The organism is Nocardiopsis sp. iso_25, assembly GCF_056173305.1.
The window spans coordinates 737,292-852,634 of sequence record NZ_CM149667.1; the positions used below are offsets into that span (position 1 = coordinate 737,292).

Genomic DNA, 115,343 nt, shown 5'->3' on the forward strand with positions numbered 1-115,343 from the left:
GAGCGGGCGGGAAGCCGGAAAAGGGCGGGAAAGTCTGGGTAAGGGGTTGGCTGGGCCGGTGTCGGGTACGGCGTGGCGGTTTCGCCGAGTTCGACCAGCGGGTCAGGATGGGCCCAGGCCGTCGGGGAACGCGGGGAGGCGCACCCTTGTCCCGTCCGGCGCCGCAGACCTTCCGTCCGCCCCTCCGCCCGCGACCGCCGTCCCCCGGGACGGGACCGGACCCCCGATCAGCCCCTCCCCAGACACACCGCGTGGCCGCCCACTGGCCCAAGTCCTCAGGCCGCGCGGTGTTTGCCTCAGAGGCGGCGCCGGTCCGCGGACCGGCGTCAGTAGCCCCGCCAGGCCCCCTGGTGGTAGCCGATGATCCTCGGGTGCATGAGGGTCGACTCCTCCACGTCCTCCTCGCGGCGGTCCTTGGGGAAGACCTGCGCGGCCTCCAGCAGGGCCGGGTCGAGGAAGCTCAGCGGCGGCGCGTCCCCGGGGACGCGCAGCTCGGGTGCGGACCCGGGTGAGGTGAGGTAGAAGCCCCAGTTGCCGAAGCTCGGCACGTCCACGTTGTAGGGCGTGACCGCCAGGTCCGCCGCCTCCAGGGAGTCGCCCACGCCCCAGTAGGCCTCCGGAGCGAAGAAGGGCGAACCCGCCTGCACGACCATGCGGCCCTCCTCGGACAGGGCGTGGCGCAGGAGGGCGTAGAACTCCACCGAGTAGAGCTTGGCGGTGCCCACGGAGTCCCCGTCCGGGAGGTCGGCGATGATGACGTCGAACTCCTCGCGGTTCTCGCGCAGCCACTGGAAGGCGTCGGTGTTGATCACGTCCACACGCGGGTCCTCGAAGGAGTCCCCGTTGAGGCCGCTGATCACCGGGTCGGTCGAGGCCAGCTCGATCACGGCCGGGTCCAGGTCCACCAGGGTGGCCGAGGCCACGTCGTCGTAGGCCAGGATCTCGCGCAGGGCCAGGCCGTCGCCGCCGCCCAGCACCAGCACGTCCCCGTGCGGTCCCGCCATCGCCGGGTGCACCAGCGACTCGTGGTAGCGGTACTCGTCCAGGCTGGAGAACTGGAGGCTCCCGTTGAGGAACAGGCGCACGTCCCGGCCGTCCAGGGACCGGGTGAGCACGATCTCCTGGTACTCGGAGCGCTCCGCGTGCACGATCGGGTCGCGGTACAGCGCCTGGCGCGCGTCCACCTCGAACTGGTCGGCGTAGGCGTAGGCCAGGCCGAGCACCGCGATGATGAGCGCCAGGCCCAGGCTCAGACCCGCGTAGGCCCGCCGGGTCAGCTCCGCGCGGAACAGCCACAGCACCACCGCCACGCCGACGACGGCGTTGAGCGCGCCCACCATCAGCGCGCCCTTGGGCAGGCCCAGCAGAGGGAGCAGCAGGAACGGGAAGGCCAGGCCGCCGATCAGGCCGCCCACGTAGTCCGCGGCGAACAGGTCGGCGACCGCGTCGGAGGCGTCCTGCCTGCGGATGCGCTGGATCAGCGTCATCAACAGCGGGATCTCCATGCCGATGAGGAGCCCGATGGCGAACGACAGCGCCACCAAGGCGGGCTGGTAGGCGGAGAACCAGGCGAACGCCCCGTACAGCAGCAGCACGGACAGTCCGCCGACCAGCGAGAGCAGGCCCTCGATCACCGCGAAGGCCGCGGCGGGGTGCGCCTGGAAGCGCTTGGACAACAGGGAGCCCACGCCCATCGCGAACACCATCACCGACAGGACCACGGAGGCCTGGGTGATGCTGTCGCCCAGCAGGTAGCTGCCGATGGCGACCAGCGCGAGCTCGTACACCAGACCGCAGGCGGCGCAGACGAACACCGCCAGCAACACGAGGAACCGGGCCGCCCTGGCGGGTACCGGCAGTCGGGGCCGTGTGCGGACGGTGGTCTCAGTCAACGGAACTGCCTTCGTGTGGTGGTGCGGTGGTGCGGTCGCCCGGGGCAGGGGGCCGGTGGGGGGAGGGGCGTCAGGTCAGGGCCGCGGCGATGACGACCGCGATCGCCACGTGTGCGGAGGCGCTCACCCAGGTGGCCGGGTGCGGCTCGTCGTTGCTGATCATCTGGGCGATCTTGGCGGGGACGAGGAGGTCGATCAGCACGAATGACAGCGCCATCACGCCCAGGCCGATCAGGCCGTAGACGGCGGCCGAGAGCAGGCCCGCGCCCAGCCCGATCTCGGACTCGCTGGAGAGGATCGCCGAGGTGACGACGATGGCCGAGCCCAGCGTGTTCGCGGACACGAGCAGGACCGCGTTGCGGTTGCGGTTCTCCCAGATCAGCACGTGCAGCTTGCCGGGCGTGAGGAGGTCGGTGAGGAGGTAGCCCAGCACGAGGATGGCGATGCCCACTCCGCCGTAGGCGAGGGCTCCGAGCGCGTTGAGGAGGATCTCGTTCATGGTCCTGTTCGCAGGTAGGGGATTTCGGTTGACGTGTTCGTGACGTGTGGGGAAGGAGACTACTTGCCGAAGCCGCTGCCGCCGCCTCGGTAGTTGCTGCCGCTGCCGTTGCTGCTGCTGCCGCCGCTGTAGCTGCTGCTGTTGTTGTCCCTGTAGCTGCTGCCGCCGGTGCCCCCGCCGAAGAAGAAGAATCCTCCGCCGCCGGAGGATCCCGAGGACCCGTCGCAGTCGTCATCGTCATAGCCCTCGATCTGGACCACGTCGTCGTCGGGGCAGTAGTTGTTGCTGTTGTTGGAGCAGGCGCTGAGCAGGATCAGGACCAGCAGGATGACGCCGATCACGACGAACACCGTGATGATGACGTTCCTGTTGCCGTTGTTCGCGGGCTCCTCGTATGCCTTCATGGTGCGGTTCTCCCTGAAGTGGGGGGAAGGGTCACGGTCGAGGTGGTCGTCACCAGCTCGCCGCTCTGGGGGTAGGCGTGCCAGGTGCGCCAGCCGAGTGGTCCGCCGGGGACCAGGTGCAGCGCGGTGACCGCCAGCGGATCGCCGGGGAAGGCGACGAGCAGGCCGCCGGGGGAGTCCTCCACCTCCCGGTGGATCCCCTCCACCCGGCGGGCCAGTTCGGTGCGGGTCAGGGACTCCACGCGCGAGCCGAAACGGTAGCCGCCCAGGTCGGGACGGTCGGCGCTGCCGGGCAGACCGCCGGGGAGGCCGGGCAGGCAGGCCACCGTCTCCACCAGCGGCTCCCCGGCCACCAGGGCCCCGGGCGACGGCTCCGGCGTGACGACCACCTGGTGGGAGGCGCCGAGCACCCGCAGCTCGACCCGGGCCCCCGGCACCCGGACGGTGCGGGCGGCCAGGGGGTCGACCAGCGGGTGGCGCAGGGCCCAGACCAGGTCGTCGGCGCTGGTGTCGACGAAGGGGGCGCTGATGCTCGCGCGCACGTTCCGGTCAGCTCCCCGGGTAGATGGTGAAGGTGCCCGGGGCGACCTTGTTCCCCGTGCTGGCCTCCCAGCGCCCGTGGTCGAAGCGCTCGAAGGACAGCAGCCGTCCGTCGTCGGACTCGTAGTCGGCGTAGTCCAGGCCCCCGGAGGCCTTGAGCCCGGTGGTGCCCTCGGAGCGGTAGGAGCCGGTGCCCTTCTCCTGGAGCCGGTAGACGGTGCCCTCCAGCTCGATGCTCTTGCCCTGGGGGATGATGTCCAGGTCGGGGCGGCCGGTCCACAAGGCCAGCTCCACGTCGGGGTCCTCCTCCACCGAGAGCCAGCGCTTGCCGCCCTCGACCTCCAGGAAGTGCTCCGACCAGGTGAAGCCGCCCTCGGACAGGCGCAGGGTGCCGCGGATCCAGGTCCGCTCGGTGCCCCAGTCGATCATGTCGCCCGCCTTGATGGCGCGCGGGTCGCCGGCGGTGCTGTCGCCCGTGTCGGCGAAGGGGTCCCGCGGCGGGGCGGGGGGTTCGGGGGCCGTCTTCGGTTTCTTGGCGCGCTGTGCGTAGATCAGGACGCCGATCACGACGGCGACGCCGACCAGGATGAGCAGCAGCAGGAGTTCGATGGCCAATGTTCCTCGTTTCGCGGTGGGGCATGGGGGAGCGAGGCCGTGTACGTCCCCTGCCTGCGTGTTCCCCGGGGCCGGGCAATCCTACTGACGCTCTGACGCCGCGTGCGAGGGGTCGGTTCCACATGTGACCAGATCAGGACACGAAAGACGCCCGGTCCGGGAACCTCTCACGGACGGTGATCGTTGATAACGGTCCCGTGTCCGGGAGTACGCCGCGGCGCGCTCCCGGACACGGGACCGGGACGCCGGCGCCCCGGTCCCGGCGGCTCGGGCCGACGCGTCCGTGTCCCGGTGCGCAGGGGTTTCAGACCCGGGGGTCTCCGGTCTCCACCGGGAGGGTGTCGTCGCCTCCCCAGCGGCTCCACGACCCCGGGTACAGACGGGCGCCGGCGTACCCGGCGTGCTCCAGGGCGAGCAGGTCGTGGCAGGCGGTGACTCCGGATCCGCAGTAGGCGGTGACGGTGTCGGCGGAGTCGGCGCCGAGGGCGGCGAAGCGTTCACGCAGGATTCCCGGGGCGGCCAGGAGCCCGTCGTCGTCCAGGTTCCCCGTCCACTCGGCGCTGCGGGCTCCCGGCACGTGCCCCGGCCGGGCGTCGACGGGTGCGGGCCGCTCACCGGTGTAGCGTTCGCGGGCGCGGGCGTCCACCAGCAGGTGCGCCGGATCGCCCGCCTCGGCGCGGACGGTGTCGGTGTGCACGATCCGGTCCGCGGGCCAGGGCAGCGGGGTGCGGTGCACCGGCCGGGGGGCGACGTCGCCCTCCTCCAGTTCGCCGGTCCACGCCTGGACGCCCCCGTCGAGGAAGGCCGCCGGGGTGCCCAGCACGCGCAGCATCCACACCAGGCGGGCGGCCACGGAACCGCCCGCGTCGTCGTAGACCACCACGGAGGAGTCGTCGCCGATGCCGAGGCGGCCGAGGGCGTCGGCGAAGTCGGCAGCGGAGGGCAGCGGGTGGCGTCCGCCCTCGGCACCGGCCGGGGCGGCCAGGTCGGTGTCCAGGTCGGTGAAGACGGCGCCGGGCAGGTGTCCGGCGCGGTGGGCGTCGCGGCCGGAGCGCCCGTCGAGGTACCACCGGGAGTCGACGAGGACCACCCGGTCGCGGTTTTCGCGGAGCCAGTCGGCCGACACGGCCACCGGCAGGGTCAGGAGTTCGGACATGGGCACCACACTAGGCGTTCCGTCCCGGCAGGTGGGGAGGGGTGTGCCCGGTGCCCGCCGCCGTACCGGCCCGGGGGAGGGCTTACCCGGCCGCGGAACGGCGAGCGGGCTCGGGGGACGCCGTTCAGGCGCCGCGGCCCCCGTCGCCCCGGACCATGCGGTGGACGCGCAGGATCCACCACAGCCCCAGCACCGGCAGCACCAGCGGGATGAACAGGTACCCGGCGCCGAAGTTCGACCACACCGTGTCGTCGGGGAAGACTCCCGGCAGGAACAGGCTGACCGCGCCCACCGCCAGCACACCGACCAGTTCGACACTGCACGAGACCAGCGCGACCCTGCGCGAGGTCCGCCCGGCCCGGGCCAGGCCCACCGCCGCCACCAGGTAGATCACCCCGGCGAGCAGCGAGAGCCCGTAGGCCAGCGGCGCCTCGTCGAACCTCGTGGCCAGTTGGTAGCCCCCGCGCGCGGTCGCGGCGAGCGCGAACACCCCGTACACGGCGACGAGCAGCCGCCCGGGGCCGGTGCGCAGGGTTCTGTCCCGGGTCGCGGCGGACTCAGACAACGGGGCTCCAGAGCTGTTCGAGGCGGACGAACAGGACGGGCAGGATCAGGCACGCGAAGGCGATCACCGCCGGGCCCCACCTGCTCCGCTCCATGAAGCCCCACACGGCGCACGCGGGCGGCAGCAGCGCGACCGTGGCCAGGTAGGACACGAACATGGCCGTCTCGGCGGGCCGCTCGCCGCCGACCATGGTGACGACGGTGGCGGCCACCTGTCCGAGCACGAGCAGCCACAGGACAGCCATGCCGACCAGGTGCGGGACCACCATGGGCTGGTCGCGGAAGGTCGAGACGAGGCACCACCCGGCCAACGCCAGTGACACCATCTGAATCGTCATGGTCAGCCAGTCGACCACGCCGCCTCCGCTCGTCGTCCTCACGCCATGCCAGCGGGCTTCTACGACACAGCGTAGTACGTCAGGGCCACCGGAACGCACCGTCCCCCGTCGGCTCCCGGGCCGGGGCCCGCCCGACAGCGGAAACGCCCTATTCCGGACAGCGTGGACACGGGGCTTGCGAGGCGACGGTACACCCGCGTCGGATATGGTCCTCGAAGCCGCATGTGTTCCAGCCGGTACACGGCTCAGGCCCGCGGCACATTCCCTCAGGCATCGTGTACGAGACCGGAGCACCCCGTTGTCCTATCCCCAGTACCCTTCCGGCCCCCAGCAGCCTCCCCACGGTGACGGCACCGGCGGCTACCAGCCCTACGGCGGCCAGCCCGGCTACGGCCCTCCCGGCGGAGGCCAGCCCGGCTACGGAGACCCGTCCGGCGGCCAGCCGCCCTACGGGGGCCCGGGCGGACCGCCTCCCGGCCAGCCCCCCTACGGCGGCATGCCCCCCGGTGGTCCCGGAGACCCCTACGGCGGCATGCCCCCCGGCGGCCCCGGAGACCCCTACGGCCCGCCGCCCGGCGGCCAGCCCCCGAAGAAGGGCATGTCCACCGGCGCCAAGGTCGGCCTCGGCATCGGCGGCGGCTGCCTCGGCCTGGTGGTCATCGTGGTCATCGTCATCGTGATCCTCGCCTCGATGGCGGGCGGCGACGACAGCGCCTCGACCTCCACGCCCTCGGCGCCCACCCAGCAGGAGGGCACGCAGGAGTCCGAGGGCGGCGCGGCCGAGCAGCCCGCCAACGAGCAGGGCGTAACCCTGACCGCCACCGCCGCGGGCACGGCCGGTGACACCATCGACGACACCGTCTACACGGTGCTCGACGTCGAGCTCACCAACAACGGCGACGAGCCGCTCGACATCAACCCGCTCTACTTCACGACGGTGCTCTCCGACGGGACCGAGCGCACCGACTGGGCCGACGCGCTCTTCGCCGACATCCAGCACATCGAGGTCGGCACCCTCGCGCCCGGCTCCTCGGTCACGGGGCAGATCGCCGTGGTCGGCGAGGTCGTGGTGACCGAGGTCCGCTACGACCCCAGTTTCGGTATGGAGGACCCCATCGCCACGACGGTCCAGTAGTCCACGCACGCACCGCGAAGCCCCGGCCGCACGCCCCGCGGCCGGGGCTTCGTGCTGTGTTCCCGACGTTCGCCGGTGTCCGGCGGTATCCGGCCGGGTCTACTGAGGTGTCCGTCCATGCGTGCGGAGGTCTCCGAGGGGGCGTCCGGGTACGGCAACGGAGCGGCCGGGTGCGATGGCAGAACGGCCGGGTGTCGCGAAAGCCGCTTTCTACCGTGAAAGGGACCTTTTTCGCGGCTGGCTCGTATATCGTCGGCGCACGCGCGCGTCCCCGCCCGCACGCGCCCGTCCAGCGCGGTACCCGCTCCACCGCTCCCTGCGCATCCCCCGGAGCCCCGCCATGTCCCTGCCCCCGCGTTCCCCCGCCGCCGTGTCCACCGGCGGCAAGATCGGCCTCGGATGCCTGGGGTGCTTCGGCGCCCTGGTCCTGACCGTGATGATCGGCTCCTGCGCCAGCGCGCTCGCCGGAGGCGGCTCCGACCAGGCGGGTCCGCCGCCCCCGGCCGCCACGGTGACCGCGACCGTGTCCGAGACGGTGGAGCCGACCGCCACCGCGACCGAGGAGGTCGAGGTGGAGGTGACCGTCACCGCCACGGAGACCGTCACGGAGACGGTGACCGAACGCCCGGACGACGGCGGCAGCGGCGGGGGCGGTGACACCGGCGGCGGCGCCCCGGCCTACTACGAGAACTGCGACGCGGCGCGCGCCGCGGGCGCGGCGCCCGTACGCCGCGGCGACCCGGGCTACGGCTCCCACCTGGACCGCGACGACGACGGCGTCGCCTGCGAGTGACGGGAGTCCGGCCCGGGACCGGTTCCGGGCCGCCGGTGCTCCCCCTACGCCGGTGAGGCCTCCTCCGCGGAGGCCTCCGCCTTCGTGGCGGCCCCCGTCAGCGCGCGCTTGACGAGGGCGGCCTCCACTTGGTCGACGGCGTGGGCGGTCATCTTGTCGCCGTACCCGGGCAGGGCGCGGCTGCCGACGTACTCGCGGGTCAGTCGTACGGCCTCGGCGGTGGCCTCCCCGTAGTCGCCGTCGACCCCGCCCGCGCCCAGGGCGTCGCCGAAGCCCGCCCGGGTGACCTTGAGCTGGAGGAGCTTGACCGCGTCCCCCGTACTGCCGATCGCGAGTCCGAGCATGTCGTTTACCTCCGTGATCTCCCCGGGGGGCTTTTCGAACGTGCCGTCGCGGACGAGGGCGTAGGCCTTGTCGCCCGGGCACGAGGTGGAGACGAAGTCGCGGTGCCCGAGCACCGTTCCGGCGATCGACGTGTCCGGTTCCATCAGCCACTGGCGGAGCGCGCGCACGGCGTTGATCTGCTCCGGGGTGATGGCGTCCGTGGGGCCGGTGGCCAGGGTCACCGAGTAGTGGGAGGTGTTGCCCCCCGGCTGCGCGGCCTGGGTCTTGTACAGCCCCCGGCCTTCAAGGACATATCCGTGCGAACAGGACATAAAGGAATATCCGACGTCGGCCCAGCCGCGGGAGGGGCCGGTGTGGAAGGAGCGGGTGTCGCGCCAGTACTTCAGGCAGGCCGAGTGGTCCTTCGCGGCCAGCCCCTGATCGGCGCTGTCGTAGTGGATGACCAGTCCGGATCGGGGATTGGCCCGGGTCGCGGGCGAGGAACCCCATCCCAGATCGGACCGAGAGACGTATTTGCTCGGTCGAGGCATACCCCCCATTGTGTCAAGTCGACACTCCGAAGGGTAGGGGGGTGTTCACTTTGCGTGGAAAATTCCTTGTTGTCGGCCACCCGGTGTGGCGGAGCCCCCGTACCCGGAGCCCTCTGCGGCACGATGGTGGCCGACCCGAACCTGGGAGGTAACCCGTGCGCTCCGCACACACCGCCGACACCGTCCGCGAGGCCGAGCGCGCGCTCATGGCGCGCCTCCCCGAGGGGGCCCTCATGCGCAGGGCGGCCACCGGACTCGCCGCCGAGTGCGCGCGGCTGCTGCCCCGCGTGTACGGGGCGCGGGTCGTCCTCATGGTCGGCGGCGGGGACAACGGGGGCGACGCGCTGTACGCGGGCGCCGCGCTGGCCGCCCGGGGCGCGGCCGTGCGCGCCCTGATCGCCGGGCGGCGCGTCCACGAGGGCGGGATCGCCGCCCTGCGGTCGGCGGGCGGGCGGGTCCGCTGGTTCACCGACGCCCTCGCCGACGAGAGCGACCTGTTCGACGCCGACCTCGTCGTGGACGGGCTCGTGGGCATCGGCGGTAGCGGCGGCCTGCGCAGGCCGCACTCCACCCTGGCCCTGCTCGCCGCGAACGCGCCCGTCCCCGTGGTCGCCGTGGACCTGCCCAGCGGGGTGGACGCCGACACCGGCGAGGTGGCCGGACACGCCGTCCGCGCCGACGTCACGGTCACCTTCGGCACCCACAAGCCCGGCCTGTTCGTCGATCCGGGCGCCGAACACGCGGGCAGGGTCCGTCTCGTGGACATCGGGCTGACCCCGGAGCTGCCCGGGCCCGACCTGGTCAGTCCGCGGGCTGCGGACGTCGCCTCGCTCCTGCCGGTCGCCGGGGCGGAGTCGGACAAGTACCGGCGGGGCGTCCTCGCCGTCCGCGCGGGCTCCGACCGCTACCGGGGCGCCGCGGTCCTGTGCGTGGGCGGAGCGCTGCGCACCGGGGTCGGCATGGTGCGCTACGGGGGCGGCCCGGCCGTGGTGGACCAGGTGCTCGCCCGCTGGCCGGAGACCGTCGCCGGCCTCCTCGACTCGCAGATCAGCACCGACCTGTCGCCCGGGCGGGTGTCCGCCGTCGTCGTCGGCTCCGGCCGGGGCACGCACCCGGCCAACGCCGACGAGCTCCGCGCGGTCCTGGACAGCGACGTCCCGGTGCTGGTGGACGCGGACGGGCTCACCCTGCTCACCGGTGACTGGGGTGAACCGCTGTGCGAGCTGCTGCGGGAGCGGAAGGCGCACACGCTGCTGACGCCGCACGCCGGGGAGCTGGCCCGGATGCTGGGCGCGGACCGGAAGGACGTCGAGGCGCGCCGCCTGGAGCACGCGGCCCGCGCCCGCGACCGTTTCGGGTGCACGATCCTGCTCAAGGGGTCGACCACGGTGATCGCGCACCCGGGGGCCCCGGTGGTCGTCAACCCGACCGGAACGCCGCTGCTGGCCACCGCCGGGACCGGAGACGTGCTGTCGGGGGTGGTCGGCGCGCTCTTGGCCGCCGGGCTGCCCGCCAGGGAGGCGGCGATGTGCGGCGCCTACCTGCACGGACGCGCCGCCTCGCTGGCCCGGGACGGAGCCCCGATCAGCGCGTCCGACCTGCTGGAGGCGCTGCCGCTCGCGGTGGCCGAGGTCCGCCGGGCGGCCTGAGACGGAGCTGGGGCGGCATCGGGTCGCCCGCCGGGCCGCGTGGACGCCGTCCCCGGAACGCGTATAGCCGAGCCCCCATGGGTTCGCCCCGGTGCGGTTCGCGCGCGGGGCCGGGGGAGGGGTGTCGGACCGCCGTGGGATGCTGGGGTCCCCTCCCCCGGACACGACGGGCATCCCCCATGTTCCTCGCCTCCGCACCCCTGGCCGGTGCCGTCTGATCACCGCAGCGGTCCTCCTCCCACTGTTCCTCGTCGGAACCCTGATCGCGCTGTACGCGGAGACGCGTCGCATCGGCGCCCACCGCGGTGGCGACCGGACGAGCGGTCGTGCGGGGCTGTGGCGCGATGCGCTGCGGGCCGCACGGCTTCCCCGTTCGTGCGCGCGGATCTGGTGGGGATTCTTCACCGTGGCCTGTGTCCTCTGGACCGCGCGTGAGGGCGCGCCCCTCGTCGGAGCAGGGGGGTTCGTCCTCTGGGGCGTGGTCGGTCTTCCGGGAAGCCCGTCCCACGATCTCCTGCTCCGACTCCGGGCCGGGCGGGAGGCTGAAGACCGGTCCGACCCTTCGGCCGCGCGGCCGGTCACCCTGTACCGCGGCCGGTTCCGTGTCCTGGGTGTCGCCGCGGTACTGGTGATGGCGACGCTCTCCGCGGTGCTCGTGTTCGGCGCGGGGGAGGGTGACTGGTACGTGCTGGTAGCGGCCCCTCTTCTGCCGGTCCTCGGGCTGGTGGTCTGGCAGCGGACCGTCTACCCGGAGGTCCGCCTGTCCGGGACGCGCCTGCTCCTGAAGCGGTACGCCGTCTGGGTCTCCGTACCCGTGGAGTGGGTCGCGCGGGCCGACGCCGGGAACGGGGTCGCCGTCCACTTCCTCGACGGAAGGGCGTTCTGTTCGAGGGCCTGGGGGAGCACCCCGGCCCGGGACGAGGAAGCCGCCCAACGGATCACCCGGTTCGTCCGGAAGGCGGGTGAGGGGATGCTGCCCTCCGCTGACCGGCCCCTGGAGTGGGGCCGGGACCTGGTGGCGGGCCCGTTCGCCGTGTGGCTCGGGCTCGTGCTCGCCTGGATGCCCACCGGCATCTGACCTGACCACCACCCGGCACGCGGACGGCACCGACGCCGTGCCGCACGGGTCCGGTGCACGGACAGGTGCTAGACGGGGACCACGTGGACGCTCTCGGTGCCGATCGCCCGGAGGTGGGCCCCGACGTCGTCGGGGTCGCTGGTGAACACCACGGCCTCCCCGTGCCGTGCCGCGGTCCAGGCGACCATGGCGTCCACCGCGTCCGGTCGTTTCTTCGGGGGCAGGTCCGCGCTGCCCAGGAGCACGCCGATACGCCGCCAGTCTGTGGTGTCGGGCGCCGTGGAGCACATGATGCAGGTGACCTGACCGGCGCGGGACGGGCGCAGCGCGGGTGCGGAGGACCTGGCCTGGGGAACGGTGCACTCCTTGAGTACGCGCCCCAGGGCGTGCACGGTGGCCGGGTCCGACCTCCAGGCCTGTGCCAGGACCGGGCCGGGGACGATGGGGCGGTGCGGGGTCCTACCGAGCCCCTGGTGCAGGTGCGACGCCTTGGCCTTGCCCGAGGCCAGGGCGATGAGCATGCCGGTGTCGTACACCGGCACCATGGCGGTCACGCGACCTGCCCCCGGTCCGCGTCCGCCTCGTCCCCGTAGACCAGGCGCAGGGCGTCGGCGACCTCCCCGCGCTCCCCCTCGGAGAGTTCCGCTGCCTCGTCGACCGGGGTGTAGCCGGCGGCCCTGGCCTCCGCTTCGGCGATGACGGCGTCGATGCCGGAGAAGACCTCCTCGGCGGCTTCGACCTCGACCATCTGCCTGGTGGCGGCGTTCACCATGTACGAGGAGAGGTCCATCCCCGCCCGTTCCGCGTGGCTTCTGATGCGGTCCGCGTGCTCGGGGTCGAGGCTGATGCTGATGCGTACCTTGGCCATGCCCCCAATGGTATTACGCGTATTACGCCGCGTCCACCTTCGTCGGCGCCGTCGAGGGGCCGGGGCGCGGTGCTCCGGCGCCGGGTGTGCGGCCGCCCGTCAGCGTGCGCGGGCGGCGTCGAGGCCGAGCCGCACGATGTCGGCGATGAAGTAGTCGCCCGGGTCGCGGTGGTCGTGCAGCCGGTGCACCAGGGAGTCGTCCACCCACAGGAACTCGGTGTGCTTGCCCGGCTCCAGGCGGGGCGCGTCCAGGTCGCCCTCAACCCGCACCAGGTAGTCCACCTCGTGCCGGGTCAGGCCGTCCCCGGGGTCCCAGTCCAGCCGGAACAGCTCCGCCAGCACACCGGTCAGCCGCCAGCCGGTCTCCTCCCCGACCTCGCGCGCCAGCCCCTCCAGCATGGTCTCGCCCTGCTCGACGTGTCCGCCCACGATGTCCCAGCAGTGCGGGAACACCTTGCGCGTGGGGGACCGGCGCTGGGCGAAGACCCTTCCGCGGTCGTCGGCGATCACCGCGGCCGCCACGTGGGTCCGGCCGTCGGCGGTGTCGGGGAACTCGATCCCGGGGGCCACCGTGATGCCTGTGCTCATGCGTCCTCCTCGTCCTCGTCCGCGGGCGAGCCTACCCCCCGGTCGCGGCGGGGCAGGCGCAGCGTCAGGAGCCTGGCCCGGGGGGCCAGTCCGCGGGCCAGGTCGAACACCGCCTCGGTGCGCGAGTGGTCCTCGTCGAGCACCGAGAACAGGTTCACCCCCAGGTAGAACGTGATCGCCCCGTAGGCCACCTCGCGGGCGGGCAGCAGCTTCCCGAGGGCGGACCCGCCCAGGACCCGGTTCCATTCCTGCTCGATGAAGGCGATCCACGGCTCCGAGCGGTCCCGGATCTGCGTGCGCAGCTCCGGTTTGGTGACGGCGGCGGCCACCAGCTCGGAGAACTCGGTGATGTAGCCGCGCTCCAGGTCGGTCCGGTAGATGCGCATCGCCGCCTCCACCAGCTCCTCCAGGGTGCCGGCCCGTGCCGCGATCTCCCGGTACATCGCCATGCGCTCGGCGCTGGAGCGGTCCAGCGCCGCCAGCAGAAGCTGGTCCACGCCGCCGAAGTGGTAGAAGACCAGCGCCGAGTTGGCCTCCGCGCGCGCGGCGATACTGCGCGCCGACGCCCCGGCGTAGCCCTCCTCGCGCAGGACCTCGCTGGCGGCCGCCAGGAGCCGCTCCCTCGTCTCCTCGCTCGTGCGCCGTCCTCCGCCGCCCCTGGCCATGGCCCTCCTTGCTCTCGGGGAGGTTTTCAGCATACGGTTTAATCGAGTGATTAAACCAAGCGATTTAATCGCATGCTGAAGGAGTTCCCCCGTGCCCCGAAGCGACTCCCCCGCGCCCTCCGGGGCCCGCCTGCTGCTCGCGGCCCTGGTCCTGACCGCCTTCGCCGCCCTGCTGGCGCTCCGGATCCACCACTGGGGCGGCCTGGACCAGACCGCGCTGTTCTACGTCGGCCTGCCCGCGACCATCGCCCTGCTCGTGGTGTTCACCGTGCGGGCCCGCAGCGCCATGGGCGTCACCATGGCCGTCACCACTCTCTGCCTGGCCCTGGCCGGTCCCCTGCTCGGCGAGGGCATGGTCTGCCTGCTCATCGCCGCGCCGCTGATCTACGGGGTCGTCGCCGTGGTCACCTGGACGGCCGGGGCGCTCGTCTCCTGGCGGGACCGCTCCCGGCACGCCCTGTTCGCGGTGCCGCTGCTGTTCGTGCTCGCTCTGGAGGGCGTCGCCGGAACCTCCCTCCTGCCCCGGGAGGACCGCGGCGAGGGCCACGTCCTGGTCGCCGCCGCCCCGCACGAGGTCGCCGCCGCCCTGGCCGTCCCGCCCGCCTACGCCGCCCCCGACGCGCTCTTCCTGCGGGCCGTGCCCTTCCCCGAGCCCGTCTCGGCCTCCGGCGAGGGCCTGGAGGTCGGTGACACCCGGCACGTGCGCTTCACCCCGCGCCGCACGCTGGAGCCGGGCGCCGAGCCCACACCGCGCCACATGGAGCTCCGGATCACTGCGAGCGAGGTCCGCGGGGACGGCGGGCGCGTGGTGTTCGAGGTGGTGGAGGACACCGCCTTCGCGAACTGGATGGACATGCGCGGCGCCGAGGCCGTGTGGCGCGCCGAGGGAGACGGGACCCGCCTGACCTGGTCCATCGACTACGAGCGCACCTACGAGCCCTCCTGGTACTTCGGGCCGGTCCAGTCCTACGCCACCGACCTGGCCGCCGAGTACCTCGCCGCCACCTTCGCCGCCGCCCCGGAGGGCTCCCGATGATCCCGGAACTGCCCGCGGCGCTGATCCGCGGCGTCGGCCTGTTCGCCCCGCTGTTCCTGCTGGCCGGACTGTGCCTGTGGCGCGCGCCCCGCCCTCGCGAGGTCGCGGCGATGCTGGTGGCCGGGGCGTGGGCCCTGCTCACGCTGGTTCCGCTCAACCTGTACGCGCTGCGCGTCGGCTGGTGGTCCTTCCACGCCGAGGGCGCGGTGTGGCTCGGCATGCCCGTGGACCTGCTGCTGGCCTGGGCGGTGCTGTGGGGCGCGCTGCCCGCGCTGCTGCTGCGCCTGCTGCCGGTGCCGCTGCTCAGCGGTCTGCTCGTGTGGGTGGACGTCATCGTCATGCCGCTCGCCGAACCCGTCGTGGTGCTGGGCCCGCTCTGGCTGCTCGGCGAGTTCGTCGGCTCCGCGCTGTGCCTGATCCCCGCGCTGATGCTGGCCTACTGGACGCGCACCGGCCAGCTGGTGCACGCCCGGATGTGGGCGCAGGCGCTCCTGGCGTTCGGGGCCATGGTGGTCCTGCCGCTGGCCGCGCTGGACGCCCTGCCCGGTCCGGGCACGGCCTTCGTGGCCGCCCAGGTCCTGGCCCCGGTGTGCCTGCCGGGACTGGCGGCGGCCCGCGAGTTCGCGCGGGTGGGCGGCGGCACCCCGCTGCCCTTCGACCCGCCGTCGCGGCTGGTCACCAGCGGCCCCTACGCCTACCTGCGCAACCCGATGCAGGCCACCGTCGCCGGGGTGTACCTGGTCCTGGCCCCTGTGACCGGCGACCCGCGGCTGCTGCTCGGCGCGCTCGCGGCCCTCGCCTACGGCGCGGGGTTCGCCGCCTGGCACGAGGGCGGCCAGCTGCGGGCGGCGTTCGGCGGGGACTGGGAGGCCTACCGGGCGGGCGTGCGCGCCTGGCTGCCCCGGTGGCGGCCGTGGCCCGGCCGCGCGCCGGGCACGCTGTACGTGGCCGCGGACTGCGCGATGTGCCGGGGCCTGGGCGGCTGGCTGGCCGCCCGCGCGCCGGTGGCGCTGGAGCCGCGACCGGCGGCGGAGCACCCCGAGGTGCTGTACCGCCTCACCTACGAGAACCCCGAGGGGCTGCGCTGGAGCGGGGTGTCGGCGCTGGCCCGGGCGCTGGAGCACCTGCACCTGGGGTGGGCGCTCGCGGGCTGGGCTCTCGACCTGCCGGGGGTGCGGCACTTCGCGCAGTTGTGCGCGGACGCCTTCGGGGCCGGACCGCGGCCCTCGCGCGAACCCCTCGGCGAAGGAGGGGCAGGGGAGGAGCCGGGCGCTCCCCGCGGCGGTGGGGAGCCGTTGCCCGGCGCGCGGGTGTGAGTCCGCGCCGACCCGTTTCCGGCCGACACGTTTCCGGCCGACACGGAGAGTGCCGCCCGCGTCTAGTGCCGTGGCCGGGAAGGTTCGCCCGGGTGCCCTCACGCCGCTACGGGTAGCGGTCGGCCTCCCCAACGAACACCCTTCTCGCTGCGTACCCGGGCGCGTTCACGGCGCTGGGCCGCGAGCACGTCCGGGTCGCGGGCGTTGGCGTTGCGCCACCGTAGATAGGCGTGCAGCGCCCGCGTTTGCACCGTGTGGTTGGGGTGGTGGGAGTTGGCGATGGTGAACTGGCGCAGCGGCCCGAAGTGCGCCTCGATCGGGTTGGCCCAGGAGGCGTAGGTGGGGGTGAAGCACAACTCGACCTTGTTGCGCTGGGCCCAGGAGCGGATCGTGGGGCCCTTGTGTGCGGACAGGTTGTCCATGATCACGTAGATGGGGGCGCCGTCCGGGCGGGCGGCCCGGATCGTCTTGAGCGCGGTGAGTGTGTTGGCTGCGCCCTTGCGCCGGTGGTTGATGCCCCACAGGGTGTCGTCTCCCACCGAGTAGCAGCCGTGGAAGTAGGTGACGCCATGGGTGCGCCGGTAGGTGGCCGGAAGGCGGTGCGGGCGGCTCTTGCGGGCCCAGCCCGTCCCGGCGGTGGGCCGGATGCCCAGCGGTCCGAACTCGTCGAAGGCGAAGACCCGGTCGGCGAAGTGCTCCATGACGTGCTCGATGCGGTCGAGTTTGGCATCGGCCTCGGGGTCGGGCGAGTCCTTCCAGGTCGTGGTGCGTTGGAAGGTGATGCCATGCCGGTGCAGGAGCGTTCGCAGGGTCTCGCGGCCCATGCGCAGGCCCGGTCCGGGCCGGTGGGCCAGGTGGGCGGCGAGTTTGCGCAGCGACCAGCGGGTGAAGGGCTGGCCGAGCTTGGTCGGGCGGGTGGTGGCCGTCTTCAGGACGAGGTCTTCCTCGTCGGGGGTGAGTAGGCGGGGACGGCCTCCCGCCCATTTAGGGTCCAGGCAGCTCAGCCCTTGGGTGTTGAAGGCGTGGATGACCTCGCGCACGGTCTTCTCATCAGCGGCGACCAGGCGGGCGATGACGGGGGCGGTGTTGCCGCTGGCCGAGGCCAGGATGATCATCGCTCGCCGGTAGCGGACGGTGTTGGTGCTGCCCCGGCGGACGATGCGTTGGAGTTTTTGGCCCTCGGGGTTGGTGAGTCTGCGGGCTTTGAGGGGTGCGGACACCGCGGCTCCCAGGGTTGACTGCTGGTGTTGCGGTCAACCCTGGCATCGATCACTGACCCGGGCGAACCTTCCCGGCCACAGCACTAGCGCGGGCGGCACCTGGTGTTCCTCGTGGTCTGGGACCTTCCTCCCCGGCGTCGGAGCCGGAGCGGGCCGCCGCGGTTCCGGCCGGTCCGGGCTCCCCGTCCCGGTTCAGGTGTCGGGGTCGGGCTCGACCGCTGATTCCAGGCCGGTCAGCCAGGCCAGGTGGCTCTGCAGGGCCGTTCGTCCGACCGGGGTCAGGCGGAACCAGGTTTTCGGTCGGCGCCCGACCGCTCCCTTGCGGACTTCGAGCAGTCCGGCGTCCTCCAGGGTGCGGCTGTGCTTGGAGACCATCGGGTCGCTGACGCCGAGCAGATTGCGCACGGTGGCGAAGTCGACCCACTTGGCGCTCTGCAACAGCGCGCACATCGCCAGGCGCGGGCCGGTCTCCAGGATCGGTTGGCGTGCGGCGGCGGCACCTCCGGGGGAGGCGCCGCCGCCGGGGCTGTGCAGCGCGGTCACTACTTGACCCTGCCGTTCTCGATGCTGCGGCGCATGGCCGAGCGGACCAGCATCTGTCCGGCGAGCACGAGGGCGGCCACGGGCACCAGCGCGGCGAGCGCGAAGCCGATCATGCCCTGGTCGACCAGGAGGGTGATGCCGATGTAGCCCACGCCCGTGATGGCCAGGGCGGCGATCCACATCAGGCGGGCGCCGGGGTAGGAGGTGATGTAGCGCGGCATGTACACGCCGCTGCGGCGGCGCTGGATGACCGAGTAGGCGGTGGCGATGACGACCACGCCGAGGATGGCCCACTGGAAGTAGGGGCCGCTGCCGGGCAGGACGGCGGACCAGATCGGCAGTCCGGCGATGAGCACGCTCGCGGCGGCGAGGAAGACCCAGTAGGCGGCGGGCAGGTCGGTGCGGCTGGCGAGCTTGCGGCGGGCGTCGGCGACCTGGTCGAGCTCGGGATTGCTGTTCATGTCATCTCCTCTTTCGTATCTACTTTCTATATGGAAAGTAGATACCAAGGATCGGGTCCTGTCAAACACACCGGGACCCGAAAGAAGACCGCCGGGACGCAGCCACCGCGTCGACCAGCGACGACGCGAGGAACGCGAATGACCGACACGCCCCGCGGTCGGCGGGGCCGCCGCTAGCCGACGCCGCGGGGAGGGGCCTACGCCGCCCTCCCCCGGCCGGGCGGCCCACCGTTATGCTCGGTCGGGCCGATCCGTCCGGAAGGCGGCGGAAACGGGCCCGCGGCCCCCACCCCCGAGCGAGCGCCCGTCCGCCCCCGAGTGAGCCCCCAGGCACGAGGTGACCCATGGAAGAACAGGCCATGCTCGCGCGTGACCTCGTGCTGCGCGTCTGCGCCGGAGCGACCGAGTTCGACCCCCACTGGGTCCGGGCCGACGGCAAGGTCACCACCCCCTTCCTGGTCCCCCGCGACCGCAACCTCATCCGCGCGGTCGTCGCCGCCGGCCGCGCCATGGGCGTGGACCGGCTCCTGGTGTGCCGGACCAGGCCCGAGTTCTCCTACGACCCCGTCACCGAGGTTCCCCTCGACACCGACACCCTCATCGACCTCATCCGCGGCTGGGGGCCCGCGCCCACCGACTTCCTGGTCTGCGTCGAGGACTTCTCCGCCGCCGTTCTGGTCACCGCGGACGAGCTCACCGTCGCGGCCGGTCCCGCCGACTTCGTCCGCGAACTCGTCGGCGCCGACATCCCCCAGGCCCGCAGCCACTTCGCCTCGCGCGCCCGACGGGAGGGCGGCCCGGTCCTCACCCGCGCCGCCCAGCTCTACCACTGCGCCGAGACCGGCGCGCGCCACGCCCGCGGCCCGCGCGGACCCGGCCCCGACCCGGCCGAACTCCTGGCCCGCAGCGTCGAACGCGCGCGGCGGCGCTCACCGCGTGCGGTCCGCTCCCTGCGGGCCCTGCGCGGGGCCTGGGGTTGGCTCATGGCGGCCGCGCTGCTCGTGGCGCCCCTGGCCGTCCCCGGTCTGGGCGCCGCGTTCCCGGCACTGGCCGCCTCCTTCGTCCTGCTGTTCCAGCTGGCCCTGCTGGCCCGCTCGCGCACGGTCTCCTTCGCCTCCCTGCTGCGGGTGGCCGCGTTCGGCGCGCTGCTGCTGTGGCCGCTGGCGCTGGCCGAGTCCGCCGTCACCGGGCTGCTGGGCGGCGACCCCTACGGCGTCCTCGGCTACACCTACGTCGCCGTGACCGTGGAGGAGGTCGGCAAGCTCCTCCCGCTGCTGCTCCTGGCCCTGGTGGCCCGCCGAAGGCTGCGCCGCCTGGCCGCGGTGGACTTCCTGCTGCTGGCCGCGGCCTCCGGCGCCGGGTTCCAGCTGGCCGAGCGCCTGCTCACGCAGGTGGCCCTCGGAGGGGCGGGCGTGTCCGCCGGGACCGGCCTGTTCCTGCCCGGCGGCAGTACCGTCACCGACCCCGCGGGCACCGTGCTCGCGGTCTTCTCCGGTCACGCCGTCACCACCGGCCTGGTCGGCGCCGCGCTCGGCCTGGCGGTCGTCGGCCGCCGCTACGGGGCCTGGCTGTGGCTGCTGCCGCCGGTCGCGCTGACCCTGGCGTTCCTGGAGCACCTGAACCTGAACGCGCGGCTGGCCAACGCCCAGCTGCACCCGGCCTCCGACCTCGTGCACGGCCTCCTCGGCGGCGGGGTGCTCACCCCGTGGCTGCTGGTGCTGCTGTTGCTGTGCGCGGTGGCCATGGACTACCGGCTGATCGCCACCGCGGCCGAGTCCACGCCGCCGCTGCCCGGGCAGCCGCCGCTGGCCCGCCTGCGCCGCCGGGCGCGGGGGCGTTCGGTGGCCATGCGGGTCCGCGTGCCCGCCGACATCGCGCCGCTGTTCCGCCGGACGGCGCTGTCCTGGGTGGACCTGCCGATCACCCTGGTCACCACGGTGTCCACGATCGCCCACGAGCTGGCCGTCGCGGCCATCGCGGCGCGGCGCGGACCCTCGGTGCTCTGCGACACCTGGCGGTTCCTGCGCTGGCGGCGGGCGAACGCCATGGGCGAGGCCCGGTCGGCGGGGCGGCCCTGGCGCCACTACCCCTCACAGGAGGAACTGACCCGGCAGGCGCGCGAACTGGCGATGCGGCTGGGGCTGGCGGCCACCGGAGGGGTCACCGGGGCGATGGCGGCGATGGGCGCGGCGGCGATGGTGTTCACCGCCGCGCCCGACCCGGCCGCGACCGGTGCGCCCGCGTACGCGTTCATGGCCCTGGACCGGATCCAGGGCTGGCTGGGCGACCTGAACGGTGTCGACTCGGTCTGGGCGGCCGTGGTGCTGGTCGCGGTGCTCACGCTGCTGCTGTCCGGGAACGGGGTTCCGCACGCGCACCCGAGGATGCGCGAGTTCCTCCGCGCGCCGGCCGCGAACACCGGGGCGATCCTCGGCATGCTCGCGCCCGGCCAGGTGGGATACGCGCTCCTGGGCTGGGCGGGGCTGCTGCTGCCCAGGCGCGTGAACCGGCTCCTCGTACGGTGACGGGCCCGGCTCCGGGACGCCGCGCTCAGACCGCGGTGACGCCCCTCGGCGGCTCGAAGGCGCGCACGGGCGGTACCTGCCCGGTGAACGGTTCGACGCGCACGCGCACCAGCTGACCCGTGCACCCCTGGCTCAGCGAGGACGTCCCCACGTCCTCCGTCAGCGCGTTCGGGTTCCCGTGCGCGCACGTCACGTCCTCCGACGAGGGGTCGTACCAGGCCCCCGTGGACAGCTGCACGACCCCCGGCCGCAGCGCGTCGCTCACCACCACGCCCGCCAGGCACGAGCCCGTGGCGCTGGACACCCGCACCACGTCCCCGTCAGCCACACCGCACGCCCGCGCCTCCTCCGGACGCATCCGCAACGGCGCCCTCCCGCGCACCTTCTGCGACATGCTGTGCGCACCCATGTCCTGCTGGCTGTGCAGCCTGCCGCTCGGCTGGTTCGCGATCAGCACCAGGGGGAACTCCCCGGCCCGACCACCGGAGCCGTCCACCGCGGGTTCCCCGTCTCCGGCCCCGGAGCCCGCGGCCTCCGGTTCCCCTGCCCCGGCGTGGGCACCGGAACCCGCTACCACCGACCCTCCGGCCCCAGGACCAGAGGCCGTCGCCGCGGGTTCCCCGGCTCCGGCCGGGGACCCGGAACCGGTCACCACCGGCCCCGCCAGCCACACCGGGTGCCCCGGGCAGTCCTCGTACCCGAACGACGCGATCGTCTCCGAGAACAGCTCGATCCGCCCGCTCGGCGTACGCAGGGCGTGGCCCTCCGGGTCGGCGCGGAACTCGCCCAGCAGCGCCTCGTCCTCCACCCGGCCGGGCATCTCCACCCGCCCGCGCTCCCAGAACTCCTCGAACTCCGGCACCTCCAGGCCCCGCCGCGCCACCAGCGACCGCCAGCGCCCGTACACCACGCGCATCCACTCGCCGCTCGTGCGCCCCTCGGTGAACTCCTCGCGCGCCCCCAGCCTCTCGGCCAGGTCGGCGTAGGTGTCGTACTCGTCGCGCGCCTGCCCGTGCGGCGCCACCGCGCGCGGCATCGCCCGCACGCTCAGGTCGCCCTGGCTCGCGGCCATGTCGTCGCGCTCCAGCACCGTCGTGGCCGGGAGCACGATGTCGGCGTGCCGCGCCGTCGCGGTCCAGTGCGTCTCGTTCACCACCACCGTCTCCGGCCGCCCGAACGCCTCGGTCAACCGCCTCAGGTCCTGGTGGTGGTGGAAGGGGTTGCCCCCGGCCCAGTACACCAGCCGGATGTCCGGGTACCGCCGCTCCTCGCCGTCGTGGTCGTAGCGCCCGCCCGGCTCCAGCAGCATGTCGGCCACCCGCGCCACCGGGATGAACGAGTCCACTGTGTTGTTGCCCTGCGGCATCCTCGGCAGCCCCAGCGGCGTCGCGCCGCCCCCGTAGTTGCCCATGGACCCGTAGCCGGACGCGAAGCCGCCGCCCGGCAGCCCCACCTGGCCCAGGCAGCACGCCAGCGCCAGCCCGGCCCACAGCGGCTGCTCGCCGTACCGCGCCCGCTGCACCGACCACCCCACGTTGACCAGCGTGCGCCGCGCCGCCATCCGCCGCGCCAGCGACCGCAGCTCGTCGGCGGGGACCCCGCTGATCCGCTCGGCCCACTCCGGCGTCCGCGCGGTCCCGTCCGGTCCGCCCCGCTCGTCGCGCTCGCCCAGCACGTACGCGCGCAGCACGTCCGCGCCCACGGTGTAGCGGTCCAGGAAGGCGGTGTCGGCCAGGCCCTCCGTGAACAGCACGTGCATCAGCGCCAGCATCACCGCCGTGTCGGTCCCCGGATTGAGGGAGACCCACTCGGCCTTGACGTCCTCGGGGGTGTCGTCCAGCAGCGGTGACACCGACACGAACTCCACCCCGGCCCCGGACGCGTCGCGCATCGCCGGACCGGCGGTCTGGGCGGCGCGCCCGCCCGAGGAGGTCCACGTGTTGGACACCCGCAGCCCGCCGAAGCTCACCAGCAGCTCGGTGTGCTCGCGGATCCGGGTCCACGACGGGGCCCGGTGCAGCAGCCGGTTCGCCGCCGGGACACCGATGATCCGCGGGAACAGTACCTCCACCGCGCCGTGGCTGTAGGTGGTGCGCGAGCGCGTGTACCCGCCGATCGAGTTGAGGAACCGGTGCAGCTGGCTCTGCGCGTGGTGGATCCGCCCCGCGCTGCCCCAGCCGTACGAACCGCCGTAGACCGCCGCGTTCCCGTACGCGCCGCGCACCCGGTCCAGCTCACCGGCGAGCAGGTCCAGCGCCGTGGACCACTCCACCTCGACGTAGGCGTCGTCGGGGTCCCCCCGGAGCGGGTCCGGGCCGGGGCCGCTCTCCAGCCAGCGCCGCCGCACCGCCGGACGCGCCACCCGCGAGGCGTGGTGCTGGGCGGCGGGGGTGTTGGCTATCACCGGGGACGGCGCCGGGTCGTCCGGGTCCGGGAGGGTCCCGACCACCCGGCCGTCCTCCACGACCACCCGGTAACTGCCCCAGTGGGCGCTGGTCGGATACGACGACGTGCCGGACATGCTCGTTTCCCCCCTGGAATTCCCCTGCGCCCCACCAGGGGCCCGAACTCACTCTATGCACCGCACGGTGCGATGATGGGCGGCGCGGTCCCGCCCGGAGGAGGCGGCCGACCCGGCCGGACGGCCGGCGCCGCGACCGCGCTCCCGCGCGGCCGACCGGCGCGGACCGCGCGCAGGCGGACGAGCGGAGCAGGGGGACGGGGCGATGGGCGAACTCAGGTCGCGGCGGTCGGTACTCGCGGTGCCGGGGTCCAACCCCCGGTTCGTGGACAAGGCGCGGGGACTGGACGCGGACGCCTTCTTCCTCGACCTGGAGGACGCGGTCGCGCCCCTGGAGAAGGACGCGGCCCGCCACGCCGTCGTCCGGGCCCTCAACGACGGCGGCTGGGACGGCAAGGTGCGGTCCGTCCGCGTGAACGACGTCACCACCGGGTGGGCCTACCGCGACGTCGTCACCGTCGTCGAGGGCGCCGGTGCCGAACTCGACGCCCTGGTCCTGCCCAAGGTCACCTCGGCCCGCGACGTCCAGTGGCTCGACACCCTCCTCACCCAGATCGAACGCGCCGTCGGGCTGGAGGTCGGCCGGATCGGCATCGAGGCGCAGATCGAGGACGCCCGCGGCCTGGTCGCCGTGGACGGGATCGCCGCCGCCTCGTCCCGCCTGGAGAGCCTCGTCTACGGGCCCGCCGACTTCATGGCCTCCCTCAACATGAAGAGCCTGGTCGTCGGCGAGCAGCCGCCCGGCTACGACACCGGCGACGCCTACCACTACGTGCTCATGCGCATCCTCACCGCCGCCCGCGCCCACGGGCTCCAGGCCATCGACGGCCCCTACCTCCAGATCCGGGACGTGGACGCGTTCCGCCGCTCCGCCGGGCGCACGGCCGCCCTCGGCTTCGACGGCAAGTGGGTCCTGCACCCGCTCCAGGTGGAGGCCGCCAACGAGGTGTTCGCGCCCTCCCAGGAGGACTACGACCACGCCGAGCTGATCCTGGACGCCTACGCCCACGCCACCACCGTGGACCGGCGCGGCGCCGTCATGCTCGGCGAGGAGATGCTCGACGAGGCATCCCGCAAGATGGCGCTCGTGGTCGCGGGCAAGGGGCGCGCGGCCGGGATGGGCCGGACCCGCGCGTTCGACCCCGGGGCCTGAACCCGGACCCCTGCGGAGGGCGGACGGGACCCCGTGCGGACCCGCCCGGTTCTGTCCGGGGCCGCACGGGCTCTGACCGGCGCGGAGTCTGACACGCGCCCCACCCCGCTCTTACCGCGCTCTCACCCTCATGCGGAACCATGGGCGCCATGGAAGCCACCGCCACGGTTCTGGTCGCCGACGACGACCGCGCGATCAGGGACTCACTGGAACGCGCGCTCCAACTGGAGGGCTACAGGGTCAGGACGGTACCGGACGGGGTCCAGGCCCTCGCCGCCGTGCACGCCGACCCCGTCGACCTGCTCGTCCTCGACGTGATGATGCCGGGAGTGGACGGGCTCGGGGTGGCCCGCGTGCTGCGCGCCGAGCGCGACCGCACACCCATCCTCATGCTCACCGCGCGAGTGGAGACGCCGGACCGGGTGGCGGGGCTCGACGCGGGGGCCGACGACTACCTCGCCAAGCCCTTCGAGCTGGAGGAGCTCCTCGCCCGGCTGCGCGCCCTGCTGCGCCGGGCCGCGCCCTTCCCCGAGGAGGCCGCCGAGCAGGGCCCGCTGCGCGTCGGCGAGCTGTCCCTGGACCCGGCCTCCCGCCGGGTCTGGCGCGGCGACCGCGAGGTCGAGCTGTCCAAGACCGAGTTCGACCTGCTCGAACTCCTGGTGCGCAACGCCGGGATCGTCCTGGACCACTCCACCATCTACGACCGCATCTGGGGCTACGACTTCGGCCCCGAGTCCAAGAACCTCGCCGTCTACATCAGCTACCTGCGCCGCAAGCTGGAGGACGGCGGGCCGCCGCTGATCCAGACCGTGCGCGGGGTCGGCTACACGCTCCGGCCGCAGGGTTGAGATCCGTGCGACCCGAAGACGGCACCCCGCGGGACCCCGGACACGGAGCCCCGCACGGTCCCGGAGCCTCGCCCGCCTCCGGCTCCCCGCACGGCCCCGGCGCCGCGTCCGGTCTCAGGGCCCTGGTGTCCGCCGCGCGCACCGCCGTCCCGAGGTGGCGCCGGACGCTGCTCCAGCCGGGCGACTGGCGGCTGGGCACCCGCTTCGCGGTGATCTTCGCGCTGGTCGCCACCGTCGTCATCGCCCTGGTCGGCACCCTCGCCTACACCACCGCCGCCGCGCTCATCCGCTCCGACGCCCGCACCGAGTTCGAGAGCACCGTCACCGCCCTGTCCGACCAGCTCGTCGACTACCACCAGCAGGGGCAGGGGGGCTCCGCCGGTCCCGGCCCGTTCCTGCCCAGCGACAAGTTCCAGCTCCAGCTCCTCGAACCCGACGGCAGCAGGACGGTCAACATCGCCGACCCGTCCGAGATCATCCTGTTCGCACCGTCGCAGAGGGACCTGGAGGTCGCCGAGGAGCCGCGGCCCGGCATCGTCGACATGCGCGAGCAGGCCATCGGCGGCCAGGAGTACCGGCTGGCAACGGTCTCCCTCGGCGACGGCGCCGGGGCCCTCCAACTCCTCCAGCGCCTGTCCCCGACCGAGCTGATGATCGACCGGCTGGCCACCCAGATCCTGTGGGTGGGCCTGTTCGTCGCCCTGTGCGCGGCCGCCGCGGGCTGGCTGGTGGGCCACCGCACCACCGGGCGCCTGGTGCGCCTCACCGATGCGGCCGAGTACGTCAGCTCCACCGGGCGGCTCGACCCCGTGGACCCCGGCCGCAGCGGCGAGAGCCGCGAGGAGGACGCCGGCCGCGACGAGGTCGGCCGCCTCACCAGCGCGTTCAACGCCATGCTCGCCCGTCTGGCCCGTTCCAAGGACGAGCAGCGCCGCCTCGTCCAGGACGCCGCGCACGAACTCCGCACCCCGCTGACCAGCTTGTACACCAACGTGCAGGTGCTCGACAGGGTGGACCGGCTCAGCCCGGAGGCGCGCGCCGGCCTCATCGAGGACCTGCGCGGCGAGACCCGCGAACTCACCGCGTTGGTCAACGAACTGGTCGGCCTGGCCACCGGCGACCACGAGGACGAGCAGATGAGCGCCGTCCCCCTCGCCGGGATCGCCGAGAAGGTCGCCAAGCGCACCCGCCGCCGCACCGGCCGCGACATCGTCGTGGACGCCGACGACAGCGTCGTGTGGGGCCGCCCCGGCTCCCTGGAGCGCGCCGTCTCCAACCCGGTCGAGAACTCCGCCAAGTTCGACCCCAAGGGCACCGCGCCCATCGAGATCCGCGTGCGCGCGGGGGCGGTGGAGGTCCTGGACCGGGGGCCCGGCATCGACCCGGCCGAACTCGACCACGTCTTCGAACGCTTCTACCGGGCCGCCGTCGCCCGCGGCCTGCCCGGTTCGGGGCTCGGCCTGTCCATGGTCAGGGAGATCGCGCAGGCGCACGGGGGCGGGGTGTTCGCCCGCAACAGGGAGGGCGGCGGTGCCGTCATCGGCTTCCACCTGCCGCTGTTCACACCGCCGCGGGACGAGGAGCCGAAGGCGCGGGGGTGAGCGCCGCACCGGCGGACGCCGCGCCGGAACCGCCGGTCACTGCCCGCCGAACGCCGCGACCGCTGCCGCGCCGACCCCCGCACCGGCGGACGCCTCGCGGTAGATCCGCTCGAACCGCTCCAGCGAGTCCTCCAGCCGGTGCAGCCCGGCCATGTCGCGGCTGCGCGCGCCCATCCCGAGCCGTCGGCCCTCGTCGGTGACAACCGACTCCACCCGGGCGGCCAGCGCCTCCGGGCTGCCGGGCGGGTACAGGTACCCGTTGCCGCCCTCCTCCACCAGGTGCGGCAGCGCCATGGCGTCCGCCGCCACCACCGGCAGGCCGCTCGCCATCGCCTCCAGGGTGGCGATGCTCTGGAGTTCGGCGGTCCCGGCGATGGCCCACACGTCCGCGCACCGGTACACGTCGGGCAGGTCGGCGTGCGGCACGAAGCCCAGGAACACCACCCGGTCGGCCGCGCCGACCTCCGCCGCCAGCTCCTCCAACCGCGCCCGGTGCGCGCCGTGCCCGGCCAGCACGAGCTGCACACCGTCGGTCAGGGCCACCGCGCGCACGAGTTCGTCCACGCGCTTCTCCTCGTCCAGCCGCCCCACGAACAGCACCGTCCTGCGGTCCGGCACGCCCAGCCGGGCGCGCAGCCGCCGCCGGGTGGCCGCGCCGCCGTCCAACGGGCTGAACCGGTCCAGGTCGATCCCGCACGAGACCGGTTCGACCGGCCGGGTGAACCCCTGGTCGACCAGCAGCCGCGCCGCCGCCGGGGTGGGCGTGGTCACGTGCCCGGCCCTGGACAGCACCGCGCCCAGGTCCCACCAGGCCAGCCGGGCCGCGTGCGGGCGCAGCGGCGCGGGCACGTGCACGTAGTCGAAGAGGTTCTCCGGCATGAAGTGGTTGGTGGCCACCACGGGCACGCCGCGGGCGTGCGCGGCGGCGGCCAGCATCCGGCCGACGAGGAAGTGGTTCTGGATGTGGACGGCGTCCGGGCGCAGCCGGTCCAGGAGCAGGTCCAGGTGGCCGCGCACGCCCAGCGGGACCGCGAGCCGCACGCTGTCGTGGACCAGGGAGGACACCGAGCGCAGCCGGTGCTCGACCACTCCGCCGCGTTCGGCCGTGTACGGGGAGCCCTCGGGGGAGGGGCACACCACGTGCACGCGCGCGCCGCGCGCGGCCAGACCGCGGGCGAGGCGGGCGGTGAAGTACGCGGCGCCGTTCACGTCGGGGGGATAGGTGTCGGTACCGATCAGGACCCGGGTGCGGCGCGTCGCGCCGACGGCGGGCCGGGGCGGTGCCGCCACCGCGGGGGAGGCGAAGGACGTGGACATGACCTGATCTCCTTTGTCGGGCCGCCGCGTACGCCCGAGTGTGGGTCACCCGCGTTGACCCCCGCCGACCTCTCGGTGACCGCGGGGCGACCGCTCGGTGGCACGCGGCGCGGGGGAGGGAACCCCCGCGCCCCTCCGCCTACCCACAAGTCCGGCCGCGCCGACGGGCAGCGGCCCGCGGTCCGCGCGCCCGGGGCCCGCCGTGCCTTCGGGGCATGGCCGAGGCTTCCGCCGCCGCGCGTGCGTCGGACGATTCCGGTCCCGCCGTGCCCGCGGGCCGTGGCCGCGGCTTCCGCCGCACACACGACGGGCGGCCCCGGACCCGAGGGTCCGGGGCCGCCCGTGCGGGAAACGGGGCCGCTTCCGTCAGTTCCCGCCCTCCTCGTTCTGGGCCGCCTCCACGCTCTGCTCCCCGAGCGTCACCGTGACCTCCTCCTCGGAACCGCTGCCGCCGTCGGGGACGACCCCCAGGGTGACCTCCTCGCCGGGCTGGCGGATCCGGATCTGCGCGATCAGCTCGTCCGGCGTGGACACCTGCTCACCGTCCACGGACACCACCACGTCACCGGCCTGGAGCCCGGCCTCGGCGGCCGCGCCGCCCTCGGTGACCTCCACGATCTCCGCGCCGCCGACGCGGGAGTTGGTGATGGTCGCCTCGATCGCCGGGTAGCTCGCGCTGCCGTCCTCGACCAGCTGCTCCGCGATGGGGCGGACCTGGTTGATCGGGATGGCGAAGCCCAGCCCGACCGAGCCGCTGTCCTGCGAGACGCCCGCGATCGCGGTGTTGATTCCGATGACCTCGCCGTTCATGTTCACCAGCGGGCCGCCCGAGTTGCCGGGGTTGATCGCCGCGTCCGTCTGGATCGCGTTGATGACCGTGGAGGTCTGCCCGGACTGCCCGGTGTTCACCGGACGGTTCAGCGCGCTGACCACACCCGTGGTCACCGTGCCCGACAGCCCCAGCGGGGAACCGATCGCGACCACCTCGGCGCCCACGCCGATCTGCTCGGAGTCGCCGAGGGTGGCCGGGGTGAGGTCGTTGCGCCCCTCCGCCTGGATCACCGCGATGTCGGAGACCGGGTCCGAGCCCATGACCTCGGCGCGCGCGGAGCTGCCGTCGTTGAACAGCACCTCGATCGGACCGCCCTCGGCGGCGGCCACGACGTGCGCGTTGGTGAGGATCTGGCCGTCGGAGGAGATGACCACACCGCTGCCGCCGCCGTTGGCGGTGCGGATGGACACCACGCTCGGCAGGACCGTGTCGGCGACCTCGCCCACCTCGCCCTCGGTCTGGGTGCTCTCCTGCTCCTGGTTGAGCGAGCTGATCGGCCCGCTCAGGCCGTTGGGGAACAGGTAGGCGGTGCCCAGGGCCGTCATCGGTCCCACGATGAGGCTCGTGACCAGGGCGGTGATCGCGGCGACGGTCACGATCCTGCCGGAGCCGCGCTTTTTGCCGTTCCCCTGCGGGGGCACCGACCCGGGGAAGGCGCCGCCGAACGGGGGCTGCCCGCCGTGGCCGCCGTGGCCGCCGTGGTCCCCGGGACCGCCGGGGCCGCCCGCCCCGAACGCGCCGCCGTCACCGTACGGCGGCTGCCCGTGCCCGATCGGCCCGTGGGGGCCGTTCTGCCCGCCGTGCGGGGGAGCGGGGTGGTGGGCGGAGAACTGCTCGTGCTGGCCGCCGACGGCGCCGTAACCGCCCCCGGGAGGCGGGAAGGTGTAGGAGGCGTGCTCCGGGTCGTTGGGCCCGGTGGCCCACCTCGGCGGCTGCCCGGGCGGGGAGAAGGTCGGCCCCGCCCCCGCGGGGCCGGTCTCCGGCCGCCCGTACCGCTCTGCCCCCGGGTGCCCGCCCTGCTGGGACGGGAAGCCCTCACCCGTCTGCCCGGCCGCCGCGTACCCGCCGCTCCGCTCGGCGCCGGGGTACCCGCCGGACGGCACCTGACCGGGCTGTTCGCCGCTCTGCCACACGCCGGTGTACCCGCCGGGCTCGTGCGGCGCGGGCCGCTCCACGTGCTCGCCCGCCTCCCCGACCCCGGGCTCCCCACCGGTTCCGCGTGCCTCGGAGTCCCCGAAGGAACGCTGGGGCCCGGCGTGCTCGGCTCCGTGGGTCCGGCCGTCCTGTCCGGCGGGGACACCCCCGTGCTCCCCGCCGGACGCGCCACGGACGTCGGTGCCGTCAGCCGTGGAGGAGCCCCCCTCGTGCGGGCCGGAGGGCCCCGCCTGGTCGGCGGGCTCGGCGGGACGGTGCTCGGGAAGTCCGTTCCCGGCCGCCGTACCGGGCTCGGTACCTGCACTCGGTTCGTTGGGGTTCAACTCATCCTCCGGCTGACGGGACGATGTTCAGTGACGTGTTCCATCATGCGACGCATGGGTTAGAACAGGGTGAGAGCGCGATATGCCGGGGTTTCGAGTCCTTCCGCCCCCGCCGTGCCCCGGCCCGGTCCGCGTCGGCGGTCCCGTGGTCCAGCGCCGTCGGACCGGGCCGCCCGTGACTGGCCCCGACGTCCGTGAGAGCATCCCAACCCCCGACGCCGCGACCCGACACGTCGCCCGTTACCCCGGCGCGCTCCCCGTAGGCGCCGTATGCACCACAATGCCCGAAACGATATCGTGCCGAAGCCAAAGCGAGACACCGGAGAAGAGCCGACCTTGATCAAGATCGTGCTGGCCGATGACGAACACCTCGTGCGGGGGGCCATCGCCGCCCTCCTCGGCCTGGAGGACGACCTGGAGGTCGTCGCCGAGGTCGGCCGGGGCGACGAGGTGGTCGACGCCGTCCTGCGGCACGGCGCCGCGATCGCCGTCCTGGACATCGAGATGCCCGGCGCCACCGGGCTGGAGGTGGCCGCGCGGCTGCGGACGGACGCCCCCGACTGCGGTGTCGTCATCCTCACCAGCTTCGGCCGCCCCGGCTACCTGCGCCGCGCCCTGTCCTCCGGCGCGCGCGGCTTCCTGGCCAAGGACGCCCCCGTCGACCAGCTCGCGGGCGCCATCCGCCGCGTGCACGGGGGCGGGCGCTACATCGACACCGACCTGGCCGCCGCCGCGATGGTCGGCGGCGAGAGCCCGCTCACCGACCGCGAGACCGAGGTGCTGCGCGCCGCCTCCGACGGTGCCACCGTCGCCAGGATCGCCGCCTCCCTCCACCTGACCGAGGGCACCGTGCGCAACTACCTCTCCAACGCCATCGGCAAGACCGGCGCCGACAACCGCATGTCCGCCATCCGCACCGCCCAGGACATGGGCTGGCTGTAGGCACCGAAGGTCCAAAAAACACTGCTCAGAGGAAGCGCAGCACCAGCATCGCGGTGTCGTCGCTGCGCCCGCCCGGGGCGTACTCCTCCAGCTCCCGGTCGATGCGGCTGATCACCGCCTGGGCGGTCAGCCCAGCGCAGCCTGAGAAGATCTCCATCAGCCCCTCGTCGCCGAGCATGTCCGTGTTGCTGCGCCGCTCGGTCACGCCGTCGGTCACCGCCAGCACCACCTCGCCGGGGCGGATGTCCACGTTCTCGGTCGTGAACCCCACGTCCTCGAACGCGCCCAGCAGCGGCTGCGAGGCCCCGAACGGCAGCACCTCGCCCTTCTGGTTCAGCCGCAGCGGCAGCGGGTGCCCGGCCGAGACCATCCGCAGCCGCATCCCGCCCCCGCCGTCCGTGGCCGGGGTCATCTCCCCGTACAGCATCGTCAGGAACCGGGTCGAGGTGTTCTCGTCCAGGATCGCCATGTTCAGCCGCTGCATGATGTGCGAGGGCGTGAACCCCTCCTTGGCCAGCGCCCGCAGCGTGTGCCGCGCCAGGCCGGTCACGGCCGCCGCCTCCGGGCCGGTGCCGCACACGTCGCCGATGGCGAAGCACCACCGGCCGCTCGCCGCGAACACGTCGTAGAAGTCCCCGCCCACCACGTTGCGCTCGTCGGCCGGGCGGTAGAACACCGCGTGGTCCACGCTCGGGATCACCGGTTCCTTCTCCTTGGCCGGCAGCAGGCTGCGCTGGAGGGCGTCGCTCATCGCGGCCTGCTTCTCGTGCAGCCGCGCGTTCTCCATCGCCGACGCCACCCGGCTGCTCAGGTCGTCGGCGACGTCCACCTCCTCGCGGGTGAAGTCGTCCGACTCGTTCTTGCCGATCGTCATCCGCCCCAGCGCGCGCCCGTGCGCCACCAGCGGGACGCAGATCGCCGGGCCGCTCGCCAGCTCCCGGACGAGCTGCTCGTCCAGCCCCTCCTTGGCCAGCTCGGCCGGGGACCACAGCGGCTGCGGCTCCCGCTGCTCGTGCGGAGGCAGCCCGGTCAGCAGCGCGCGCAGGATGTCGTTGTAGTTCTCGTCGCTGTGCACCACGTGCGTCAGCTGCGAGACGCCCATCTCGTTGATCGTCTCGATGGCGCACCACCGGCCCAGCCGCGAGGTGATCAGCTGCGCCGCCAGCGCGCCCGTCATCCGCTCGTCCAGCGTGCCCGCGAGCAGGTCGCTGGCCTCGGCCAGGAAGCTCAGCGAGGCCCGCCTGCTCAGCTCCACCTCGGCCAGCCTGGCCCGCTCCACCGGCAGCGCGATCAGGTTCGCGCCCTCCTGGAGCCGCTTGGCCGCCGACGCCCCGAAGTGCCGGGCCCGCCGGGAGGCCACCCCCAGCAGGCCGACCACCCGGCCGTCCACGATGAGCGGCGCCGTGACCAGCGAACGCATCCCCGCGCGCGACAGGCGCCCCCGGCTGGCGCGGGCGATCATCAGGTCGTCGTTGATCACCGCGCCCGGCTCCGGCGCCGACGACGGGAAGATCTCCTCCGTGCGCACGCGCAGCGGCCGCCAGGGGGCGCCGCCCGAGGTCAGCCCGACCGCGGCGCGCACCTCCCACATGGTCTCGTCGGACGTGGCCAGCGTGATGTAGGCCGCGTCCGCGCCCAGCGCCGTGGCCGAGTGCTCCACGGTGCGCTCCAGCAACTGCGGTAGGGACAGCCGCGAGCCCAGGGCGGAGTCCAGCGCCGACCACGGGGCGGGGCGCCCGGGACGGGAGGGGCTCCTGCGCACCGGCGGGGACTCCAGGGAGGCGCGCTCCCCCGAGTCGTCCTCGATCCGGAACCACACGGCCTTGTCGTTGCGCCCGTAGCTCACGCCCCAGCTCGACGCGATCGCCGAGGCCAGGGCCAGCCCCAGACCGCCGGTGCGCCCGTTCTCCCGGGTCGGGGAGGTGTCCACGGACAGGGGCCCGGCCTGCGGGACGGCGCGCTCGGGCACGGAGTCGGTGACCATCACCTCGGTCGCCCCCTCCGACCGGCGCACGGTCACGTCCAAGGACGAGCGCGCGTGGATGACGGCGTTGGTGACCAGCTCGCTCACCAGCAGGATCACGTCGTCGGAGGGGTCGGTCACACCCCAGGACAGGAGGGTGTCGTGAACGAACTCGCGGGCCGCCGCCGCGGTCTCCGGGGCGGGCGGGAACTCTCGTCGAGCGACCTTCGACGCGTCGTGTGCTGGCAAGCCGTCGGTGTCCTTCGTCACTGGGTGCGTGCGCGGGGGGTGGTGGTCACTGCCACGATACGCGTGCCGGGGTGACCGGTGCCGCGCGAACCGTCACTTCCGCCCTCCGGGCCGCCCGCCCGGGCCGCCCGCCCGGGCCGCCCGCCCGGGCCGCCCGCCCGGGCCGCCCGCCCGGGTCCGCCCGCCGGTCCGCACGCCCGGGGTCCGCCCGGGGCCGAGCCGGACCTGCCCGCCTCCGGACGCGTCGGCCGGGGGGACAACATCACCAAGCCTCCTGTGCCGGGCGCCCCGGCCGGTTAGTGTAAGTCGACACATGCGCTTCTTTCGGGTGGTACCTCTCGCCGGTAGCGTGACGGGGTGTCACCAGGGGGCCGACGCGGCGGACACCGCGTGGCCCTCCCCGTCCCGTGCGCGCTCCGCGGGCCGATCCGCCCGCGGGCGCCCGGCCCAGGGGGCCGGGACGGGAGGCCGAGGTGGCGGAGCAGGCTGAGGAGGGGGTTCGATGCCCGAGGCGGTCAAGGAACTGGCGGCCGACGACCAGCTCGACGAGATTCTGCGTGCCCTGTACCGCATGCGCGACGGCGACTTCAGCGTCCGTCTGCGCAAGCGCGGCGGCGGCACCATGCGGGAGATCGCGTCCGTCTTCAACGAGGTGGTCGACCACAGCGAACAGCTCAGCGACGAACTCCAGCGCGTCGGCGACGTCGTGCGCAACGAGGGCAGGCTCAACGAGCGCGTCAACGTCAACCCCGCCCGGGGCGCCTGGGGTGAGAGCGCCTTGGCGCTCAACGTCCTGCTCGACGAGGTCGCCGAACCCGTGACCGACGTCGCCGGGGTCCTGGACTCGGTCGCGGAGGGCCAGCTCAGCCGCCGCGCCTCCACCGAGGGCCGCCGCGGCGAGCTCAAGGGCGACCTGCTGCGCCTGGCCACCACGGTCAACCGCATGGCCGACCAGATGAGCGGCTTCGCCGGCGAGGTCACCCGGGTGGCCCGCGAGGTGGGCACCGAGGGCAAGCTCGGCGGCGCCGCGCAGGTCGAGGGGGTCTCCGGGGCCTGGCGCGAGGTGACCGAGTCGGTCAACCAGATGTCCTCGCGCCTGACCGACCAGATGCGCGACATCTCCGAGGTGACCACCGCCGTCGCCCGCGGCGACCTCAGCCGCAAGATCACGGTGGACGTGCAGGGCGAGATGCTCGACCTCAAGGACACCGTCAACACGATGGTGGACCAGCTGTCCACCTTCGCCGACGAGGTGACCCGGGTGGCCCGCGAGGTGGGCACCGAGGGCAAGCTCGGCGGACGCGCCAACGTGCGCGGCGTGCGCGGCATCTGGAAGGACCTCACCGAGAACGTCAACTCGATGGCGGACAACCTCACCAACCAGGTGCGCGACATCTCCCAGGTCACGACCTCCGTGGCCCGGGGCGACCTCACCCAGAAGGTCCAGGTCGACGTGCAGGGCGAGATGCTCGCCCTGAAGAACACCGTGAACACCATGGTCGACCAGCTCGACTCCTTCGCCGACGAGGTCACGCGCGTGGCGCGCGAGGTCGGCACGGAGGGCAAGCTGGGCGGACGGGCCAACGTCAAGGGCGTGTCGGGCATCTGGAAGGACCTGACCGACAACGTCAACTCCATGGCCAACAGCCTCACCTACCAGGTCCGCAACATCTCCCAGGTGACGACGGCGGTCGCCACCGGTGACCTCACCAAGAAGATCACCGTGGACGCCCAGGGGGAGATGCTCGACCTCAAGGACACCATCAACAAGATGGTCGACCAGCTGGACTCCTTCGCCGGGGAGGTGACCAGGGTCGCCCGCGAGGTGGGCACCGAGGGCAAGCTGGCCGGGCAGGCCCACGTCCGCGACGTGTCCGGGGTCTGGAAGGACCTGACCGACAACGTCAACTCCATGGCCAACAACCTGACCTACCAGGTGCGCCAGATCTCCATGGTCACGCGCGCGGTGGCCGCGGGTGACCTGACCAAGAAGGTCACGGTCAACGCCAAGGGCGAGATCCTGGAGCTGAAGGACACCATCAACGTCATGGTGGACCAGCTCTCCGCGTTCGCCGACGAGGTCACGCGCGTGGCCCGCGAGGTCGGCACCGAGGGCAAGCTGGGCGGCCGCGCCGACGTCAAGGGCGTCTCAGGAATCTGGAACGACCTCACCGAGAACGTCAACTCGATGTCGCACAACCTCACCACGCAGGTGCGCAACATCTCCGAGGTGACCACGGCCGTCGCCGCGGGCGACCTCACCAAGAAGATCGACGTCAACGCCCAGGGGGAGATCCTTGAGGTCAAGACGACGGTCAACACCATGGTCGACCAGCTGTCGGCGTTCGCCACCGAGGTCACCCGAGTGGCCCACGAGGTGGGCAGCCAGGGCCAGCTGGGCGGACAGGCCAAGGTCGAGGGCGTGACCGGCACCTGGAAGCAGCTCACCGACAGCGTGAACGGCCTGGCGGGCAACCTGACCACGCAGGTGCGGGCGATCGCCGAGGTCGCCAACGCCGTCGCCAAGGGCGACCTGACCCGCAACATCCAGGTCGACGCCCGCGGTGAGATGGAGCAGCTCAAGCACAACATCAACCTGATGGTGTCCAACCTGCGCGAGACCACCGCCACCCAGCGCGACGCCGACTGGCTCAAGTCCAACGTGGCCCGCATCTCCGGGCACATCCAGGGCCACCGCGACCTCAAGGAGCTGGCCCGCCTCATCATGACCGAGGTGACGCCGCTCATCGGCGCCCAGCACGGCGCCTGCTACCTGCCCGAGGACCAGGACGACCAGGAGAACTTCCTGTTCTACGCGGGCTTCGGCTTCGACCCCGACGAGGACCGGCGCCGCGTCCGCGCGGGCATCGGCCTGGTGGGCGAGGCCCTCGCCCAGCAGGTGGAGCAGCAGGTCGGCAACATCCCGCCGGGCTACGTCAAGGTCGAGTCGGGGCTGGGGGAGGCCTCCCCGCGCAACCTGTACATCCTGCCGATCGTCTCCGAGGGGCGCTCGCTGGGCGCCATCGAGTTCGCCTCCTACGACGACTTCCGCGAGAGCCACAAGAACTTCCTGCGCCAGCTGGTGAGCCTGCTCGGCACCACCATCAACACCATCCTGGCCAACAACCGCACCGAGGACCTGCTCGAACAGTCCCAGCAGCTCACCAGTCAGCTCAGGGAGCGCTCCAACGAGCTCCAGCGCCAGCAGGAGGAGCTGCGCGGCAAGAACGCCGAGCTCCGCCAGAAGGCCACCCAGCTCGCCAACCAGAACCGGGCGATCGAGCTCCAGAACCAGCAGATCCAGCGCTCCCGCAACGCCCTGGAGGAGCGCGCCCACCAGCTCCAGGTCTCCTCCAAGTACAAGTCCGAGTTCCTGGCGAACATGTCGCACGAGCTGCGCACGCCGCTCAACAGCCTGCTGATCCTGGCCCGCCTGCTCGCCGACAACGCCGAGCAGAACCTGTCCGCCAAGCAGGTCGAGTTCGCCCAGACCATCCACAAGGCGGGCAGCGACCTGCTGCTGCTCATCGACGAGATCCTCGACCTGTCCAAGGTGGAGGCCGGGCGCGCCGAGGTGCAGCCCAGCGAGGTCTCCATCGCCCAGCTCGTCGACTACGTCGAGGCCACCTTCCGCCCGGTCACCGGGGACCAGGGGCTCGCCTTCGCGGTGGACGTGTCGCCGGACATCCCCGGCACGCTGTGGACCGACGAGCAGCGGCTCCAGCAGATACTGCGCAACCTGCTCTCCAACGCCGTCAAGTTCACCCCGCAGGGGGAGGTGCGGCTGCTCATCGAGCCCGCGTGGGCGCTGGAGGACGCCGACCTGGAGATGTTCGTCGAGAACGAGGAGGTCATCGCGTTCACCGTCGCCGACACCGGCATCGGGATCGCCGAGGACAAGCTCCAGGTCATCTTCGAGGCCTTCCACCAGGGCGACGGCGGCACCTCGCGGCGCTTCGGCGGGACCGGCCTCGGCCTGTCCATCAGCCGCAACTTCGCCCGGCTTCTGGGCGGCGAGATCCGCGTGCAGAGCGTGCCCAACCAGGGCTCCACCTTCACGCTGCTGCTCCCGGTGCGCCTGCCCGACGACGCGGGGGAGCGGGCCGAGGAGGCCGGGTCCCCGGGCCGCGCCCTGAGCGGCATGGACTCGGCGCCGATGCTCGACTCGGGCCGGGGCGCGGACACCGGCGGCTTCGAGTCCTCCCCGCTGGACGACGGCTTCTCCATGCCGGACGAGGACTTCGACGCGGCCCTGGCCGCCCTCACCGACATCAGCGACGAGCCGCTGCCCACCGTCCCGGTGCTCAAGGCGCCCGAGACCCAGGCGGCGGCCGAGGGCGAGGCGCCCGAGCAGCCGGCCGAGTCCGAGCCGCGCACCGACCCCGAGCGGCGGGCCGTCCTGAACGGCCAGCGGGTCCTCATCGTCGACGACGACGTCCGCAACGTCTTCGCGCTCACCAGCGCTCTGGAGGCGCAGGGCCTGGAGGTCCTCTACGCTGACAACGGACACGCCGGAATCGCCAGGCTGGAGGCCAACGAGGACATCGCGCTCGTCCTGATGGACGTGATGATGCCCGAGCTGGACGGCAACCAGACCACCCAGCGGATCCGGGAGATGCCGCAGTTCGCCGGTCTGCCGATCATCTCGCTCACCGCCAAGGCGATGCAGGGTGACCGCGAGCGCAGCCTCGCGGCGGGCGCCACGGACTACGTGACCAAGCCGGTCGACCTGGACCACCTGCTGGACGTCATGCGGCGCTGGCTCACCGCGGGGCGCGAGGAGACCATCGCCGGAGCGGCGGCCGACGGCGGGGACGGTGCGGCCTCGGACGGGCACAGCCGCGCGACGCCCGGGCCGGAGGAGGCCGGTGCCGGGCATGACAACGATCCGAACGGGGAGACTGGCACCAGCACCCCGAGCGAAGACCTGGAGTAACCCGACGTGACCCAGAAGGCCAACATCCTTCTCGTCGACGACCGCGACGAGAACCTGATCGCGCTGGAGGCCGCACTCACCTCACTCGACCAGAACCTGGTCAGGGCCAACTCCGGTGAGGAGGCGCTCAAGCACCTTCTGGGCACCGACTTCGCGGTCATCCTGCTCGACGTGGTCATGCCTGGGATGGACGGCTTCGAGACCGCCGCGCACATCAAGCAGCGCGAGAAGACCAAGGACGTGCCGATCATCTTCCTGACCGCCCAGGAGGTCGACCGGCACCAGGTCTTCCGCGGCTACGCCTCGCGCGCGGTGGACTTCCTGCTCAAGCCGTTCGACCCCTGGGTGCTGCGCTCCAAGGTCGAGGTGTTCGTGGAGCTGCACCAGCTCAAGGCGCAGATGCGCGAGCAGGCCCGCGCCCTCCAGCGCGACCTGGGCCAGGAGACCGGTGAGCCCGGCAAGGTCCTGGCCGAGCAGCTGGCGCAGCGCTCCCACCAGGTCCAGGCCGACCTCGCCCAGCTGCGCGAGCACATCGTGACCAACTACCAGGACGTGGACCAGAGCCTCGTGGACGGCGTGCGCCGGGTGGACAGCGCGGTCTCGCGCCTGTCCACGCTGGTGGACACCCTCCACGGCCCCGCATGACAAGGACCCTCAGGCGGAGGGCCGGGGCGGCAGCGCCAGGCCGATGTGCTCGCCGATCTCCTCGATCAGGCCCAGGTCGGCCAGGCGGAAGCTGCCCCGGTTGCTGCGGCGGATCAGGGTGAGCGCGCCGCGCACGCCCCGGCTGCCGCGCAGGGGGACCGACAGCAGCGAGCCCGCGCCCAGCATCGACAGCAGCGGCGCCCCCGACGGGGCGTGGCCCAGCACGGCCTCGTCCTCGATCAGCGGGAACAGCAGGGACTGGCCCCGCTCCAGCACCTCGCCCGGGATGTCGGAGCCGCCGGGCGCCGCCGAGGCCACCGCCTCCCTCTGCGCCGGGAGCGCGTCGGCCGGACCCGCGACCACGGCGCGGCGGGGCGCCACGGACGAGGTCGGCAGGTCGCACACGTCCACGACCACCCAGTCGGCGTAGGAGTCGGCCAGCAGGTCGGCGGCGTCAGCGAGCGCGAGCGGTTTCCCCGCACCGCCCGGACCGGCCGAGCGCAGCAGCAGCCGCGTCATCCGGGTCAGCACGTCCAGCCTGCGCGCGGCCAGCACCACCACCTGGTCCTCCACCTCCGTCTCCAGCGGGGCGGGGCCCTCCTCCTCGGCGCCGTTCATCGGCGGCGACATCGCCACCAGCACCAGCGGGTTGGGCTCGGTGGGCAGCTCCAGCCGCGTCAGGGTCAGGTGCACGTCCTCGGCCCAGCCGCGCTGGGCCAGCCGGGACTCCAGCGCGGCGTCGCCGTCGCCGCGCAGCACCGCGGCCAGCCAGGACTGCATGGCCGCGCGCTTGCGCAGGTCGACGAAGTGGGCGAAGGGCTTGCCGGTGAGGTAGCCCGGCGCGCTGCCCAGCCGCGAGGCGCCGGAGTTGTTGATGCGCCGGATGTAGCCCTCGTGGTCCAGCAGCACCGCGGGGACGCTCAGCTCCTGGAACATCGCGCGCAGCAGGGCCCGGTCGCCGTCGTCGCCCTGGCGTCGCGGCTCGGGCTGGGCGTGGGCCCCGGCCAGTTCGGCCCCCGCGTCGCCCAGCAGGCGTTCGGCGTACTCCAGTTCGGCCAGGGCCGCCTCGGCGGTGCCCTGGGCGTCGTCGGGATACATGGTGTGCGTGTTGCGCAGGGCCGCGATGCGTTCACCCAGTGCGGTGATCTCACGCTGCAACCCGGCGAGGTTCTCCGACACGCTCAGGTCTCCCGTCGTGGATGGGGTCTTCCCGAAGAGGGCGGATGTCCGCTCCCGCGGTCTTCCAAGGTTACGGTTAGTCCGAGCCCGGAAACGGCAAGGAGGCCCGACTGTGTGGATCGAACGCCTGGCCCGGGACATCGGAGCGCTGGGACAGGCGGACGGCACGACCCTGGAACGGGCCCTGGACCAGATGAGCAGGGCCGCGGCCCTGGGCGTCCCCGGCTGCTCGGCCGCCCTCGTCGTGGTCTGGCGCGAGGTCGGGGGGGCCGACGGCTCCGTTCGGCACGTGGTCACCGACTACGGGGCCTCCCACGCGGACCTGTCCGCGGCATTCGAGCACCAGTACACCACCGACCAGGGGCCCACCGTCGAGGCCGTCCGCGAGATGGGGCGGGTGCGGGTGGGCGACATCCTGCGCGAGCCCCACCGCTGGCCCCGCTACACCAGCATGGCGGTCCAGTGCGGGGACCGCTCCTCCATCACCCTGCCCAGCCTGCTGCCCGGCGAGGGCGACGACCGGGTGATCACCTTCGGCGTGCACTCCGGCCGGGCCGACGCCTTCGACGAGGAGGTCGTCGCCCCGCTGACCGCCCTGCTCGCCGAGCACGCCGCCGTGTCGCTGTACAGTGCCGGACGCCAGGCCGACGTGGCCAGGGAGACCGCCCACATGCGCCGGGCCATGTCGGCGCGTACGGTGATCGACCAGGCCAAGGGCATCATCATGCACGCCCGCGGCTGCGACGCCGACACCGCCTTCGCCGCGCTGCGCGAGGTCGCCCAGCGCAACCGCAAGCGGGTGGTGGACGTGGCCCGCGACCTCGTGGCCGAGAACACCGGTCCCCAGCCCCGGATGCGCCCCGACCGAAGGTGAACGGGCGGGCAACACCGGGCGATGAGTCCCGAGCGTGATCGAAAAGCGCCATGATGAGGGCTCGGGGCCGTCCCGGAACAAGAAGGAGAAGTGACCGTGACGTCAGACATCTCGATCCGTCGCGAGGATGACGTCGTCGTCGTCACCCCCGCGGGGGAGATGGACGCGGTGACCTCTCCCGCGCTGGCCGACGTCCTCGACGGCCTCCTGGCCGCCGAGCCGCCACGGGGGGTGGTGGTCGACCTCGCCAAGGTGTCCTTCTGTGACTCGCGCTGCATCGGCGTGCTCGTCTCCGCCTACCGGCAGGCCCGCGACCTGGGCGTGGGCCTGATGGTCGCCGAGCCCCAGCCGCAGGTCAACCGCCTGTTCGTGATAGCCGGGATCGACCAGGTCATCCCGATCGCGGCCAGCACCGGCGCCGCGGCGGAGTCCCTCAGGGGCTGAGCGGGGCCCGCGTCCCGGACTCCCGGACGGTCTCGGACTCCCCGGCCCCGTCCACGAAGTGCAGCCGTACCAGGGAGCCCTCGCCGCTGCCGCTGATCTCCAGGAAGTCACAGGTCTGCCGGGTGATCCACAGCCCGTACCCGCGCGGGCGCATGCTGTCGGCCGGGCGGTAGCCGGTGAGCGGGTCGAAGAGCCCGCCGCGCTCGTCGAACACGTCGCACACCCACCGCCCCGGGGCGCGCCAGACCTGCACGGTGCCCTTGCCCGCGCCGTGCTCCAGAACGTTGGCCGCCAGCTCGTTGACCGCCACCACCAGGCTGTCGATGCGCTCGGGCGGGAACCCCGTGGACTCGCCGAGCGCCGCCAGGTCGGCGCGCAGCCGCGGCAGGGACATCCCGATCTCCAGCCGGTGCACGGGCCCGCTGACCGGCAGCGGCTCCGGGGCGACCGGCCGGGTGCCGAAGGCGGCCGTGCCCAGGTAGGCGGGGTTGGGACGGGGCCCGTCGGACTCCACCAGCACCGGGTGGGTGGCCACGACCGCGGACCGCGTCCGCGGGGCCAGGTCGCGGTCGTCGTGGACGCACAGCAGGCTCAGCCGCTGCGGGGCCAGCGCCGTGGACAGCACCGACTCCAGCCGGTGCCACTCGCGCAGCTCCATCCCCGAGACCGGCAGGGGCGGCTCGGCCACCACGACCACCGGCACGGGGTCGTGGACCAGCGCCAGGCGGTGCAGGGCGGCCAGGGTGCGTCCCGGGGCGTCGTAGAACCGTTTCCGCTCCAGGACGTGCACGCGCTCGCGCTCGGAGTCCGACAGCGCCCCGATGAGCGCCGCGGCGCGCTCGCCGGAGACCGCGAGCACCGTGTGGGCGTTTTCGCGTACGGCTGAGCGCAACCGCTGCCGGGCCACCTCGTGGAACCGCTGCCCGCGGCGGAAGAGCAGTCCCTGGTGTTCGAAGGTCATCGGTACGTGGCGTCCGCGCCCGGGGCCGGCCGTCCGGCCGCCGGGCGCCACTGTCTGTGTACCCGCTGCGGCCCCTCGGGGGAAACCCCCGGGGGCCGGTGGGCCGGGCACGCCGTCGGGGCGGGCACGGCTCAGCGCGCGGTCCCGGACAGTAGCAGACCGTCCGTCTCGTCCTCGTCGGCGCGGTCCTGTTCCGTCTGCTGCGGGCGGGAGCGCTCGTAGGCCAGCTCCGTCTCGACGGCGATCCGCTGCCAGGTGAACCGGGAGCGGGCCCGGTCCACGGCGGCGATGCCGTACGCGGTGCTCATGGTCGGGGTGTTGAGGACCGCGCGCACGGAGCGCACGATCTCGTCGGGGCGGCCGAAGCGCATCAGCACGCCGCTGGTGCGGTGCAGGACCGCCCCCGGGGTGGCGCCGGTGGCGGTGGCCACCACGGGCAGGCCGCACGCCATGGCCTCCAGCACGGCCCCGCCGTAGGGCTCGTAGGAGGCGGCGGACACGTACACGTCCGCGGAGCGCAGCAGGCGGGGCAGCTCCTTGCGCTCCACGGGCCCGGCCAGGTGGACGCGGTCGTTCACCCCGGCCTCCTTGGCCAGGAGCTCGATCCGGCGGGCGTTCTCGTCCAGGGCCACGTCCAGGTCGTCGGCGGTGGAGACGAGCAGCAGCTCGGCCTCGGGGAGGCGGGTCATGGCCTCCACGAGCCGGTCGGCGCCGCCGGCCTCGGTCAGGGAGGTGACCGAGACCAGGCGGGCGCGCTCCTCGCGCCGGGAGTGCCAGTGCTCGGCGGAGGCGCTGCCCTCCACGCTGAAGTGGTCGGGGTCCACACCGAAGGGCACGACGTTGACGTGGTGGCGGGGGACGCCCAGGCGGGCCAGCTCGACCTGCTGGTCGGTGGAGTTGACCAGCACGCGGTCGGCGCGCGAGGCGAGGATGGTCTCCATGCGGGCGCGCTCGGGGTGGTGGCCGAGGCCGGAGCGCTGCTCGCTGGCGTTGAGGGAGTGGAAGGTCTGCACCAGGGGCGTGCCGCTCTGGTCGCTCTCGCTGTGCGCCTGCGCGTGCAGGGCGGCCAGGCCGCTGGTCCAGCCGATCGCGTGCAGGACGTCGGGGCGGTCCTCGTCCAGGACGGAGGCCAGGGCGCTGCCGAAGGCGCCGGTGTGCTCGGCGTGCTCCTCGGGGGACAGCGGCCGGGCCGGACCGGCGTCCAGGTAGGCGACGGAGACGCCGCGCGCCATGCGGGTGCGGCCGTCGGGCTGGTCGGGGTCGCTGCGGCGGGCGTAGACCGTCACCCGGTGGCCCCGCTTGGCGAGCTGACGGGACAGGGCGCACACGTGCAGGCTCGCGGGGCAGGCGGGCTCGCCCCTGTGCGCGGGGAGGGGGTTGGCGTGTTCGGCGACCATGGCGATCTTCACTGGGCTGAACTCCTTGGACACGGTCTCATCCGGATGTCCGTCGTAGGTGCGCCCGAGGCGACTCCGGAGCGGGGATCGGAGTCCTCACGGGCGGGGCTGGGGCCGTGGCGCCGGTTTCCGGGCCGTGGGGCCGGGTCCGGCGGGAAGGTGGCGGGGGAGGCGGGGCGCGGTCAGGGGAGGGCGGCACACGGTGCCGGACGGCGCGCCGGTGGAGGCCTCCCGGCAACACGGGAAGCCGTAGGCGCATGGCGCGTACGGCTGCCGTTGAACGGAGGGGGGAGAGGAAGAAAGAAGGGAAGACGCACGGAGATCACACCAAACGACCGGTCGAGGAAGACTGGGGCCACCGTGCGTGACAGGATGATGCCGCACGGGGCTGGTCGTGTGTGTCTGCGTCTTAGACACCCAACGGGGTTCATTCTGCCAGACGGTTCGCGTCTCGACAACGTGACGCGAATCCGACACCAAGGGACGCGGGGGTTCGGTGCTGTCCGTAACCCCGGAGTTCTCCCGGTTGGTCTGCGGTTTCGCGGTACCCGTGGGTGGCCCCTGTCGGGTCGGCCGCACCGCCGCTACTGTCGGACCGGAACACCGGGACCGCCCGGCGCGCACCGCGGATCGTCCGGCACGGCGCCTGCGGCGGCGGGAACCGGGGCGGGGACTGCGTATCCGGGTGTTTTCCGCCATGATGTACGCGGATTTTGACCCACTCCGGCGGTGGCTCGGTACGGTGACAGAATCCAGACGTTGAACGGGACTCGACCAAGGCCCGGCGCGGGGCGCCGGGCAACCGGCCACGGCCGATGAAACGGGAGGAAGGGCGTATGGGTGTCGCTGGTGGGGAAGTCATTGTCACGGCCCTCACGCACCGGGGCGCTATCCGCCCCGCCAACGAGGACGCCGTCGTCATGGGTGCCCTGACCGTCGCCAGTGCGAACATGACCTCGCCGGTGCGCTGCGTCCTCCCGGTCGGGGAGCCCGTCATCCTGGCGGTCGCCGACGGGATCGGCGGTCAGGCCGCGGGGGAGATCGCCTCCGAGCACGCCGTGCACCGCATGGCCGAGATGGGGCCGCGGCTCAACGGTCCGGAGGAGATCGCCCAGCTGCTGAGCAACATCGACGAGGAGATCAAGGACCACGCCACCCAGCACACCGAGTTCTCCGGCATGGGGACCACGGTCGCGGGCGTCCTGCTCAACAACGACGGCAACTTCTGGTTCAACGTCGGCGACTCCCGCACCTACCGCCTGGAGGGGCGCCGCCTGCGCCAGCTCTCGGAGGACGACTCGCCCGCGCTGCCCCCGTCCGAAGACGGCCGTCCGGTCACCACGAACTTCATCACCCAGTCCCTGGGCGGCAGTTCGGGCGGCACGATGGTCCCGCACGTGGGCCGGGACGACGCGGCCGACCCCAGCGCCTGGCTCATGTGCAGCGACGGCCTGTCCGACCTGGTCCTGCCCGAGGAGATGGAGCGGATGATCGCCGAGGCGGGCAGCGACGAGGCCGCCGTGTACGCCCTGTGGCAGGCGGCCATGGAGGCGGGCGGCAAGGACAACATCAGCATCCTGCTGGCACGCCGCGTCTGACCCGTCCCGACCGGGCCGACCGAGTCGGCCCCGGCGGTGGGCCGGCGTCCCCCGACCGTGCCGATCCCGCCGACCCCCGACCCCCTCCAACCGCCGGCCTCCCCCTACCCCCGGCCCCCGCGCGAGCGGACGCCGCCGACGCCTCCCGTGTCCGCCCTCCCCGTCGCCGGGCGGGCGGACCGGGCACCGAACACGACGAGGGGCCCGTACACGCCTCCCCCGCGGGGAGGGCGTGCGGGCCCCTCGGTCCTTCCCAGCGGTCCTACTTCTGTCCGGCGTCCCCGCCCGGGCGCTTGCGCATGCGCACGGCCACGAGCACGACCGCGGCGATGCCCGCGACCGCGACGACGGCCACGACCGCCAGCGCCACCGGCGACACGCCGCCCGACTCCTCCTCGGCCGCGGCCTCGTCCGCGTTCACCTCGTCGGCGGGCTCCTGCTCCGGCTCAGCGGCGGGCTCCTGCGCGGTCTCGCTCTCCTCGGGCTCCGGCGCCGCCGCGGCGACGGCCTCCTCGGTCACCGAGAAGGTCAGGGTGTCCTGGATCGGGTGGCCGTCGGAGGAGACCACGCGGAACCCGATGGTGTACTCACCGGCCTGGTCCAGCGGGGCCAGCCCCACCGACACGTCCGTGCCGTCGAAGGTCAGGTCCCCCTCCTCGTAGGTGGTCTCCTCGTCCGGCCCCGTGACGACGACGGCGCTGCCGCTGCCGCCCTCCATCGGCGATTTGTTGAAGCTCAGCACGACCTCCTCGGGCACGGTGTCCAGGGTGGCCCCGTCCTCGGGATCGGACCCGGTCAGGACGTCGTGCGCCAGCGCGGGCGAGGGGGCCAGGGCCAGCGCGGCCGCGGCGAGGGGGGCCAGTACGGCGGCGGCCGCGCGCGCGAGCGGGCGCGGGGTGGTCGCGGTGTCGGGGGTGCGGGTGGTGGTCATGTCTTCCCTCAGTTCTCGGTACGTTCCGGCGTGCGCGCGGGGGCGCCGTGCAAGGGCGCCCCGGGAGGGGGAGGGCCGCGCGGGCCGTGCGCCGAGAGCGCGACGGGCTGGGGAGCGGTACCGGCGGCGGCGCACGCGACCGGTACGCGGGCGCCGAACGCGATGCCGGGCACGCGCAGCGGCGGCAGCGCCCGGGCGAGCAGGGCGGTCAGGAACCACAGGGCCGCCTCGCCGTGGGCGAGCAGCGCCGACGCCAGCAGGGCCGCCCACAGGTGGGCGAACAGCATGCCGGGCGCGAGGCCGAGGGCGTGGGTGATCAGGCCGTGCCCGGTGTGGTCGGCGCCGGTGTCGAGGATGCCGAGGACGGGTTCGCCCGAACCCTGGAACACCAGGTGCAGGAGGATCTGCACGCAGGCCATGACGGCGAAGATGTCGCCGAACCCGCGCATCGTGCGGGTGAAGTACCACAGCAGGGGGAACAGGACCGCGGTCGCCGCGGCCAGGCCCCCGGGAGAGGCGGGCGCCGCGGCCCACAGGTTGTGCCCGCCCCAGGCAAGCCCCGTGCACGCAGCGGCCAGGAGGGCCGTGCGCAGGAGGCGGAGTGTGCCGTGAGCGGGTCGCACGAGAAAGAACCTAGGCCGTGCCCCGGAGGGTCGCAAGATCCCCTGGGGGCGCCGGACGCGCGGCCCGGGCGGACCGGCGCGGGGCGCGGTCGTCCGGGCAGCGGACGAGGCGGGCCTGGACCGGGGACGGTTCGAGGGGGCTGGACCGCCGGGCGGGCCGAGACCCTCCGGCGGTCCCCGTCGCCCTCGTCAGTGACGACCGGCCGGGACGAGTTCGCGGCGCATGTAGCGGCGCTCCTCGGGGGTGGTCCCACCCCAGACTCCGTGAGCCTCTCCCGCCCGCAGGGCCCACCGCAGGCACTCTTGGCGAACAGTACAGCTGCGGCAGACGGCGATGGCCTGCTCGGTGTCGGCGCGCCCGATCCCGGTGCTGCTCACCGGAAAGAAGATCTCCGGGTCCTGCGAGCGGCAGTTGCCCTGCAGGACCCAGTCCTCGCTCTCGTGGTACAGGCGGTTCACGGGCGCCTCCGATCCGTGGCTGGTGGTCCCTGTCCCCGTGCCGTGTCACCACGGCCGGACCAGGGGGCTTCTCCGCCCCACCGCCCACGGGTGATCGACCCGGGAACTGCGGCGCGGCGATGCGACCAATTGTAGTACGACTCAACGTAGTACTACACGGAGTCTGCTCGAAAAGACCGGAAATCTCAAGGGCGTCCCCGGGGTGCGGGCCGCCCCTCCCGCGAGCGCGCCCCTGCCCGGAGGCGGGGCCCGATCCTCCCCCTGCCCACACGCGGCCGCGCCAAAGGCCGCGTCCTCCCGGGTGTCGGCGTTTCGGGTGTGCCGCCAGCCCCTTTCGGCGTAGCGTGTGGTGCGCCTGCGGAGCCCCCGAGTGGCGTTATGTCGCGAGCTTTCCACCGGATTCATGTGACTTAACGCACGCTTAATATTGCTCCGCGAGGATCTATGTTTGACCCTGACGGCTGTCGGCCCCCCGAGCGCCGACGCCCGCCCTCCCCGGCGGCGCCCCGAGCCCGCTCCCCGCGGCCGAGGCGCCGAACCCCCTGTTGGGCGGGGCGTGGGACCGTGTCCCCTCCGCTCCCGGACGACCCCCGAAAGTCCAGGTCAGGGCTTTGAGGCGCTGCTAAATAAACGGGCCATACCCGTGAGCGCTCTGCCCAAACATTCGCGAGCGGCCTCCGCGAAATGTCATTGACATTCGTTCGCTAAGTTCGATCGACGTGCCACATCTACGAACGAACCTCCAAGCACGCGACCGGACTGAGACCGGGGCCACGGCCCCGGGTGCCCCAGGCGCCGCGGGCGGTGGAGGCGTGCGCCTGTCGCACCCGTCCCCGGAGGACGGACCGCACATGTGGCGGCTGGCGCGGGAGAACGGCATGGACGCCAACTCCCCGTACGCCTACGCGCTCTGGTGCCGGGACTTCGCCACGACCAGCGTCGTCGCCCGCGACGACGAGGGCCGTGTCGCGGCCTACGTCACCGGCTACGTGCGGCCCGACGACCCCGACACGTACTTCCTCTGGCAGGTCGCCGTCGACTCCGCGTACCGCGGACAGGGGCTGGCCCGCCGGATGCTCGACTTCATCGGTGACCGGATCACCGACCGCGGCCTGCGCTACCTCGAAGCGACCGTCACCGCCGACAACACCGCCTCCCGTGCCCTGTTCGCCTCGTTCGCCAGGGACCGGGACGCCGAGGCCGTGTGGAGTCCGCTCTTCACCGGGGAACACTTCCCCCAGGAGGACACCCCCCACGACCCCGAGGACCTCGTACGCATCGGACCTCTCGGAGCCGGGCCCGGAGCATGACCGACCGTCCGCACCGGACCCGTTCGACCCACCCCGTCGCCCAAGCCATGAGCCCACGAACCTGGGATAAAGGAACCGAGGAACACACGATGGAGACCTTCCAGCGCCTGGAGTCCGAAGTCCGCGGATACTGCCGGAACTGGCCGGTCGTGTTCGACCGGGCCGTCGGTAGCCACGTCTACTCCGAGGACGGCAAGCCCTACCTCGACTTCTTCGCGGGGGCGGGGTCGCTCAACTACGGGCACAACAACCCCGAGCTGAAGACCTCGCTCATCGAGTACCTGACCGACGACAAGATCGTGCACAGCCTCGACGCCTACAGCGTGGCCAAACGCGAGTTCCTGGAGACCTTCGAGGAGATCATCCTCAAACCCCGGGGCCTCGACTACAAGGTCCAGTTCCCCGGGCCCGCGGGCAACAACGCTGTCGAGGCCGCGCTCAAGCTGGCCCGCAAGTACACCGGTCGCGAGACCATCGTCAACTTCACCAACGGCTTCCACGGCATGACCCTGGGCGCCCTGGCCGTCACCGGCAACTCGATGAAGCGCGGCGGCGCGGGCGTGCCGCTGGGCCACGTCGCCACGATGCCGTTCGACAACTACCTGGACGGCAAGACGCCGGACTTCCTGTGGCTGCGCAGCCTGCTGGACGACAGCGGCAGCGGCCTGGACAAGCCCGCCGCCGTCATCGTCGAGACGGTCCAGGGCGAGGGCGGCATCAACGCCGCCAGCGCCCAGTGGCTGCGCGAGCTCTCGGACCTGTGCCGCGAGTACGAGATCCTCATGATCGTCGACGACATCCAGATGGGCTGCGGCCGCACCGGCGACTTCTTCAGCTTCGAGGAGGCCGGGATCACCCCGGACATCGTCACGCTGTCCAAGTCCATCAGCGGCTACGGCCTGCCCATGGCCCTCACCCTGTTCAAGCGCGAGCTGGACGTGTGGGAGCCGGGCGAGCACAACGGCACCTTCCGCGGGTTCAACCCGGCCATGGTGACCGCCGTCGAGGCCCTGCGCCGCTACTGGAGCGACTCGGCCTTCTCCGACTCCGTCAAGGCCAAGGGCGACATGGTCGCCGCCCGCCTGGCCGAGATGGCCGCCGAGCACGCCGAGTTCGGCGCGCACGTGCGCGGCCGCGGCCTGGCCCGGGGCCTGGCCTTCGAGCAGACCGACATCGCCAAGAAGGTCGCCGCCGAGGCCTTCGACCGGGGCCTGCTCCTGGAGACCTCCGGCCCCGAGGACGAGGTGGCCAAACTCCTGCCGCCGCTCACGGCGAGCGAGGAGGAACTCACGGCCGGCCTTGACATCATGGCTGACGCGGCCCGCGCCGCGGTCAAGGCGGCCCAGCCCGCCTAGGGACTCCCACAGGGGGATTTCCACACCACACGGTGCGGGGCCGGGCGGCGACCCTCGGGACGTCGTCCGGCCCCTCCCCGTGTGCCGTACCACCACAGGAGCGCTCAGAGCGCGTAGAGGGGGAGCACAGTGATCGTTCGCAGCATGGACGAGGTCAACGACACCGACGCCGACATCAAGACGGAGAACTGGCGCAGCCGTCGGATCGTCCTGGCCAAGGACAAGGTCGGCTTCTCCTTCCACGAGACCGTCCTGTACGCGGGCACCGAGTCGACCTTCTGGTACGCCAACCACGTCGAGCTCGTGCACTGCATCGAGGGCGAGGCCGAGCTGACCAACGAGGAGACCGGGGAGAAGCACGTCATCACCCCGGGCACCCTCTACCTGCTCAACGGCCACGAGAAGCACACCGTCCGCCCCAAGACGGACTTCCGCGTCCTGTGCGTGTTCAACCCGCCCGTCACCGGGCGCGAGGTGCACGACGAGAACGGCGTCTACCCCCTCGTCGTCGAGGAAGACGCCTGATCCCAGGACTGCCAGACCACGCGGGCGGGGCCGGTCGGCCCCGCCCGTTCGCGTTCGCGGAAGGCGACACCGGAGTGTCCTCGGGGTGGCGCGCGGGCGGCGCCCCAGGGTGACGGAGAACCGGACCCAAAGTCACGAGCACCAGGTGACCCGCCCTGAGCAGGCCAAAGGGCGGATCACCCCGAGACTGCACGTGAATAACCAGTGCATAACGGACTAATCGGGTCCTGTTACTGCCGGTCCTGCCCGGGGAGGGAGACCCCCGTACTTGTGCCGCCCCGCCCTGCCCCCGGGTGGCGGCCACAGCCGCGGCCCGGTGCCGCACACCGCCCACACCAGGCATCCCGATCCGAATGCGCGGCGCTGTCGTCCAGCCAGGCGAGAGCGCCGCTCCCGCGAGTCTTTCGAGGAGCAGTCGTGAAGAAGCAGGTACCCGCAGTACGCAGAGGAGCCTGGGGCCGCCGTGACGCACTCCGCCTGGGAGGCGTGGGGCTGGCCACCCTCGGCCTGGCCGCCTGCACCCGCGTCGACGGCGGAGGCGGCGGGGAGGGGGAGGAGGGCGCCTCGACCCTGGACCGGCTGCGCGAACAGGGCTTCGTGGCCGTCGGCCTCGCCAACGAGATCCCCTTCGGCTTCGTCGACGACTCCGGCAACCCGGCCGGTCAGTCCCCCGCCGTGGCCAAGGCGGTCTTCGAGGAGCTGGGCGTCCCCGAGATCCAGGCCTCCTCTGTCACTTGGGATGCTCTCATCCCCGGCCTGAACGCGAACCGCTTCGACGTCATCGCCGCCGGAGTGTTCATCACTCCTGAGCGCTGCGGCCAGGTCGCCTTCAGCGAGCCCACCGCCACCTCGCCCGAGGCTTTTCTGGTGGCCGAGGGCAACCCGGAGAACATCCAGCACTTCACGGACTTCGCCGAGAACTCCGACCTCAGGCTCGCTGTGCTCAACGCGTCTGTCGAACAGAACTATGCAGAGCACTTCGGAGTTCCTGAGGGTCAAATGGAACTGATTCCAGACCAGACCACCGGCTACGAGTTGCTGGAAGCGGGGCGTGTCGACGCGATGTCCATGCTGAAGGTCTCTCACGAGTACCTCCTGCGCGACCGTGGTGGCCCCTTTGAGGTCACCGAACCCTTCTTCCCCGAGATCGACGGCCAGGAGGAGAAGGGCTGGGGCGGGCTGTGCCTCCGCCAGCAGGACACCCAGCTCCTGGAGGAGGTCAACCGGGTGATCGCCGAGTTCAAGGAGAGCGGACGCCTCCTGGAGCTGGGCGAGGAGTGGGGCTTCACCGAGGCCGACCTGCCCGACGACACGACCACCGCCGAACTCTGCGAGGGATGAGCCCGCAGTGGACTTCCTGATCCAGCGGCTACCGCTCTACGCCGAGGGCGCATGGGTCACCATCCAGCTCACCCTCGGGGGCATCGTGCTGGCCTTCGTCCTCGCCATGGTCTTCGGGATCATGGGGACGATCCGCCACTGGCTCCCCCGGGCCGTCGCCACGGTCTACGTGGAGGTGTTCCGGGGCATCGCCGCCCTGGTGCTGATGTTCTGGATGGCGTTAGCCCTGCCCCAGTTGACCGGTTTCCAGCTGGCCGACAACTTCGCCGCGATCCTCGCCGTGGGGCTCAACCTGGGCGCCTACGGGGCCGAGGTCGTGCGCTCGTCCATCAACGCCGTGCCCAAGCCGCAGGTCGAGGCCACCGTCGCGCTGAACCTCTCCTGGTTCCAGCGCACGCGCCTGGTCGTGCTGCCCCAGGCCTGGGCCCAGATGCTGCCCACGTTCGGCAACCTCAACATCGAGTTGATGAAGGCCACCGCGGTGTCCTACCTCATCGGTGTGGCCGACCTGACGGCCGTGGCGCAGAACATGCGCCAGGCCACGGGTGAGACGGTGGTCGCCTTCATCGGCGCCTTCGTCCTCTACTACCTGATCGCGCAGGTGCTCATCCTCGGCATGCGACTGCTCGAACGCCGCGCCAACCGCAAGCTGGGCCGCTCCGCGCCGGGCGGCGGAGGCCTGACGTCCCTCCTGCGGCCCCCGGCCGCCGACGCGAAGGCGGGGATGGCCAAGTGATGTTCTGGGACTTCGAGTGGACCTTCGAGGTCATGCCCGACCTGCTGGCCGGGCTGTGGGTGACCGTCCAGATCACCGTGCTCGGTTACCTGATCGCGCTGGTCCTGGGCCTGGCGATCGCCATCGCCCGCCGGACGCCGTTCTTCGGCCCCGTCCTGCACGCAGTCATGGAGTTCATCCGGACGACTCCGCTGATCATCCAGCTGGTGTTCGTCTTCCTCCTGACCCCGGCCGACATCTCCGCGATGACCGTGGGCGTCGTCGTGATCGGCGTGCACTACGCGGCCTACACCGCCGAGGTCTACCGCTCGGGCATCGAGGGCGTGGCCAAGGGGCAGTGGGAGGCGGCCCGGGCGCTGAGCCTGCCCGCCAGCCGCACGTGGGGCGCCATCGTGCTGCCGCAGGCGATCCGCAAGACCATCCCGGCGCTGGGCAACTACCTCATCGCGATGTTCAAGGACACGCCGCTGCTGCTGGCGATCAGTGTGCCCGAGCTGCTCACCGAGGCCCAGCAGGTCGGCAGCGCGGACTTCCGCATCGTCGAGGCCTACACCCTGGTCGGGATCCTGTTCCTGCTCGTGAGCGTCCCGTCCGCCATCCTCATCCGACGACTGGAGCGACGCTATGCCGCCGTCTGACACCCCCGTGAACGAAGAGCCCCAGGGTGTCGGCAGCGGCCCCCGGGGCGAGTCCCTGATCGTCTTCGACGACGTGGTGAAGCGCTTCGGCGACCTCACGGTGCTCGACCACCTGAACTTCTCCGTCGCCCCCGGCGAGCGGGTCACGCTCATCGGCCCCAGCGGTTCGGGCAAGACCACCATCCTGCGCCTGCTGATGACCCTGGAGAAGGTCACCGAGGGCGTCATCTGGGTGGGCGGCGAGCCCTTCAGCCACATGCGCAAGGGTCAGGGCCTGACCCGGGCGAACGAGTCCTACCTGCGCGCGCGCCGCAAGCGCGTCGGCATGGTGTTCCAGCAGTTCAACCTGTTCCCGAACATGACCGTCCGGCAGAACATCACCGAGGCGCCCGTGCACGTGCTGGGCACCCCCAAGGGCGAGGCCAACGCCAGGGCGGAGGAACTGCTGGAGCTGGTCGGGCTCGGCGACAAGATCGACGCCCACCCGACCCAGCTCTCGGGCGGCCAGCAGCAGCGCGTGGCGATCGCCCGCGCGCTGGCCATGCAGCCGGAGATCCTGCTCCTGGACGAGGTCACCTCGGCCCTGGACCCGGAGCTGGTGGCCGGGGTCCTGGACGTGCTGCGCGAGGTCGCCGAGACCACGGACATCACCATGCTGTGCGTGACGCACGAGATGGCCTTCGCGCGCGACGTGTCGCACCGGGTGCTCATGTTCGACCAGGGCCAGATCGCCGAGGAGGGCACGCCGGAGCAGATCTTCGGCGACCCCAAGGAGGAGCGCACCAAGTCCTTCCTCCGCTCCGTCCTGGACAACGGTTTCTGAGAGAAGTAGGCATCCACGCGTGGTGGGTATATAAATATATCCAAAGAATATTTTGTATTAATTGACCCCTGGCAATATAATTATTGCCGGGGGTCTAATTTTCCCTTCTGTCTGTGATGTTTATTTTTGTGTAGGAGGTTGCATTGGAAAGCGCCTGGCTAGGAATCCCAGCCAGGCGCTTTGGTTGAGGCTTTAAAAGTTGGTCGTTACCACCAGTTTTCACCGAAGAGCTCTGTCATGGGGCGCCCATCGTAACTTACGTTCTTGCACCAGTAGTCGTGGTAACTGCCGTTGTCTACGAGTTGCTGGCCGTCAATGTGGCACTGTGTTGCGTGGTAGCCGGAGTAATTCCTGATGTAGACCCTCTCATCCAGAACTGAGGAATCTTGCGCGGCTACCTCGGTTTGGGGCTGCGCTGCATGGGCAACGCCGGGCATGCCACCCGCAAAGACTGCGCTTGTGAGAATGGCGAGAGTGAACGCATACTTTTTGCTGGAGAATCGCTTCATTGGTTGCTTGCCTTTCTCTCTGGCTGTCAGGGACTTGACGAGACTAGCAGGATTCTCCTTCAGGGGGAGCCACTCAGGGTGGTATGTCAACTTCTTGGCGTGACCCTCTGTAGTAGTTCCACTTGAGTGGAGGTCTTAGTTGCGTGTCCGGATGTGGACAGGATTTCTGGATCTAATCCCTTGACGTCACTGCTTATGGTGGTTATCTGTGTCGCCCTATCTTGGTTCTGTTGGTGATCTTCAAATTTAGCGCCCTCGCCAAATTTGGTGTCGTTTGGTTCCCGGCCTGCCATTGGTGCCGCAAACGGCCTGTATTGGCGATCCACACGGCCCACGGCGATGTGGCCCGGGTCTGGCTGCACGCCCCTGTGGAGTGACGAGGACTTCGCTGCCTGGTGTCCATGCGGCGGGCGTCCGGGGCTGTCTCCCGGACAAGTCGTTCCACTGCTGACACGTCCGCAACTGGCCGAGGCCCGACACATGTGCATCGCCGAGCTGGTCGACCGGGGTCAGGCCTGACTCGTGCCACTTTTGAGCGGCGAGAAGGGTCACCACGCTTTGACCTGCGGTGATGGTGTCCGCAGAGGCGGTTCGGGTGGCTGGAAGGGGCACGAGTCCGGCCAGATCGCCGAGGAGGGCACACCGGAGCAGATCTTCGGCGACCCCAAGGAGGAGCGCACCAAGTCCTTCCTCCGCTCGGTGCTCGACAACGGTTTCTGAGAGGGCTTTCCGCACCCGCGCACCGCCGGGGCCGCTCCTTCGGGAGCGGCCCCTCGGCGTGACGGGACATGTCGAGGCGAGTGGCGACATACCGTAGTCATTAAGTAGCTTTTAGTTTCACCTTGGGCAGAATGAGAGTTCTGAGACAGGGGGGACTCTTGTGACCATGGTGCGAAGATGGGGGCTCGTCTGGGGGGTGCTGGTCGCCCTGCTGCTCGTCGCGGTGCCGATGCTCTCCCACCCCGTACTGCGCTCCGACGTCCTCGGCGACTCCCTGGTCCTCTTCCTGGTCTCCTGGTCCCCGATGCTGGTCGGCGGCATCCTGGCCTGGGCCATGGTCAGGGGCTTCGGCGCCCGCGAGCAGCTGGACCGCCGCGTCGTCCAGGCGATGGACGGCCACCCCCTCGGCCGCGAACTGGGCTGGCTGGGGCTCTTCCTCACCGGCTTCGTGGCGTCCATGGCGCTGCTGTCGCTGCTCTTCGCCACCTACGAGGCGGTGTTCGGCGCCGACCTGGCCATGTCCGAGGCGCTGGTCTCGCGCCTGCTGTTCCTGTTCACCCTGCCGCTGCTGGTCATGGACCGCTCCGGCATCACCCTGGACGGCAAGGGCACCGCCATGCCCGCGGTCGCCCTGAAGGTGTCCGAGCCCTGGCGCTGGCTCGGGATGGTCCCGATCGCCATCGCGCTGCTCCTGATCGGCTACCTGCTCATCCCGCGCCTGGGGCTGCCGGGGCCCTCCCTCCAACTGCTGGGCTACGTGCTCGCGTTCACCGTCATGGCGGTGTGCGAGGAGATCTTCTTCCGGGGGATGGTGCAGACCCGCCTGGAGATCCTCATGGGACGCTGGGGCGGCATCGTCACCACCTCGGTGGTCTTCGCCCTCACCTACGCCCTCATCCAGCCCTACGACGCGGTGTCCCAGCTGCCGGGGACCGACCTGGTCTACAACACCGGCCTGGCCCTGCTCACCTACGCCACGGCCAGCCTCCTCTACGGCTACCTGTGGACGTGCTTCCGCAACACGTGGATCCAGGTGGTGATGCGCGTCGGCATGTTCCTGATGCTCATGCCCCCCGACCTCCAGACCGGTGTCATGTGACCGGACCCGTGCACCGGGCGAACGGTAAAACCCGCGGTCGGAAGGGGAAGACCGCGGCGGGAACGGGCATAAGGCTACAGAGGGTCCACACCAGTCGTGTCGCGGTCATTTTCCCCTCACGGGGTTGTCACCTCGCGGTCATGGAAAAGGGGGAGTCTGCCCACTGTGAGCACGGAAACAGCGCCAACACCCGAGGGGCCCGCCGCCGGTACGCCCGAGCTTCCCGCCGACAGGTTCATGGACAGGGAGGAGGGGTGGCTGCGCTTCAACCAGCGCGTGCTCGAACTCGCCGAGGACGAGGACATCCCCCTCCTCGAACGCGCGCGGTTCCTGGCGATCTTCTCCAGCAACCTGGACGAGTTCTTCATGGTGCGCGTGGCCGGGCTCAAACGCCGCCTGGCCACCGGCCTGTCCGTCGCCTCCTCCAGCGGACACCACCCCCGCGCGCTGCTCGGGCGCATCTCCCGGTTCACCCGCGAACTCATGCTCCGCCAGGCCGCCTGCTTCCACGACAGCGTCGCGCCCGCCCTGCGCGAGGTCGGCATCCGCGTCGTGCGCTGGAACGAGCTGGAGACCGTCGAGCGCGAGAACCTGCGCGGCTACTTCCAGCGCTCGGTCTACCCGCTGGTGACGCCCTTCGCGGTCGACTCCGCGCACCCCTTCCCCTACATCTCCGGCCGCTCGCTCAACCTCGCGGTCGCCGTCCGCGACCCCCACGACGGGCGCCGCATGTTCGCCCGGGTCAAGATCCCCAGCTCCCTGCCCCGCTTCATCGAGCTGGGCGACCGAGAGGGCGGCCGGTTCGTCCCCGTCGAGGACATCGTCGCCGCCCACCTGCCCCAGCTCTTCGAGGGCATGCAGATCCTGGAGCACAACGCCTTCCGGGTCACCCGCAACGCCGACCTGGAGGTGGACGAGGACGAGACCGACGACCTCGTCACCTCCCTGGAGAACGAGCTGCTGCGCCGCCGCTTCGGCCCGCTCGTGCGCCTGGAGGTCGAACACGACATCAGCGACGAGGCCCTGGCCATACTCACCGAGGAGCTGGGCGCCGAGGAGGAGGAGATCTACCGGGTCCCCGGCCCGCTCAACCTCGCCGGGCTGTCCCAGATCGCCGACACCGACCGGCCCGAGCTGCGCTACCCGCCCATGGTCCCCGTCGAGCCGCGCGCCCTGACCTCCGGCGACCTCTTCGCCACCGTCCGCGAGCGCGAGGTCCTCGTCCACCACCCCTACGAGTCCTTCGCCACCACCACCGAGCGCTTCCTGGCCCTGGCCGCCACCGACCCCGAGGTCGTGGCGATCAAGCAGACCCTGTACCGCACCAGCGGCGACTCGCCCATCGTGGAGTCCCTCATCGAGGCCGCCCGCGAGGGCAAGGAGGTCGTGGTCCTGGTCGAGATCAAGGCCCGCTTCGACGAGCGGAACAACATCCAGTGGGCCCGCAAGCTCGAACAGGCGGGCTGCCACGTCGTCTACGGCGTCGTCGGCCTCAAGACCCACTGCAAGCTGTCGATGGTCGTGCGCCGCGACGACGACGGGCTGCTGCGCCGTTACTGCCACGTGGGCACCGGCAACTACAACCCGAGCACCGCCCGCATGTACGAGGACCTCGGCCTGTTCAGCGCCGACCCCGAGGTGGGCGAGGACGTCAGCGACCTGTTCAACAGCCTCACCGGCTTCTCCCGCAAGAAGCACTACCAGCGCCTGCTCGTGGCGCCCGGAGCCCTGCGCGAGAGCCTGCTCGAACAGATCGCCGTCGAGATCGACAACAGCCTCAGGGGCGAGCCCGCCCACATCCGGATCAAGGTCAACTCCCTGGTCGACCTGGAGATCATCGACGCCCTGTACCGGGCCTCCCAGGCCGGGGTGAACGTCGACCTGTGGGTGCGCGGCAGCTGCGTCCTGCGCGCCGGAGTGCCCGGGCTGTCCGACAACATCCGGGTGCGCAGCATCCTGGGCCGCTTCCTGGAGCACTCCCGCATCTTCGTCTTCGCCAACGGCTGGCGGCCCCAGGTGTGGATCGGCAGCGCCGACCTGATGCCCCGCAACCTCGACCGCCGGGTCGAGGCCCTGGTGCGCGTGGCCGACACCGAGCAGTGCCGCAGGCTGGTGCGCCTCATGGACCTGGCGATGGACGACGCCACCTCGTCCTGGCGGCTCGAACCCGACGGGACGTGGACCCGGTGCACCCGCGACGGCGACGGGCGCCCGCTCACCGACCTCCAGGACAGCCTGCGCGGCGACCGCCACCTGCGCGTGGTGGAGGGCGGGTGAGCACCGTACCGAACGGGGGAGACGTGGAGGGATCGGTCGAGGGCGCCCACGGGGCGGGCCCCCTGCGCGAGACGGCGGTCGGCGGCTACCTCGAACCCATCCGCGCGGCTGGAGCCCTGCTGTGGCGCGAGGGCGCGGGCGGCACCGAGATCGTCCTGGTCCGCAGGCCCGACCGGGGCGACTGGTCCCTGCCCAAGGGCAAGCTCAAGAGCCGCGAGCACCCCGTGACCGGCGCGGTCCGCGAGGTGGTCGAGGAGACCGGCCTGACCCCCGTGCTGGGCCGCAGGCTCCCCCCGCAGCGCTACCTCAAGGACGGCTGGCCCAAGCAGGTGGAGTGGTGGGCGGCCACCACCGCCGACCCGGCCGCGGGGATCGACTACCCGCCCAACGACGAGGTGGACCTGGTCGAGTGGGTGCCGGTGGAGGAGGCCCGCGACCGCCTCACCTACGACCACGACGTGCGGGTGGTCGACAACTTCCTGGCCGGGCCCGCGAACACCTTCCCCGTCATCCTGCTGCGGCACCTGTCGGCGGGGGACAAGGGCGCCTGGACCGACGACGACCTGCTGCGGCCCCTGGACGGGACCGGGCGGGCCGACGCCCTGGCCCTGCCCCGGGTGCTGAGCGCCTACGGGCGGCCCCGCGTGGTGACGTCGGCGGCGGCGCGTTGCACCGAGTCGCTGCTGCCCTACACGGTGGAGTACGACGTGCCCACGCGCACCGAGCGGGCGTTCACGATCCACACGTCCCCGGACGGCTCCGCGTACGGCGTGGCGGAGGCCCGCGAGGCGTTCGCTCGCGTCCTGGCCGAGGGGAGGCCGACCGTCGTGTGCACGCACGGCGAACTCGTCCCGCAGCTCATGGCCGAGGCGCTCACCCGGCTGGGCGCGCCGTTCTCCCAGCAGCTGGGGCTGCGCAAGGGCTCCTTCTGGGTGGTGCACGTCACCGCCCGGGGCGGAGGGCTGGCGGCGGTGGAGCGGCACGCCGTCCGGGCCTGAACCCGGATCCGGCGGGGTGGCCTGAAGCCGGCCGCGCGGCGCTGCCATGATGCGGTCATGGCCAAACACAGGGTTGCGCGGAGCGTCGTGGTCGACGCTCCCGCCAAGCGGATCTTCGACATCATCGCGGCGCCGGAGCGGCACGCCGAGTTCGACGGCTCCGACACCGTCCTCTCCACCCTCTTCGGCCCGGAGCGGCTGGAGCGGGGCAGCGAGTTCGGCATGGACATGAGGATGTTCGGCGTCGGCTACCGGATCACCAACCGGGTGGTGGAGTACGAGGAGGACCGCCTCATCGCCTGGCGGCACTTCGGCCCGCACCGCTGGCGCTACGAGCTGGAGGAACTGGCGGAGGCGGGCACCCGCGTCACGGAGACCTTCGACTACTCCAGGGGCCTGCCGGCCTTCTACGTCCTCATGGGGATGCCCGCCAGGAACGCGCGGAGCATCGAGCAGACTTTGGTGCGCCTCAAGGCCGCGGCGGAGTCGCGGGAGGGCTGACCGGCCGTCCGGCCCGACGGCCGACACGACGGGCGCCGCCCGCGGGTCGGGGGCCGCGGGCGGCGCTGTGGTGAGGAGAGCGGGTCCGTCGCGTCGGCGCCGCGCGCCCCCTCCTGCGCGGGCGCGCCGTGCTCAGCCGGACGCGCGGACCCGGCGGCTAGCGCCGGTCGTCGTCCTCGTCGTCCTGGTGGTAGCCGTCCTTGTGGTCCTTGCCCTTGCGGTCCTCGTCGCCGTGGTCGCCCTTCTTGCGGTCGTGGCCCTCGCGGTCCTCGTGGTCGCCCTTGCGGTCCTCGTGGTCGCCCTTGCGGTCCTCGTGGTCGCCCTTGCGGTCCTCGTGGTCGCCGCCGCGCCGGTCGTGGCCCTCGCGGCCGTCGCGGTCACCCTTCTCGCGCTTGTCCTTCTTGCCCTTGTCCTCGTGGCCGTCGCCGTGGTCGCCCTTCTTGCGGTCGTCGCCCCTGCGGTCCTCGTGGTCGCCCTTGCGCCGGTCGTCGCCGTCGCGGCCCTCGCGGCCCTCGCGGTCGCCCTTCTTGCCCTCGTCGTCGTCCCCGCCCTTGTGGTCCCTGCCCTTGTCGCCGTGGTCGTGCCCGTTGTCACCGTGCTCGTGGTGCCAGCCGTTGTCGTGGTGACCGTGGTAGCCGTTGTGCTCCTCGTCCGCGACGGCGGGGGAGGCGGCGCCGATGACGGCACCGGCGGTCAGGGCCATAAGGGCGAGTCCAGCGATACGCTTCACAATAATCCTTGCTTTGAGTAGCCAAAAAATCACTGACAGTGATGAATGTAGGCTGGCGATCCCCGTTTGGCCAGTTCATCGGCGCAAGGAAATCAACATTGCTCTCGCAGAGCGCGCGGATTCCACGACAGAACACGGAACGTCCGCACATGCCCTAAAGTTCGGCAAGGGCCCCTGTTCCACGCGTCTCCCGGCAACCGCGGCGCGCACCGGTGGGGCCCGTGCACGATCGGGTCGAACCAGAGTCGGGGGCACACGTGGGAACAACCTTGGGCGACGTCTGGCGGGAAGTGCTGTCGGTCCAGCCCGAACCGGAGCGGTGGATCATCGTCACCGCGGCGGTGCTGGCCCTGGCGGCCGTGCTGCTCGGACCGCCCTGGCGGATCGGGCGCAACGTCGTCACCATCGCCCACGAGGGCGGACACGCCCTGGTCGCCCTGCTCAGCGGCCGCCAGCTCACCGGGATCCGCCTGCACTCCGACACCTCGGGGGTCACCGTCTCCCGGGGCAAGCCGACCGGCATAGGCATGGTCCTGACCGTCTTCGCGGGCTACGTCGCCTCGTCGGTCATCGGCCTGCTCGGCATCCTCATGCTCATGTCGGACCGCATCACCGCCCTGCTGTGGCTGAGCATCGTGGTGCTCGCCGCCATGCTCCTGATGATCCGCAACGTCTACGGCGTGGTGTCGATCGTGGTGACCGGCGCGGTGGTGTTCGGCATCAGCTGGTTCACCCCGCCGGAGGTGCAGGCGGCCTTCGCCTACCTGTTCATCTGGTTCCTGCTCTTCGCGGGCGTGCGGCCGGTGATCGAACTCCAGGCCCAGCGCAGGCGCAACCCCTCACCGCACTCAGACGCCGACCAGCTGGCCCGTCTCACCGGCGTGCCGGGAACCCTGTGGGTCGTGGTGTTCTTCCTGTTCAACGCGGCCGTGACCGGCCTCGGCGTCTGGCTGCTGCTCTTCTAGGCAGTGCTTTTTTGGGACCTCCGCTCCGCTTCGGTCCGTGTTCGGGCGCCCAAGGTGCGGGAACCTTCGGTGCCTACGGCGGGTTCGCTCGTTCCTCGCGAACCCGCCTCCGCCACCTCCAGAACCCCGCAGGCGCCCGAACCAACCCCCACGGGCTGAGACCGGTTCGCAAAGGTTGTGGGACCGGCGCCTCGAACGCGACGGCCCCGGACACGACGAAGGGGCGCGACCGCCGTGGTCGCGCCCCTCGCGCGTGTGCTGTGGCCGTGTCCGCTGTCGTCGTGTGTCCGGGAGGCTGCCCGGGGGCCGGGCGGCACGGGCGCTAGGCGCGCGGCGCCGTGAGCGCCTCCGAGACCGTCGTGAAGACGGGGATGCGCGTGTCGAGCGAGGTCACCCGCAGGGTCTGGAGCACCCGGTGGATGGGTGAGGCGATGGCCAGGACCGCCTTCTGCTCCTTGGCCGCCTTGTGCGCGCGGATCAGGACGCGCAGACCGCTGGAGTCGATGAACCGCAGGTCGGCGCAGTCCAGGACCACCCGGCCGAAGGGCTGCGTGGTCAGAGCCTCGGTCACCGCCTCCTGGAAGCGGTGCTCGGTGGCCATGTCGATCTCCCCGTCCAACGCCAGGACGCGTCCGGCGTCGTGCAGGGTGGAGGAGATGTTCAGGTCGGGCATGGCGACTCCGGCGTATTCGGGCCTCGCCCGACGGATCGGCGCGGTGGGCCGCACGCGGCTCCACGAGCGCGTGCCGACCGGGACGTTGGTCGTGTTACCGCGGTGGCCAAGCTGATGGTTCATCAAGTTCCTTGCGTGATGCCCCCGGACCGGGGGTGAAACGCCCTTCTCGCCTGGGTCTGCCGGACGGGTCCGCGTGAAACGGAGTCATCGGGCAAACGTACGGACCCGGGCCGGAAGTTCCTGCGTGTCCGTGCCCTTGCGATGGAGGCGGCAAGAACGGACGGTGCGCCGGTGGGCGCCGAGCCGTTGCCTCGGGCCACTCCCGCCCTCGGCAACTGTGCAAACCAGCCCGCGGGGGCGGGCATTCCCCGCCGGTGCGGCGGGGGTGGCCGTCGGAGGGCGGTGCCTGGCCTCTTCCGAACGGTCGGTCGGACCGGCTCCGCGCCCGGCGGAGCGCCGGGTGTCTCCCATGAGAAGCCGTCCAGCCACGGACTTTACCACAGCGCCGTGGCCGATTCGTGACGTGAGCGACGCAAGGTCGTGCTCGCGTCCTTTGCTCCCCGTGTGCTTTATGAGGTATGCATCACATGCACTGGGCGTTCTCGGCGGGTTCGGGGGCCGGTGTCCGGTCCTCGTCCCTCTGCTGGAGGGCCCACACGCACGCGGACAGTGTGAGCGGTACCACCACCGTCAGTGCGATCGCCGGGATCGCCACCCCGGAGTCGTTGACCGCGAAGCCCACCAGAGCGGTCACCAGGGAGCCGGTCAGTCCGGCCCGCAGCGTCGGCGCGTACTCGTAGGCCACCTGGAGCGCGCCGATCCGCCAGTGGGTCGGCCGGTGCAGCATCACGAACAGGAACACCAGCGCGCACGCCGCCAGCAGGGTCAGCTGCCAGTTGCCCAGCGTCCCCAGCATCGCGCTCAGCTTGCGGGCCACCACCGCCCCCGCCTCGCCGCTGACCACCTGGCCCGCGAACGCCCCGAGGTGGCTGCGGTCCCCGGGCGGGCGCAGGTAGTCCAGCCACGAGATCAGCGAGATCGCCGCCACCGTCACCAGGGCCACCACGGCCAGGCGCACCGCCGTCACGCGCACCCCGGCGATCATCATCGTCGTCACCGCCAGGCCGGGGATCAGCGCGATCACCCCGCCGAAGTCGGTGCCCAGGCCCGGCCAGCCCACGATCAGCACCGTCGCCGCACCGACGACCAGGGTCACCGCCACGGCGGAGCGGCGCCAGCCCCGCGAGACCAGTTCGTGGGAGACCCCCGCCACCGTCATCAGCATGCCGGTCGCGAACGTCGCGAACGCGATGTTGCCGACCCCGTAGAACCGGCCCGCCACGATCGGCGAGTACCCCGTGGGCGAGTTCATCTGGAGGTAGGCGCCGAAGCACAGGTCCAGGAAGAGCACCGCCGTGGTCGCGCCCGCGACCACCGTCATCGGGCCCAGGGCGGTGCGCCGCCACGGCCCCGCCATGGCCAGCGCCACCACCAGGGCGTCCGCGGCCAGGACGCACACCAGCAGCGACAACAGGGGAGAGGACGAGGCCCACCACGGGATGAGGTTGGCCAGGTAACTGGCCACCGGGAAGGCCGCCCCGGCCAGCGCCACCGCCCGCGTCAGCGTCAGCACGCGCGCGCGTTTGCCGCGCTGCCGGTTGGAGTAGCGGTGCAGCGCGTAGGCCGCCGCCGCGTAGACGAGCAGCTGGAAGGCGACCAGGCCGCTGAAGAAGCCCGGGATGGCGGCGCCCACCACCACCGCGGCGGTGTTGAACTCCACCAGCCGCCCGACGGCCTCGTCCGTCGCCGGCGGCCGGTCGGCCAGGTGCCAGGCCCGGCCGCTGGTCGGCTCGGTGGCCCGCATCCCCAGGGCGGTCAGGACGGTCGGCGTGGTGTCGGTGAGCACCACCAGCCCGGCCCGGCGGGTCGAGTCCGAGGCCAGGAAGGCCCCCTCACCGGTGAACCCGGTATCCGCGACCTCACCGGACACGGCCACCGTGAGCTGGGAGGGCCCGGTGTCCATGGAGACGCCGACCACCATCAGCGACGAGCCGGTCGGCAGCACGCGCTCCAGCGTCCGCAGCCGCTCGTCCATGTCGGCCAGCGCCTTGTCGCGCTCCCACTCGGGGACGTCCTCGGGGTCGGGCTCGGGCGGTCCCTCGGCCTCCCCGTCCGCCTCCTCGTCCTCGTCGGCGTCCTCGCCGACCGGCTCCTGGGCGGCCTCCCGGGCCTCCTGGTCGGTGATCGGCGGGTCCGGGTAGTCGGGGTAGAGGCGGGTGAGCCCGGCCAGTTCGACCGCCGCGAGGGAGACCCCCTCCAGACGGTCGGTGGTCAGTTCGCGCACGTCGTCGACGTAGTGGTCCACCCGACCGGAGGCGTCGGCCACGCCCAGGGCGGCGCCGTGGCCCACGGCGAGCGTGGTCCCGCCCTCCTCGCGCACGGTCTGCCCGAGCAGTCCCACGGGGGCCTGGAAGGCGGTCCGCGCGTTCTGGCTGACGTAGGCGTCGAAACCCGGGACGACCGCGCCCGAGCCGGTGCGCTCGGGCTCCGGGGCGGCCTCGCACACCGTGAAGCGCTCCCGGATGGACAGGGCGCGCTGCCCGGCCGACACCGACAGCCAGCCGTCGGTCGGGCAGGTGCGCGAGGTGGCCGTGCGGATCGACACGTTGCCGATCGAACCCTCCTCGGCCATCCCCCACAGGGTCGGTGTGGTCTCGGGGTTCACGTCCTGCCACAGCAGCCCCGGTACCCCCACGAGCACCACGGGTCCCTCACGCTGCCCGGCCGGTCCCTCGGGCCCGGACAGGGCGTCGGTCTCGGCGGGAACCGCGGCGGACGCGGCGGGCGCTGCGCACAGCACCACCGCGGCGGACAGCAGCAGGGCACCCAGACGCGTTCCCCAGCGCGTCCCCGGTGTGACGAGCCGTCGTGGCATGGCGGACCCCCCGTCGCGCGCTCAGCCGGACTGGTCGCTCACCCTAGCCATTCTCCGCGCCGCGTAGGGGGATTCGCGGGGCCCGGCGCGTGGGGCGGCACGGGCGGCGGAGGGCGCGAGAGGGGTTCGGGTCGGTAACCGGACGACGCGCGGACGGGGTTTCGGTCAGGGGGCGATACCCCACTCCCGGAGGGTCCGCGCGGTGTCGGGCTGCCGGGCGCCCCGGGTGACCCCGCCCGGGGTGCGGTCGAAGCGCGGTGCCGGGCCCGACACGATCCGGTCGCCGTCGCGCACGAGCGAGCCCCGGGCGCGCACGTGCGGGTGGTCGGGGGCCTCCTCCAGGGACAGGACGGGCATCACGCAGGCGTCGGCGCCCTCGAAGACCTCTCCCCACGCGTCGCGGGTGCGGGTGCGCAGGACCTCGGCGAACCGCTCCCGCAGCCGGGGCCAGCCCGACCGGTCCCACTGGTCGGGCAGGTCCTCCCCGGCCAGGCCGGTGCCCTCCAGGAACGCGGCGTAGAACTGGGGCTCGATGCAGCCCACCGACACGTACCGGCCGTCGGCGCACTCGTAGACGTCGTACCAGGGTGCGCCGGTGTCCAGGTAGTTGGTGCCGCGCTCGTCGCTCCAGGAACCGCGCGCGCGGTCCTCGTGCAGCATCGACATCAGCAGCGCGCTGCCGTCCACCATCGCGGCGTCCACGACCTGGCCGCGGCCGGAGGAGTGGCGCTCGACCAGCGCGCCGAGGACGCCGGTGACCGCGAACATGGTGCCCCCGGCGAAGTCGCCCAGGAGGTTGACCGGGGGGACCGGCGGGCCGCCCGCGCGCCCGATGGAGTGCAGGGCGCCGTTCACGGAGATGTAGTTCATGTCGTGCCCGGCGGTGCGGGCCAGCGGCCCGTCCTGGCCCCAGCCGGTGACCCGCGCGTAGACCAGGCGCGGGTTGGCCTCCAGGCAGGCCTCGGGGCCCAGGCCCAGGCGCTCCATGACCCCGGGACGGAAGCCCTCCAGGAGCACGTCGGCGCGGGAGACCAGGTCGCGGGCGAGCGCGAGGCCCTCCTCGGACTTGAGGTCGGCGGGCAGGACGGTGCGCCCCTCGCTCATGTGGGGCCCGCCCCCGCCGGAGTTCATCGCGTCGGCGGCCGCGGGGCGGTCGAGGCGGATGACGCTGGCGCCCAGGTCGGCGAGGAGCATCCCGGCCATCGGCGCCGGGCCGATCCCGGTGAACTCGACGACGCGGATTCCGTTCAGGGGTCCCATGGGGAGGTCTCCAAGGCGGTAGAGGGGAGCGCGCGCGACCAGAACAGCGCTCGGTTCATTGTGCAGGGTCCGGTTCCGCCGCGCCACGTCGGCGCCCTCCACGGTGCGCCGGGGGAGAGGGGAGCGGAAAGGGCGGTAAAGAGGGGAAAAGGAAATTCGGTTTCGAAGGTCCGCGAGTCGCTTCGCCTTTTTCGGTCAGATACAAAAGTGCTCCAGCAAGGGGCGTTAATGCGTCGGTGCTCGCTGGCGGAAGAGCCCTTCTCCGGCTCCGGAAAAAAATTTCCGCCACCCCGCCGCCAGTGGTGGCACACCGGAGCGCACCCGTGCGGACAGATCACGGGAAAACCGTACCGACCTTTCCGAAAATGACGAATCCGCCATGTCCAGCACCACGGAGACCCCCGCCTCGGGGAAGGGCGCCCGCCGCACCCGGGGACGGCGACGCGCCCGGCGGCATCTCCCGCTCCCGCCCCCGGTCGCGGCCGCCGCCCCCGCCGGGCAGACCCGGCCCACCCAGCAGCTCTACGACAGCGTCGGCGGCGACCGGCCGAGCCAGTGGCCCCACTGCGGCACGCACCTGTTCGACTGACCGCGAGGATGTGCGGCTGCTTCTCCGTCAGGCCCGACCCACCGACTGACCGACACCGAGGGGCCGTCCCGGACCCGGAGCGCAACGGCGACCGGAGGACCGGTCGGGCCACCGCCCGCATTCGCCGCAAACGGGACGACGCGCGGGAGCTGGCAAGATGTGGGGGTGACACAGACACCCGCACCCGACGACCGCTCCCGCCTGCTCACCCCCGCCGACGTGCGGACACTGGCGGAGCGGTTCGGTATCCGGCCCACCAAGACCCTGGGCCAGAACTTCGTCATCGACCACGGCACCGTCCGCCGCATCGTGCGGGTCGCGGGGGTCACCGAGGAGGACGCCGTCGTCGAGGTCGGCCCGGGTCTGGGCTCGCTCACCCTGGCACTCCTCCCGCACGTGCGCCATGTGACCGCCGTGGAGATCGATCCGGCGCTGGCCGAGGCACTGCCGGGCACCGTCGCCGACCACGCGCCCGACCTCGCCGACCGGCTCACCGTCGTCCACGGCGACGCCATGCGCGTGACCGGGCTGCCCGGACCCGAACCCACGGCGCTGGTGGCCAACCTGCCCTACAACGTGTCCGTCCCGGTCCTGCTGCACCTGCTGGAACTGCTGCCCAGCCTGCGGCGGGTCCTGGTCATGGTGCAGGCCGAGGTCGCCGACCGCGTCACCGCCTCCCCGGGCGGCCGCGTCTACGGGGTGCCCTCGGCCAAGGTCGCCTGGTACGCCGGGGCCCGCCGCGCGGGAGCCGTCGGCCGCAACGTGTTCTGGCCCGCCCCCAACGTCGACTCCGGGCTGGTCGAACTCATCCGCCGCCCGCCGCCCGCCACCACGGCGAGCCGCGAGGAGGTGTTCCGGGTGATCGACGCCGCCTTCGCCCAGCGCCGCAAGACCCTGCGCGCCGCCCTGGCCGGGTGGGCCGGTTCACCGCCCGCCGCCGAGACCGCCCTGCGCGCGGCGGGCGTGGACCCCTCGGCCCGGGGCGAGTCGCTGGACGTGACCGCGTTCGCGGCCATCGCCGAGCAGCGCCCGCGGCCCTGAACCACGGCGAACCGGGCCCGGCCCCGGCCGCCGGGGCGGGCCGGGGGCATGCTCCCCGCCCTTCCCCGGGCGCTTCCCGGGCACCCGAACAGGGGCCGCACCCGCAGCGGCACGCTTTCGCGGGACAAGCCGCGGGGCGCCTCCCCGTCCCGGTCGGCGCCCCGCGTTTCCCGCGTCCCCAGCGGGTCCTTGTGTTTTCCCTTGTGGTTCTCGCAGCCCCCGCCTCCGGGGGCGTGTCCGTCACTCCAAGGTGTCGGAGCGGCTCTTCGCGGAGGGCCGCTCGCGCCGGTGCCGGGCGAGCACTCGGGCCGCCCCGGCAGCGCCCAGACCCCCCAACAGCACCGGCAGCACCCACAGGACGTTGAACTCCCAGTCGCCCGTGCCGCGCATGACGAACCCGACCGCCAGGCCGAGGAACAGCAGGCCCGCGACCAGCGAGCCCCAGTCAGTCCTACGCTCCGCCACGCTTCACCTCCACGACCCCGACCAGTGAGTCGGTGCGCACGTTGATCCGCGGGGCCCGGGCCCCGTCGCCGCCCCGCGCTTCCTCGCCCCGGGCCCCGGCCTCCGCCGCGGCCCCGTGGACCTCCTCGTAGTCCAGGGTGACCCCGAACACGTCGTCCCGCCCGCCCTCGCCGAAGTCCACGCCCCCCAGACCGATCGTCGAGCGCACCGCGACCTCCGCGTCCTCGGGCAGGACCAGCTCCACGCGGCCCGCCCCCATCCACAGCGACACGTCGACCGCCTCGCCGGGCTCCAGGTCCTCCAGCCCCGTCAGGTCCAGGGTCCCCGAACCCACGGTGAGCCGGTGGTCCCCGGACTCGGCCGCGGCCACCGTGGTCGGCCGCCACGTCTCGTCGCCGATCCGCACCCGGGTCAGGTCGGTCACCGACGCCAGCATCACCAGCAGCACGGCCGCCGCGCCCATCGGCAGCAGCCCCCGCGGATTACCCGCCCAGGTGCCGACCAGCGCGTACACGCCGACCACCGCCAGCGACCCGGCCAGGAAGAACACCCCGGTCTCCGGCCCGAACAGCAGGTCGGCCGTCCGCCCGCTCCACAGCGAGGACGACCAGCCGAACTCCAGCACCGACACCACGACCGCCCCGGCCACGACCGTCCACAGGGCCAGGGAGGCCAGCGGCAGTCGCCTGCTCTCGGGACCGCATCCCCCGTCCTGCGCCCCCCGCGCGTCGGACCCGCCCGACTCGCCGGAACGCCCCTCCTCCTCGTCCTCGTCCCCCTCGGCGTCCCGCGCGGCGCCGCGCTCCGCCACCACCGCCAGGTCCACCGGCCCCTGCGGCGCGGACGCCCACGGCTGGGCCGGGTTGTAGTAGGTCGCGGTCGGCTCCGGGGAGGGCGTCGCGGGCGGCGGGTCCGTGGCCCGCAGGTCCTCGCGCAGCTCGGTGAACGCCGTCCGAAGGTCCACGCCCCGGTTGCGCGCGGCCAGCAGCCCCAGCACCAGGGGCACCGCCAGCACCAGCGTCGACCACCCCAGTCCGCCGACCAGGCTGAACGTCGTCGCGACCGCCAACCCCACCGCGAGCAGCTTGGGCACCGTACGGGGCGGGATACTGCGGTTGAGCATCTGCTCGAACGTCGCCGGAACCCCCTGGGCGTCGCGCATGAGCATCCACGCGGCGATGTAGAGCAGCAGCCCCGTCGCCCCGGCGAACGAGGTCAGCACGAAGGCCGCACGCCACACCACCGGATCGACCCCGGTGTACCGGCCCAGGCCCGCGCACACACCGGCCAGGACCCTGTCCTCGTCCCCCTTGCGCAGCTCGCGCACGGAAGCCCCGGCGTCCGCCTCCGCCGTACCGGAAGCCGACGCCGCCGGGGCGCCCTCCGGCACCGGGTCGTCAGTCATGGTCACTCACCGCGCTCTCCTCACCCACCCATGGTCACCCGCCGCCGCCCACCAGCACATCCGGGACGACCCTGAACCCACCCTGACGGGGGCCCCGCCAGGACCAGGGGCGCGCCCCCGATGCCCGGCCCGCTCCGGAGGGGGCATCCTGGACAGCACAGGACCCACGAACGCGGCGGGCGCGTACATCCTCCCCGCCGCACGGACGAAAGCGGTGATCGGGCGGTGGCAGCAACGGCCGCGGACACCCCGCGGCTCACCCGCGCGGTCAGGGGCAGGCTCCTCGGCGGCGTCGCCGCCGGGCTCGCCCGCCACCTGGGCCTGGACCCGGTGGTGGTCCGCCTCGCCTTCATGGCGCTGTCCGTGGGCGGCATCGGCATCGCCGTCTACGCCGCCCTGTACTTCTTCGTGCCCAACGACTCCCCGGAGGAGGGGACGGCCGAGTCCGAGAGCCGACGCAAGGGCCGCGACCTCTCCCAGCTCATCGCCTACGTCGGCCTCGCCGCCGGACTCGGCCTCCTGTTCCTGCTCTTCGGCGGCGTCTTCGACCCGCTGCTGTGGTTCGTGGTCTTCGGCGCCCTCGGCGGCATCATCCTCTGGCAGCAGGCCAACCCGTCCCAGCGCGACCAGTGGATGACCAGCACCGTCAGCCGCTCCTCACCCAAGGGCATCATGCGCGCGGGCGCGGGCGTGCTGCTCGTCGTCGTCGGCGCCATCGGCTTCCTCGTCTTCCAGGAACAGCTCCAGAACGCCCGCGCCGGCCTGACCTTCGCCTTCACCGTGCTCGCGGGCATCGCGCTCATCGTGGCCCCCTGGATCATCGGGCTGGTCCGCGAACGCGACCAGGAGCGCCGCGAGCGCATCCGCAACGCCGAGCGCGCCGAACTCGCCGCCCACATCCACGACTCCGTCCTGCACACCCTGACCCTCATCCAGCGCCGGGCCGAGGACCCCCGAGAAGTGCAGCGCCTCGCCCGCGTCCAGGAGCGCGCCCTGCGCAGCTGGCTCTACCAGCGGCCCGCCGACGCCGACACCACCGTCTCGCCCGCGCTCGAACGCGTCGCCGCCGAGGTCGAGGAGGAGCACGGTGTCCCCCTCGAAGTGGTGTGCGTGGGCGACTGCCCCATGGACGACGCGCTGGCGGCCATGCTCCGCGCCGCCCGCGAGGCCATGGTCAACGCCTCCAAGTACGCAGGGACGGACAGCATCTCGGTGTTCGGCGAGGTCGACCAGGAGGAGGTGCTCGTGTTCGTCCGCGACCGCGGCGCCGGGTTCGACATGGACGCCGTCCCCGAGGACCGCATGGGCGTGCGCGGCTCCATCCTGGGCCGGATGGAGCGCCACGGCGGCTCCGCGCGCATCCGCACCGGCCCCGGCGAGGGCACCGAGGTGCAGCTGCGCATGCCGCGCATCCCCGACCTGCCGTAGACCCCGGACCGGGCGCGGGGCGCGGGCGGTCCCGGTCGCCGGTCCCGCCGCCGGAGCGACCGCCGGAACGGCCGACGACGGTGTCGGAGGACGGCCGGAAGCGGACAGCCCCCGACGCCGGTGTCCCCGTCCGCCCCGACGTGGGTAGAGTCCACGGTGTGGCAGACGAGAACACGACCTTCAGTAGCGGTGACGCGGTCCCCCGCGTCGTGATCGTGGACGACCACCGGCTGTTCCGCAGCGGTGTGCGCGGTGAGCTCGGCGACGCCGTGAACGTGGTCGGCGAGGCCGGCGACGTCGACGCCGCCGTGCACGTCATCGGGGAGAAGCAGCCCGACCTCGTCCTGCTGGACGTCCACCTGCCCGGGGGCGGCGGCGTGGAGGTGCTGCGCCGGGTCCTGGCCCAGCACCCCCAGATCCGCTTCCTGGCCCTGTCGGTCTCCGACGCCGCCGAGGACGTCATCGGCGTGGTGCGCGGCGGCGCCCGCGGCTACGTCACCAAGACCATCTCCGGCAGGGAGCTGGCCGACGCCATCGTGCGCGTGGCCGACGGCGACGCGGTCTTCTCCCCGCGCCTGGCCGGGTTCGTGCTGGACGCCTTCTCCGCCACCGACGCCCCGCCCGTGGACCCCGAGCTGGACCGGCTCACCCAGCGCGAGCGCGAGGTCCTGCGCCACATCGCGCGCGGCTACGCCTACAAGGAGGTGGCCAAGGAACTGTTCATCTCCGTCAAGACCGTGGAGACGCACGTGTCCTCGGTGCTGCGCAAGCTCCAGCTGTCCAACCGCCACGAGCTGAGCCGCTGGGCCACCGCCCGCAGGCTGGTCTGAGCCCGGCGCCGGACGCCGCGCCCCCGCGCGCTTCGCCCGGCGCGGGCCACGGAGCCCGGGTCAGCGGGCGGAGGACCGACGGGCCCGGACCGCGGGGCACGGCGAAGCAGGAGCCCCCGGGGACCCCCACAATCCATGGGACCACCGTTCGGGGGCGCGCCGCCACCCCCTCCCGCGACCTGTGGACAACCCCGGCGGGGCCGCTCAGCGCAGCGAGTCGAGCATCCGCCCCAGGAACTCGTCCTCGGCCACGCCCGTGACCACCCGCGCGGGGCGGCGCTCGCCGTCCCGCGGGCGCGGGCGCAGGTCCGCCACGGTCATCCCCCGCGTCAGCGTCCCGGTCAGCTCCACCTGCACCGGGGCCTCGAAGGACTCCGTCACCAGGTGCGGGTCCACCAGCACCGCCGCGGCCAGCGGGTCGTGCATCGCGCACTGGCGGACGCCGAAGATCCCCGAGTAGAAGTCGGCGTAGAAGTCCAGGAACGCCGACGTGCGCACGGCGCGCTCGCCCGCGACCGCGGCCAGCTCCGCCAGCCACTCGGTGGTGGCCACCGTCTTCATCGTGATGTCCAGCGCCACCAGGTCCAGGTCGAACCCCGCCGCGAACACCGCCTCGGCCGCCTCCGGGTCGTTGCTGATGTTGGCCTCGGCGTGCGAGGACACGTTGCCTGCCACGCGCACCGCGCCGCCCATCACCACCAGGCGCCGCACCAGCCTCGGCAGCTCCGGCTCCAGGGCCAGCGCGATCGCGAGGTTCGTCAGCGGCCCCACGGCCAGCACGTCGATCTCGCCCGGGTTCTCACGGGCCAGGCGCACCAACAGCCCGGCCGCCGTCTCCGACACCGGCCGACCCGCGGGCTCGGGCAGCTCCACGTCCCCCAGGCCGTTGCCTCCGTGCACGTGCGCGGCCAGCTTCGGCGGCTGCACCAGCGGACGCGCGGCGCCCACCGCCACCGGGACGTCCGGGCGGCCGTACAGCTCCAGCAGCCGCAGCGCGTTGTCGGCCGTGACGTCCACGCTGTTGTTGCCGAAGACCGCCCCGACACCGACGATCTCCACCTCGGGCCGAGCGGCCAGGTAGGCGAGCGCGACGGCGTCGTCGATCCCCGGGTCGCAGTCGACGAACACACGCATGCTCAAGGAAACTCCCTCTCAGAACACGAGGGCCCCCGACCGGAGGCCCCTACCGAAACAGGGTAAGACGCCGGTCAGGGAGCTTTTGCCCGACAAAACGGGCTTGTGGGGAGCCGTCCCCGTGGACGGGGGCGGCAGCGTCACCGGGCGGCCGTAACCTGGATGCCGTGTCCTCCCAAGAACAGCTTCTCGAAGGTCTGAACGGTCCCCAGCGCGACGCCGTCACCCACAGCGGCTCCCCGCTCCTGATCGTGGCGGGTGCCGGGTCAGGCAAGACCCGGGTCCTCACCCACCGCATCGCCCACCTCATGGCCGCGCGCGGCGTCCGCCCGGGTGAGATCCTCGCCATCACCTTCACCAACAAGGCCGCCGCCGAGATGCGCGAGCGCATCCAGGCGCTGCTGGGCGTGCGCGCCGCCAACAGCATGTGGACCATGACCTTCCACTCCGCGTGCGTGCGCATCCTGCGCAGGGAGGCCGCCCGGCTGGGTTACCCGAGCAGCTTCACCATCTACGACTCCGCCGACTCCGCGCGCCTGATGCAGCTGGTGTGCAAGGAGATGGACCTGGACCCCAAGCGGTTCCCGCCCAAGTCCTTCTCCGCCCAGGTGTCCAACCTCAAGAACGAACTGGTCGACTACGACACGTTCGCCGGACAGGCCCAGACCGAGCAGGAGAAGAAGCTCGCCGAGGCCTACCAGCTCTACCAGCGCCGCCTGCACGAGGCGGGCGCGATGGACTTCGACGACCTGATCATGGTCACCGTCAACCTGTTCCAGATGTTCCCGGACGTCGCCGAGTACTACCGGCGCCGCTTCCGGCACGTCATGGTCGACGAGTACCAGGACACCAACCACGCCCAGTACGTGTTCATCCGCGAACTGGTCGGCGTGGCCGAGGGCTCCGACACCAGCGTGGTGCCGCCCGCGGAGCTGTGCGTGGTCGGCGACGCCGACCAGTCCATCTACGCGTTCCGCGGCGCCACCATCCGCAACATCCTGGAGTTCGAGCGCGACTTCCCCGACGCGCGCACCATCCTCCTGGAGCAGAACTACCGCTCCACCCAGACCATCCTGTCCGCGGCCAACGCGGTCATCGACCGCAACGAGGGCCGCCCGGCCAAGAACCTGTGGTCTGAGCAGGGCGACGGGCCGGCCATCGTCGGCTACGTCGCCGACAACGAGCACGACGAGGCCGCCTTCGTGGTCGGCGAGATCGACAAGCTCACCGACGACGGAACGCTCACCCCGAGCCAGGTCGCGGTGTTCTACCGGACCAACGCCCAGTCCCGCGTGTTCGAGGACGTGTTCATCCGCACCGGGCTGCCCTACAAGATCGTCGGCGGCGTGCGCTTCTACGAGCGCAAGGAGATCCGCGACGTCCTCGCCTACCTGCGGGTCCTGGCCAACCCCGAGGACACCGTCAGCCTGCGGCGCATCCTCAACGTGCCCAAGCGCGGGATCGGCGCCCGCGCGGAGGAGTCGATCGAGCTGTTCGCCGCCCGCGAGCGCATCTCCTTCTCCCGGGCCCTGCGCCGGGTGGACGAGATCCCCGGCATGGCCGCCCGCTCGGTCAAGGCGGTGCTCAACTTCAACGCCCTGCTGGAGGAGCTGGAGAAGACCGTGCCCGAGGGCACGCCCGCGGAGATCGTCGAGGCGGTGCTGAGCAAGACGGGGTACCTGTCCGAGCTGGCCGAGTCCAAGGACCTCCAGGACGAGAGCCGGGTGGAGAACCTGGAGGAGTTCGTCGACGTCGCCCGCGAGTTCGAGCACACCTTCGCCGCCCTCCTGGAGGAGGAGCCCACGGAGGACGGGGAGGAGGCCGCCGGGGCCGTCGACCCGGGAACGCCGACCCTGGTCGACTTCCTGGAGCGGATCTCCCTGGTCGCGGACACCGACCAGATCCCCGACGAGGACGACGAGGGCGGCGTGGTCACGCTGATGACGCTGCACGCGGCCAAGGGGCTGGAGTTCCCCGCGGTCTTCCTCACCGGGATGGAGGACGGGGTGTTCCCGCACACCCGCACGCTCGGAGACAAGACGCAGCTGGAGGAGGAGCGCCGCCTGGCCTACGTGGGCCTGACCCGTGCGCAGCGCCTGCTGTACGTCAGCCGCGCCGCCGTGCGCAGCGCCTGGGGGACGCCCTCCTACAACCCCGCCTCCCGCTTCCTGGACGAGATCCCCTCGCCCCTGGTCGACTGGCGCCGCGCCGAGTCCACCCTGGCCGCTCCGCCCAGCCGCAGCATCGGCGGCCGGGGCTCCGGGGGCTTCGGCAGCGGAGGAGGGGGCGGTTTCGGCGGCACCTTCGGCGGCGGTTCCCGGTCGCGAGGGGGAGCGAAGGCGGCCAAGGAGGCGCCCACGCTGAGCGTGGGGGACCTGGTCAACCACGACTCCTTCGGCATGGGCCGGGTGCAGCTCGTGGAGGGGGCCGGGGACAGGACCAAGGCCCGCATCGACTTCGGCGCGGACATCGGTGAGAAGGACTTCCTGGTCAAGTACGCGCCGATCGAGAAGCTCTGAGGCCGGGTTCCGGCGAACGTGTCCCGAGCACTCCGAGCCGGGGGTAGAGTTGGGGAAGACCGAGCGAGACGGACGCGGTTCCCGCGGACGGGCCGGTCAACCCCTTCCTCCGGTTCACCGTTCCGAGCACTGCTTCGGTGCGGGTAAGCTCGGAGGGCGCTTCCAAGGAAACACGGAAGCGAAACAGGAAACGGGCTTTACCCCGATCAGAAACACCACAAACCGCCGATTTGGCGGGGCGCGGAACACCTGATAAAGTAAAGACACAACAAAGCGGAAACGCACAACGCCTTCGGCGGAAAAGCTCACAGCAGCTTGTACACGAAGAGCGGTTGTTTCTTGAGAACTCAACAGCGCGTGTTTGATTTTCTTTAAGCCATGTTTGTTTTGGCCCCGTCACACAGAACCATTCCGGTTCGTGTGCGGAGGTTCCTTTGATTAGCCGGGGTAACCCGGTTGGTCAGGATTACTTCTAGGTTTACCCGCCCAGGCCTCACGGCCGGGTCGGGTTGAGTGACCTTTATGGAGAGTTTGATCCTGGCTCAGGACGAACGCTGGCGGCGTGCTTAACACATGCAAGTCGAGCGGTAAGGCCCTTCGGGGTACACGAGCGGCGAACGGGTGAGTAACACGTGAGCAACCTGCCCCTGACTCCGGGATAAGCGGTGGAAACGCCGTCTAATACCGGATACGACCCGCCACCTCATGGTGGAGGGTGGAAAGTTTTTCGGTCAGGGATGGGCTCGCGGCCTATCAGCTTGTTGGTGGGGTAACGGCCTACCAAGGCGATTACGGGTAGCCGGCCTGAGAGGGCGACCGGCCACACTGGGACTGAGACACGGCCCAGACTCCTGCGGGAGGCAGCAGTGGGGAATATTGCGCAATGGGCGAAAGCCTGACGCAGCGACGCCGCGTGGGGGATGACGGCCTTCGGGTTGTAAACCTCTTTTACCACCAACGCAGGCTCGAAGTTCTCTTCGGGTTGACGGTAGGTGGGGAATAAGGACCGGCTAACTACGTGCCAGCAGCCGCGGTAATACGTAGGGTCCGAGCGTTGTCCGGAATTATTGGGCGTAAAGAGCTCGTAGGCGGCGTGTCGCGTCTGCTGTGAAAGACCGGGGCTTAACTCCGGTTCTGCAGTGGATACGGGCATGCTAGAGGTAGGTAGGGGAGACTGGAATTCCTGGTGTAGCGGTGAAATGCGCAGATATCAGGAGGAACACCGGTGGCGAAGGCGGGTCTCTGGGCCTTACCTGACGCTGAGGAGCGAAAGCATGGGGAGCGAACAGGATTAGATACCCTGGTAGTCCATGCCGTAAACGTTGGGCGCTAGGTGTGGGGACTTTCCACGGTTTCCGCGCCGTAGCTAACGCATTAAGCGCCCCGCCTGGGGAGTACGGCCGCAAGGCTAAAACTCAAAGGAATTGACGGGGGCCCGCACAAGCGGCGGAGCATGTTGCTTAATTCGACGCAACGCGAAGAACCTTACCAAGGTTTGACATCACCCGTGGACTCGCAGAGATGTGAGGTCATTTAGTTGGCGGGTGACAGGTGGTGCATGGCTGTCGTCAGCTCGTGTCGTGAGATGTTGGGTTAAGTCCCGCAACGAGCGCAACCCTTGTTCCATGTTGCCAGCACGTAATGGTGGGGACTCATGGGAGACTGCCGGGGTCAACTCGGAGGAAGGTGGGGATGACGTCAAGTCATCATGCCCCTTATGTCTTGGGCTGCAAACATGCTACAATGGCCGGTACAATGGGCGTGCGATACCGTAAGGTGGAGCGAATCCCTAAAAGCCGGTCTCAGTTCGGATTGGGGTCTGCAACTCGACCCCATGAAGGTGGAGTCGCTAGTAATCGCGGATCAGCAACGCCGCGGTGAATACGTTCCCGGGCCTTGTACACACCGCCCGTCACGTCATGAAAGTCGGCAACACCCGAAACTTGCGGCCTAACCCCTTGTGGGAGGGAGTGAGTGAAGGTGGGGCTGGCGATTGGGACGAAGTCGTAACAAGGTAGCCGTACCGGAAGGTGCGGCTGGATCACCTCCTTTCTAAGGAGTCTTTACAGGTCGGCATTACTTCTACAGCCGGCCGGACTCGAAAGTGGACCCGGCAGCATGACACATCTTCGGGTGTGGGCTGTTCGGGAGTGGCTGAAGATGAATCGAACTTGACCTCGGGCGACTAGAAGCGTCCGGGGGCGCGCTGTTGGGTGTCTGAGGAAACAACCTCCGGCTGGTGGCCTTTGGGCCTGGTCGGGTGTTGGTTCCCGCGGACCGCCTCTGAGAACTCTCGGTTCCTTGCCGTTGTGGCTGGGGATGTGAGTGGTGTTGGGGTATGCGGTTGGTGTTTTGATTTGTGAATAGTGTGCGCGAGCATCTTATTATCTGTAGTGGCCAAGTGATAGTGGCACACGGTGGATGCCTTGGCACCAGGCGCCGATGAAGGACGTGGGAGGCCGCGATAGGCCACGGGGAGCTGTCAACCGAGCTGTGATCCGTGGGTGTCCGAATGGGGAAACCTAGCCCGAGTTGTGTCGGGTTGCCGCCATCTGAATGTATAGGGTGGTTGGTGGTGACGCGGGGAAGTGAAACATCTCAGTACCCGTAGGAAGAGTAAACAACAGTGATTCTCCTAGTAGTGGTGAGCGAACGGGGAAGAGGCTAAACCGTAGGCGTGTGATAGACGGCAGTCGTTGCGTTTGCGGGGTTGTGGGATGCGTCTGTCTGGGTCTGCCGACCTGGAGCGCTGAGTGGTTCTTGTAGCTGAAGCCGTTGGGAAGCGGTACCGGAGTGGGTGAGAGTCCCGTAGGTGTAGGAAGAACCTAGGTGTTGGATGTATTCCCGAGTAGCGCGGAGCCCGTGAAAGTCCGTGTGAATCTGGCAGGACCACCTGCTAAGCCAAAATACGTCCTGGTGACCGATAGTGCACTAGTACCGTGAGGGAAAGGTGAAAAGTGCCCCGGTGAGGGGTCGTGAAATAGTACCTGAAACCGTGTGCTGTCAAGCCGTCAGAGCTGAACTTCGTGTTTGGTGATGGCGTGCCTTTTGAAGAATGAGCCTGCGAGTCATGGTGTGTGGCGAGGTTAACCCGGGTGGGGTAGCCGTAGGGAAACCGAGTCTGAATAGGGCGATTTGAGTCGCATGCTGTGGACCCGAAGCGGAGTGATCTACCCATGTCCAGGGTGAAGCGGGGGTAAGACCTCGTGGAGGCCCGAACCCACCAGGGTTGAAAACCTGGGGGATGAGGTGTGGGTAGGGGTGAAAGGCCAATCAAACTCCGTGATAGCTGGTTCTCCCCGAAATGCATTTAGGTGCAGCGTCGCGTGTTTCTTGCTGGAGGTAGAGCTACTGTTTGGCTGATGGGCCCGACAAGGTTACTGACGTCAGACAAACTCCGAATGCCGGTTAAGTGAAGCGTGGCAGTGAGACTGCGGGGGATAAGCTTCGTAGTCGAGAGGGAAACAGCCCAGATCATCAGCTAAGGCCCCTAAGCGTGTGCTAAGTGGGAAAGGTTGTGGAGTTGCTGAGACAACCAGGAGGTTGGCTTAGAAGCAGCCATCCTTTAAAGAGTGCGTAATAGCTCACTGGTCAAGTGGTTCTGCGCCGATAATGTAGCGGGGCTAAAGCACACCGCCGAAGCTGTGAAGCTCAAGACTAGTTTCTTGGGTTGGTAGGGGAGCGTCGTGCGTCCGGTGAAGCTGCCGAGTGATCGTGTGGTGGAGGGCGTGCGAGTGAGAATGCAGGCATGAGTAGCGAAAGCAACGTGAGAAACGTTGCCGCCGATTGACTAAGGGTTCCTGGGGCAGGTTAATCCGCCCAGGGTGAGTCTGGACCTAAGGCGAGGCCGACAGGCGTAGTCGATGGATAACGGGTTGATATTCCCGTACCCGTGCACGAGCGTCCAGTACTGAATCAGGTGATGCTAACCACGCTGGTGGTCTTGGGTCCCTTCGGGGAGCTTTGACTTACTGGTCTGGGAACCGAGCTTGTAGTAGGTAAGTGATGGGGTGACGCAGGAGGGTAGCTCTACCCGGCGGTGGTTGTCCGGGGGTAAGCGTGTAGGCTGAGAGGTTGGCAAATCCGCCTCTCATGTGAGCTGAGACGTGATGCCGAGCCGTTTTTGGTGAAGTGAGTGATCCCATGCTGTCGAGAAAAGCCTCTAGCGAGTTCGTGTGTGGCCAGTACCCTAAACCGACGCAGGTGGTCAGGTAGAGAATACCGAGGCGTTCGGGTGAACCATGGTTAAGGAACTCGGCAAATTGTCCCCGTAACTTTGGGAGAAGGGGAGCCCTGTCTGGTGACGGATCTTGCATCCTGAGCTGGGTGGGGTCGCAGATAGCGGGGGGAAGCGACTGTTTATTAAAAACACAGGTCCGTGCGAAGTCGTAAGACGCTGTATACGGACTGACGCCTGCCCGGTGCTGGAACGTTAAGAGGACTGGTTAGTGGGGGTTCGCCCCTGCGAAGCTGGGAATCTAAGCGCCAGTAAACGGCGGTGGTAACTATAACCATCCTAAGGTAGCGAAATTCCTTGTCGGGTAAGTTCCGACCTGCACGAATGGCGTAACGACTTCCCCACTGTCTCAACCATGGGCCCGGTGAAATTGCACTACGAGTAAAGATGCTCGTTTCGCGCAGCAGGACGGAAAGACCCCGGGACCTTCACTATAGCTTGACATTGGTGTTTGGGATGGTTTGTGTAGGATAGGTGGGAGCCGGTGAAGCTGTCACGCTAGTGGCGGTGGAGGCGTTGGTGAAATACCACTCTGACTGTTTCGGGCATCTAACTTTGGACCGTGATCCGGTTCGGGGACAGTGTCTGGTGGGTAGTTTAACTGGGGCGGTTGCCTCCCAAAGAGTAACGGAGGCGCCCAAAGGTTCCCTCAGCCTGGTTGGTAATCAGGTGTTGAGTGTAAGTGCACAAGGGAGCTTGACTGTGAGACGGACGTGTCGAGCAGGAGCGAAAGCTGGGACTAGTGATCCGGCACCGGCGTGTGGAAGCGGTGTCGCTCAACGGCTAAAAGGTACCCCGGGGATAACAGGCTGATCTTCCCCAAGAGTCCATATCGACGGGATGGTTTGGCACCTCGATGTCGGCTCGTCGCATCCTGGGGCTGGAGTTGGTCCCAAGGGTTGGGCTGTTCGCCCATTAAAGCGGCACGCGAGCTGGGTTTAGAACGTCGTGAGACAGTTCGGTCCCTATCCGCTGTGCGCGTTGGAGACTTGAGAAGGGCTGTCCCTAGTACGAGAGGACCGGGACGGACGAACCTCTGGTGTGCCAGTTGTCCTGCCAAGGGCATGGCTGGTTGGCTACGTTCGGGAGGGATAACCGCTGAAAGCATCTAAGCGGGAAGCTTGCTTCGAGATGAGGTCTCCTGCCTCCTTGAGGGGGTAAGGCTCCCTATAGACGATGGGGTTGATAGGCCGGGTGTGGAAGCCTTGTGAGGGGTGGAGCTGACCGGTACTAATAGGCCGAGGGCTTGTCCGCTGCAGATAATTGGATGTTCGCGCACACTTTTCACGGAGTTTACTGCTCACTGTGATTCCCTGCCCTGTGGGGTGGGTGGAGTTGGGTGGGTGGTGTGTGGTTTCCGTGGTGGTTATTGCTGGAGGGTCACACCCGGTCTCTTTCCGAACCCGGTCGTTAAGTCTCTTTGCGCTGATGGTACTGCCCTGTGGTGGGGTGGGAGAGTAGGTCGCTGCCACGGTTTTTCTTGAAGGAGGGGTGGGGTTGCCTGTTAGGGGTGGCCCTGCCTCTCTTTTTTTGTGTGGGGGTGGGGTTGCCTGTTAGGGCGGGTCCGCCCCTTTTTTTGTGTGGGGGTTTGTGCGTTTGTGAACGTTGGGGTGGGTGTGCGGGGGTGTGGGTGCCTGGGTGGGCCCCCTTGTTTCCAGTCAACCGGATGCGGGCGTGTCGGTGCCAGGGCCTGTTGCGTGCTGTGGACAAAGGCCCCGCTCCCACTCGGGAACGGGGCCATGGCCTCCTCGCCAGGTCAACGGATACCCGCGACCCTGCCCTCCAGGCCCAGGAGGAACTCCTTGCGCTCCAGGCCGCCCGCGTACCCGGTGAGCGAACCGTTCGCACCGATCACCCGGTGGCACGGCACGATGATGCTGATCGGGTTGCGACCGTTGGCCATGCCCACCGCCCGGGAGGCGGTCGGCCGCCCCAGCTCCTCCGCCAGCTGGCCGTAGCTCGCGGTCTCGCCGAACGGGATGGTCGTCAACGCCGCCCACACCTTCAACTGCCAGTCGGTCCCCGCGGGGGCCAGCGGCAGGGAGAACTCACGCAGTTCGCCCGCGAAGTACGCCTTCAACTGCTTCTCGGCGTCGGCGAACGGCTCGTGATCGGCCACCCAGTCCTGCGGGACCACCCGCGTCCGCCCGTCCTTGGCCGGGGTGAGCACGCCGGCCAGGGCCGCGCCGTCACCGAACAGGGTCAGGTCGCCCACCGGCGACGGCATCGTCGTGTACCGCGTCGGTCCGGGCACGGGAGCGCGGAACTCCACCGTCGCCACCCTCGGAGGCGCCTTCGGCTCCACATCGAACGCCAGCATGCCCTGTTCCTCCTGCCCCGGTCCCCCGACCGCCTGTGCCTGCCGCGTGTTCATGCCGATTCCTTCCGTTCCCGACGTTGCCTCGAACCACCCCGCACGCCCTCCCGTGCGACCACCGCTGCCCGAACGGCCGTGCTCTCCCGCTCCCGGTCGGCCAACGACGCCCACAGCGCGTGGTTGGCGTAGGACCGCCACGGGCTCCACTCCCGGGCCTCGCGCGCGGCGGCCGCGGGGGTCACCCGCCTGCCCTCCGCCTCCAGCGCCATCCGCACGCCCAAGTCGCCGTGCAGGAACACGTCCGGATCGCCCAGACCCCGCATGCGCACGTAACCGGCGGTCCACGGACCGATCCCGCGCAGCTCCACCAGACGCCGTTCGACCTCGTCCCGGTCGCATCCGGGCCCCAGATCGATCCACCCCGAGGCGATCGCCTCGCACAGCCCCGCCAGGGCGCGTCCCCGCGCGACCGGGATGGAGAAACCGGCCGGGTCGGCGGTGGCGAGCGCGTCAGGGGAGGGGAACACGTGGGTGAGTCCTCCGCCCGGCGCCTCCAGCCCCGGGGCGAGCGGTTCGCCGAACCGCTCCACCAGCCGTCCCGCCAGCGTGCGGGCCGCACGCACCGACACCTGCTGGCCGAGGACCGCCCGGACCGCCAGCTCGGCCGGGTCCACGTGCCCCGGCGACCGCAGTCCCGGGTGGGCGGCCACGATCGGTCCCAGGAGGGGGTCTCCGCCCAGGGCCTCGGCCACCGCACCCGGATCGGCGTCCAGGTCGAGCAGCCTGCGGCACCTGCGCACGGCGCTGGTCAGGTCGCGCGCCTCCGACAGCCGCAGACGGCATAGCACGTGCCCACCGCCGGTCCCGGACCCCTCGGACAGCTCCACCACGGCGGGACCGTGTGCCAGCATCAGCGTCCTGCGGTAGACCCCGTCCCGGTACTCCTCCACGCCCGGTACCGCGCGGTCTCCGAGGAACCCCAGCATCCGGGGAAGGTCGATCGGCTCCCGGTAGGGCAGCCGCAGCGTGACCGTCCCCGGCTCGGTGGCCGGAGGGCCGCCGTCCCCCGCACGCGACCCCGCGGCGGCCGACACACGCCGACCGCCCATGGTCCGCATCTCGGTGGGGGAGCGGTCGAACACCGCGCGCATCGTCTCGTTGAACTGGCGCACGCTCGCGAACCCCGCGGCGAAGGCGACGTCCGCCATCGGCATGTCCGTGGTCTCCGCCAGCACCCGCGCCGTCTGCGCGCGCTCGGTCCGGGCCAAAGCCAGCGGCCCCGCGCCCACCTCGGCCGACAGCAGCCGGTTGAGCTGGCGTTCGCTGTAGCCGACCGCCGAGGCCAGGGCGCTGACACCGCCCCGGTCCACGGCGCCGTCCTGGATGAGGCGCATCGCGCGGCCGACCACGTCGGCCCTCAGGTTCCACTCCGGTGAGCCGGGGGTCAGGTCGGGGCGGCACCGCTTGCAGGCGCGGAACCCCGACTCCTGGGCGGCCGCGGCGGTCGGGAAGAAGCGGACGTTGGCTCGTTTGGGGGTGACGGCCGGGCAGCTCGGACGGCAGTAGATACCCGTGGTGCGCACGGCTGTGTAGAAGACGCCGTCGAAACGGGCGTCCCTGCTGTGTACGGCGCGGTAGCGCTGGTCGTCGTCCATCACGCCATCCATGTTCGCCGACGCGGCACACCGAAGCTGGCGGTTTTCGGACATCGACGCGCGTGCTCACCGGCTCCGGCGCGGAGGGGCCCGCCGCCTCCGGGCCGGACGCCCCGCGGGGCTCACCGGTCCGGAGGGCCGTCTCCTACGAGGGGCTCAGGTGGCCCCGGCGTCCCCGTCCTCGGCGGTCTCACCGTGGTCGAGGAGGTACTGCACGTACACCGGGCGCAACGCCTCCTGGACGTCCGGGTCGGTCTCGGCGGACAGCGCCTCGTACACGAAACCGGACAGCTGGGCGACGCTCGCCTCACTGGCCTCCTCGTTGCCCGCCGCCGCCTCGGCGGCCGGGATCAGCCTGAGGAGCCGCCAGAAGAAGCGCAGGTCCCACCGCTGCCGTGCCAGTTCGACGGCGCGGTCCCGCAGGTCCTCTGTGCTGGTCTGGTCGAATTCGGTGACATCGTCTCCCATGTTCGGACGATACCCGTCCCCGCGCCCGCCACCCGACAGTGACCTGCGTTACGCTTCATGCGAGTTCATCGTCTCGTCCCCGCGCACCCGGGGGCCTCCCACAAGGAGGGCCGGGCGGTCGGGGAACACTCGTGAGGGGTTTGCCATGGCCGAGGGCGCACCACGGATCGTCGTAGCCAAACCGGGGCTGGACGGACACGACCGCGGTGTCAAGATCGTGGCCCGCGTGCTGCGTGACGCCGGTGTCGAGGTCATCTACACGGGCCTGCGCCAGACGCCCGAGATGATCGTGGCGGCCGCGCTCCAGGAGGACGCCGACGCCATCGGACTGTCCGTGCTCTCCGGCGCCCACATGACCATGTTCTCCCGGGTCCTGGAACTGCTCAGGGAGAACGGCGCGGAGGACATCCGGGTGTTCGGCGGCGGGATCATCCCCGACGCCGACATCGCCGAACTCGAACGCCTGGGCGTCGCCAAGATCTTCACTCCGGGCGCTCCGACCTCGGAGATCGCCGACTGGGTGCGGGAGAACGTCCGCCCGGCGCACGCGGCCTGAACTCCTCCCGCGCCACCGGAGTTCCGTTCGGCCCCGCCTTCGCCGGGTGATGTTGGTCGCACCCGCCCGGGGGGCCGTATCCGGGCGAAAGGCACCCCCGTGGTGTTATGTCGTGTCCCTGGTCACATATTTTCCCACGCGGGTGCTTCCACGACGCCGCCTGAGCGGCTTTTGGGTCGGGCCGGGGCCGGTCAACCCCGCCCCCGGTGTCTGGCGGCCGGATTTCAGGCGACTAAGCTTTGCGCATGTCGCGGGTGGCAACGCCGCGGCGATCTCGATCTTCTGTAAGCGGCGCAGCCCGCGGGGTTGTGCCTCGTGCGCCCCGTGTGACACGTGTCAGTGGGTCACAGCCGATCCGGACGAGGCCACCCCGGTAGACATCCTGAGCCAGCGAGTTACAAGGACGGACCCTCGTGGACCTGTTCGAATACCAGGCGAAGCAACTCTTCGCAGAGTACGGGGTTCCCGTACCCCAGGGGAAGGTGGCGAGCACGGCCGCTGAGGCGCGTGCCATCGCTGATGATTTCGCCGCCGCCGGCAAGCCCCGCGTCGTCGTCAAGGCGCAGGTCAAGACCGGTGGCCGCGGCAAGGCCGGCGGCGTCAAGGTCGCCGACGGCCCCGAGGACGCCCAGGCCAAGGCCGAGCAGATCCTCGGCATGGACATCAAGGGCCACACGGTCCACCGTGTCCTCGTCGAGGAGGCCTCCGACATCGCGGAGGAGTACTACTTCTCCTTCCTGCTGGACCGCGCGAACCGCACCTTCCTGTCCATCTGCTCCGCCGAGGGCGGCATGGACATCGAGGAGGTCGCCGAGACCAACCCCGACGCCGTCGCCAAGTTCCCGGTCGACGCCCTGACCGGCGCCCCCGCCAGCATCGCGGCGGAGATCGTCAAGGCGGGCAAGCTGCCCGAGGCCGCCGCCGAGGGCGCGACCGAGGTCATCACCAAGCTGTGGGACGCCTTCGTCGGCAAGGACGCCACCCTCGTCGAGGTGAACCCGCTCATCCTGACCAAGGACGGCCGGGTCGTCGCCCTGGACGGCAAGGTGACCCTGGACGAGAACGCCGAGTTCCGCCAGGACCTGGAGAGCCTCACCTTCGCCGAGGAGGGTGACCCCCTGGAGGTCGCCGCCAAGGCCAAGGGCCTCAACTACGTCAAGCTCGACGGCGAGGTCGGCATCATCGGCAACGGCGCGGGCCTGGTCATGTCCACCCTGGACGTGGTCGCCTACGCCGGCGAGGCCCACGGCGGCGTGAAGCCCGCCAACTTCCTGGACATCGGCGGCGGCGCCTCGGCCGAGGTCATGGCCAACGGCCTCGACATCATCCTGGGCGACCCCTCGGTCAAGAGCGTGTTCGTCAACGTCTTCGGCGGCATCACCGCCTGCGACGCGGTGGCCAACGGCATCGTCCAGGCCCTGGAGCTGCTGGAGAGCCGCGGCGACGACGTCAGCAAGCCGCTGGTCGTGCGCCTGGACGGCAACAACGCCGAGCTGGGCCGCGAGATCCTCACCAAGCGGGCCCACCCGGCCGTGCGACAGGTCGACACGATGGACGGCGCCGCCGCTCAGGCCGCCGAGCTCGCGGCGAAGTAGGGGAAACAAACACCATGGCTATCTTCCTCAACAAGGACAGCAAGGTACTCGTCCAGGGCATGACGGGCTCTGAGGGCACCAAGCACACCCGGCGCATGCTCGCCTCGGGCACCACCGTCGTGGGCGGGGTCAACCCCCGCAAGGCCGGTCAGAAGGTCGACTTCGACGGCACCGAGGTGCCCGTCTTCGGCTCGGTGGCCGAGGGCATGGCCGCCACCGGCGCCGACGTCACCGTCATCTTCGTGCCGCCCAAGTTCTCCCGGGACGCGGTCTTCGAGGCCGTCGACGCCGGGATCGGGCTGGCCGTGGTCATCACCGAGGGCATCCCGGTGCACGACACGGCCGCGTTCTGGGCCCACGCCCAGGCCAAGGGCAACAAGACCCGCATCATCGGCCCCAACTGCCCCGGGCTGATCACGCCGGGCCAGTCGAACGCGGGCATCATTCCGGCCGACATCACCAAGCCGGGCCGGATCGGGCTGGTGTCCAAGTCCGGGACGCTGACGTACCAGATGATGTACGAGCTGCGTGACATCGGTTTCTCCTCGGCGGTGGGCATCGGCGGGGACCCGATCATCGGGACCACGCACATCGACGCCCTGGCGGCGTTCGAGGCCGACGCGGACACCGACGTGATCGTGATGATCGGTGAGATCGGCGGGGACGCCGAGGAGCGTGCGGCGGAGTTCATCCGCGACAACGTGACCAAGCCGGTGGTGGGTTACGTGGCGGGCTTCACCGCTCCGGAGGGCAAGACGATGGGCCACGCGGGCGCGATCGTGTCGGGTTCCTCGGGCACCGCCGCCGCGAAGAAGGAAGCGCTGGAGGCCGTCGGCGTCAAGGTCGGCAAGACTCCGAGCGAGACCGCTCAGCTGGTGCGCGCGCTGTTCTGACGCGTTCCGGTACCTACAACGGCTCCGCCCCGCCGCTCAGCGGTGAGGCGGAGCCGTTGTCGTGTGCGCCCCCGCGCCCGCCGCCCGGACGTCAGATGGGGCGGCGCGAATGCCTGGCCACGCCCACGACGACGTGGGGGACGATCATCACGGCGAGGAAGACCCCCCAGCCGACGAGGGCCTCGCGGCTTCCGTCCAGGACGGCGGGCAGCCCCCAGAACAGGAAGACGAAGCCCACCCAGGGCAGCACGCCCCACCAGGGCGCGGAGCGGCCCCCGCTGTCAGCGCAGGCCGGTGCGATCCCCCCGTCGCCCCGGCGCGGCTCCGGAACCGGCGCGCTCCCGCGCCCCGCGCCGGGGGCGCGCGTGTCCGTCGCGGGCAGGTCGTCGAAGAGGGGGACCAGGTCGGAGGAGGTGACGGCGCGCACGGCCAGGGAGGCGCGCTCCTGGTGCTCGTCGATGTCCAGGCGCCCCTCCTCGAAGGCGGTGCGCAGTCTGGCCAGGGCGTCGTCGCGTTCGGCGTCGGAGAGGCGGTAGGGGCGCGGGTGTTCGGAGCCTGCCATGCGGGACCGATCCGTTCGGGCTGGGGGAGCCTTGTTCCCAGGGTAGGACGGCCGGACCGCGCATCCGGTTCCGTCCTCGCGGGCACGACACGCGCGGCCGGGGTACCACGGAGCATTCCGGTCCCTGGCAGCATAAGTCGGGTGAGTACGTCAGGATCTCCCCCCGACCGCGGCCGCCCCTCCCAGCGCACGCGGTCCAGCGGCGCGGCGGAGCCCGACGCGGCCGTCGCGCCCCGGCCCGTCTACGCGACCGGCGGGGTCGCCGCGGCCACCGCCGCGGCGCTGGGGCTGGCCGTGATCGTCACCCTCACCATCATCGGGTGGGTGGCCGCGCCGCACGACACCTTCGGCGAGGACATCATCGACATCCTCCAGGGTGCGGTGCTGGCCTGGCTGGTGGGCCACCACGTGTCGTTCTCGGTGCCCGACGGCCAGATCGCCCTGCTGCCGTTGGGTCTGGTGTTGTTGCCGGGGCTGCTGCTGTACCGGTCGGGGCGGTGGCTGGCGCGTTCCTGCGACATCCCGCGTCTGCGGTACGTGTACCGGGCGGCGTTGGCGATCGCCGGGCCGTACGCGGCGATCGCGGGCACCCTGGCCCTGTTGGCGCGGACCGAGGCGGTCGAGCCGAGTATGCCGCGCGCGCTGGTGATGGGGTTCGTGATCGCGTTCCTGGCCGGAGGGTTGGGGGTGCTGCGCCAGCTGATGCGCGACAAGGAGGTGCCCGCCCGGGACCTGCTGCGGTTGATGCCCGCCCGGTCGCGCTCCCTGCTGGTGGGGATGCTCGCCTCCACGGGGACGCTGCTGCTGGGCGGGCTGCTGCTGTTCCTGGTGGCGCTGGCGATGAGCCTGCCCGAGGTCGTCGAGACGACCCGGGTGCTCGGCCCCGGACTGGTGGGGGGCGCGCTGCTGATCGTGGTCCAGTTGGCGTACCTGCCCAACGCGGTGGTGTTCGCGGTCTGCTACGCGCTGGGCCCGGGGTTCGCGGTGGGCGCGGGGACCGTCGTCGCGCCCACGGGGGTGTCGGTGGGGGCCCTGCCGATGCTGCCGATGCTGGCCGCGCTGCCGTCGAACGGGGCCGCGCCGGTGGCCTCGCTGCTGGCGTTGGCGGTGCCGTTCGTGGCGGGGGCGGTGGGCGGTGCCCTGACCCAGCGCAGCGCCCCGGACGTGGTCAGTGAGGCCGCTCCGCTGTGGGGGTTCGTGTGCGGTGTGACCACGGGGCTGTTGTGCGCGGCGTTGGCCGCGACGGCCGGTGGGCCGCTCGGCGGCGAGAGGCTGAGCGAGGTCGGGCCGTCGGCGTGGCAGGTGGGCCTGGTGGCCGCCCTGGAGGTGGGCGTGGCCGCCGCCGTCGTGGCGTGGCTGGCGAACTGGTGGTACACGCGCGGGGAGCGTCCGGCGCGCAGGACCTCGCGGTGGGCGGCCTGGCGCGGGCGGCGACCCGCGAAGCAGGACACGGCGTCCTCCGCGGGGGAGGAGGCGTCCGCAGCGAAGGGCACGGCTCGCCCCACCGAGGAAGACGTGCGGCCCGCCAAGGAGGCGGCGCGCCCGGCCAAGGAGGCGGCACGCTCCGCCGAGGAGGGGCCGCGGGCGCGTCCGGAGGTGGAGCTGCCCCCGGACGTGCCGGTCGGCGAGGGCCTGGCCACGGTCACGCCGCTGCGCCGCCGCGAGGAGGAGGTGCGGCCGGCCCCCGAGGAAGACGCCTCGCCGGAGGTCACCGAGGACGAGGAACCGGATGAGGAGGACCGCGCGGACCGGGCCGCCGAGCGCGCGGAGCGCAAACGCGCGCGCCGTGAGCTGCGCGGTCAGCGGCGCGAGGAGCGCAGGGCCAGGAGGGCCGGGGGCGGGCGCTGGTGGCGTCGCCGGTCCGCCGAGGACGAGGAGTCCGAGGAGATGTACGGGATCACCTACGAGGCCGAACCGGACGAGGTCGACACCCCGCAGCGGTGAGGGGTGGCTGTCCGCGCTCGGCGAGGGCTGACCGCGGTAGCCGCCGAAGTCCTGGTCCGGCTCCGGCCGCCGGTCGCGTGACCGCCGGGTCTCCTTCCCCGAACACGGCTGTGGGCCGCCCCGGAAGACGGCGGCCCACAGCGGTGTTCAGGAACCCGCCCTGTGCCCGGCGCCTGCCCGGACGCGCGGGCACAGCCCCCGGCGCCGCGAACCCGTCAGCGGCGGGTCCTAGGCGTTCTCCTTGGGCGCGGGCTTGCGCCTGGCGGGTTCGAAGATGGAGTTGACCAGGTCGGTGCACCACTTGAGCAGCTCCAGGTCCCGCAGGGGCCTGCCGCCCAGGCCGCCGGACTTGGGCACCGGCACCAGCAGGGTCCGGGTCGTCTCCTTGTGGATCGTCTTGGGGTACAGGCGCCGCAGCCGCAGCTCCTGCGACTCGCGCAGCTCCACCGGGGCGAAGCGGATCTGGTTGCCCTGCATCACCACGTCCGACAGGCCCGCGGACTTGGCCAGAACCCGGAACCGGGCCACCGCCATGAGGTTGTCCACCTGCTCGGGCGGGGTGCCGTAGCGGTCGGTGAGCTCCTCGTAGGCGGAGAGGATGTCCTCCTCGCTGGTGACGCTGGCGATGCGCTTGTAGGACTGCAACCGCAGCCGCTCGCCCGGCACGTAGTCGTGCGGGATGTAGGCGTTGATGGGCAGTTCGACCTTGGTCTCGACCTCCTCGGCCGCGTCCGGGTCGCCCTTGAGCTCGGCCACGGCCTCGCCGACCATGCGCACGTACAGGTCGAAGCCCACGCCCGCGATGGTCCCGGACTGCTCCGCGCCCAGGATGTTGCCCGCGCCCCGGATCTCCAGGTCCTTCATGGCCACGTACATGCCCGCGCCGGTCTCGGTGTGCTGTGCCACGGTGGCCAGCCGCTCGTAGGCGGTCTCGGTCAGTGGCCTCTCCGGCGGGTAGAGGAAGTAGGCGTAGGCGCGCTCGCGCCCGCGGCCCACCCGGCCGCGCAGCTGGTGCAGCTGCGACAGGCCGTAGGTGTCGGCGCGGTCGATGATCAGGGTGTTGGCGTTGGGCACGTCCAGGCCGGACTCGACGATGGTGGTGGAGACCAGCACGTCGAAGTTCTTCTCCCAGAAGTCGACCATCACCTTCTCGAGCTGCTGCTCGTTCATCTGGCCGTGCGCGTAGGCCACCCGGGCCTCGGGCACCAGGCGCTGGATGCTCGCCGCCACCTTGTCGATGGACGCCACCCGGTTGTGCACGAAGAACACCTGTCCCTCGCGCATCAGCTCGCGGCGGATCGCCGCGGTGATCTGCTTGTCCTCGTAGGGCCCCACGAAGGTGAGCACCGGGTGGCGCTCCTCGGGCGGGGTGAGGATCGTGGTCATCTCGCGGATGCCGGTCAGGCCCATCTCCAGGGTGCGCGGGATGGGGGTGGCCGACATCGCCAGCACGTCCACCTGGGTGCGCAGCCGCTTGAGCGCCTCCTTGTGCTCCACGCCGAAGCGCTGCTCCTCGTCGATGATGACCAGGCCCAGGTCCTTGAAGCGGGTCTCCGAGGACAGCAGCCGGTGCGTGCCGATGACCACGTCCACCTCGCCGGAGCGCAGCCCCTCGCGGGTGGCCTCCACCTCGCCGTCGGTCTGGAACCGCGACATCGGCTTGACGGTGACGGGGAAGGAGGCGTAGCGCTCGGTGAACGTGGACAGGTGCTGTTGCACGAGCAGCGTGGTGGGCACCAGCAGGGCGACCTGCTTGCCGTCCTGCACGGCCTTGAAGGCGGCGCGCACCGCCACCTCGGTCTTGCCGTAGCCGACGTCGCCGCAGATCAGCCGGTCCATCGGGACCGACCTGGACATGTCCTTCTTGACCTCGTCGATGGCGGCGAGCTGGTCGGGCGTCTCCACGTAGGGGAAGGCGTCCTCCAGTTCGCGCTGCCACGGGGTGTCGGGGCCGAAGGCGTGCCCGGGGGAGGCCTGCCGCGCCGAGTACAGCCGGATGAGGTCGCCCGCGATCTCGCGGACCACCTTGCGGGCGCGGCTCTTGGCCTTGCTCCACTCGGCGCCGCCCATCTTGGACAGGGTGGGCGCCTCACCGCCCACGTACCGGGTGACCTCGCCCAGCTGCTCGGTGGGCACGAACAGGCGGTCGCCCGGTTGTCCGCGCTTGGAGGGCGCGTACTCGATGAGCAGGTACTCGCGGGTGGCGCCCTGCACCTGGCGGCTGACCATCTCCAGGTAGCGGCCCACGCCGTGCTGCTCGTGCACGACGTAGTCACCGGGCTTGAGCTGGAGCGGGTCGACGGTGCCGCGCCTCCTGCTGGGCATGCGCCGCATGTCCCGGGTGGAGGACTTCTGTCCGGCCAGGTCGGTCTCGGTGAGCACCACCGTGTGCACCGACCGCAGCAGGAACCCGTGGTCGACCAGGCCGGTGGTGACGGTGGCGACCGCCGGTTTGGGCCGCTCGGTCAGATCCGCGGCCAAAGAGGCGCCCAGGCCGGCGTCGCGCAGCATCGCCACCAGGCGCTCGGCGGGGCCGTGCCCCTGGGTGACCAGCACGACGCTCCAGTTGTCGTGCAGCCATCCCTTGATGTCGGCCAGCGCGCGCTCGGTGTCTCCGCGGTAGGACTCGGAGGGCACCGCGCCGACGACGACGGCGTCGTCCTCCTCGGCCGCTCCGCCCTTCTCGTCCGCGGCGAACGGGGTCAGACCCCACCAGGGCAGGTCCAGCTCGGCGGCGGTGGAGCGCAGCTCGGAGATGGACATGTAGGCGGACTCGCCCAGATCGATGGGCGCCTCGCCGCCGGAGGCGGCGTTGATCCACGACGCGTCCAGGAACTCGGCGCTGGTGGCCTCCAGCTCCACCGCGCGGGTGCGGATGCGCTCGGGGTCGCAGCCCACCACCATCGCGCCCTCGGGCAGGTGAGCCAGGAACGGCTCCATGCGCTCGGCGAGCACGGGCGCGAAGGCCTCCATGCCCTCCACGGCGACGCCGTCGGCGATCTTGTGCAGGATCTCGGCCAGGGAGGGGTGCTCCTCGGCCAGAGCCCGCGCGCGCTCGCGCACGGCGTCGGTGAGCAGCAGTTCGCGGCACGGCGGCGCGAACAGCCCGGAGGAGGCGCTGGTGCGCGGGCCCTCGTCGCCGGAGGACTCGATGGAGCGCTGGTCGGCGACCTGGAAGTAGCGGACGTCCTCGACGGTGTCGCCCCAGAACTCCAGCCGCAGCGGGTGCTCCTCGGTGGGCGGGAACACGTCCAGGATGCCGCCGCGCACCGCCATGTCGCCGCGCTTCTCGACCAGGTCCACCCGGGCGTAGCCGGTGTTGGCCAGGGCTTGGACGACCTCCTCCAGGGGGGCCTCGTCGCCGGGGCGGATGCGCACCGGCTCCAGGTCGCCCAGCCCGGACACCAGTGGTTGCAGGACGCTGCGCACCGGGGCCACGACCACGCGCAGCGGGGTGGTCAGCGGGTCGGAGGGGTCTGGGTGGGCGAGGCGGCGCAGGACGGCCAGCCGCTGGCCGACGGTGTCCGAACGCGGGGAGAGCCGCTCGTGCGGCAGCGTCTCCCACGCGGGGAACAGGGCCACCGAGTCCTCGGGCAGCAGGCAGCCCAGGGCGTCGGCCAGGTCGGAGGCCTCGCGCTCGGTGGCGGTGACGGCGAGCACGGGCCGCTGGGCGCCCACGGGGGCGTCGGCGGCCAGCGCCCCCACCATGAAGGGGCGCAGTGCCGCCGGGGCGACGAGGTCGAGGTGGGGATCGCGGCCGCCTCGGGCGGCCTCGATCGCGCTGTGCAGTGCCGGGTCCCTGGAGACGTCGGCGAGAAGTCCAATGAGGCTCATAGCACCAGAAAGTGGAAGTGGTCCGGATCAGGCGGTGGTGGTCGCGGCCTGCACGGGAAGAAGGCGGCTGCGTGAGTGGACGCCCGGCACCTCTCAGACTATCGAGTCCGGCGGTCCGGCGCGGGCGGGGTGTGGACAACCGGCGACACGGGGCTGCCCCGTGCCGCCCGCGTCCCCGGCCTGGTGGCGCGGGCGGCGGCGCACCGGTTAGAACCTTCTCCGAGCTGCTTCTATTCCGTCCGACGCGGTGCGGGGGCGGGTCGCCCCGCGCCCGCGGCATACGCTGGACGCGTTTGCCGGACCGCCCGAGGAGAGGAAGCGCGTGGTGAGTGCCAACAGGCGTGGGAGTGCGCCGCAGGGGGGTGTCGGGAGTCCGGACGCCCCGGTCTTCGCGCCAGGTCCGGACGGGCTCGCCCACCTGGAGCTGATCCTCAACGGCGCCTACCCGCTGCCCGGTTTCATGACGCGGGACGAGGCGGCGTCGGTGGAGCGGGACGGCCGCCTGCCCGACGGGCGCCCCTGGCCGGTTCCGGTCACGCTGGAGGTGCCCGAGGAGCTGTCCGGAGCCGACCACCTGACCCTCTCCGACCCGGAGGGCGCCCCGTTGGCCGGGCTCGACGTCACCGAGCACTGGCGCGACGCCGGGGGCCGCCACCTCCTCGCCGGTTCGGTGACCCTGCTGCGCCCGCCCACCTACGGCGTGCTGCGCGAGCTGCGGCCCTCTCCCGCGGAGGTGCGGGCACAGCGGGAGCTGGAGCCCTCCGAGCGGCCCCTGCTGGCCGTGGTCACCGACCGGCCGCTGCACCACCGCGCCCTGCACCAGATCCGGGCCGAGGCCGACGCGCTGGGCCTGGTCCACGGCGAGGGCGGACGCGCCGACGTGCTGGTGATCGTCGACACCGGCCTGGAGGACGAGGGCATGGCCACGGCGGTGCTGGCCGCCGGTCCGCTGCTGCCCGCGCGCACCTCCTTCGTGGTGTGCACGCTGCCCAGGAGCGCCGACCGCGCACGGGGCCCGTTCGGCGGGCCGTGGGGGCCGCGCCAGGTGGGTCTGGCCGCGCACGTGGCCGCGTCCTACGGCGCCACCCACATGCTGGCGGTGACCGGCGGGGACGGCCCCGACGTCGAGCGGGTGATGGCCCTGCGCCCGCCCCTGACCGTGCTGGACCCCGAACCGTGGCGCTACCACTCCTCCGACGGGCTGTGGCTGCCCATGACCCGGACCGACCCGGCGTCCGCGCGGGTCGAGCTGACCGACGAGCAGGTGGAGGCCGAGCTGGCGCACGGGCGCGAACTGCCCTCGTGGTTCACCCCGGCCCGGGTGGGCGCGGAGCTGGCGCGGCTGCGCCCGGCCCGCACCGCCAGGGGCCTGACCGTGCTGTTCACGGGCCTGTCCGGCTCGGGAAAGTCCACGATCGCCCGGGGGGTGTGCGACGGTATCCGCAGGTCGGGGCGCCCGGTGACCCTGCTGGACGGCGACGTGGTGCGGCGGATGCTCTCCAGCGGGCTGACCTTCTCCCGCGAGCACCGGGAGCTCAACATCCGCCGGATCGGCTACGTGGCCTCGGAGATCACCCGGCACGGCGGGGTCACGGTGTGCGCGCCGATCGCCCCCTACGCCGGGGGGCGGGCTGAGGTGCGCGCGATGGTGGAGGAGTTCGGCGACTTCTTCCTGGTGCACGTGGCGACCCCGCTGGAGGTGTGCGAGGCCCGCGACCGCAAGGGGCTGTACGCCAAGGCGCGGGCGGGGGAGATCCCCGAGTTCACCGGGATCTCCGACCCCTACGAGGAACCGGACGACGCCGACCTGGTGGTGGACACCGAGGGCGTGGACCCGGCCGAGTCCGTGGCCGGGGTGCTGTCGGCCCTGCGCGCGGGCGGCTGGCTGCCCGAGCACGACGGCTGAACCGCGGCGCGAACAGTGGAGGACGAGAGTTGAACGACCCCCGAGACACCCGAGACCCCCGGGACGTGCGGGACGCGCAGGGCGGGAGGGACGGCGGCCCGCCGGTCGGGCACCGGGTGCTGCGCCTGGTCGAGGTGATGGACACCCTGCGCCGGGAGTGCCCGTGGGACCGCGACCAGACCCACGGCTCGCTGGCCAAGTACCTCATCCAGGAGGCCTACGAGACCCTGGAGACCATCGAGGAGGGCGACTTCGCGCTACTGCGCGAGGAGCTGGGCGACGTGCTGCTCCAGGTGGTCTTCCACGCGGCGGTCGCGGCCGAGCGGCCCGAGGGGGACCCGGCGCGGTTCACGGTGGACGACGTCGCCGACGCCATCATCGACAAGATGACCCGCCGCCACCCGCACGTGTTCGGCGGGGTCGAGGTGTCGGGCGCCGACGAGGTGGGGTCCAACTGGGAGGCCATCAAGGCGGCCGAGCGGGCGGAGAAGGCCCGGGCGGCGGGCGGCGACGGGCGCAACTCGGTCCTGGACGGGGTGCCGTTCGCCCAGCCCGCGGTGCTGCTGGCCGACGAGTTGCAGAGGCGTGCGGTGCGCAACGGCTTCCCCGCCGACCTGGTCGGTGACGACGGGGCCGAGGGCGGGGAGCTGTTCGCGGCTGTGGCGGCCGAGCGCGGTCGGGGCCGCGACGCCGAGAGCGACCTGAGGGCGGCGGCCCGCCGGTTCGACGCCCGTGTGCGCGCGGCCGAGGACGCCGCCCGCGCCGATGGAAGGGAGCCCCGCGAGCTGTCCGCGGGGGAGTGGCGGACCTACTGGGACAAGGCGGGCGAGGCCTGACGGGTCGGCCGCGGGTGCGGCCGGTGTGACGTCGGCGTCCCGCCCCGCGTTGGCCGCGTCCTCGTCGCCGGTGCCGACGCCAGAACCGCGCCGGGGGTGCGAGGCCGCACCGAAAAGGGGCGGGCTGGTCCGCCGTGCGCCGGTCCGGGTCAGGCCCCTGCGGGTGCGGGGGCGTCCAGCTCCAGGGCCTCCGACGCCCGTGACAGGCGGCTGTCGAAGCCGCCGAGGGAGGACAGCAGCGGGGCCAGCCGGAGCAGGAGGCCGCGTGCCAGCAGCGCCGGCCGGGTGCGCGGGAGCAGGAACGCCTGGCCCCGGTCGGCGATGTCCTGGTTGGCCGCCACGAACGGCCTCATCCGGGCCTCGTAGGCGGCCAGCGCCGTGCGGTGGCCGTCGTGGCGGGCGAGTTCCTGCGCCAAAACGTAGGCGCCGACCATGGCCAGGCTGCTGCCCTGCCCCGACATGGGTGAGGGGCAGTACCCGGCGTCGCCGAGCAGGGTCACGCGCCCGGCCGACCAGCGGTCCATGCGGATCTGGGCGACGGAGTCGAAGTAGAAGTCCGGGGCCCGCTCCATCTCCTCCAGGATGCGGTCGGCCTCCCAGCCGTGCCCGGCGAAGGCGCGGCGCAGGAACTCCCTCTGCTCCCCGGGCGGCCTGCGGTCGACGCCGCTCTCCTCTCGCGCGGACAGCGCCAGCATGGCCTTGGCCCCCTGCGCGCGGGGCGTGTGGTACATGGCCACGAGCCGTCCCGGGGTGTTGAACAGCACGGCCTCGCGGTCCAGCCCCGGGTGGTTGGGCACCGTGAAGATGCTGATGTAGCTGCCCAGGAACCGGCGGTGGGGGGCCTCCGGGCCGAACGCGAGCCGCCGGGTCGTGGAGTGCAGGCCGTCCGCCCCCACGACGAGGTCGAACACGCGCGGTCCGGACCGCGCGAATGCCACGTGGACCCCGTCCCGCCGCTGTTCGATCGCGGTGGCGGAGTCCCCGTACAGGTACTCGGTGTACGCGGCGGTCGGCGCGTGGACCAGACGGACCAGGTCACCGCGCAGCAGTTCGGCGGAGCGGCCGGCGGCGGTGACCGCGCTCGCCTCGAAGCCGCCCGTGCGCCTTGCGCGGGCGTCCACGGTCGTGGCCCTGGACATCTCGGTGGCCGAGGCCCGGATGCCGTCCAGCACCCCCATGCGCTCGGCGACGTCCAGGGCGGTGCCGCGCACGTCGACGGCGTAGCCGCCCGTGCGGGGCGCGGGGGCGCGTTCGACGACGGTGGCCTCGATGGCGTGGTGGTGGAGCCAGTGGGCGAGGGTCGGTCCGGCGATGCCCGCGCCGGAGATCAGGACGTTGCGTACGGCGGTCATGGCGTTCTCGCTCCTTCGTGTGCCGTTGCGCCCACGCTAGAACGCTACTTACCGTGCGTCAAGTAACTTACCGATCGACAGGTAAACTACCGGCCGGAAGGTCGCCGCTAGACTCGACTGACCGGTGGCGAGGGAACGGAAGTGACACGGGTGCCCAGAGTGCAGAACGACACCAAGGCGCAGATCCGGGCGGTGGCCCTGGAGCTGTTCGCCCGCAAGGGCTTCGAGAAGACCAGCCTGCGCGAGATCGCCGAGCGCCTGGACATCACCAAGGCCGCGCTGTACTACCACTTCCCCTCCAAGAACGACCTGCTCACGTCACTGGTCAGCCCCCTGGGCGAGGACATGGAGGCGCTCTTCGCCAGGTACGGCGGCCACGGCGGGGCCGACGACCCGCGCGCGCTGCTGGGCGACTACTTCGACGTCTGCGTGCGCCACAGCGCCCTGATGCTCGCCGTCCTCAACGACCTGGGCGCGCTGGCCGACGTCGGGCTGGTCGACTCCGTCATCTCCTGGCGCCGACGCCTGGACACCCTGCTCGTGGGCCCCGAGGGCGGCGTGCCCGCCCGGATGGGCGCCGTGATCGCCCTGGGCGGCATCCAGGACCTCTCGGTCATGTTCTCCGCCGAGGAGGCCGCCGACCACCGCGAACGCGCCATCGACATCGCCGTGGCCGCTCTGGAAGCGGGCATGTCCGATATGGACTAGACCAATTCCGCCGGGTGCGCGCGTCCTCCCCGGTGCGGGGTCGCTAGTCTCGTGTCGGGTCCTGAACCAGTGGTCCGAGAAACCCCAAGAGACGGAGAGAGACCGTGGCGTCCATCGAGGCAGTACAGGCGCGGGAGATCCTTGACTCCCGGGGCAACCCGACAGTCGAGGTCGAGGTCCTGCTCGACGACGGAACCATCGCGCGCGCGGGCGTCCCCAGCGGCGCCTCCACCGGCCAGTTCGAGGCGGTCGAGCTGCGCGACGGCGGTGACCGCTACGGCGGCAAGGGCGTGACCAAGGCCGTCACGGCCGTCAACGACGAGATCGCCGACGAGCTGCTCGGCCACGCCCCCGACGAGCAGCGCATCATCGACCGCGCGCTCATCGACCTGGACGGCACCCCGGACAAGTCCCGGATCGGCGCCAACGCCATCCTGGGCGCCTCCCTGGCCGTGGCCAGGGCCGCCGCGGCCGAGGCCGGGCTGCCCCTGTTCCGCTACATCGGCGGCCCCAACGCGCACGTGCTGCCGGTGCCGATGATGAACATCCTCAACGGCGGTGCGCACGCCGACAGCAACGTCGACATCCAGGAGTTCATGGTCGCGCCGATCGGCGCTCCCACCTTCTCCGAGGCCGTCCGCTGGGGCACCGAGGTCTACCACGCGCTCAAGTCGGTCCTCAAGGCCCACGGCCTGGCCACCGGCGTGGGCGACGAGGGCGGCTTCGCCCCCAACCTGGACAGCAACCGCGCCGCCCTCGACCTGATCGTGGAGGCCATCGAGAAGGCGGGCTACACCCCGGGCACCGACATCGCGCTCGCCCTGGACGTGGCCGCCAGCGAGTTCTTCAGCGACGGCGTGTACACCTTCGAGGGCAAGGCCCGCTCCTCGGAGGAGATGGCCGCCTACTACGCCGAGCTGGTGGAGGCCTACCCGCTCGTCTCGATCGAGGACCCCCTCGACGAGGAGGACTGGGAGGGCTGGAAGAAGCTCACCGCCCAGCTGGGCGACAAGGTGCAGCTCGTGGGCGACGACCTGTTCGTCACCAACCCCGAGCGGCTCCAGCGCGGCATCCTGGCCGACACCGCCAACTCGCTGCTGGTGAAGGTCAACCAGATCGGCACCCTCACCGAGACGCTGGACGCGGTCTCCCTCGCCCAGCGCAGCGGTTACACGGCCATGATCAGCCACCGCTCCGGCGAGACCGAGGACACGACCATCGCCGACATCGCGGTGGCCACCAACGCCGGGCAGATCAAGACCGGCGCCCCGGCGCGCAGCGAGCGGGTCGCCAAGTACAACCAGCTGCTGCGCATCGAGGAGGAACTCGACGACGCCGCCGTGTACGCGGGCGTGTCGGCCTTCCCGCGCTTCGCCGCGCGCGGCTAGTCTGCCCCAGTGCCCCGCGAATCCGAGCAGCAGCGTCCAAAGGCCAAGAAGGCGGCCAAAGCCGACAGGCCCGGGCGCGGTCCTGCCCGGAAGACGGGGTCCTCAGGCACGGGCATGGGCCGCACCCCCAGGGTGCGGCCCATGCTCACCAGCCGCGCGGCCATCCTCGCGCTCGTGGTGTGCGTGATCGCGCTCAGCCTGGCCTACCCGCTGCGCGAGTACATCGCCCAGCGCGCCCAGCTCGCCGACCTGCGCGAGGAGCGCGCACGCATGGAGCAGAGCGTGCAGGACCTGCGCCAGCGCCAGGACGAGATGACCCAGGACTCCTACGTGGAGCGCGAGGCCCGCGTCCGGCTGCACTACCAGTACCCCGGCGAGACCGCCTACATCGTCATCCCGCCCGACTCCGAGGGCGAGGACGAGGACGACACCGGCCCCAGCGAGCCCTGGTTCACCACCCTGTGGCGCTCGGTGGAGGACGCCGACAGCCCGCCGCCCGACGACGGGCTCTGAGCCCCGCGCCCCTCAGAGCAGGGCGCCCGCGGCCCACGCCCCCGCCGCCAGCGCGACCAGCGCACAGCCCCCGGTCAGGGCCGCGTAGCCGGCGGCGGCCGGGACGCGCCCCTCCCCGGCCAGGGAGAGGACCTCGTGGGAGAAGGTCGAGTACGTGGTCAGCGCGCCGCACAACCCGACGGAGAGCAGGGCCCACAACCGGGGGGAGAGCGCCGCCGCACCCGCGGCGCCGACCAGCAGCCCCAGCAGCAGGGTGCCCGCGACGTTCACGGTGAACGTGCCCCAGGGCAGCCCCGCGCCGACCGCGCGCGAGACGGCCCGGTCCACCAGGTAGCGCAGGGCCGCGCCCGCGCCGCCGCCCAGGCCGACCAGCAACACCTCCCAGTTCACGGCCGCCTCCGGCGGGACAGCGCGCGGAGCGCGCGCCCCGTGGCCCACGCGCCCAGGGCTGTCCCGGCCACCGCCCCGGCCAGGGTGAGCGCCATGTAGGCCGCGGCCTCGGCGACCCGTCCGGAGGCCGCCAGCGCACCCGTGTCCAGGACGTGGGCCGAGTAGGTGGTGAACCCGCCCAGGAAGCCGGTGCCGAGCAGCTGCCTGACCCAGGGCGGCGCGGGCCGGGGACCGGTGACGGCCGCGGCCAGGACGCCGATGAGCACCGAGCCCGCGAGGTTGACGGCCAGGGTGGCCAGCGGCAGCCCGCCGTCGGGGGTCGGCCAGGCCTGCGCCACCAGGTGGCGGGCCACCGCCCCCGCGGCCCCGCCGCAGGCGGCGATCCCGGCCATGGCGGCCACGTCCCGGGAACGGGGCGCTCGGTCGTCGGCGGACATGGTCCTCCCCACACGTCGTGGCCCCGGGCCGCGGGAGCCGCAACGCCGGTGTGCGGGGACCGTCGGCGGACGCCGCGGTCGGCTGAGGGCGGGCTCCACCGCCGCGCGCCGACCCGTGGGACGGCGCCACGGGCTGGCGGGCCCGTGCGCCGCCATCCTACTCGCGAGACGCGGGGGTGTTCCGGGTCGGCGACGGCTCCGCGCGGAAGGGGCGGCAGGGGGGACGCCCGCGCCTTCGGGTGCGTGTGCGGCCCTATGCTGGGTGCGCCATGACTTCCGCAGATCAGCCCGCGCCCGGGCACGCCGCCGAGCGCGACACCGCCGCCGTCGAACTCCAACTGGGCCGCCCGCCGCGCGGTGTACGCGCGATCGCGCACCGCTGCCCCTGCGGCCTGCCCGACGTGGTGCGCACCGCGCCCCGGCTGGAGAACGGCGAGCCCTTCCCGACCCTGTACTACCTGACGTGCCCGCGCGCCGCCTCGGCCATCGGCCGGATGGAGAACGAGGGCCGCATGCGCCGGATGCAGGAGCGCCTGGGGGAGGAGCCCGAACTCCGGGCCGCCTACACCAGGGCGCACGAGTCCTACCTGGCCGAGCGCGCCGAGCAGGCGCGCCTGGACGGCGTCGAACCGCTGCCCGAGGGCATGCAGAGCACCGGCGGCATGCCCACCCGGGTCAAGTGCCTGCACGCGCTGGTCGCCCACGAGCTGGCCGAGCCGGGGACGAACCCCTTCGGCGCCGAGGCGCTGGAGGAGCTGCCGCACTGGTGGGACAGGGGCCCGTGCGTGTGTGTCGACGAGAACGCCCCCGGGGGCGACGAAGGGAACGCATCATGAGCGGTGTCGCGGCCATCGACTGCGGAACCAACTCCGTCCGGCTGCTGATCGCCGACGTCGTCCACGTGGGCGAGGACGAGGTGCAGGTGGTCGACGTCGACCGGCGCATGGAGATCGTGCGCCTGGGCGAGGGCGTGGACGAGACCGGGGCGTTCGCGCCCCAGGCGCTGGAGCGCACCTTCGAGGCGCTGCGCGGGTACGCCGAGGCCATCGAGGCGCACGGCATCGCCCTGGGTCCGGACGCGGTGCGCATGGTCGCCACCAGCGCCACCCGGGACGCGAGCAACCGCCAGGTCTTCGCGGACGGCGTGCGCGGCATCCTCGGCGTGGAGCCCGAGGTGGTCACCGGCCTGGACGAGGCCGAGCTGTCCTTCGTGGGCGCCACCGCCGAGCTGGAGGCCGAGGGCCCGGACGAGGACCTGGCCCCGCCGTTCCTGGTCGTGGACATCGGCGGCGGCTCCACCGAGTTCGTCCTGGGCGGCGTCCCGTCCGGGGACGACGGCGAGCTGGTCCGCGCTTCGCTGTCGGTGGACATCGGCTGCGTGCGCATGACCGAGCGCCACCTGCGCGGCGACCCTCCCACGGAGCAGGAGATCGCGGCGGCGACCGCAGACATCGAGGCCGCGCTGGACGAGGTCGAGCGGGTGGTCCCGCTGCGCGAGGCCGCCTCGGTCGTGTGCGTCGCGGGCACCGCGACCACGGTCGCCGGCATCGCCCTGGACCTGCCCGAGTACGACCCCGAGCGCATCCACCACACCCGCGTGGGCGTCGCCGACCTGGACCGCATCACCGGGGAGCTGCTCAAGGCCACCTCACGGGAGCGGTCGATGATCGGCGTCATGCACCCGGGCCGGGTGGACGTCATCGGCGCGGGCGCGCTCGTGCTGTCGCGGGTGCTCGCCCGCACGGGGGCCGACTCCTTCACGGCCAGCGAGCACGACATCCTCGACGGCGTGGCCTGGAGCCTGGTCGTGTGACGCCGCCCGCGGGGGACGCCCGACCAGGTGTCCCCCGCGGAGCGCGCAAGGGCGCCACGGGTGAGACGCGTCACCCCCCAAGGGCCTTGTGAATGCTTTCACAACCGTTCTGACCTGCGAAAACGTCGGTAGGGTGGAGCGGGAAGTGGTGGGAAGGTGAGCCGGTGTGAACCTTCTCTGTCGGCGGGTGCTTGTGAAAGAATGCACAAGCGAAGGGACGAAGCACCCCGCTCCGACCCGGGCGGCACCCCGCCGCCACCGCGGCGCGGGCGGCCGAAGACCGTGACGACCTCGCGGCCCCTGGGAAGGGGCACCACACAGAAGAACCGTTAGGGCGGAAATGCGATGACCGAGAGCAGGAACTACCGGCTGGTACACGGCGGAGGGGACGACGCGGAGATCCCGCACATCCTCATCGTCGGCGGCGGTTACCTCGGGATGTACACCGCGAGGCGGCTGGAGAAGAAGCTCGGAGCGGGCGAGGCGCGGATCACCGTCATCGACCCCAACTCCTACATGACCTACCAGCCCTTCCTGCCCGAGACCGCTTCCGGCAGCATCTCGCCCCGACACGTGGTCGTCCCGCTGCGCAAGGTCTTCAAGCGGGTCCGCGTCCTGGGCGGCAGGGTCGTGCGCATCGACCACGCCGACCGCACGGTCCGCTACGAGCCCAACGTCGGCGAGGCCCAGACCCTCGCCTACGACTACCTCGTCATGGCCGCCGGAGCGGTCTCGCGCACCCTGCCCATCCCCGGCCTGGCCGAGTGGGGCATCGGGATCAAGACGGTCGAGGAGGCCGCCTTCCTGCGCAACCACGTCCTGGACCAGCTCTCCATCGCCGACTCCACCGACGACGAGGCCATCCGGCGCAAGGCGCTGAACTTCGTCTTCGTCGGCGGCGGCTTCGCCGGGGCCGAGGCCATCGCCGAGCTGGAGGACATGGTCCGCGACGCCGTGCGCCACCACCCCTCGATCGGCCTGGAGGACGTGCAGTTCTACCTCATCGAGGCGGCTGACAAGATCCTCCCCGAGGTCGGTCCCGAGGTCGGCAGCAAGGCGCTCAACCAGCTGCGCCGCCGCGGCATCGACGTCCGGCTCAAGACCTTCCTGGAGTCGGCGGTCGACCAGCACATCAAGCTCAGCGACGGCACCGAGTTCGACTCGGGCACGCTGGTGTGGACCGCGGGCGTCAAGCCCAGCCCGGTCGTGGCCGCCAGCGACCTGCCGCTCGGCCCCAAGGGCCACCTGGACACCAGCGAGTACCTGGCCGTCAACGGCGTGGAGAACGCCTTCGCGGGCGGCGACAACGCGCAGGTGCCCGACGGCAACGGCGGCTACTACCCGCCCAACGCCCAGAACGCGGTCCGCCAGGCCCCGGTCCTGGCCGACAACGTGATCGCCGCCCTGCGCGGCACCGAGCCCAAGGCCTACCGCCACAAGAACCTGGGCGCGGTCGCCGGGCTCGGAGTCCACAAGGGCGCCGCCCAGCTGTTCGGCAAGATCAAGCTCAACGGCCGCCTGGCCTGGTACGCGCACCGGTCCTACCACCTGTTCGCGGTCCCGACCTTCAACCGCAAGATGCGCGTGCTCTCGGACTGGACGCTCGCCCTCTTCCTGCGCCGCGACTACGCCGCGCTCCCGGAGATGGCCGAGCCCCGCCAGGCCTTCGAGGAGGCCAGCCACCCGCAGATCGAGGACGGCCGCCTCCGCCGGGTCAGCTGACCGGGCGCGGGCGCGGCGCGACCTCCGCGACGGGCGCGCGAAACGGCCGGCCTCCCCGAGGGGGAGCCGGCCGTTTCCTGTCCCAATGCGGCCAAGCCAAGTCAAAGTGGGCAATCAACCCGACCGGTATGATGGGCCACGCCCTCGTAGCCCAATGGAAGAGGCAGGCCCCCTAAAAGGGTCACAAGTGTCGGTTCGAGTCCGACCGGGGGTACCCACGGCAACCAGCCCCGACGACGCCTGCTCACCGAGCAGGCGTCGCGTTTTTCCGCGGGTGGACGCCTGCCCGCGGACACGGCCGGCAGTCCCTCAGCGCGTCGGTCCCTGCTGCTCCATCAACAGCTGCAACTGCGTGAACAGGCGTTCCCCGGGGTCCCCCAGGTCGATCCCGCTCACCGAAGCCGCCCGGCGCACCCGGTAGCGCAGCGTGTTCGGGTGGATGTGCAGTCGCTCCGCCGCCGCCCGCGCGTCCCCGAACGCCTCCAGGTAGGCCAGCAGGGAGTGCACCAGGTCGGCGCCGCCCGCGCGGTCGTGCTCGACCAGCCGGCTCACCCGCGGGTCCCGCAGCGACGGGTCCCCGCGCAGCAGCGCCAGCGTCTCGCTGACCAGCACCCGCGAGCGCACGTCGGAGATGGTCGCCACGTCCCAGCCCGGACCCCGGTCGGGAGAGCGTTCCACCGCGTCCAGGACCCGGTCCGCCTCCGCACGCGAGTCCGGCACGTCCCCCAGCCGCTCCACCAGCGACCCCACCGCCGCGCGCACCTCCAGCCCCAGCGCCGCACGCGCCGCCGCCACCGTCCTGCGTGCCAGCGCCAGCACCGACCGCTCCACCCCGCGCCGCCCCTCCCGGGTGCGCGCCAGGTCCGGCAGCAGCACGTACACCCGACCGCCCAGCGCGGTCACCAGGGCGCCGCGCCGGTAGGCCGCGGTGTGCACCGACACCAGGTCGATCAGCTGGCGGCGGCGCAACTCGCGCTCGGGCCGGTCGGGGCGCTCCTCCGCCGCGCCCTCGGCCCCCTCGACCGGGGCGAACGCCGCCACCAGCGCGCCCCGGTCGGCGTGCACCTCCACTGTGTCGGCCAGCGCACCGGCGTCGATCCTGCCCTCCAACAGGCTCGACAGCAGGTCCTCGCGCAGCCGCAGCCCCGCGCTGGCCTGCGTGCGCTGGCGGATCATCTGCAGCGCGGTGGTGCGCGCCGCGCCCAGCAGGGCCTCCTCCGCGTGCTCGGCCAGCGGCCGGTCGCCCTCCTGCACCCAGATCGCGCCCAGCGGCTGGCGCCCCGCGTGGATGCCCACGGCCAACCGGCGCCTGATGCCCAGTTCGGGGTGCTCGTCCACCCGCACCACCTCCTCGCCCGCGCGCAGCTTGGCGAACACCCCCCACTCGCGCAGCAGGGCCAGGTACGACTCCGGGCCGCGCCTGCCCAGCACCGACAGCCGCCGCAACTCGTCCACCTCGGCGCCGCTGGAGTAGGCCAGCACCCGGCTCGCCGCGTCCTCGATGCTCACCAGCCCGCCGGTGAGCCGGGCGATGGTCTGCGCCATGGAGAACAGGTCGCCGCCGGACTCGCCCAGATCCTCCGAGGCGGTCAGGCGGGCGTCGTCCAGGATGGACCGGCACACCGACTGCAACTGGTCCCAGCGCACCTCGGGGCGGACCGTGAGCAGGGCGATCCCCGCCTCCTGAGCCTCGGCGCGCAGCGCCCTCGCCTCGTCGCCGCCCCCGGCCCGGGGGCGGCCGGGGCGCGTCCCCGCGCTCGGCGGCGCCTCCTCCGGCGCCGCGTGCGCGCTGGTCTTGACCGCGACGGCCGTGGCGCCGCGCTCGGCCAGCGCCCCGACCATGCGCCGCGCGGCGGCGCCCCGGGCCCCGATCAGCAGCACCAGGTCCCCCTCCCGCACCTCCGTGCGGTCCTCCGGGTCGAGGATGACGACGTTGTCCACCTGGACATCGAGCCCGTCCGGGGCGGCGGCCACGTCCACGACGGGGTCGCCGAGGGCCAGCAGCAGTCCACGCAGGGGCAGACCCGTGGTCCTGTCATCGGATGAACCGTCCTGAGCAGGCGGAACCCCCGGCCGCCGGTGCGGTCGGGGGTTCCCGTCGCCGGAGGCGCGGAACGGGTCGGATGCTGGGCGGTCGTCGCTCATGTGTGTCCCATTTTGTCCTGGAGAACAAATAAGGCGGGCAAAGAGTGGCCTGGTCCACAAGGTTCGCACGTCCCGGTTCTGGGAGCGTTGAATCAGCCAACCCTGCTTGCTTCAGGGACATTCTTCACCGGGAAGGTGCCCATGGACGCCGTGACCAACGTCCCTCTGCCCCAGAACGAGCCCGTTCTGTCCTACGCGCCCGGCAGCGCCGAGCGCGAGGAACTCGTGGCCAAGCTGGAGGAGCTCGGCAGCCGGAGCATCGACCTGCCGATGCGCATCGGCGGCGAGAGCCGCATGGGCGGCGGCGAGCCCATCGACGTCGTGCAGCCGCACCGCCACGCCGCGGTCCTGGGCACCATGCGCAACGCCACCCGCGAGGACGCCCGCGACGCCGTCGCCGCCGCCAAGGCCGCCGCCCCCGCCTGGCGCGCGATGTCCTTCGACGACCGCGCCGCCATCCTCCTGCGCGCCGCCGAACTGCTCTCCGGCCCCTGGCGCGCCACCATCAACGCCGCCACCATGCTCGGCCAGTCCAAGACCGTGCAGCAGGCGGAGATCGACTCGGCCTGCGAGCTGATCGACTTCTGGCGCTTCAACGTCTCCTACGCCCGCGACCTGATCGCCCAGCAGCCGCTGAGCGTCAAGGGCGTGTGGAACCGCATGGAGCAGCGCCCCCTGGAGGGGTTCGTCTACGCGATCACCCCCTTCAACTTCACCGCGATCGCGGGCAACCTGCCCACCGCCCCGGCCCTGATGGGCAACGTGGTCGTGTGGAAGCCGTCCCCGACCCAGCAGTTCGCCGCCGAGCTGACCATGCGCCTGCTGGAGGAGGCGGGCATGCCCCCCGGCGTCATCAACATGGTCACCGGTGACGGCCTCGCCGTCTCCGATGTCGCCCTCAACGACCCGGAGCTGGCCGGTGTGCACTTCACCGGTTCGACCAGGACCTTCCAGCACCTGTGGAAGAGCGTGGGCGAGAACATCGCCAACTACCGCTCCTACCCGCGCATCGTCGGCGAGACCGGCGGCAAGGACTTCATCGTCGCCCACTCCTCGGCCGACCCCGAGGTCCTGCGCACCGCCATCGTGCGCGGCGCCTTCGAGTACCAGGGCCAGAAGTGCTCGGCCGCCTCGCGCGCCTTCGTCGCCCGCTCGGTGTGGGAGCGGGTCCGCGACGACCTCGTCGCCGAGACCGAGGCCCTGACCATGGGCGACGTCACCGACCTGTCCAACTTCGTCGGCGCCGTCATCGACCGCCGCGCCTTCGACAAGCTGGCCAAGGTCCTGGAGGACGCCAAGTCCGACCCGACCCTGACCGTCCTGGCGGGCGGCACCGCCGACGACTCCGTCGGCTACTTCGTGCGCCCCACCATCATCGAGGGCACCGACCCGTCCCACGACGTGTTCCGCACCGAGTACTTCGGCCCGGTCGTCGCCGTCCACGTCTACGAGGACGAGAAGTTCGACGAGGTCCTCAAGGTCGTCGACGAGGGCTCGGCCTACGCCCTGACCGGCGCCGTCCTGGCCAGGGACCGCGCCGCCGTGGCCAAGGCCAGCGAGGCCCTGCGCTTCGCCGCGGGCAACTTCTACGTCAACGACCGCCCGACCGGCTCCATCGTGGGCCAGCAGCCCTTCGGCGGCGGGCGCGCCTCCGGCACCAACGACAAGGCGGGTTCGGCGCAGAACCTGTCCCGCTGGTCCAGCCCGCGCGCCATCAAGGAGACCTTCGTCGCGCCGACGGTCTCCTCCTACCCCCACCAGGGCTGATGAGGAGCCCGGGCCCCCTCCCGTCCTGAGGGGGCCCGGGAACCCGCCCGCATCCACCGGCGCGGCCGGAACGAACCCCGCCGCGCCCCGCCCGCGCCAGCCCACCGGCTCGCGCACGTCTTTCCCGAGGTCACCATGCTTCGCAAACCCCTGCTGCTCGCCGCCAGGTCCCAGACCTGCCGCACCATCGTCGAGCGCACTCCCGTCACCCGGGCCATGGTCAAGCGGTTCGTCGCGGGCTCCACCCAGGACGAAGCGCTCCCCGTGGTCGGGGAGCTGACCCGGGACCGCCACGTCACCCTGGACTTCCTGGGCGAGGACACCACCGACACGGCCCAGGCCGAGGCGACGGTGACCGCCTACCGGGACCTGCTGGCCGCGCTGGGCGGGGCGGGTCTGGCCGAGCGCGCCGAGGTCTCGGTCAAGCTCTCGGCGGTGGGCCAGTTCCTCAACAGCGACGGCGAGAAGATCGCCCTGGACAACGCCCGCCGGATCGCCGAGGCGGCCAAGGCGGTCGGCACCACGATGACCCTGGACATGGAGGACCACACCACCACCGACTCCACACTGGGCATCCTGCGCGAGCTGCGCCAGGACTTCCCCTTCGTGGGCGCGGTGCTCCAGGCCTACCTGCGCCGCACCGAGGCCGACTGCCGCGACCTGAGCGGGGCCGGTTCGCGCGTGCGCCTGTGCAAGGGCGCCTACGACGAGCCCGAGTCGGTGGCCTTCCGCGACAAGGCCGAGGTGGACAAGGCCTACGTGCGCGCGCTGCGCGTGCTGATGGAGGGCGAGGGCTACCCGATGGTGGCCACGCACGACCCGCGCATGATCGCCATCGCGGGCTCGCTGGCCGCCGCCAACGGCCGGGGCGAGGACGGCTTCGAGTACCAGATGCTCTACGGCATCCGCGACGCCGAGCAGGTCAGGCTGGCCGCCGAGGGCAACCGGATGCGGGTCTACGTGCCCTACGGCGACGAGTGGTACGGCTACTACATGCGCCGTCTGGCGGAGCGTCCGGCGAACATGCTCTTCCTCGCCCGCTCCCTGGTCACGCGCGGCTAGCGCGGCCGTCACGGCCCCGCCGCGCGGGCGGCCCGGGCCGGAGGAGGAGGGGGTCGGCGTCCTCGGGTGCCGACCCCCTCGGCGTGTCCGCGAGGGCGGGCGCCCGCGCACCGCGTGGGGGCTCCGGACCGGCTCCGGTCGGCCCGGGGCGCCGTGTCTGAACAGTGACCTCGCCCGTGGAACTCCGGATGAGGCGCGTACGTTACCTTGTGGGCAGCAATCCACGCGTGAAAGGGTCTTGACTAGACATGCGGATGCGGAGTTCCAACCCCGTCCTCAAGCGGGCGCTCCAGCAGGCCGGTCCTGCCGGGCACCCCCAGCAGGGGTTCAACGGCCAGCCGGGTTACGGCTACGGCCAGCAGCAGGGCCCCTACGGCCAGCCGGGGTACGGACAACCGTACCCGCAGCAGGGCTATGGCCAGACCTACCCCCAGCAGGGTTACCCCGGCGGTCCGGTGCAGAGCACCGACAACCAGCCGATGACCATCGACGACGTGGTCGTGCGCACCGGTATGACGCTCGGTGTGGTCGCGGCCTTCGCCGTCGTCAACTACTTCCTCTTCGGCTCGGCCCCGGCCATCGCCGTGGCGCTCACCCTCGTGGGCGCGCTCGGCGGTCTGGTGCTGGGCCTGGTGATCTCCTTCAAGCAGATCACCAACCCGGTCGCCATCCTGAGCTACGCCGCCCTGGAGGGCCTGCTCGTCGGCGGCATCTCCGCGATCCTGGCCAACAGCCTGTCGGTCACCACCGGCGACGCCGGTGCGGGCGGCACGCTCGTGACCCAGGCGGTGCTGGGCACCGTCGTGGTGTTCGCCGTGATGCTCGCCCTGTACAAGTTCCGCGTCATCAAGGTGACCGACGGCTTCGTCAAGGTCGTCACGTACGCGGTCATCGGCGCCGCGGCCCTGATGCTGGTCAACTTCGTGGCCAGCTTCTTCATCGCGGGCGGCATCGGCCTGCGCGAGCCCAGCCCGCTCGGCCTGCTCGTCGGCCTGGTGTTCGTGGTCCTGGCCGCGCTGACCCTGGCCATCGAGTTCCGCGGCATCGAGGAGGGCCTCAACGCCGGCATCCCCAACAAGTTCGCCTGGCAGTTCGCCTTCGGCCTGACCGTCTCCCTGGTCTGGCTCTACATCGAGATCCTGCGCCTGCTCTGGATCATCAAGACGATCTTCGCGGAGTAGTCCGCGCCCGACGCGCGGAGGACTCCCGCGGCCGCCCACGGCGTCCGCACACCCATGCGAGGGGCCGCCGCCCGGACGTGCGTCCGGGCGGCGGCCCCTTCGCCGTGGTCGGCGGGCCCGCGGCGCGCTCAGGCCTTCCCGCGCCGGGGCGCGGGGATGGAGCGGTTCCTGCGGCGGCGGTCGTACTCCGTCACGAGGGCGTGCGCGTACCACTGGGGCAACTCGTACTCGTCGGCGAGCCAGTTCGACCGGTCCTGGCAGCGCACCAGGCCCGGCCCCCCGTCGAGGGCGTCGAACCACTCGTGGAGTCCCCGGCCGGTGACGACCGGGATGCGTTCGATGAGCTTGGCGTGGATCTCCGGCGAGTGGGTTACCGACATGGGCACCTCCGGCAGCGCGTTGGCGTGTGGCACTTACCTGCGACCCTGCATCAGGATCACGTTCTGGACAAGCCCCGGTCACCAGCTTTTACCTTGCTGGTGTGAGAACGTTCGTCTTCAAGGGGTTCCCAGACGAACCCTGCTGTGGCAGGCGGGTTTTCGTGCGTGTTCCGGAGATGGAAGGCTGTCCGCCAGCGGTGCCCTCCGCGTCCGGAACGCTGACGCGGGGGACGGGAGCGGTCGGTCTCGGCGCGGGCCGACGGGAGGGGCCGCACACGGAGAAGGGCCCGGAACGCGCCGCCGGGGTTCCAGTGGCGCCTTCCGGGCCCGGGGCCCCGCGGGTCGTCAGCTCAGGCGCTCGAAGACGGCGGCCATGCCCTGGCCGCCGCCGACGCACATGGTCTCCAGGCCGAAGGTCCGGTCGTGGAAGCGCAGGCCGTTGATCAGCGTGCCGGTGATGCGGGCGCCGGTGCTGCCGAACGGGTGGCCGATCGCGATGGCGCCGCCGTTGACGTTGAGCTGGGAGTCGATGTCGATGCCCAGCCGGTCGGCGGAGGGCAGCACCTGCGCGGCGAAGGCCTCGTTGATCTCGACCAGGTCGATGTCGCCCATGGCCATGTTGGCGCGGGCCAGCGCCTGCCGGGAGGCCTCCACCGGGCCCAGGCCCATGATCTCCGGGCTCAGGCCGGTCACGCCGGTGGACACGATGCGGGCCAGCGGGGTGATGCCCAACTGGGCGGCCTTGGTGTCGCTCATGACGACCACGGCCGAGGCGCCGTCGTTGAGCGGGCAGGCGTTGCCCGCGGTGACGGTGCCGTCGGGGCGGAACACCGGCTTGAGCTCGGAGACCTTCTCGTAGGTGGTGCCGCGGCGGATGCCGTCGTCGGTGCTGACCACGGTGCCGTCGGGCAGGGTCACCGGGGTGATCTCGCGCTCCCAGAAGCCGTTGTCCAGGGACTTCTCGGCGAGGTTCTGCGAGCGGACCGCGAACTCGTCCTGGCGCTGGCGCGAGACGCCGGTGGCCTGGGCGACGTTCTCGGCGGTCTGGCCCATCGCGATGTAGGCGTCGGGGAGCTGGCCGTCCTCGCGCGGGTCGGTCCAGGTTCCGGCGCCGCCCTCGGCGCGCTTGGCGGTGCGGGCCTTGGCGTCGTCGAAGAGCGGGTTCTCGTTGGCGCCGTCGTCGCTGCTGCCGTTGACGAACCGGCTGACGGTCTCCACGCCCGCGGAGACGAAGACGTCGCCCTCGCCCGCCTTGATGGCGTGGTAGGCCATCCGGGTGGTCTGGAGCGAGGAGGAGCAGTAGCGGGTGACCGTGGTGCCCGGGACGGTGTCCAGTCCCAGCTGGACGGCCACGATGCGCGCCATGTTGAAGCCCTGCTCGCCGCCGGGCAGGCCGCAGCCGAGCATCAGGTCGTCGATGCCGCCCGGGTCCAGCTCGGGGACCTTGGCCAGCGCCGCGCGGACGATCTGGGTGGTCAGGTCGTCCGGCCGGATGTCCTTGAGCGAGCCCTTGAAGGCGCGGCCGATGGGGGAGCGGGCGGTTGCGACGATGACTGCTTCGGGCATGGCTGCGTCCCTAACGGTTGAGGTGCTGCGTGTGGAGCTGTGGATCAGGAGGGCCGGGCGACCTGCTCCGGCCTCGGTTGTTACCGACCAGTAAAACCCGTCCGGGGTCCCGCACGCCACCCGGGGTCCGCGTTCAGCCGCCCTCCCCGGAGCGGTCGGCGTTCTCGGTCGTGCGCACCCCGGCCGAACCGTTCGGGCGCCCGCGGCCGCCCCGGAGGTGGAACGGGCCGCGGACGAGCGCCGCCCAGCGTCCGTGCCTGCCGGGTGTGTCGCCGCTGACCTGGGCGTCCACCCTGGAGACCTCCGTTCCGGGGGTCTGGGCGGCCACCACGGCCGCGCGGTCCACCGGCAGGACGCCGCTGCTGCGCTCGGCGTCGTCCAGCTCGGGCAGCAGCCCCAGGGCGGCGCAGGCCGAGGGCAGGACGGCGAAGGCCGCCTGCGAGTACCCGAGAGCTGACGGATGAAAACGGTCAGGCCCGAACATGGACCCGGGATCTGTCTGGAAATCGTCGGCCAGCACGTCGCTCATGGAGACCGCGCGGCCCCCGGCCTCGGTGACCGCGATGACCTGGGCGGCGGCGAGCTGGCGGGAGGCCAGGCGGGCCACCGAGCGCAGCGGCCAGCCGATGGGCCGGACGGTGCCCAGGTCGGGGCAGGTGCCCACCACCACCCGCGTGCCGTGGCCGACCAGCTGGCGGACGGTCTCGCGGAGCTGGGCGACGGCGTCGTCGGGGCGCACGCGGCGGATGACGTCGTTGGCGCCGACGAAGATGACCGCGAGGTCGTAGCGGGTGGCCTCCTCCAGGGCCCGGGAGCGCTCGATCTGGACGCTCAGGTTGGCCGAGGTGGTCCCGGGGGAGGCGGTGCAGCACAGGCGCACGGGGCGCTCGGCGGCCGCCGCCAGCCCCGAGGCCAGGAGGACGCCGGGGGTCTGGTCCGCCCGCTCGACCGCGAACCCGGCGGCGGTGGAGTCGCCCATCATCAGCATGCGGATCGGCGGTCCGGAGCCCTCGCCGTAGACGCCGTTGACCACGGGCCTGTCCCAGCGGGGGGAGCCGACCGCGCGCCGGGCCAGCCTGGCCTGGAGGTACAGGAGCGCGACGGTGCCGCCGCCCACGAGCGTGAGCCCGCCGCCGAACGCGGTGGCAGCGGCGATCCGTCTTGCGCGTGCGGCTCGCAGCACCGGACACCCCCGAGGCTCGGACCCGCCTGCCCTGGGCGGGACGGATACGAGCGAGGTTACCGGTGGGCAACCCCGGAATCACGTACCTGAGCGGTACACGATCCGTGCCCCGGGGTGAGACGACCGGCATGGGCGGGACAGGGGCGGACGGCTGCCCCGCAGGGGACGACGGTGGGGCGGCGGGGCGGACCGTGCCGGGCGGATCCCCCGGTGACGGCCGGGCCCCGGCGGCGGTCGAGCCTCGGGCGCGGTCCTAGCCGACCACGCCGGTGAGCTCGTAGCCCGCCTCCTCGACGGCGGCCCGCACCTCGGCGGTGTCGAGTTCCCCCTCGCCGGTCACCGTGACCCGGTCGCCCCCGACATCCACCGCCACGGCGGTGACGCCCTCGACGCGTTCCAGCTCCTCGGTGACG

At 71.9% G+C, this 115,343-nt stretch carries 94 protein-coding genes, 1 tRNA gene, 3 rRNA genes and 1 pseudogene (1 of these 99 only partly in view); 53 read left to right on the forward strand and 46 right to left on the reverse strand.

Annotated features, from left to right (window positions below):
- Window positions 1-326 precede the first annotated feature (326 nt).
- The 8 genes from AC0VX6_RS03455 to AC0VX6_RS03490 form a co-directional block, all read right to left on the reverse strand.
- The gene (locus AC0VX6_RS03455) at window positions 327-1,892 is read right to left on the reverse strand and encodes a polyamine aminopropyltransferase (protein WP_274976165.1); all 1,566 of its coding nucleotides are present in this window, start codon (window positions 1,890-1,892) and stop codon (window positions 327-329) included.
- A 70-nt stretch (window positions 1,893-1,962) separates the two neighbouring features.
- Window positions 1,963-2,391, reverse strand: a complete 429-nt coding sequence (locus AC0VX6_RS03460; protein WP_274976166.1) for a DUF350 domain-containing protein — start codon at window positions 2,389-2,391, stop codon at window positions 1,963-1,965.
- 59 nt (window positions 2,392-2,450) lie between these two features.
- On the reverse strand, window positions 2,451-2,795 hold the full coding sequence (locus AC0VX6_RS03465; RefSeq protein ID WP_274976167.1) for a hypothetical protein: 345 nt from the start codon (window positions 2,793-2,795) through the stop codon (window positions 2,451-2,453).
- Window positions 2,792-3,337, reverse strand: a complete 546-nt coding sequence (locus tag AC0VX6_RS03470) for a DUF2617 family protein (RefSeq protein ID WP_475467361.1) — start codon at window positions 3,335-3,337, stop codon at window positions 2,792-2,794. Before AC0VX6_RS03470 ends, AC0VX6_RS03465 begins: the two co-directional genes overlap by 4 nt.
- Window positions 3,338-3,344: 7 nt before the next feature.
- A complete protein-coding gene (locus tag AC0VX6_RS03475; protein ID WP_475467362.1) occupies window positions 3,345-3,950 on the reverse strand; it encodes a DUF4178 domain-containing protein in 606 nt (201 codons plus the stop codon).
- 304 nt (window positions 3,951-4,254) lie between these two features.
- Window positions 4,255-5,106 carry a sulfurtransferase gene (locus AC0VX6_RS03480; RefSeq protein ID WP_274976170.1) on the reverse strand — a complete coding sequence of 284 codons (852 nt, stop codon included), beginning with the start codon at window positions 5,104-5,106 and terminating at the stop codon, window positions 4,255-4,257.
- Between the two features lie 124 nt (window positions 5,107-5,230).
- Window positions 5,231-5,671, reverse strand: a complete 441-nt coding sequence (locus AC0VX6_RS03485) for a hypothetical protein (RefSeq protein ID WP_274976171.1) — start codon at window positions 5,669-5,671, stop codon at window positions 5,231-5,233.
- Entirely contained in the window at window positions 5,664-6,026 is a 363-nt protein-coding gene (locus AC0VX6_RS03490) for a cyclin family protein (RefSeq protein ID WP_174546564.1), read from the reverse strand. Before AC0VX6_RS03490 ends, AC0VX6_RS03485 begins: the two co-directional genes overlap by 8 nt.
- 280 nt (window positions 6,027-6,306) lie before the next feature.
- Here AC0VX6_RS03490 and AC0VX6_RS03495 point away from each other — a divergent pair, with 280 nt between their 5' ends.
- Both AC0VX6_RS03495 and AC0VX6_RS03500 read left to right on the forward strand, forming a co-directional pair.
- Window positions 6,307-7,143, forward strand: coding sequence for a DUF4352 domain-containing protein (locus AC0VX6_RS03495; protein ID WP_475467363.1), 837 nt, complete (start codon window positions 6,307-6,309; stop codon window positions 7,141-7,143).
- A 340-nt stretch (window positions 7,144-7,483) separates the two neighbouring features.
- The gene (locus AC0VX6_RS03500; protein ID WP_475467364.1) at window positions 7,484-7,936 is read left to right on the forward strand and encodes an excalibur calcium-binding domain-containing protein; all 453 of its coding nucleotides are present in this window, start codon (window positions 7,484-7,486) and stop codon (window positions 7,934-7,936) included.
- A 44-nt stretch (window positions 7,937-7,980) separates the two neighbouring features.
- Here AC0VX6_RS03500 and AC0VX6_RS03505 read toward each other — a convergent pair whose 3' ends face one another.
- On the reverse strand, window positions 7,981-8,811 hold the full coding sequence (locus AC0VX6_RS03505; protein WP_475467365.1) for a peptidoglycan recognition protein family protein: 831 nt from the start codon (window positions 8,809-8,811) through the stop codon (window positions 7,981-7,983).
- Between the two features lie 155 nt (window positions 8,812-8,966).
- Between AC0VX6_RS03505 and AC0VX6_RS03510 the strand changes: the two genes are divergently transcribed.
- On the forward strand, window positions 8,967-10,460 hold the full coding sequence (locus AC0VX6_RS03510; protein WP_475467366.1) for an NAD(P)H-hydrate dehydratase: 1,494 nt from the start codon (window positions 8,967-8,969) through the stop codon (window positions 10,458-10,460).
- A gap of 631 nt (window positions 10,461-11,091) precedes the next feature.
- On the forward strand, window positions 11,092-11,538 hold the full coding sequence (locus AC0VX6_RS03515; protein ID WP_274976176.1) for a hypothetical protein: 447 nt from the start codon (window positions 11,092-11,094) through the stop codon (window positions 11,536-11,538).
- 68 nt (window positions 11,539-11,606) lie between these two features.
- On the opposite strand, the gene AC0VX6_RS03520 is transcribed toward AC0VX6_RS03515, so the two are convergent.
- The 4 genes from AC0VX6_RS03520 to AC0VX6_RS03535 all read right to left on the reverse strand — a co-directional run bounded on the left by AC0VX6_RS03520 (window position 11,607) and on the right by AC0VX6_RS03535 (window position 13,659).
- Window positions 11,607-12,092 (reverse strand): hypothetical protein, encoded by a 486-nt coding sequence (locus tag AC0VX6_RS03520; RefSeq protein ID WP_475467367.1) that lies wholly within the window; start codon window positions 12,090-12,092, stop codon window positions 11,607-11,609.
- A complete protein-coding gene (locus tag AC0VX6_RS03525; protein ID WP_475467368.1) occupies window positions 12,089-12,406 on the reverse strand; it encodes a plasmid mobilization protein in 318 nt (105 codons plus the stop codon). The genes AC0VX6_RS03520 and AC0VX6_RS03525 overlap by 4 nt, the downstream gene beginning before the upstream one ends.
- A 99-nt stretch (window positions 12,407-12,505) precedes the next feature.
- On the reverse strand, window positions 12,506-12,994 hold the full coding sequence (locus AC0VX6_RS03530) for an NUDIX hydrolase (RefSeq protein WP_475467369.1): 489 nt from the start codon (window positions 12,992-12,994) through the stop codon (window positions 12,506-12,508).
- Window positions 12,991-13,659, reverse strand: a complete 669-nt coding sequence (locus AC0VX6_RS03535) for a TetR family transcriptional regulator (RefSeq protein WP_274976180.1) — start codon at window positions 13,657-13,659, stop codon at window positions 12,991-12,993. The genes AC0VX6_RS03530 and AC0VX6_RS03535 overlap by 4 nt, the downstream gene beginning before the upstream one ends.
- Before the next feature lie 91 nt (window positions 13,660-13,750).
- Between AC0VX6_RS03535 and AC0VX6_RS03540 the strand changes: the two genes are divergently transcribed.
- Together AC0VX6_RS03540 and AC0VX6_RS03545 are read left to right on the forward strand one after the other, a co-directional pair.
- On the forward strand, window positions 13,751-14,695 hold the full coding sequence (locus AC0VX6_RS03540) for a hypothetical protein (protein ID WP_475467370.1): 945 nt from the start codon (window positions 13,751-13,753) through the stop codon (window positions 14,693-14,695).
- Entirely contained in the window at window positions 14,692-16,011 is a 1,320-nt protein-coding gene (locus AC0VX6_RS03545; RefSeq protein WP_274976182.1) for a methyltransferase family protein, read from the forward strand. The genes AC0VX6_RS03540 and AC0VX6_RS03545 overlap by 4 nt, the downstream gene beginning before the upstream one ends.
- A gap of 98 nt (window positions 16,012-16,109) precedes the next feature.
- Here the strand turns inward: AC0VX6_RS03545 and AC0VX6_RS03550 are convergent, their stop codons facing one another.
- The 3 genes from AC0VX6_RS03550 to AC0VX6_RS03560 form a co-directional block, all read right to left on the reverse strand.
- Window positions 16,110-17,231 carry an IS630 family transposase gene (locus AC0VX6_RS03550; RefSeq protein ID WP_212642420.1) on the reverse strand — a complete coding sequence of 374 codons (1,122 nt, stop codon included), beginning with the start codon at window positions 17,229-17,231 and terminating at the stop codon, window positions 16,110-16,112.
- Window positions 17,232-17,423: 192 nt separating this feature from the next.
- Window positions 17,424-17,774, reverse strand: a complete 351-nt coding sequence (locus tag AC0VX6_RS03555) for a winged helix-turn-helix domain-containing protein (protein ID WP_274976183.1) — start codon at window positions 17,772-17,774, stop codon at window positions 17,424-17,426.
- Entirely contained in the window at window positions 17,774-18,235 is a 462-nt protein-coding gene (locus AC0VX6_RS03560; RefSeq protein ID WP_274976184.1) for a hypothetical protein, read from the reverse strand. The genes AC0VX6_RS03555 and AC0VX6_RS03560 overlap by 1 nt, the downstream gene beginning before the upstream one ends.
- Before the next feature lie 344 nt (window positions 18,236-18,579).
- Between AC0VX6_RS03560 and AC0VX6_RS03565 the strand changes: the two genes are divergently transcribed.
- Window positions 18,580-20,760, forward strand: coding sequence for a PrsW family intramembrane metalloprotease (locus AC0VX6_RS03565; protein ID WP_475467371.1), 2,181 nt, complete (start codon window positions 18,580-18,582; stop codon window positions 20,758-20,760).
- A gap of 25 nt (window positions 20,761-20,785) precedes the next feature.
- Here AC0VX6_RS03565 and AC0VX6_RS03570 read toward each other — a convergent pair whose 3' ends face one another.
- Window positions 20,786-23,281 (reverse strand): molybdopterin-dependent oxidoreductase, encoded by a 2,496-nt coding sequence (locus AC0VX6_RS03570; protein ID WP_475467372.1) that lies wholly within the window; start codon window positions 23,279-23,281, stop codon window positions 20,786-20,788.
- Window positions 23,282-23,486: 205 nt separating this feature from the next.
- Between AC0VX6_RS03570 and AC0VX6_RS03575 the strand changes: the two genes are divergently transcribed.
- From AC0VX6_RS03575 to AC0VX6_RS03585, 3 genes are all read left to right on the forward strand, one after another.
- Window positions 23,487-24,434 (forward strand): HpcH/HpaI aldolase/citrate lyase family protein, encoded by a 948-nt coding sequence (locus tag AC0VX6_RS03575; RefSeq protein ID WP_274976187.1) that lies wholly within the window; start codon window positions 23,487-23,489, stop codon window positions 24,432-24,434.
- Window positions 24,435-24,583: 149 nt separating this feature from the next.
- Complete coding sequence (locus AC0VX6_RS03580; protein ID WP_248773501.1) at window positions 24,584-25,282, forward strand: response regulator transcription factor; 699 nt, start codon at window positions 24,584-24,586, stop codon at window positions 25,280-25,282.
- 125 nt (window positions 25,283-25,407) lie between these two features.
- The gene (locus AC0VX6_RS03585; protein WP_475469248.1) at window positions 25,408-26,883 is read left to right on the forward strand and encodes a sensor histidine kinase; all 1,476 of its coding nucleotides are present in this window, start codon (window positions 25,408-25,410) and stop codon (window positions 26,881-26,883) included.
- Window positions 26,884-26,919: 36 nt separating this feature from the next.
- Here the strand turns inward: AC0VX6_RS03585 and AC0VX6_RS03590 are convergent, their stop codons facing one another.
- Both AC0VX6_RS03590 and AC0VX6_RS03595 read right to left on the reverse strand, forming a co-directional pair.
- Window positions 26,920-28,200, reverse strand: coding sequence for a glycosyltransferase (locus tag AC0VX6_RS03590; protein ID WP_475467373.1), 1,281 nt, complete (start codon window positions 28,198-28,200; stop codon window positions 26,920-26,922).
- A gap of 366 nt (window positions 28,201-28,566) precedes the next feature.
- Complete coding sequence (locus AC0VX6_RS03595; protein ID WP_475467374.1) at window positions 28,567-30,510, reverse strand: S1C family serine protease; 1,944 nt, start codon at window positions 30,508-30,510, stop codon at window positions 28,567-28,569.
- Window positions 30,511-30,846: 336 nt separating this feature from the next.
- Between AC0VX6_RS03595 and AC0VX6_RS03600 the strand changes: the two genes are divergently transcribed.
- Window positions 30,847-31,452: a response regulator transcription factor gene (locus tag AC0VX6_RS03600; RefSeq protein WP_047869745.1), complete on the forward strand. Its 606-nt coding sequence runs from the start codon at window positions 30,847-30,849 to the stop codon at window positions 31,450-31,452.
- A gap of 25 nt (window positions 31,453-31,477) precedes the next feature.
- Here AC0VX6_RS03600 and AC0VX6_RS03605 read toward each other — a convergent pair whose 3' ends face one another.
- Window positions 31,478-33,664 (reverse strand): SpoIIE family protein phosphatase, encoded by a 2,187-nt coding sequence (locus AC0VX6_RS03605; RefSeq protein ID WP_274976190.1) that lies wholly within the window; start codon window positions 33,662-33,664, stop codon window positions 31,478-31,480.
- Window positions 33,665-34,166: 502 nt separating this feature from the next.
- On the opposite strand from AC0VX6_RS03605, the gene AC0VX6_RS03610 reads away from it, so the two are divergent.
- Window positions 34,167-38,600 carry a HAMP domain-containing protein gene (locus tag AC0VX6_RS03610; protein WP_475467375.1) on the forward strand — a complete coding sequence of 1,478 codons (4,434 nt, stop codon included), beginning with the start codon at window positions 34,167-34,169 and terminating at the stop codon, window positions 38,598-38,600.
- Window positions 38,601-38,606: 6 nt separating this feature from the next.
- Window positions 38,607-39,245, forward strand: a complete 639-nt coding sequence (locus AC0VX6_RS03615) for a response regulator (RefSeq protein ID WP_274976192.1) — start codon at window positions 38,607-38,609, stop codon at window positions 39,243-39,245.
- Window positions 39,246-39,254: 9 nt separating this feature from the next.
- Here the strand turns inward: AC0VX6_RS03615 and AC0VX6_RS03620 are convergent, their stop codons facing one another.
- Entirely contained in the window at window positions 39,255-40,424 is a 1,170-nt protein-coding gene (locus AC0VX6_RS03620) for a GAF domain-containing protein (RefSeq protein ID WP_274976193.1), read from the reverse strand.
- Window positions 40,425-40,536: 112 nt separating this feature from the next.
- Between AC0VX6_RS03620 and AC0VX6_RS03625 the strand changes: the two genes are divergently transcribed.
- Together AC0VX6_RS03625 and AC0VX6_RS03630 are read left to right on the forward strand one after the other, a co-directional pair.
- A complete protein-coding gene (locus AC0VX6_RS03625; protein WP_274976194.1) occupies window positions 40,537-41,298 on the forward strand; it encodes a GAF and ANTAR domain-containing protein in 762 nt (253 codons plus the stop codon).
- Window positions 41,299-41,394: 96 nt separating this feature from the next.
- Complete coding sequence (locus AC0VX6_RS03630) at window positions 41,395-41,742, forward strand: STAS domain-containing protein (protein ID WP_212641544.1); 348 nt, start codon at window positions 41,395-41,397, stop codon at window positions 41,740-41,742.
- Here AC0VX6_RS03630 and AC0VX6_RS03635 read toward each other — a convergent pair.
- Window positions 41,732-42,703 carry an anti-sigma factor RsbA family regulatory protein gene (locus AC0VX6_RS03635; RefSeq protein WP_475467376.1) on the reverse strand — a complete coding sequence of 324 codons (972 nt, stop codon included), beginning with the start codon at window positions 42,701-42,703 and terminating at the stop codon, window positions 41,732-41,734. The two genes, AC0VX6_RS03630 and AC0VX6_RS03635, sit on opposite strands and share 11 nt — an antisense overlap.
- Before the next feature lie 131 nt (window positions 42,704-42,834).
- A complete protein-coding gene (locus AC0VX6_RS03640; protein WP_274976196.1) occupies window positions 42,835-44,112 on the reverse strand; it encodes a glycosyltransferase in 1,278 nt (425 codons plus the stop codon).
- Window positions 44,113-44,936: 824 nt separating this feature from the next.
- On the opposite strand from AC0VX6_RS03640, the gene AC0VX6_RS03645 reads away from it, so the two are divergent.
- Complete coding sequence (locus AC0VX6_RS03645; protein WP_017567879.1) at window positions 44,937-45,698, forward strand: PP2C family protein-serine/threonine phosphatase; 762 nt, start codon at window positions 44,937-44,939, stop codon at window positions 45,696-45,698.
- A 262-nt stretch (window positions 45,699-45,960) separates the two neighbouring features.
- On the opposite strand, the gene AC0VX6_RS03650 is transcribed toward AC0VX6_RS03645, so the two are convergent.
- The 3 genes from AC0VX6_RS03650 to AC0VX6_RS03660 form a co-directional block, all read right to left on the reverse strand.
- Window positions 45,961-46,629 (reverse strand): copper resistance CopC family protein, encoded by a 669-nt coding sequence (locus AC0VX6_RS03650; RefSeq protein ID WP_475467377.1) that lies wholly within the window; start codon window positions 46,627-46,629, stop codon window positions 45,961-45,963.
- Between the two features lie 8 nt (window positions 46,630-46,637).
- Window positions 46,638-47,252 (reverse strand): copper resistance protein, encoded by a 615-nt coding sequence (locus AC0VX6_RS03655; RefSeq protein WP_475467378.1) that lies wholly within the window; start codon window positions 47,250-47,252, stop codon window positions 46,638-46,640.
- A 189-nt stretch (window positions 47,253-47,441) separates the two neighbouring features.
- Window positions 47,442-47,711, reverse strand: coding sequence for a WhiB family transcriptional regulator (locus tag AC0VX6_RS03660; protein WP_013156198.1), 270 nt, complete (start codon window positions 47,709-47,711; stop codon window positions 47,442-47,444).
- Window positions 47,712-48,523: 812 nt separating this feature from the next.
- On the opposite strand from AC0VX6_RS03660, the gene ectA reads away from it, so the two are divergent.
- The 12 genes and pseudogenes from ectA (at window position 48,524) to AC0VX6_RS03720 (ending at window position 60,543) form a co-directional block, all read left to right on the forward strand.
- On the forward strand, window positions 48,524-49,021 hold the full coding sequence (gene ectA, locus AC0VX6_RS03665; protein WP_475467379.1) for a diaminobutyrate acetyltransferase: 498 nt from the start codon (window positions 48,524-48,526) through the stop codon (window positions 49,019-49,021).
- A gap of 89 nt (window positions 49,022-49,110) precedes the next feature.
- On the forward strand, window positions 49,111-50,376 hold the full coding sequence (ectB, locus tag AC0VX6_RS03670; RefSeq protein ID WP_248773514.1) for a diaminobutyrate--2-oxoglutarate transaminase: 1,266 nt from the start codon (window positions 49,111-49,113) through the stop codon (window positions 50,374-50,376).
- A 129-nt stretch (window positions 50,377-50,505) separates the two neighbouring features.
- On the forward strand, window positions 50,506-50,901 hold the full coding sequence (locus AC0VX6_RS03675) for an ectoine synthase (protein ID WP_274976200.1): 396 nt from the start codon (window positions 50,506-50,508) through the stop codon (window positions 50,899-50,901).
- Window positions 50,902-51,387: 486 nt separating this feature from the next.
- On the forward strand, window positions 51,388-52,242 hold the full coding sequence (gene ehuB / locus AC0VX6_RS03680) for an ectoine/hydroxyectoine ABC transporter substrate-binding protein EhuB (protein WP_475469250.1): 855 nt from the start codon (window positions 51,388-51,390) through the stop codon (window positions 52,240-52,242).
- 7 nt (window positions 52,243-52,249) lie between these two features.
- Window positions 52,250-52,978 (forward strand): ectoine/hydroxyectoine ABC transporter permease subunit EhuC, encoded by a 729-nt coding sequence (ehuC, locus tag AC0VX6_RS03685; protein ID WP_475467380.1) that lies wholly within the window; start codon window positions 52,250-52,252, stop codon window positions 52,976-52,978.
- The gene (gene ehuD, locus AC0VX6_RS03690) at window positions 52,978-53,616 is read left to right on the forward strand and encodes an ectoine/hydroxyectoine ABC transporter permease subunit EhuD (RefSeq protein WP_475467381.1); all 639 of its coding nucleotides are present in this window, start codon (window positions 52,978-52,980) and stop codon (window positions 53,614-53,616) included. Before ehuC ends, ehuD begins: the two co-directional genes overlap by 1 nt.
- Window positions 53,603-54,439 carry an ectoine/hydroxyectoine ABC transporter ATP-binding protein EhuA gene (ehuA, locus tag AC0VX6_RS03695; protein ID WP_475467382.1) on the forward strand — a complete coding sequence of 279 codons (837 nt, stop codon included), beginning with the start codon at window positions 53,603-53,605 and terminating at the stop codon, window positions 54,437-54,439. Before ehuD ends, ehuA begins: the two co-directional genes overlap by 14 nt.
- Before the next feature lie 1,121 nt (window positions 54,440-55,560).
- Window positions 55,561-55,668, forward strand: a pseudogene (locus AC0VX6_RS03700) (L-cystine ABC transporter ATP-binding protein YecC); the annotation flags it as partial.
- A 166-nt stretch (window positions 55,669-55,834) separates the two neighbouring features.
- Window positions 55,835-56,767 (forward strand): lysostaphin resistance A-like protein, encoded by a 933-nt coding sequence (locus AC0VX6_RS03705; protein WP_475467383.1) that lies wholly within the window; start codon window positions 55,835-55,837, stop codon window positions 56,765-56,767.
- Between the two features lie 165 nt (window positions 56,768-56,932).
- Window positions 56,933-59,044 carry an RNA degradosome polyphosphate kinase gene (locus AC0VX6_RS03710; RefSeq protein ID WP_475467384.1) on the forward strand — a complete coding sequence of 704 codons (2,112 nt, stop codon included), beginning with the start codon at window positions 56,933-56,935 and terminating at the stop codon, window positions 59,042-59,044.
- Window positions 59,041-60,042, forward strand: coding sequence for an NUDIX hydrolase (locus AC0VX6_RS03715; RefSeq protein ID WP_475467385.1), 1,002 nt, complete (start codon window positions 59,041-59,043; stop codon window positions 60,040-60,042). The genes AC0VX6_RS03710 and AC0VX6_RS03715 overlap by 4 nt, the downstream gene beginning before the upstream one ends.
- Window positions 60,043-60,099: 57 nt before the next feature.
- Window positions 60,100-60,543: an SRPBCC family protein gene (locus AC0VX6_RS03720; protein WP_274976207.1), complete on the forward strand. Its 444-nt coding sequence runs from the start codon at window positions 60,100-60,102 to the stop codon at window positions 60,541-60,543.
- Window positions 60,544-60,700: 157 nt separating this feature from the next.
- Here AC0VX6_RS03720 and AC0VX6_RS03725 read toward each other — a convergent pair whose 3' ends face one another.
- Window positions 60,701-61,273 (reverse strand): hypothetical protein, encoded by a 573-nt coding sequence (locus AC0VX6_RS03725; protein WP_475467386.1) that lies wholly within the window; start codon window positions 61,271-61,273, stop codon window positions 60,701-60,703.
- A 269-nt stretch (window positions 61,274-61,542) separates the two neighbouring features.
- On the opposite strand from AC0VX6_RS03725, the gene AC0VX6_RS03730 reads away from it, so the two are divergent.
- On the forward strand, window positions 61,543-62,238 hold the full coding sequence (locus tag AC0VX6_RS03730; protein WP_274976209.1) for a M50 family metallopeptidase: 696 nt from the start codon (window positions 61,543-61,545) through the stop codon (window positions 62,236-62,238).
- 322 nt (window positions 62,239-62,560) lie between these two features.
- Here AC0VX6_RS03730 and AC0VX6_RS03735 read toward each other — a convergent pair whose 3' ends face one another.
- The 3 genes from AC0VX6_RS03735 to AC0VX6_RS03745 all read right to left on the reverse strand — a co-directional run bounded on the left by AC0VX6_RS03735 (window position 62,561) and on the right by AC0VX6_RS03745 (window position 67,109).
- Window positions 62,561-62,911, reverse strand: coding sequence for an STAS domain-containing protein (locus tag AC0VX6_RS03735; RefSeq protein WP_017567895.1), 351 nt, complete (start codon window positions 62,909-62,911; stop codon window positions 62,561-62,563).
- A 586-nt stretch (window positions 62,912-63,497) separates the two neighbouring features.
- A complete protein-coding gene (locus AC0VX6_RS03740) occupies window positions 63,498-65,849 on the reverse strand; it encodes a hypothetical protein (RefSeq protein ID WP_475467387.1) in 2,352 nt (783 codons plus the stop codon).
- A gap of 165 nt (window positions 65,850-66,014) precedes the next feature.
- Complete coding sequence (locus AC0VX6_RS03745) at window positions 66,015-67,109, reverse strand: CaiB/BaiF CoA transferase family protein (protein ID WP_274976211.1); 1,095 nt, start codon at window positions 67,107-67,109, stop codon at window positions 66,015-66,017.
- 379 nt (window positions 67,110-67,488) lie between these two features.
- Here AC0VX6_RS03745 and AC0VX6_RS03750 point away from each other — a divergent pair, with 379 nt between their 5' ends.
- Window positions 67,489-67,698 carry a hypothetical protein gene (locus AC0VX6_RS03750; RefSeq protein ID WP_274978297.1) on the forward strand — a complete coding sequence of 70 codons (210 nt, stop codon included), beginning with the start codon at window positions 67,489-67,491 and terminating at the stop codon, window positions 67,696-67,698.
- Window positions 67,699-67,857: 159 nt separating this feature from the next.
- Entirely contained in the window at window positions 67,858-68,739 is an 882-nt protein-coding gene (gene rsmA, locus AC0VX6_RS03755; RefSeq protein ID WP_019610166.1) for a 16S rRNA (adenine(1518)-N(6)/adenine(1519)-N(6))-dimethyltransferase RsmA, read from the forward strand.
- 240 nt (window positions 68,740-68,979) lie between these two features.
- Here the strand turns inward: rsmA and AC0VX6_RS03760 are convergent, their stop codons facing one another.
- Together AC0VX6_RS03760 and AC0VX6_RS03765 are read right to left on the reverse strand one after the other, a co-directional pair.
- A complete protein-coding gene (locus tag AC0VX6_RS03760) occupies window positions 68,980-69,204 on the reverse strand; it encodes a hypothetical protein (protein WP_274976213.1) in 225 nt (74 codons plus the stop codon).
- Complete coding sequence (locus AC0VX6_RS03765) at window positions 69,191-70,615, reverse strand: PspC domain-containing protein (protein ID WP_274976214.1); 1,425 nt, start codon at window positions 70,613-70,615, stop codon at window positions 69,191-69,193. The genes AC0VX6_RS03760 and AC0VX6_RS03765 overlap by 14 nt, the downstream gene beginning before the upstream one ends.
- 219 nt (window positions 70,616-70,834) lie before the next feature.
- Between AC0VX6_RS03765 and AC0VX6_RS03770 the strand changes: the two genes are divergently transcribed.
- Together AC0VX6_RS03770 and AC0VX6_RS03775 are read left to right on the forward strand one after the other, a co-directional pair.
- A complete protein-coding gene (locus AC0VX6_RS03770) occupies window positions 70,835-72,037 on the forward strand; it encodes an ATP-binding protein (protein WP_274976215.1) in 1,203 nt (400 codons plus the stop codon).
- Between the two features lie 158 nt (window positions 72,038-72,195).
- On the forward strand, window positions 72,196-72,867 hold the full coding sequence (locus AC0VX6_RS03775) for a response regulator (RefSeq protein WP_248773528.1): 672 nt from the start codon (window positions 72,196-72,198) through the stop codon (window positions 72,865-72,867).
- 204 nt (window positions 72,868-73,071) lie between these two features.
- Here the strand turns inward: AC0VX6_RS03775 and AC0VX6_RS03780 are convergent, their stop codons facing one another.
- The gene (locus AC0VX6_RS03780) at window positions 73,072-74,001 is read right to left on the reverse strand and encodes a nucleoside hydrolase (protein ID WP_248774795.1); all 930 of its coding nucleotides are present in this window, start codon (window positions 73,999-74,001) and stop codon (window positions 73,072-73,074) included.
- A 167-nt stretch (window positions 74,002-74,168) separates the two neighbouring features.
- On the opposite strand from AC0VX6_RS03780, the gene pcrA reads away from it, so the two are divergent.
- The 4 genes from pcrA (at window position 74,169) to rrf (ending at window position 82,231) form a co-directional block, all read left to right on the forward strand.
- Entirely contained in the window at window positions 74,169-76,520 is a 2,352-nt protein-coding gene (gene pcrA / locus AC0VX6_RS03785; RefSeq protein ID WP_475467388.1) for a DNA helicase PcrA, read from the forward strand.
- A gap of 519 nt (window positions 76,521-77,039) precedes the next feature.
- Window positions 77,040-78,572 (forward strand): 16S ribosomal RNA (locus AC0VX6_RS03790).
- A 342-nt stretch (window positions 78,573-78,914) separates the two neighbouring features.
- Window positions 78,915-82,012: ribosomal RNA gene (locus AC0VX6_RS03795) — 23S ribosomal RNA — on the forward strand.
- 103 nt (window positions 82,013-82,115) lie between these two features.
- A 5S ribosomal RNA gene (gene rrf / locus AC0VX6_RS03800) occupies window positions 82,116-82,231 on the forward strand.
- Together the 16S, 23S and 5S rRNA genes form the textbook arrangement of a ribosomal RNA operon.
- Window positions 82,232-82,513: 282 nt before the next feature.
- On the opposite strand, the gene AC0VX6_RS03805 is transcribed toward rrf, so the two are convergent.
- The 3 genes from AC0VX6_RS03805 to AC0VX6_RS03815 form a co-directional block, all read right to left on the reverse strand.
- Entirely contained in the window at window positions 82,514-83,077 is a 564-nt protein-coding gene (locus AC0VX6_RS03805) for a methylated-DNA--[protein]-cysteine S-methyltransferase (protein WP_475469252.1), read from the reverse strand.
- A 50-nt stretch (window positions 83,078-83,127) separates the two neighbouring features.
- Window positions 83,128-84,729 (reverse strand): AlkA N-terminal domain-containing protein, encoded by a 1,602-nt coding sequence (locus tag AC0VX6_RS03810; protein WP_475467389.1) that lies wholly within the window; start codon window positions 84,727-84,729, stop codon window positions 83,128-83,130.
- A gap of 156 nt (window positions 84,730-84,885) precedes the next feature.
- Entirely contained in the window at window positions 84,886-85,197 is a 312-nt protein-coding gene (locus AC0VX6_RS03815; protein ID WP_248773532.1) for a hypothetical protein, read from the reverse strand.
- Window positions 85,198-85,342: 145 nt separating this feature from the next.
- Between AC0VX6_RS03815 and AC0VX6_RS03820 the strand changes: the two genes are divergently transcribed.
- The 3 genes from AC0VX6_RS03820 (at window position 85,343) to sucD (ending at window position 88,241) form a co-directional block, all read left to right on the forward strand.
- Entirely contained in the window at window positions 85,343-85,753 is a 411-nt protein-coding gene (locus AC0VX6_RS03820) for a cobalamin B12-binding domain-containing protein (protein ID WP_013151118.1), read from the forward strand.
- Between the two features lie 413 nt (window positions 85,754-86,166).
- Entirely contained in the window at window positions 86,167-87,348 is a 1,182-nt protein-coding gene (gene sucC / locus AC0VX6_RS03825) for an ADP-forming succinate--CoA ligase subunit beta (RefSeq protein ID WP_475467390.1), read from the forward strand.
- A gap of 14 nt (window positions 87,349-87,362) precedes the next feature.
- Window positions 87,363-88,241 carry a succinate--CoA ligase subunit alpha gene (sucD, locus tag AC0VX6_RS03830; RefSeq protein ID WP_274976219.1) on the forward strand — a complete coding sequence of 293 codons (879 nt, stop codon included), beginning with the start codon at window positions 87,363-87,365 and terminating at the stop codon, window positions 88,239-88,241.
- A 91-nt stretch (window positions 88,242-88,332) separates the two neighbouring features.
- On the opposite strand, the gene AC0VX6_RS03835 is transcribed toward sucD, so the two are convergent.
- The gene (locus tag AC0VX6_RS03835) at window positions 88,333-88,803 is read right to left on the reverse strand and encodes a DUF1707 SHOCT-like domain-containing protein (protein ID WP_475467391.1); all 471 of its coding nucleotides are present in this window, start codon (window positions 88,801-88,803) and stop codon (window positions 88,333-88,335) included.
- A gap of 141 nt (window positions 88,804-88,944) precedes the next feature.
- On the opposite strand from AC0VX6_RS03835, the gene AC0VX6_RS03840 reads away from it, so the two are divergent.
- Window positions 88,945-90,747: a cell division protein PerM gene (locus AC0VX6_RS03840; RefSeq protein WP_475467392.1), complete on the forward strand. Its 1,803-nt coding sequence runs from the start codon at window positions 88,945-88,947 to the stop codon at window positions 90,745-90,747.
- Window positions 90,748-90,975: 228 nt separating this feature from the next.
- Here the strand turns inward: AC0VX6_RS03840 and mfd are convergent, their stop codons facing one another.
- Window positions 90,976-94,581, reverse strand: coding sequence for a transcription-repair coupling factor (mfd, locus tag AC0VX6_RS03845; protein ID WP_274976222.1), 3,606 nt, complete (start codon window positions 94,579-94,581; stop codon window positions 90,976-90,978).
- 322 nt (window positions 94,582-94,903) lie between these two features.
- Between mfd and cysC the strand changes: the two genes are divergently transcribed.
- Window positions 94,904-96,487, forward strand: coding sequence for an adenylyl-sulfate kinase (gene cysC, locus AC0VX6_RS03850; RefSeq protein WP_274976223.1), 1,584 nt, complete (start codon window positions 94,904-94,906; stop codon window positions 96,485-96,487).
- 137 nt (window positions 96,488-96,624) lie between these two features.
- A complete protein-coding gene (locus AC0VX6_RS03855) occupies window positions 96,625-97,323 on the forward strand; it encodes a nucleoside triphosphate pyrophosphohydrolase (RefSeq protein WP_274978042.1) in 699 nt (232 codons plus the stop codon).
- A 149-nt stretch (window positions 97,324-97,472) separates the two neighbouring features.
- On the opposite strand, the gene AC0VX6_RS03860 is transcribed toward AC0VX6_RS03855, so the two are convergent.
- Complete coding sequence (locus AC0VX6_RS03860) at window positions 97,473-98,675, reverse strand: FAD-dependent monooxygenase (protein WP_274976224.1); 1,203 nt, start codon at window positions 98,673-98,675, stop codon at window positions 97,473-97,475.
- A gap of 150 nt (window positions 98,676-98,825) precedes the next feature.
- Between AC0VX6_RS03860 and AC0VX6_RS03865 the strand changes: the two genes are divergently transcribed.
- From AC0VX6_RS03865 to AC0VX6_RS03875, 3 genes are all read left to right on the forward strand, one after another.
- The gene (locus AC0VX6_RS03865; RefSeq protein WP_274976225.1) at window positions 98,826-99,383 is read left to right on the forward strand and encodes a TetR/AcrR family transcriptional regulator; all 558 of its coding nucleotides are present in this window, start codon (window positions 98,826-98,828) and stop codon (window positions 99,381-99,383) included.
- Window positions 99,384-99,487: 104 nt separating this feature from the next.
- Complete coding sequence (eno, locus tag AC0VX6_RS03870) at window positions 99,488-100,771, forward strand: phosphopyruvate hydratase (RefSeq protein WP_013151128.1); 1,284 nt, start codon at window positions 99,488-99,490, stop codon at window positions 100,769-100,771.
- 141 nt (window positions 100,772-100,912) lie between these two features.
- Complete coding sequence (locus AC0VX6_RS03875; protein WP_274976226.1) at window positions 100,913-101,284, forward strand: FtsB family cell division protein; 372 nt, start codon at window positions 100,913-100,915, stop codon at window positions 101,282-101,284.
- Window positions 101,285-101,296: 12 nt separating this feature from the next.
- On the opposite strand, the gene crcB (AC0VX6_RS03880) is transcribed toward AC0VX6_RS03875, so the two are convergent.
- Together crcB (AC0VX6_RS03880) and crcB (AC0VX6_RS03885) are read right to left on the reverse strand one after the other, a co-directional pair.
- A complete protein-coding gene (crcB, locus tag AC0VX6_RS03880) occupies window positions 101,297-101,674 on the reverse strand; it encodes a fluoride efflux transporter CrcB (protein ID WP_274976227.1) in 378 nt (125 codons plus the stop codon).
- Window positions 101,671-102,111, reverse strand: a complete 441-nt coding sequence (crcB, locus tag AC0VX6_RS03885; RefSeq protein WP_475467393.1) for a fluoride efflux transporter CrcB — start codon at window positions 102,109-102,111, stop codon at window positions 101,671-101,673. Before crcB (AC0VX6_RS03885) ends, crcB (AC0VX6_RS03880) begins: the two co-directional genes overlap by 4 nt.
- Before the next feature lie 269 nt (window positions 102,112-102,380).
- On the opposite strand from crcB (AC0VX6_RS03885), the gene AC0VX6_RS03890 reads away from it, so the two are divergent.
- The 4 genes from AC0VX6_RS03890 to AC0VX6_RS03905 all read left to right on the forward strand — a co-directional run bounded on the left by AC0VX6_RS03890 (window position 102,381) and on the right by AC0VX6_RS03905 (window position 105,860).
- Entirely contained in the window at window positions 102,381-102,947 is a 567-nt protein-coding gene (locus tag AC0VX6_RS03890; protein ID WP_475467394.1) for a DUF501 domain-containing protein, read from the forward strand.
- Complete coding sequence (locus AC0VX6_RS03895; protein WP_274976230.1) at window positions 102,944-103,924, forward strand: Ppx/GppA phosphatase family protein; 981 nt, start codon at window positions 102,944-102,946, stop codon at window positions 103,922-103,924. Before AC0VX6_RS03890 ends, AC0VX6_RS03895 begins: the two co-directional genes overlap by 4 nt.
- A 345-nt stretch (window positions 103,925-104,269) precedes the next feature.
- Window positions 104,270-105,646: an NAD(P)/FAD-dependent oxidoreductase gene (locus tag AC0VX6_RS03900; RefSeq protein WP_013151134.1), complete on the forward strand. Its 1,377-nt coding sequence runs from the start codon at window positions 104,270-104,272 to the stop codon at window positions 105,644-105,646.
- A 140-nt stretch (window positions 105,647-105,786) separates the two neighbouring features.
- Window positions 105,787-105,860 (forward strand) — tRNA-Leu (locus AC0VX6_RS03905).
- Window positions 105,861-105,955: 95 nt separating this feature from the next.
- Here the strand turns inward: AC0VX6_RS03905 and AC0VX6_RS03910 are convergent.
- Entirely contained in the window at window positions 105,956-107,791 is a 1,836-nt protein-coding gene (locus AC0VX6_RS03910) for a PucR family transcriptional regulator (protein WP_274976231.1), read from the reverse strand.
- A gap of 141 nt (window positions 107,792-107,932) precedes the next feature.
- On the opposite strand from AC0VX6_RS03910, the gene pruA reads away from it, so the two are divergent.
- From pruA to AC0VX6_RS03925, 3 genes are all read left to right on the forward strand, one after another.
- Window positions 107,933-109,558 (forward strand): L-glutamate gamma-semialdehyde dehydrogenase, encoded by a 1,626-nt coding sequence (pruA, locus tag AC0VX6_RS03915; RefSeq protein WP_274976232.1) that lies wholly within the window; start codon window positions 107,933-107,935, stop codon window positions 109,556-109,558.
- 135 nt (window positions 109,559-109,693) lie between these two features.
- Complete coding sequence (locus AC0VX6_RS03920; RefSeq protein WP_274976233.1) at window positions 109,694-110,620, forward strand: proline dehydrogenase family protein; 927 nt, start codon at window positions 109,694-109,696, stop codon at window positions 110,618-110,620.
- 248 nt (window positions 110,621-110,868) lie between these two features.
- Window positions 110,869-111,801 carry a Bax inhibitor-1/YccA family membrane protein gene (locus AC0VX6_RS03925; RefSeq protein ID WP_274976234.1) on the forward strand — a complete coding sequence of 311 codons (933 nt, stop codon included), beginning with the start codon at window positions 110,869-110,871 and terminating at the stop codon, window positions 111,799-111,801.
- A gap of 128 nt (window positions 111,802-111,929) precedes the next feature.
- Here AC0VX6_RS03925 and AC0VX6_RS03930 read toward each other — a convergent pair whose 3' ends face one another.
- The 4 genes from AC0VX6_RS03930 to AC0VX6_RS03945 all read right to left on the reverse strand — a co-directional run.
- Window positions 111,930-112,181, reverse strand: a complete 252-nt coding sequence (locus AC0VX6_RS03930; RefSeq protein ID WP_274976235.1) for a DUF4287 domain-containing protein — start codon at window positions 112,179-112,181, stop codon at window positions 111,930-111,932.
- 345 nt (window positions 112,182-112,526) lie between these two features.
- The gene (locus AC0VX6_RS03935) at window positions 112,527-113,747 is read right to left on the reverse strand and encodes an acetyl-CoA C-acetyltransferase (RefSeq protein WP_274976236.1); all 1,221 of its coding nucleotides are present in this window, start codon (window positions 113,745-113,747) and stop codon (window positions 112,527-112,529) included.
- Between the two features lie 133 nt (window positions 113,748-113,880).
- Window positions 113,881-114,930: an SGNH/GDSL hydrolase family protein gene (locus tag AC0VX6_RS03940; protein ID WP_475467395.1), complete on the reverse strand. Its 1,050-nt coding sequence runs from the start codon at window positions 114,928-114,930 to the stop codon at window positions 113,881-113,883.
- A gap of 253 nt (window positions 114,931-115,183) precedes the next feature.
- Window positions 115,184-115,343, reverse strand: partial view of a heavy-metal-associated domain-containing protein gene (locus tag AC0VX6_RS03945; protein ID WP_475467396.1) — the 3' portion only. It continues 56 nt past the right edge of the window; the window shows 160 of its 216 coding nt (coding positions 57-216); the start codon falls outside the window, past its right edge; it ends in the stop codon at window positions 115,184-115,186.

Excerpts from the sequence above, each read along its gene's own strand:
- AC0VX6_RS03460 (WP_274976166.1), bottom strand. The coding sequence starts at position 2,391 with ATGAACGAGATCCTCCTCAACGCGCTCGGAGCCCTCGCCTACGGCGGA.
- AC0VX6_RS03465 (WP_274976167.1), bottom strand. The coding sequence starts at position 2,795 with ATGAAGGCATACGAGGAGCCCGCGAACAACGGCAACAGGAACGTCATC.
- AC0VX6_RS03480 (WP_274976170.1), bottom strand. The coding sequence starts at position 5,106 with ATGTCCGAACTCCTGACCCTGCCGGTGGCCGTGTCGGCCGACTGGCTC.
- AC0VX6_RS03500 (WP_475467364.1), top strand. The coding sequence starts at position 7,484 with ATGTCCCTGCCCCCGCGTTCCCCCGCCGCCGTGTCCACCGGCGGCAAG.
- AC0VX6_RS03505 (WP_475467365.1), bottom strand. The coding sequence starts at position 8,811 with ATGCCTCGACCGAGCAAATACGTCTCTCGGTCCGATCTGGGATGGGGT.
- AC0VX6_RS03515 (WP_274976176.1), top strand. The coding sequence starts at position 11,092 with ATGGCGACGCTCTCCGCGGTGCTCGTGTTCGGCGCGGGGGAGGGTGAC.
- AC0VX6_RS03525 (WP_475467368.1), bottom strand. The coding sequence starts at position 12,406 with ATGGCCAAGGTACGCATCAGCATCAGCCTCGACCCCGAGCACGCGGAC.
- AC0VX6_RS03530 (WP_475467369.1), bottom strand. The coding sequence starts at position 12,994 with ATGAGCACAGGCATCACGGTGGCCCCCGGGATCGAGTTCCCCGACACC.
- AC0VX6_RS03535 (WP_274976180.1), bottom strand. The coding sequence starts at position 13,659 with ATGGCCAGGGGCGGCGGAGGACGGCGCACGAGCGAGGAGACGAGGGAG.
- AC0VX6_RS03545 (WP_274976182.1), top strand. The coding sequence starts at position 14,692 with ATGATCCCGGAACTGCCCGCGGCGCTGATCCGCGGCGTCGGCCTGTTC.
- AC0VX6_RS03560 (WP_274976184.1), bottom strand. The coding sequence starts at position 18,235 with ATGAACAGCAATCCCGAGCTCGACCAGGTCGCCGACGCCCGCCGCAAG.
- AC0VX6_RS03565 (WP_475467371.1), top strand. The coding sequence starts at position 18,580 with ATGGAAGAACAGGCCATGCTCGCGCGTGACCTCGTGCTGCGCGTCTGC.
- AC0VX6_RS03570 (WP_475467372.1), bottom strand. The coding sequence starts at position 23,281 with ATGTCCGGCACGTCGTCGTATCCGACCAGCGCCCACTGGGGCAGTTAC.
- AC0VX6_RS03575 (WP_274976187.1), top strand. The coding sequence starts at position 23,487 with ATGGGCGAACTCAGGTCGCGGCGGTCGGTACTCGCGGTGCCGGGGTCC.
- AC0VX6_RS03580 (WP_248773501.1), top strand. The coding sequence starts at position 24,584 with ATGGAAGCCACCGCCACGGTTCTGGTCGCCGACGACGACCGCGCGATC.
- AC0VX6_RS03590 (WP_475467373.1), bottom strand. The coding sequence starts at position 28,200 with ATGTCCACGTCCTTCGCCTCCCCCGCGGTGGCGGCACCGCCCCGGCCC.
- AC0VX6_RS03610 (WP_475467375.1), top strand. The coding sequence starts at position 34,167 with ATGCCCGAGGCGGTCAAGGAACTGGCGGCCGACGACCAGCTCGACGAG.
- AC0VX6_RS03635 (WP_475467376.1), bottom strand. The coding sequence starts at position 42,703 with ATGACCTTCGAACACCAGGGACTGCTCTTCCGCCGCGGGCAGCGGTTC.
- AC0VX6_RS03645 (WP_017567879.1), top strand. The coding sequence starts at position 44,937 with ATGGGTGTCGCTGGTGGGGAAGTCATTGTCACGGCCCTCACGCACCGG.
- AC0VX6_RS03650 (WP_475467377.1), bottom strand. The coding sequence starts at position 46,629 with ATGACCACCACCCGCACCCCCGACACCGCGACCACCCCGCGCCCGCTC.
- ectB (WP_248773514.1), top strand. The coding sequence starts at position 49,111 with ATGGAGACCTTCCAGCGCCTGGAGTCCGAAGTCCGCGGATACTGCCGG.
- ehuD (WP_475467381.1), top strand. The coding sequence starts at position 52,978 with ATGTTCTGGGACTTCGAGTGGACCTTCGAGGTCATGCCCGACCTGCTG.
- ehuA (WP_475467382.1), top strand. The coding sequence starts at position 53,603 with ATGCCGCCGTCTGACACCCCCGTGAACGAAGAGCCCCAGGGTGTCGGC.
- AC0VX6_RS03705 (WP_475467383.1), top strand. The coding sequence starts at position 55,835 with ATGGTGCGAAGATGGGGGCTCGTCTGGGGGGTGCTGGTCGCCCTGCTG.
- AC0VX6_RS03720 (WP_274976207.1), top strand. The coding sequence starts at position 60,100 with ATGGCCAAACACAGGGTTGCGCGGAGCGTCGTGGTCGACGCTCCCGCC.
- AC0VX6_RS03735 (WP_017567895.1), bottom strand. The coding sequence starts at position 62,911 with ATGCCCGACCTGAACATCTCCTCCACCCTGCACGACGCCGGACGCGTC.
- AC0VX6_RS03740 (WP_475467387.1), bottom strand. The coding sequence starts at position 65,849 with ATGCCACGACGGCTCGTCACACCGGGGACGCGCTGGGGAACGCGTCTG.
- AC0VX6_RS03745 (WP_274976211.1), bottom strand. The coding sequence starts at position 67,109 with ATGGGACCCCTGAACGGAATCCGCGTCGTCGAGTTCACCGGGATCGGC.
- AC0VX6_RS03750 (WP_274978297.1), top strand. The coding sequence starts at position 67,489 with ATGTCCAGCACCACGGAGACCCCCGCCTCGGGGAAGGGCGCCCGCCGC.
- AC0VX6_RS03780 (WP_248774795.1), bottom strand. The coding sequence starts at position 74,001 with ATGCGTGTGTTCGTCGACTGCGACCCGGGGATCGACGACGCCGTCGCG.
- AC0VX6_RS03805 (WP_475469252.1), bottom strand. The coding sequence starts at position 83,077 with ATGCTGGCGTTCGATGTGGAGCCGAAGGCGCCTCCGAGGGTGGCGACG.
- AC0VX6_RS03810 (WP_475467389.1), bottom strand. The coding sequence starts at position 84,729 with ATGGACGACGACCAGCGCTACCGCGCCGTACACAGCAGGGACGCCCGT.
- AC0VX6_RS03815 (WP_248773532.1), bottom strand. The coding sequence starts at position 85,197 with ATGGGAGACGATGTCACCGAATTCGACCAGACCAGCACAGAGGACCTG.
- AC0VX6_RS03820 (WP_013151118.1), top strand. The coding sequence starts at position 85,343 with ATGGCCGAGGGCGCACCACGGATCGTCGTAGCCAAACCGGGGCTGGAC.
- sucD (WP_274976219.1), top strand. The coding sequence starts at position 87,363 with ATGGCTATCTTCCTCAACAAGGACAGCAAGGTACTCGTCCAGGGCATG.
- AC0VX6_RS03835 (WP_475467391.1), bottom strand. The coding sequence starts at position 88,803 with ATGGCAGGCTCCGAACACCCGCGCCCCTACCGCCTCTCCGACGCCGAA.
- mfd (WP_274976222.1), bottom strand. The coding sequence starts at position 94,581 with ATGAGCCTCATTGGACTTCTCGCCGACGTCTCCAGGGACCCGGCACTG.
- AC0VX6_RS03855 (WP_274978042.1), top strand. The coding sequence starts at position 96,625 with ATGGACACCCTGCGCCGGGAGTGCCCGTGGGACCGCGACCAGACCCAC.
- AC0VX6_RS03860 (WP_274976224.1), bottom strand. The coding sequence starts at position 98,675 with ATGACCGCCGTACGCAACGTCCTGATCTCCGGCGCGGGCATCGCCGGA.
- AC0VX6_RS03875 (WP_274976226.1), top strand. The coding sequence starts at position 100,913 with ATGCTCACCAGCCGCGCGGCCATCCTCGCGCTCGTGGTGTGCGTGATC.
- crcB (WP_475467393.1), bottom strand. The coding sequence starts at position 102,111 with ATGTCCGCCGACGACCGAGCGCCCCGTTCCCGGGACGTGGCCGCCATG.
- AC0VX6_RS03890 (WP_475467394.1), top strand. The coding sequence starts at position 102,381 with ATGACTTCCGCAGATCAGCCCGCGCCCGGGCACGCCGCCGAGCGCGAC.
- AC0VX6_RS03895 (WP_274976230.1), top strand. The coding sequence starts at position 102,944 with ATGAGCGGTGTCGCGGCCATCGACTGCGGAACCAACTCCGTCCGGCTG.
- AC0VX6_RS03900 (WP_013151134.1), top strand. The coding sequence starts at position 104,270 with ATGACCGAGAGCAGGAACTACCGGCTGGTACACGGCGGAGGGGACGAC.
- AC0VX6_RS03910 (WP_274976231.1), bottom strand. The coding sequence starts at position 107,791 with ATGAGCGACGACCGCCCAGCATCCGACCCGTTCCGCGCCTCCGGCGAC.
- pruA (WP_274976232.1), top strand. The coding sequence starts at position 107,933 with ATGGACGCCGTGACCAACGTCCCTCTGCCCCAGAACGAGCCCGTTCTG.
- AC0VX6_RS03920 (WP_274976233.1), top strand. The coding sequence starts at position 109,694 with ATGCTTCGCAAACCCCTGCTGCTCGCCGCCAGGTCCCAGACCTGCCGC.
- AC0VX6_RS03925 (WP_274976234.1), top strand. The coding sequence starts at position 110,869 with ATGCGGATGCGGAGTTCCAACCCCGTCCTCAAGCGGGCGCTCCAGCAG.
- AC0VX6_RS03930 (WP_274976235.1), bottom strand. The coding sequence starts at position 112,181 with ATGTCGGTAACCCACTCGCCGGAGATCCACGCCAAGCTCATCGAACGC.
- AC0VX6_RS03935 (WP_274976236.1), bottom strand. The coding sequence starts at position 113,747 with ATGCCCGAAGCAGTCATCGTCGCAACCGCCCGCTCCCCCATCGGCCGC.